General features: G+C 70.0%; 120 protein-coding genes, 1 rRNA gene and 2 pseudogenes (1 of these 123 running past the window's edge). 64 read left to right on the top strand and 59 right to left on the bottom strand.

What is annotated here, in order from left to right; all coding sequences use genetic code 11:
- Both ACLZN2_RS00615 and ACLZN2_RS00610 read right to left on the bottom strand, forming a co-directional pair.
- Window positions 1–47, bottom strand: partial view of a response regulator transcription factor gene (locus ACLZN2_RS00615; protein WP_015659563.1) — the 5' portion only. The gene continues 634 nt to the left of window position 1, outside the view; the window shows 47 of its 681 coding nt (coding positions 1–47); its start codon is at window positions 45–47; its stop codon lies off the left edge, out of view.
- A complete protein-coding gene (locus tag ACLZN2_RS00610) occupies window positions 44–1459 on the bottom strand; it encodes a sensor histidine kinase (protein WP_416976303.1) in 1416 nt (471 codons plus the stop codon). Before ACLZN2_RS00610 ends, ACLZN2_RS00615 begins: the two co-directional genes overlap by 4 nt.
- 190 nt (window positions 1460–1649) lie before the next feature.
- On the opposite strand from ACLZN2_RS00610, the gene phoU reads away from it, so the two are divergent.
- The 4 genes from phoU (at window position 1650) to ACLZN2_RS00590 (ending at window position 3800) form a co-directional block, all read left to right on the top strand.
- Window positions 1650–2351 carry a phosphate signaling complex protein PhoU gene (gene phoU, locus ACLZN2_RS00605; protein WP_416976462.1) on the top strand — a complete coding sequence of 234 codons (702 nt, stop codon included), beginning with the start codon at window positions 1650–1652 and terminating at the stop codon, window positions 2349–2351.
- Window positions 2352–2490: 139 nt separating this feature from the next.
- Entirely contained in the window at window positions 2491–2649 is a 159-nt protein-coding gene (locus tag ACLZN2_RS00600) for a hypothetical protein (RefSeq protein WP_416976302.1), read from the top strand.
- A gap of 158 nt (window positions 2650–2807) precedes the next feature.
- On the top strand, window positions 2808–3056 hold the full coding sequence (locus tag ACLZN2_RS00595) for an SCO4226 family nickel-binding protein (RefSeq protein WP_416976301.1): 249 nt from the start codon (window positions 2808–2810) through the stop codon (window positions 3054–3056).
- Between the two features lie 66 nt (window positions 3057–3122).
- Window positions 3123–3800, top strand: coding sequence for a rhomboid family intramembrane serine protease (locus ACLZN2_RS00590; protein ID WP_416976300.1), 678 nt, complete (start codon window positions 3123–3125; stop codon window positions 3798–3800).
- A gap of 232 nt (window positions 3801–4032) precedes the next feature.
- Here the strand turns inward: ACLZN2_RS00590 and ACLZN2_RS00585 are convergent, their stop codons facing one another.
- From ACLZN2_RS00585 to ACLZN2_RS00570, 4 genes are all read right to left on the bottom strand, one after another.
- Entirely contained in the window at window positions 4033–4407 is a 375-nt protein-coding gene (locus ACLZN2_RS00585; protein ID WP_416976299.1) for a type II toxin-antitoxin system VapC family toxin, read from the bottom strand.
- Window positions 4407–4649: a type II toxin-antitoxin system Phd/YefM family antitoxin gene (locus ACLZN2_RS00580; protein ID WP_416976298.1), complete on the bottom strand. Its 243-nt coding sequence runs from the start codon at window positions 4647–4649 to the stop codon at window positions 4407–4409. The genes ACLZN2_RS00585 and ACLZN2_RS00580 overlap by 1 nt, the downstream gene beginning before the upstream one ends.
- A gap of 134 nt (window positions 4650–4783) precedes the next feature.
- Window positions 4784–5077 carry a DUF6247 family protein gene (locus tag ACLZN2_RS00575; RefSeq protein WP_416976297.1) on the bottom strand — a complete coding sequence of 98 codons (294 nt, stop codon included), beginning with the start codon at window positions 5075–5077 and terminating at the stop codon, window positions 4784–4786.
- Window positions 5078–5154: 77 nt separating this feature from the next.
- The gene (locus tag ACLZN2_RS00570) at window positions 5155–5724 is read right to left on the bottom strand and encodes an ATP-binding protein (protein WP_416976296.1); all 570 of its coding nucleotides are present in this window, start codon (window positions 5722–5724) and stop codon (window positions 5155–5157) included.
- Between the two features lie 247 nt (window positions 5725–5971).
- Between ACLZN2_RS00570 and ACLZN2_RS00565 the strand changes: the two genes are divergently transcribed.
- A complete protein-coding gene (locus ACLZN2_RS00565; protein WP_416976295.1) occupies window positions 5972–6844 on the top strand; it encodes a helix-turn-helix domain-containing protein in 873 nt (290 codons plus the stop codon).
- Window positions 6841–7044: a DUF397 domain-containing protein gene (locus ACLZN2_RS00560; RefSeq protein WP_416976294.1), complete on the top strand. Its 204-nt coding sequence runs from the start codon at window positions 6841–6843 to the stop codon at window positions 7042–7044. Before ACLZN2_RS00565 ends, ACLZN2_RS00560 begins: the two co-directional genes overlap by 4 nt.
- A 54-nt stretch (window positions 7045–7098) precedes the next feature.
- Here ACLZN2_RS00560 and ACLZN2_RS00555 read toward each other — a convergent pair whose 3' ends face one another.
- Window positions 7099–7311 (bottom strand): hypothetical protein, encoded by a 213-nt coding sequence (locus tag ACLZN2_RS00555; RefSeq protein WP_416976293.1) that lies wholly within the window; start codon window positions 7309–7311, stop codon window positions 7099–7101.
- A gap of 113 nt (window positions 7312–7424) precedes the next feature.
- Here ACLZN2_RS00555 and ACLZN2_RS00550 point away from each other — a divergent pair, with 113 nt between their 5' ends.
- Both ACLZN2_RS00550 and ACLZN2_RS00545 read left to right on the top strand, forming a co-directional pair.
- Entirely contained in the window at window positions 7425–7517 is a 93-nt protein-coding gene (locus ACLZN2_RS00550; protein ID WP_416976461.1) for a hypothetical protein, read from the top strand.
- 64 nt (window positions 7518–7581) lie between these two features.
- On the top strand, window positions 7582–8076 hold the full coding sequence (locus ACLZN2_RS00545; RefSeq protein WP_416976292.1) for a DUF5959 family protein: 495 nt from the start codon (window positions 7582–7584) through the stop codon (window positions 8074–8076).
- Window positions 8077–8144: 68 nt separating this feature from the next.
- Here ACLZN2_RS00545 and ACLZN2_RS00540 read toward each other — a convergent pair whose 3' ends face one another.
- Window positions 8145–8906: a phosphoglyceromutase gene (locus ACLZN2_RS00540; RefSeq protein ID WP_416976291.1), complete on the bottom strand. Its 762-nt coding sequence runs from the start codon at window positions 8904–8906 to the stop codon at window positions 8145–8147.
- Between the two features lie 162 nt (window positions 8907–9068).
- Here ACLZN2_RS00540 and ACLZN2_RS00535 point away from each other — a divergent pair, with 162 nt between their 5' ends.
- The gene (locus ACLZN2_RS00535; RefSeq protein WP_416976290.1) at window positions 9069–10343 is read left to right on the top strand and encodes an MDR family MFS transporter; all 1275 of its coding nucleotides are present in this window, start codon (window positions 9069–9071) and stop codon (window positions 10341–10343) included.
- 23 nt (window positions 10344–10366) lie between these two features.
- The gene (locus tag ACLZN2_RS00530) at window positions 10367–10879 is read left to right on the top strand and encodes a hypothetical protein (RefSeq protein WP_416976289.1); all 513 of its coding nucleotides are present in this window, start codon (window positions 10367–10369) and stop codon (window positions 10877–10879) included.
- Here the strand turns inward: ACLZN2_RS00530 and ACLZN2_RS00525 are convergent.
- On the bottom strand, window positions 10864–11409 hold the full coding sequence (locus ACLZN2_RS00525) for a YbjN domain-containing protein (RefSeq protein ID WP_416976288.1): 546 nt from the start codon (window positions 11407–11409) through the stop codon (window positions 10864–10866). The genes ACLZN2_RS00530 and ACLZN2_RS00525 overlap by 16 nt on opposite strands.
- Window positions 11402–12739: a D-inositol-3-phosphate glycosyltransferase gene (gene mshA / locus ACLZN2_RS00520; RefSeq protein WP_416976287.1), complete on the bottom strand. Its 1338-nt coding sequence runs from the start codon at window positions 12737–12739 to the stop codon at window positions 11402–11404. The genes ACLZN2_RS00525 and mshA overlap by 8 nt, the downstream gene beginning before the upstream one ends.
- A gap of 216 nt (window positions 12740–12955) precedes the next feature.
- Between mshA and ACLZN2_RS00515 the strand changes: the two genes are divergently transcribed.
- The 3 genes from ACLZN2_RS00515 (at window position 12956) to ACLZN2_RS00505 (ending at window position 16914) form a co-directional block, all read left to right on the top strand.
- Window positions 12956–13786, top strand: a complete 831-nt coding sequence (locus ACLZN2_RS00515) for a class I SAM-dependent methyltransferase (protein WP_416976286.1) — start codon at window positions 12956–12958, stop codon at window positions 13784–13786.
- A 381-nt stretch (window positions 13787–14167) separates the two neighbouring features.
- The gene (locus ACLZN2_RS00510) at window positions 14168–15265 is read left to right on the top strand and encodes an NlpC/P60 family protein (RefSeq protein WP_416976285.1); all 1098 of its coding nucleotides are present in this window, start codon (window positions 14168–14170) and stop codon (window positions 15263–15265) included.
- A gap of 290 nt (window positions 15266–15555) precedes the next feature.
- The gene (locus ACLZN2_RS00505; protein WP_416976284.1) at window positions 15556–16914 is read left to right on the top strand and encodes a PP2C family protein-serine/threonine phosphatase; all 1359 of its coding nucleotides are present in this window, start codon (window positions 15556–15558) and stop codon (window positions 16912–16914) included.
- Between the two features lie 164 nt (window positions 16915–17078).
- Here ACLZN2_RS00505 and ACLZN2_RS00500 read toward each other — a convergent pair whose 3' ends face one another.
- From ACLZN2_RS00500 to ACLZN2_RS00485, 4 genes are all read right to left on the bottom strand, one after another.
- Complete coding sequence (locus ACLZN2_RS00500; protein WP_416976283.1) at window positions 17079–17417, bottom strand: DUF2516 family protein; 339 nt, start codon at window positions 17415–17417, stop codon at window positions 17079–17081.
- A 174-nt stretch (window positions 17418–17591) separates the two neighbouring features.
- Entirely contained in the window at window positions 17592–18278 is a 687-nt protein-coding gene (locus ACLZN2_RS00495) for a hypothetical protein (protein ID WP_416976282.1), read from the bottom strand.
- Window positions 18279–18417: 139 nt separating this feature from the next.
- A complete protein-coding gene (locus ACLZN2_RS00490) occupies window positions 18418–18831 on the bottom strand; it encodes a helix-turn-helix domain-containing protein (protein WP_416976281.1) in 414 nt (137 codons plus the stop codon).
- A gap of 89 nt (window positions 18832–18920) precedes the next feature.
- Window positions 18921–19748, bottom strand: coding sequence for an IclR family transcriptional regulator (locus tag ACLZN2_RS00485; RefSeq protein WP_416976280.1), 828 nt, complete (start codon window positions 19746–19748; stop codon window positions 18921–18923).
- 324 nt (window positions 19749–20072) lie between these two features.
- On the opposite strand from ACLZN2_RS00485, the gene ACLZN2_RS00480 reads away from it, so the two are divergent.
- The 14 genes from ACLZN2_RS00480 to ACLZN2_RS00415 all read left to right on the top strand — a co-directional run bounded on the left by ACLZN2_RS00480 (window position 20073) and on the right by ACLZN2_RS00415 (window position 33570).
- Window positions 20073–20861, top strand: a complete 789-nt coding sequence (locus tag ACLZN2_RS00480) for a transporter substrate-binding domain-containing protein (protein ID WP_416976279.1) — start codon at window positions 20073–20075, stop codon at window positions 20859–20861.
- A gap of 50 nt (window positions 20862–20911) precedes the next feature.
- Window positions 20912–21655, top strand: a complete 744-nt coding sequence (locus tag ACLZN2_RS00475; protein ID WP_416976278.1) for an amino acid ABC transporter permease — start codon at window positions 20912–20914, stop codon at window positions 21653–21655.
- The gene (locus ACLZN2_RS00470) at window positions 21655–22305 is read left to right on the top strand and encodes an amino acid ABC transporter permease (RefSeq protein WP_416976277.1); all 651 of its coding nucleotides are present in this window, start codon (window positions 21655–21657) and stop codon (window positions 22303–22305) included. Before ACLZN2_RS00475 ends, ACLZN2_RS00470 begins: the two co-directional genes overlap by 1 nt.
- Complete coding sequence (locus ACLZN2_RS00465) at window positions 22305–23075, top strand: amino acid ABC transporter ATP-binding protein (RefSeq protein WP_416976460.1); 771 nt, start codon at window positions 22305–22307, stop codon at window positions 23073–23075. Before ACLZN2_RS00470 ends, ACLZN2_RS00465 begins: the two co-directional genes overlap by 1 nt.
- A gap of 61 nt (window positions 23076–23136) precedes the next feature.
- Window positions 23137–24141 (top strand): sugar kinase, encoded by a 1005-nt coding sequence (locus ACLZN2_RS00460; RefSeq protein WP_416976276.1) that lies wholly within the window; start codon window positions 23137–23139, stop codon window positions 24139–24141.
- Between the two features lie 33 nt (window positions 24142–24174).
- Complete coding sequence (locus ACLZN2_RS00455; protein ID WP_416976275.1) at window positions 24175–24591, top strand: RidA family protein; 417 nt, start codon at window positions 24175–24177, stop codon at window positions 24589–24591.
- Window positions 24592–24611: 20 nt separating this feature from the next.
- Entirely contained in the window at window positions 24612–25919 is a 1308-nt protein-coding gene (locus ACLZN2_RS00450; protein ID WP_416976274.1) for an amino acid deaminase, read from the top strand.
- The gene (locus tag ACLZN2_RS00445; protein ID WP_416976273.1) at window positions 25919–26566 is read left to right on the top strand and encodes a bifunctional 4-hydroxy-2-oxoglutarate aldolase/2-dehydro-3-deoxy-phosphogluconate aldolase; all 648 of its coding nucleotides are present in this window, start codon (window positions 25919–25921) and stop codon (window positions 26564–26566) included. Before ACLZN2_RS00450 ends, ACLZN2_RS00445 begins: the two co-directional genes overlap by 1 nt.
- Window positions 26567–26929: 363 nt before the next feature.
- Window positions 26930–27895: a DUF3152 domain-containing protein gene (locus tag ACLZN2_RS00440; protein ID WP_416976272.1), complete on the top strand. Its 966-nt coding sequence runs from the start codon at window positions 26930–26932 to the stop codon at window positions 27893–27895.
- 221 nt (window positions 27896–28116) lie between these two features.
- Window positions 28117–29037: a hypothetical protein gene (locus ACLZN2_RS00435; RefSeq protein WP_416976271.1), complete on the top strand. Its 921-nt coding sequence runs from the start codon at window positions 28117–28119 to the stop codon at window positions 29035–29037.
- Window positions 29038–29125: 88 nt separating this feature from the next.
- Window positions 29126–30538 carry a peptidoglycan-binding protein gene (locus ACLZN2_RS00430; RefSeq protein WP_416976270.1) on the top strand — a complete coding sequence of 471 codons (1413 nt, stop codon included), beginning with the start codon at window positions 29126–29128 and terminating at the stop codon, window positions 30536–30538.
- Complete coding sequence (locus tag ACLZN2_RS00425) at window positions 30535–31257, top strand: ABC transporter ATP-binding protein (RefSeq protein WP_416976269.1); 723 nt, start codon at window positions 30535–30537, stop codon at window positions 31255–31257. Before ACLZN2_RS00430 ends, ACLZN2_RS00425 begins: the two co-directional genes overlap by 4 nt.
- 200 nt (window positions 31258–31457) lie before the next feature.
- On the top strand, window positions 31458–32660 hold the full coding sequence (locus ACLZN2_RS00420; protein ID WP_416976268.1) for an ABC transporter permease: 1203 nt from the start codon (window positions 31458–31460) through the stop codon (window positions 32658–32660).
- A 109-nt stretch (window positions 32661–32769) separates the two neighbouring features.
- On the top strand, window positions 32770–33570 hold the full coding sequence (locus tag ACLZN2_RS00415) for a patatin-like phospholipase family protein (RefSeq protein ID WP_416976267.1): 801 nt from the start codon (window positions 32770–32772) through the stop codon (window positions 33568–33570).
- A 24-nt stretch (window positions 33571–33594) separates the two neighbouring features.
- On the opposite strand, the gene ACLZN2_RS00410 is transcribed toward ACLZN2_RS00415, so the two are convergent.
- The 8 genes from ACLZN2_RS00410 to ACLZN2_RS00375 form a co-directional block, all read right to left on the bottom strand.
- The gene (locus ACLZN2_RS00410; protein WP_416976266.1) at window positions 33595–34116 is read right to left on the bottom strand and encodes a hypothetical protein; all 522 of its coding nucleotides are present in this window, start codon (window positions 34114–34116) and stop codon (window positions 33595–33597) included.
- Window positions 34117–34126: 10 nt separating this feature from the next.
- Window positions 34127–36238, bottom strand: coding sequence for a HelD family protein (locus ACLZN2_RS00405; RefSeq protein WP_416976265.1), 2112 nt, complete (start codon window positions 36236–36238; stop codon window positions 34127–34129).
- Window positions 36239–36277: 39 nt separating this feature from the next.
- A complete protein-coding gene (locus ACLZN2_RS00400; RefSeq protein WP_416976264.1) occupies window positions 36278–36919 on the bottom strand; it encodes a TetR/AcrR family transcriptional regulator in 642 nt (213 codons plus the stop codon).
- A gap of 20 nt (window positions 36920–36939) precedes the next feature.
- Window positions 36940–37842, bottom strand: a complete 903-nt coding sequence (locus ACLZN2_RS00395) for a hypothetical protein (RefSeq protein WP_416976263.1) — start codon at window positions 37840–37842, stop codon at window positions 36940–36942.
- A gap of 76 nt (window positions 37843–37918) precedes the next feature.
- Window positions 37919–40096, bottom strand: a complete 2178-nt coding sequence (locus tag ACLZN2_RS00390) for a phosphotransferase family protein (protein ID WP_416976262.1) — start codon at window positions 40094–40096, stop codon at window positions 37919–37921.
- Between the two features lie 164 nt (window positions 40097–40260).
- Window positions 40261–41127 (bottom strand): GntR family transcriptional regulator, encoded by an 867-nt coding sequence (locus ACLZN2_RS00385; protein ID WP_416976261.1) that lies wholly within the window; start codon window positions 41125–41127, stop codon window positions 40261–40263.
- 73 nt (window positions 41128–41200) lie between these two features.
- Complete coding sequence (locus tag ACLZN2_RS00380; protein WP_416976260.1) at window positions 41201–42013, bottom strand: HAD family hydrolase; 813 nt, start codon at window positions 42011–42013, stop codon at window positions 41201–41203.
- The gene (locus ACLZN2_RS00375) at window positions 41962–42852 is read right to left on the bottom strand and encodes a winged helix-turn-helix domain-containing protein (protein ID WP_416976259.1); all 891 of its coding nucleotides are present in this window, start codon (window positions 42850–42852) and stop codon (window positions 41962–41964) included. Before ACLZN2_RS00375 ends, ACLZN2_RS00380 begins: the two co-directional genes overlap by 52 nt.
- Before the next feature lie 161 nt (window positions 42853–43013).
- Here ACLZN2_RS00375 and ACLZN2_RS00370 point away from each other — a divergent pair, with 161 nt between their 5' ends.
- The gene (locus ACLZN2_RS00370; protein ID WP_416976258.1) at window positions 43014–43208 is read left to right on the top strand and encodes a hypothetical protein; all 195 of its coding nucleotides are present in this window, start codon (window positions 43014–43016) and stop codon (window positions 43206–43208) included.
- On the opposite strand, the gene ACLZN2_RS00365 is transcribed toward ACLZN2_RS00370, so the two are convergent.
- The 3 genes from ACLZN2_RS00365 to ACLZN2_RS00355 form a co-directional block, all read right to left on the bottom strand.
- On the bottom strand, window positions 43198–44106 hold the full coding sequence (locus ACLZN2_RS00365) for a winged helix-turn-helix domain-containing protein (RefSeq protein WP_416976257.1): 909 nt from the start codon (window positions 44104–44106) through the stop codon (window positions 43198–43200). The genes ACLZN2_RS00370 and ACLZN2_RS00365 overlap by 11 nt on opposite strands.
- Before the next feature lie 321 nt (window positions 44107–44427).
- Entirely contained in the window at window positions 44428–45669 is a 1242-nt protein-coding gene (locus ACLZN2_RS00360) for a GNAT family N-acetyltransferase (RefSeq protein ID WP_416976256.1), read from the bottom strand.
- A gap of 347 nt (window positions 45670–46016) precedes the next feature.
- Window positions 46017–46583: an aerial mycelium formation protein gene (locus tag ACLZN2_RS00355; protein ID WP_416976255.1), complete on the bottom strand. Its 567-nt coding sequence runs from the start codon at window positions 46581–46583 to the stop codon at window positions 46017–46019.
- Between the two features lie 160 nt (window positions 46584–46743).
- Between ACLZN2_RS00355 and dtd the strand changes: the two genes are divergently transcribed.
- Window positions 46744–47169, top strand: coding sequence for a D-aminoacyl-tRNA deacylase (dtd, locus tag ACLZN2_RS00350; protein ID WP_416976254.1), 426 nt, complete (start codon window positions 46744–46746; stop codon window positions 47167–47169).
- A 22-nt stretch (window positions 47170–47191) separates the two neighbouring features.
- Here the strand turns inward: dtd and ACLZN2_RS00345 are convergent, their stop codons facing one another.
- The 6 genes from ACLZN2_RS00345 to ACLZN2_RS00320 all read right to left on the bottom strand — a co-directional run bounded on the left by ACLZN2_RS00345 (window position 47192) and on the right by ACLZN2_RS00320 (window position 52435).
- A complete protein-coding gene (locus ACLZN2_RS00345; protein WP_416976253.1) occupies window positions 47192–48157 on the bottom strand; it encodes a YgfZ/GcvT domain-containing protein in 966 nt (321 codons plus the stop codon).
- A 9-nt stretch (window positions 48158–48166) separates the two neighbouring features.
- Complete coding sequence (locus tag ACLZN2_RS00340; RefSeq protein ID WP_416976252.1) at window positions 48167–48634, bottom strand: Fur family transcriptional regulator; 468 nt, start codon at window positions 48632–48634, stop codon at window positions 48167–48169.
- A 15-nt stretch (window positions 48635–48649) separates the two neighbouring features.
- Window positions 48650–49225 carry an FABP family protein gene (locus tag ACLZN2_RS00335; RefSeq protein WP_416976251.1) on the bottom strand — a complete coding sequence of 192 codons (576 nt, stop codon included), beginning with the start codon at window positions 49223–49225 and terminating at the stop codon, window positions 48650–48652.
- Between the two features lie 464 nt (window positions 49226–49689).
- The gene (locus tag ACLZN2_RS00330; RefSeq protein ID WP_416976250.1) at window positions 49690–50823 is read right to left on the bottom strand and encodes a hypothetical protein; all 1134 of its coding nucleotides are present in this window, start codon (window positions 50821–50823) and stop codon (window positions 49690–49692) included.
- Window positions 50820–51716, bottom strand: coding sequence for a hypothetical protein (locus ACLZN2_RS00325; protein WP_416976249.1), 897 nt, complete (start codon window positions 51714–51716; stop codon window positions 50820–50822). Before ACLZN2_RS00325 ends, ACLZN2_RS00330 begins: the two co-directional genes overlap by 4 nt.
- Window positions 51713–52435 (bottom strand): hypothetical protein, encoded by a 723-nt coding sequence (locus ACLZN2_RS00320; RefSeq protein WP_416976248.1) that lies wholly within the window; start codon window positions 52433–52435, stop codon window positions 51713–51715. The genes ACLZN2_RS00325 and ACLZN2_RS00320 overlap by 4 nt, the downstream gene beginning before the upstream one ends.
- A gap of 215 nt (window positions 52436–52650) precedes the next feature.
- On the opposite strand from ACLZN2_RS00320, the gene ACLZN2_RS00315 reads away from it, so the two are divergent.
- Window positions 52651–53013, top strand: coding sequence for a DsrE family protein (locus ACLZN2_RS00315; RefSeq protein ID WP_416976247.1), 363 nt, complete (start codon window positions 52651–52653; stop codon window positions 53011–53013).
- Window positions 53014–53026: 13 nt separating this feature from the next.
- On the opposite strand, the gene ACLZN2_RS00310 is transcribed toward ACLZN2_RS00315, so the two are convergent.
- The 8 genes from ACLZN2_RS00310 to ACLZN2_RS00275 all read right to left on the bottom strand — a co-directional run bounded on the left by ACLZN2_RS00310 (window position 53027) and on the right by ACLZN2_RS00275 (window position 58289).
- Window positions 53027–53287, bottom strand: coding sequence for a DUF3099 domain-containing protein (locus ACLZN2_RS00310; RefSeq protein WP_416976246.1), 261 nt, complete (start codon window positions 53285–53287; stop codon window positions 53027–53029).
- Window positions 53288–53406: 119 nt separating this feature from the next.
- Window positions 53407–53694, bottom strand: a complete 288-nt coding sequence (locus ACLZN2_RS00305) for a DUF1416 domain-containing protein (protein WP_358640276.1) — start codon at window positions 53692–53694, stop codon at window positions 53407–53409.
- Between the two features lie 39 nt (window positions 53695–53733).
- Entirely contained in the window at window positions 53734–54573 is an 840-nt protein-coding gene (locus ACLZN2_RS00300) for a sulfurtransferase (RefSeq protein ID WP_416976245.1), read from the bottom strand.
- 142 nt (window positions 54574–54715) lie between these two features.
- Complete coding sequence (locus ACLZN2_RS00295; protein WP_350203226.1) at window positions 54716–54796, bottom strand: putative leader peptide; 81 nt, start codon at window positions 54794–54796, stop codon at window positions 54716–54718.
- Between the two features lie 229 nt (window positions 54797–55025).
- Entirely contained in the window at window positions 55026–55763 is a 738-nt protein-coding gene (locus ACLZN2_RS00290; RefSeq protein WP_416976244.1) for a DUF2993 domain-containing protein, read from the bottom strand.
- Window positions 55764–55912: 149 nt separating this feature from the next.
- A complete protein-coding gene (locus ACLZN2_RS00285; protein WP_416976243.1) occupies window positions 55913–57064 on the bottom strand; it encodes a hypothetical protein in 1152 nt (383 codons plus the stop codon).
- Between the two features lie 2 nt (window positions 57065–57066).
- The gene (locus tag ACLZN2_RS00280) at window positions 57067–57321 is read right to left on the bottom strand and encodes a MoaD/ThiS family protein (protein WP_416976242.1); all 255 of its coding nucleotides are present in this window, start codon (window positions 57319–57321) and stop codon (window positions 57067–57069) included.
- Window positions 57322–57434: 113 nt separating this feature from the next.
- Window positions 57435–58289 carry an alpha/beta hydrolase gene (locus tag ACLZN2_RS00275; RefSeq protein WP_416976241.1) on the bottom strand — a complete coding sequence of 285 codons (855 nt, stop codon included), beginning with the start codon at window positions 58287–58289 and terminating at the stop codon, window positions 57435–57437.
- Window positions 58290–58471: 182 nt separating this feature from the next.
- Between ACLZN2_RS00275 and ACLZN2_RS00270 the strand changes: the two genes are divergently transcribed.
- From ACLZN2_RS00270 to ACLZN2_RS00245, 6 genes are all read left to right on the top strand, one after another.
- On the top strand, window positions 58472–59251 hold the full coding sequence (locus tag ACLZN2_RS00270; RefSeq protein WP_416976240.1) for a response regulator transcription factor: 780 nt from the start codon (window positions 58472–58474) through the stop codon (window positions 59249–59251).
- A gap of 126 nt (window positions 59252–59377) precedes the next feature.
- Entirely contained in the window at window positions 59378–60400 is a 1023-nt protein-coding gene (locus ACLZN2_RS00265) for a LacI family DNA-binding transcriptional regulator (RefSeq protein WP_416976239.1), read from the top strand.
- A 151-nt stretch (window positions 60401–60551) separates the two neighbouring features.
- Window positions 60552–61739 carry a S1C family serine protease gene (locus ACLZN2_RS00260; protein ID WP_416976238.1) on the top strand — a complete coding sequence of 396 codons (1188 nt, stop codon included), beginning with the start codon at window positions 60552–60554 and terminating at the stop codon, window positions 61737–61739.
- A 40-nt stretch (window positions 61740–61779) separates the two neighbouring features.
- Window positions 61780–61995: a hypothetical protein gene (locus tag ACLZN2_RS00255; RefSeq protein WP_416976237.1), complete on the top strand. Its 216-nt coding sequence runs from the start codon at window positions 61780–61782 to the stop codon at window positions 61993–61995.
- A gap of 127 nt (window positions 61996–62122) precedes the next feature.
- Complete coding sequence (locus ACLZN2_RS00250) at window positions 62123–62860, top strand: response regulator transcription factor (protein WP_055634050.1); 738 nt, start codon at window positions 62123–62125, stop codon at window positions 62858–62860.
- Entirely contained in the window at window positions 62857–64299 is a 1443-nt protein-coding gene (locus tag ACLZN2_RS00245) for a HAMP domain-containing sensor histidine kinase (RefSeq protein ID WP_416976236.1), read from the top strand. The genes ACLZN2_RS00250 and ACLZN2_RS00245 overlap by 4 nt, the downstream gene beginning before the upstream one ends.
- Here ACLZN2_RS00245 and ACLZN2_RS00240 read toward each other — a convergent pair.
- Window positions 64274–64633 carry a hypothetical protein gene (locus tag ACLZN2_RS00240; protein ID WP_416976235.1) on the bottom strand — a complete coding sequence of 120 codons (360 nt, stop codon included), beginning with the start codon at window positions 64631–64633 and terminating at the stop codon, window positions 64274–64276. The two genes, ACLZN2_RS00245 and ACLZN2_RS00240, sit on opposite strands and share 26 nt — an antisense overlap.
- The gene (locus tag ACLZN2_RS00235; protein WP_416976234.1) at window positions 64630–64977 is read right to left on the bottom strand and encodes a DUF6247 family protein; all 348 of its coding nucleotides are present in this window, start codon (window positions 64975–64977) and stop codon (window positions 64630–64632) included. Before ACLZN2_RS00235 ends, ACLZN2_RS00240 begins: the two co-directional genes overlap by 4 nt.
- Before the next feature lie 277 nt (window positions 64978–65254).
- Between ACLZN2_RS00235 and ACLZN2_RS00230 the strand changes: the two genes are divergently transcribed.
- Together ACLZN2_RS00230 and ACLZN2_RS00225 are read left to right on the top strand one after the other, a co-directional pair.
- Window positions 65255–67351: a pectinesterase family protein gene (locus tag ACLZN2_RS00230; protein ID WP_416976233.1), complete on the top strand. Its 2097-nt coding sequence runs from the start codon at window positions 65255–65257 to the stop codon at window positions 67349–67351.
- Window positions 67352–67412: 61 nt separating this feature from the next.
- Entirely contained in the window at window positions 67413–68168 is a 756-nt protein-coding gene (locus tag ACLZN2_RS00225) for a response regulator transcription factor (protein WP_416976232.1), read from the top strand.
- Between the two features lie 16 nt (window positions 68169–68184).
- Here ACLZN2_RS00225 and ACLZN2_RS00220 read toward each other — a convergent pair.
- Window positions 68185–69129 (bottom strand): annotated as a pseudogene (locus ACLZN2_RS00220) (ABC transporter ATP-binding protein); the annotation flags it as partial.
- Window positions 69130–69192: 63 nt separating this feature from the next.
- Window positions 69193–70995, bottom strand: a complete 1803-nt coding sequence (locus tag ACLZN2_RS00215; protein WP_416976231.1) for a bifunctional metallophosphatase/5'-nucleotidase — start codon at window positions 70993–70995, stop codon at window positions 69193–69195.
- A gap of 156 nt (window positions 70996–71151) precedes the next feature.
- On the opposite strand from ACLZN2_RS00215, the gene mshD reads away from it, so the two are divergent.
- Window positions 71152–72078 (top strand): mycothiol synthase, encoded by a 927-nt coding sequence (gene mshD / locus ACLZN2_RS00210; RefSeq protein ID WP_416976230.1) that lies wholly within the window; start codon window positions 71152–71154, stop codon window positions 72076–72078.
- Window positions 72079–72150: 72 nt separating this feature from the next.
- Entirely contained in the window at window positions 72151–72516 is a 366-nt protein-coding gene (locus ACLZN2_RS00205; protein WP_416976229.1) for a DUF4440 domain-containing protein, read from the top strand.
- Here ACLZN2_RS00205 and ACLZN2_RS00200 read toward each other — a convergent pair.
- The 6 genes from ACLZN2_RS00200 to ACLZN2_RS00175 all read right to left on the bottom strand — a co-directional run bounded on the left by ACLZN2_RS00200 (window position 72464) and on the right by ACLZN2_RS00175 (window position 77488).
- On the bottom strand, window positions 72464–73141 hold the full coding sequence (locus ACLZN2_RS00200; RefSeq protein WP_416976228.1) for an ABC transporter: 678 nt from the start codon (window positions 73139–73141) through the stop codon (window positions 72464–72466). The two genes, ACLZN2_RS00205 and ACLZN2_RS00200, sit on opposite strands and share 53 nt — an antisense overlap.
- Window positions 73142–73224: 83 nt before the next feature.
- Window positions 73225–74823, bottom strand: a complete 1599-nt coding sequence (locus ACLZN2_RS00195) for an ABC transporter permease (RefSeq protein ID WP_416976227.1) — start codon at window positions 74821–74823, stop codon at window positions 73225–73227.
- Window positions 74820–75701 (bottom strand): ABC transporter ATP-binding protein, encoded by an 882-nt coding sequence (locus ACLZN2_RS00190; RefSeq protein WP_416976226.1) that lies wholly within the window; start codon window positions 75699–75701, stop codon window positions 74820–74822. The genes ACLZN2_RS00195 and ACLZN2_RS00190 overlap by 4 nt, the downstream gene beginning before the upstream one ends.
- A gap of 157 nt (window positions 75702–75858) precedes the next feature.
- Window positions 75859–76704: an anti-sigma factor family protein gene (locus tag ACLZN2_RS00185; protein ID WP_416976225.1), complete on the bottom strand. Its 846-nt coding sequence runs from the start codon at window positions 76702–76704 to the stop codon at window positions 75859–75861.
- A 17-nt stretch (window positions 76705–76721) separates the two neighbouring features.
- On the bottom strand, window positions 76722–76949 hold the full coding sequence (locus tag ACLZN2_RS00180) for a hypothetical protein (protein WP_416976224.1): 228 nt from the start codon (window positions 76947–76949) through the stop codon (window positions 76722–76724).
- On the bottom strand, window positions 76946–77488 hold the full coding sequence (locus tag ACLZN2_RS00175; protein WP_416976223.1) for an RNA polymerase sigma factor: 543 nt from the start codon (window positions 77486–77488) through the stop codon (window positions 76946–76948). The genes ACLZN2_RS00180 and ACLZN2_RS00175 overlap by 4 nt, the downstream gene beginning before the upstream one ends.
- Window positions 77489–77744: 256 nt before the next feature.
- On the opposite strand from ACLZN2_RS00175, the gene ACLZN2_RS00170 reads away from it, so the two are divergent.
- The 10 genes from ACLZN2_RS00170 to pstB all read left to right on the top strand — a co-directional run bounded on the left by ACLZN2_RS00170 (window position 77745) and on the right by pstB (window position 89068).
- Window positions 77745–78134, top strand: coding sequence for a GntR family transcriptional regulator (locus tag ACLZN2_RS00170; RefSeq protein WP_416976222.1), 390 nt, complete (start codon window positions 77745–77747; stop codon window positions 78132–78134).
- Entirely contained in the window at window positions 78131–79108 is a 978-nt protein-coding gene (locus ACLZN2_RS00165; protein ID WP_416976221.1) for an ABC transporter ATP-binding protein, read from the top strand. Before ACLZN2_RS00170 ends, ACLZN2_RS00165 begins: the two co-directional genes overlap by 4 nt.
- A gap of 143 nt (window positions 79109–79251) precedes the next feature.
- Complete coding sequence (locus ACLZN2_RS00160) at window positions 79252–80256, top strand: hypothetical protein (RefSeq protein ID WP_416976220.1); 1005 nt, start codon at window positions 79252–79254, stop codon at window positions 80254–80256.
- Between the two features lie 189 nt (window positions 80257–80445).
- The gene (locus ACLZN2_RS00155; RefSeq protein ID WP_416976219.1) at window positions 80446–82806 is read left to right on the top strand and encodes an RNA degradosome polyphosphate kinase; all 2361 of its coding nucleotides are present in this window, start codon (window positions 80446–80448) and stop codon (window positions 82804–82806) included.
- Window positions 82787–83992, top strand: coding sequence for a CHAD domain-containing protein (locus ACLZN2_RS00150; RefSeq protein WP_416976218.1), 1206 nt, complete (start codon window positions 82787–82789; stop codon window positions 83990–83992). Before ACLZN2_RS00155 ends, ACLZN2_RS00150 begins: the two co-directional genes overlap by 20 nt.
- Before the next feature lie 205 nt (window positions 83993–84197).
- Complete coding sequence (locus ACLZN2_RS00145; protein WP_416976217.1) at window positions 84198–84635, top strand: NUDIX hydrolase; 438 nt, start codon at window positions 84198–84200, stop codon at window positions 84633–84635.
- Between the two features lie 224 nt (window positions 84636–84859).
- On the top strand, window positions 84860–85990 hold the full coding sequence (pstS, locus tag ACLZN2_RS00140) for a phosphate ABC transporter substrate-binding protein PstS (RefSeq protein ID WP_416976216.1): 1131 nt from the start codon (window positions 84860–84862) through the stop codon (window positions 85988–85990).
- Window positions 85991–86127: 137 nt separating this feature from the next.
- Window positions 86128–87159: a phosphate ABC transporter permease subunit PstC gene (gene pstC / locus ACLZN2_RS00135; protein ID WP_416976215.1), complete on the top strand. Its 1032-nt coding sequence runs from the start codon at window positions 86128–86130 to the stop codon at window positions 87157–87159.
- Window positions 87156–88220 (top strand): phosphate ABC transporter permease PstA, encoded by a 1065-nt coding sequence (gene pstA, locus ACLZN2_RS00130; protein WP_416976214.1) that lies wholly within the window; start codon window positions 87156–87158, stop codon window positions 88218–88220. The genes pstC and pstA overlap by 4 nt, the downstream gene beginning before the upstream one ends.
- A gap of 71 nt (window positions 88221–88291) precedes the next feature.
- A complete protein-coding gene (gene pstB, locus ACLZN2_RS00125; protein WP_416976213.1) occupies window positions 88292–89068 on the top strand; it encodes a phosphate ABC transporter ATP-binding protein PstB in 777 nt (258 codons plus the stop codon).
- A gap of 129 nt (window positions 89069–89197) precedes the next feature.
- Here the strand turns inward: pstB and ACLZN2_RS00120 are convergent, their stop codons facing one another.
- Together ACLZN2_RS00120 and ACLZN2_RS00115 are read right to left on the bottom strand one after the other, a co-directional pair.
- Window positions 89198–90196, bottom strand: a complete 999-nt coding sequence (locus ACLZN2_RS00120; protein WP_416976212.1) for an anion permease — start codon at window positions 90194–90196, stop codon at window positions 89198–89200.
- Between the two features lie 7 nt (window positions 90197–90203).
- A complete protein-coding gene (locus tag ACLZN2_RS00115; protein WP_416976211.1) occupies window positions 90204–90824 on the bottom strand; it encodes a DUF47 domain-containing protein in 621 nt (206 codons plus the stop codon).
- A 224-nt stretch (window positions 90825–91048) separates the two neighbouring features.
- Here ACLZN2_RS00115 and ACLZN2_RS00110 point away from each other — a divergent pair, with 224 nt between their 5' ends.
- Window positions 91049–91378, top strand: coding sequence for a metal-sensitive transcriptional regulator (locus ACLZN2_RS00110; RefSeq protein ID WP_416976459.1), 330 nt, complete (start codon window positions 91049–91051; stop codon window positions 91376–91378).
- Window positions 91379–91387: 9 nt separating this feature from the next.
- Here the strand turns inward: ACLZN2_RS00110 and ACLZN2_RS00105 are convergent, their stop codons facing one another.
- Both ACLZN2_RS00105 and ACLZN2_RS00100 read right to left on the bottom strand, forming a co-directional pair.
- Entirely contained in the window at window positions 91388–91579 is a 192-nt protein-coding gene (locus ACLZN2_RS00105; RefSeq protein ID WP_416976210.1) for a hypothetical protein, read from the bottom strand.
- Between the two features lie 96 nt (window positions 91580–91675).
- Window positions 91676–92569 (bottom strand): hypothetical protein, encoded by an 894-nt coding sequence (locus tag ACLZN2_RS00100; protein ID WP_416976209.1) that lies wholly within the window; start codon window positions 92567–92569, stop codon window positions 91676–91678.
- A 166-nt stretch (window positions 92570–92735) separates the two neighbouring features.
- Here ACLZN2_RS00100 and ACLZN2_RS00095 point away from each other — a divergent pair, with 166 nt between their 5' ends.
- Together ACLZN2_RS00095 and ACLZN2_RS00090 are read left to right on the top strand one after the other, a co-directional pair.
- The gene (locus ACLZN2_RS00095) at window positions 92736–92906 is read left to right on the top strand and encodes a hypothetical protein (protein WP_416976208.1); all 171 of its coding nucleotides are present in this window, start codon (window positions 92736–92738) and stop codon (window positions 92904–92906) included.
- Between the two features lie 115 nt (window positions 92907–93021).
- Window positions 93022–94581 (top strand): FAD-binding oxidoreductase, encoded by a 1560-nt coding sequence (locus ACLZN2_RS00090; RefSeq protein WP_416976207.1) that lies wholly within the window; start codon window positions 93022–93024, stop codon window positions 94579–94581.
- Between the two features lie 25 nt (window positions 94582–94606).
- On the opposite strand, the gene ACLZN2_RS00085 is transcribed toward ACLZN2_RS00090, so the two are convergent.
- Window positions 94607–95317 (bottom strand): phosphatase PAP2 family protein, encoded by a 711-nt coding sequence (locus ACLZN2_RS00085; RefSeq protein ID WP_416976206.1) that lies wholly within the window; start codon window positions 95315–95317, stop codon window positions 94607–94609.
- A gap of 167 nt (window positions 95318–95484) precedes the next feature.
- A complete protein-coding gene (locus ACLZN2_RS00080; RefSeq protein ID WP_416976205.1) occupies window positions 95485–96492 on the bottom strand; it encodes an NlpC/P60 family protein in 1008 nt (335 codons plus the stop codon).
- 207 nt (window positions 96493–96699) lie between these two features.
- Here ACLZN2_RS00080 and ACLZN2_RS00075 point away from each other — a divergent pair, with 207 nt between their 5' ends.
- Window positions 96700–97440 carry a carbonic anhydrase gene (locus tag ACLZN2_RS00075; RefSeq protein ID WP_416976204.1) on the top strand — a complete coding sequence of 247 codons (741 nt, stop codon included), beginning with the start codon at window positions 96700–96702 and terminating at the stop codon, window positions 97438–97440.
- A gap of 155 nt (window positions 97441–97595) precedes the next feature.
- On the opposite strand, the pseudogene ACLZN2_RS00070 reads toward ACLZN2_RS00075, so the two are convergent.
- Window positions 97596–97736, bottom strand: a pseudogene (locus tag ACLZN2_RS00070) (Uma2 family endonuclease); the annotation flags it as partial.
- 419 nt (window positions 97737–98155) lie between these two features.
- Window positions 98156–98593: an ATP-binding protein gene (locus ACLZN2_RS00065; protein ID WP_416976203.1), complete on the bottom strand. Its 438-nt coding sequence runs from the start codon at window positions 98591–98593 to the stop codon at window positions 98156–98158.
- A gap of 108 nt (window positions 98594–98701) precedes the next feature.
- On the opposite strand from ACLZN2_RS00065, the gene ACLZN2_RS00060 reads away from it, so the two are divergent.
- From ACLZN2_RS00060 to ACLZN2_RS00015, 10 genes are all read left to right on the top strand, one after another.
- Window positions 98702–99577: a helix-turn-helix domain-containing protein gene (locus ACLZN2_RS00060; RefSeq protein WP_416976202.1), complete on the top strand. Its 876-nt coding sequence runs from the start codon at window positions 98702–98704 to the stop codon at window positions 99575–99577.
- A gap of 11 nt (window positions 99578–99588) precedes the next feature.
- On the top strand, window positions 99589–99777 hold the full coding sequence (locus tag ACLZN2_RS00055; protein WP_416976201.1) for a DUF397 domain-containing protein: 189 nt from the start codon (window positions 99589–99591) through the stop codon (window positions 99775–99777).
- On the top strand, window positions 99770–100024 hold the full coding sequence (locus tag ACLZN2_RS00050; RefSeq protein ID WP_416976200.1) for a DUF397 domain-containing protein: 255 nt from the start codon (window positions 99770–99772) through the stop codon (window positions 100022–100024). Before ACLZN2_RS00055 ends, ACLZN2_RS00050 begins: the two co-directional genes overlap by 8 nt.
- A gap of 42 nt (window positions 100025–100066) precedes the next feature.
- Window positions 100067–101113: a hypothetical protein gene (locus ACLZN2_RS00045; RefSeq protein WP_416976199.1), complete on the top strand. Its 1047-nt coding sequence runs from the start codon at window positions 100067–100069 to the stop codon at window positions 101111–101113.
- 327 nt (window positions 101114–101440) lie between these two features.
- Complete coding sequence (locus tag ACLZN2_RS00040; protein ID WP_014673544.1) at window positions 101441–101749, top strand: hypothetical protein; 309 nt, start codon at window positions 101441–101443, stop codon at window positions 101747–101749.
- Between the two features lie 162 nt (window positions 101750–101911).
- Window positions 101912–102730: a hypothetical protein gene (locus ACLZN2_RS00035; protein ID WP_416976198.1), complete on the top strand. Its 819-nt coding sequence runs from the start codon at window positions 101912–101914 to the stop codon at window positions 102728–102730.
- The gene (locus ACLZN2_RS00030; protein WP_416976197.1) at window positions 102720–104072 is read left to right on the top strand and encodes a hypothetical protein; all 1353 of its coding nucleotides are present in this window, start codon (window positions 102720–102722) and stop codon (window positions 104070–104072) included. The genes ACLZN2_RS00035 and ACLZN2_RS00030 overlap by 11 nt, the downstream gene beginning before the upstream one ends.
- On the top strand, window positions 104069–105637 hold the full coding sequence (locus ACLZN2_RS00025; protein ID WP_416976196.1) for an SCO6880 family protein: 1569 nt from the start codon (window positions 104069–104071) through the stop codon (window positions 105635–105637). The genes ACLZN2_RS00030 and ACLZN2_RS00025 overlap by 4 nt, the downstream gene beginning before the upstream one ends.
- 9 nt (window positions 105638–105646) lie before the next feature.
- Complete coding sequence (locus tag ACLZN2_RS00020) at window positions 105647–107074, top strand: ATP-binding protein (protein WP_416976195.1); 1428 nt, start codon at window positions 105647–105649, stop codon at window positions 107072–107074.
- 16 nt (window positions 107075–107090) lie between these two features.
- Window positions 107091–108560 carry a type IV secretory system conjugative DNA transfer family protein gene (locus ACLZN2_RS00015; protein ID WP_416976194.1) on the top strand — a complete coding sequence of 490 codons (1470 nt, stop codon included), beginning with the start codon at window positions 107091–107093 and terminating at the stop codon, window positions 108558–108560.
- Between the two features lie 7 nt (window positions 108561–108567).
- Here the strand turns inward: ACLZN2_RS00015 and ACLZN2_RS00010 are convergent, their stop codons facing one another.
- Both ACLZN2_RS00010 and rrf read right to left on the bottom strand, forming a co-directional pair.
- Entirely contained in the window at window positions 108568–109128 is a 561-nt protein-coding gene (locus ACLZN2_RS00010; RefSeq protein WP_416976193.1) for a GNAT family N-acetyltransferase, read from the bottom strand.
- Between the two features lie 106 nt (window positions 109129–109234).
- A 5S ribosomal RNA gene (gene rrf / locus ACLZN2_RS00005) occupies window positions 109235–109351 on the bottom strand.
- Window positions 109352–109364 lie beyond the last annotated feature (13 nt).

Below are 109364 nucleotides of genomic sequence, written 5' to 3'. Positions count from 1 at the left end.
GCGTCGGAGAAGGACTCCTCGTCCTCGACGACGAGCACTCGGGTCACGGAAGGACCTCCGGGGCGGAAAGCGTCTGGTACGCGGTCGAATCGGGGGATGAGCGGCGGGACGGGGTGTGGGATGGAGTGGGAGAGATGCCGCCGGCCTGCCCGTCCTCGTCGTTGAGGTCGTCCAGGTCGTCGAAGGTGTCAATACCCTCGAGGCCTTCCGGGTCGTCGGGATCCGGATGCTGGTGGGCGCGATCGCGGTCGCGGGCGGCCGCGGCGGCCTCGGGCAGCCGCAGCGTGAACGTGGAGCCCTGTCCCTCGGCGCTCCACACCGTGACCTCCCCGCCGTGCGAGGCGGCCACGTGCTTGACGATCGCGAGCCCGAGACCCGTACCGCCCGTCTGGCGGGAGCGGGCCGGGTCGACTCGGTAGAAGCGCTCGAAGATGCGCTCCTTGTCCTTGTCGGAGATCCCGATGCCCTGGTCGGTCACCGAGATCTCGATCAGGTCCCCGCCGGGCGCGGTCACCCGGCGGGCGGCTATGCCGACACGGGTGCGGGCGGGTGAGTAGTTGACGGCGTTCTCGACGAGGTTGCCGAGGGCGGCGGCCAGCTGGCCGCGGTTGCCCCAGACACGCAGGTCGGCGGTGCCGCCCGCCCGTCGCCCACCACCACCCTGTTCGAGTCCTTCGGACGCCGCCACACTCGTAGCCATGGTGATCTGCTTGGTACCGGCCTGGTGCCGGCAGCGGTCGACGGCCTCGGTGACCAGGTCGTCCACGCCGACCCGTTCGGCGTCCTCCAGCGGGTCGTCGTTCTGGACCCGCGAGAGGTCGATCAGCTCCTGCACCAGGTTCGTCAGCCGGGTGGCCTCGATCTGCATCCGCCCGGCGAACCGCTCCACCGCCTCCGGGTCGTCGGCGGCGTCCATGACCGCCTCGGAGAGCAGGGAGAGCGCGCCGACCGGGGTCTTCAGCTCATGGCTGACGTTGGCGACGAAGTCCCGTCGCACCGCCTCGATCCGGCGCGCCTCGGTGAGGTCCTCGACGAGGACCATCACGAGCCGGGAGCCGAGCGGCGCCACGCGCGCGGACACGGCGAGGGCCTCGCCGCGCCCGGTCCCGCGCCGGGGCAGATCCAGCTCGACCTGGCGTATCTCCCCGTCGCGGCGGGTGTCCCGGGCCATCTTGAGCATCGGCTCGACCGCGAGTTTTCCGCCACGGACGAGTCCGAGGGCGTACGCCGCGGAACTCGCCTTGACGACGGCGTCGGCCTCGTCGAGGACGACGGCCGACGAGCGCAGCACCGACAGGACCGTGTCCACGCCGGGCGGGAGCACGGGGTCGGTGTGCAGGGAGGTGCGGGTGGGGCGTGCCTGGTCGCGTTCGCTCCAGCGGAACGCCAGCATGGCGATGACACCGGTGAGCACCCCGGCGATCGCTGCCGCTGCGGCGACCGCCGCGTTCACGTCCATGCGTCCAGGTTAGGCACGGGTTCCGGCGTGGCCACAGCCATGAACGTGCGACCTCGAACACTCGTCGCCCAGAGTTCACCTTGGAGCCAGTGGTGGTTCATTTGAGGTGACTGAATCCGACGCGTAGCGGGCGGACCGTGGCACCGTGGGGTTCACCCCGGAGAATACGTACGTACGAGAGGGAATCCTGATGCGGGACGCGTACCACGAGGAACTTGACTCGATAGGCGACAGCCTGGTGGAGATGGCCCGGCTGGTCGGGTCGGCGATCGGGCGCGCCACGACCGCCATCCTCGACTCCGACCTGAAGCTGGCCGAGAGCGTCATCGAGAACGACCAGAAGGTCGACGAGCTGCAGCACGACCTGGAGGCGAAGGCCATCGCGCTGCTCGCCCGCCAGCAGCCGGTCGCCACCGACCTGCGGATCGTCGTCACCTCGCTGCGGATGTCGGCCGACCTGGAGCGCTCGGGCGACCTCGCCCAGCACGTGGCGAAGCTCGCCCGGCTGCGTTTCCCGAACCGTGCCGTGCCGCGTGACCTGCACGCCACGATCCTGGAGATGGGCCAGCTCGCGCAGCGCCTGATGGCGAAGGCGGCGGAGTGCATCATCACCAAGGACGTCGACCTGGCGCTCCAGCTGGAGTCCGACGACGACGCGATGGACCTACTGCACCGCACGCTGTTCCAGCACCTGATCGACGACCGCTGGAAGCACGGCATCGAGACGGCCGTCGACGTGACCCTGCTCGGCCGCTACTACGAGCGGTTCGCCGACCACGCGGTGGCGGTCGCCAAGCGCGTGGTGTTCCTGGTGACGGGTGAGCACGCGGACGAACTCCAGCCCGACATCCAGCCGGACATCCAGCCGGCGACGGGGACCGAGGGGGCGTAGGTCTGCCAGGGATGCCAGGGTCACGCCCCCGGCGTCCGATGGGCTTCCGGAGGGCGTGCGGACGCCACTGTGCGCCGTTGATGCGCCCGGCACAACGGGCATGGAATGGGCACAGGCCCTACGCCTCCGGGAGGAACCCATGGCAGAGTCCCCCAGCACCCCTCAGCCCGACCCCACCCAGGAACGCCCCACCGAGCAGCCCGCCGAGATCAGGAACCTGATGCTGATCGGCGCGTGCGGCTGCGGTTCGGGGTGCGGCTGCGGGTGCCAGTCGGGCGGCGCGTGCCAGTGCGGCTGAGCAAGGTCGTCGTACGTACGAGGGGCGGGGCCCGGTGACCACACCGGGCCCCGCCCTTCTTGTCGCGGATGGGCCGGGCCGAGCGCAGCATGGAATGGAATGGAGGGGACGGACACCGACAGGGGCGGGCACGAGCACGAAGAAAGGGGGTGGACACCATGGCCAAGTTCATGGACGTCCACCACAACATGAAGGGCATCACCCGCGAGCAGCTCATCGAGGCGCATCAGAACGACCTCGCGATAGAAGCGGACGAGCGCGTGCATTTCGAGGCCGCCTGGGCGGACCCCGAGTCCGGCGTCGTCTACTGCCTCTCCGAGGCCCCGTCGGCGGAGGCGGTCCAGCGCATCCACGAGCGCACGGGCCACAGGGCCGACGAGGTCCACCCGGTCCCGCTCCGGGTGTGAGCGGCTCATTGTGCACCGGGGGGAAACCTGCATGATGGAGGTCCGTCAGGTGGAGGGGGACACACCATGGACAGGCCGACTTCCGATGCGCAGGTGATGGTCGCGGAGGCGCGCAAGGCGTTCTTCGTGATGTTCGGGTTCCTGGCGCTGGTCTGGCTGACGCAACTGGCCAACTTCGCCGACGACTACGCCCCGGCCCGCGAGTACGGCGTCGTCTCCGGCGACCTCGGCACACTCCCCCACATCCTCACCGCGCCCTTTCTGCACTGGAGTTGGGCCCACATCGAGAGCAACTCCGGCCCGCTGTTCATCTTCGGCTTCCTGGCCGCGTACCGCGGGGTGCTGCGTTTCCTCGGGCTGAGCCTGCTGGTGGCGGTGACCAGCGGGCTGGCGGTCTGGTTCTTCGAGGGCGGGAACGTGGAGACGGTCGGCGCGAGCGGCCTGATCTTCGGCTACTTCGGCTACGTCGTCGTCCGCGGCCTCTTCGACCGCCACCTGATAGACACGCTCATCGGCATCGTGATGGCGGCGTCCTTCGCCTACATGCTGACGGTGGCGGTCCCCGGCACGCCCGGCATCAGCTGGCTGGCCCACCTGGGCGGCCTCGTCGGCGGCTTGCTGGGCGCCTGGCTTTTCCGCGCCCGCCATCCCAGGAAGATGCGGGACAAGCCGTCCTCTCCCGGCACCACCGGCAACCCCAGGGCAGACCTCCACAAGGAACTCGGCGACCTGGGCCTGCTGTGAATCGGACGCCTGTATACGCCGTCGGTCATGTCGGGGTGGACACCATGACTGACGGGAGCTGTCGGACCCGCCGGTGTCACGGTGATCAGGAGCCGGGACGCCTCGGGGGGTAGTGGCGCTGTCCGCGCGCCTCGCCAGGTCGCGGAGGCGCTGCCGGGGCAGTGACCGCAGTGGCTGGGCGCCGCTGGCACGAACTCGACCGGCGGTGCACCGTGCGGAGGTGGACTGCCCCTCACACGGTCATGACCCGAACGTCATACTGCGGGATCCACTTGTCCCGCGTCACCAGGGTCATTCCTTCGATCTGGGCCTGGGCGACCAGTATCCGGTCGAAGGGATCCCGGTGATGCGCCGGAAGCCGGCCTGCCCGTACCCCATGCCCGGCTGTGATGGGCAGGCCGGTGAACTGACTGTCGCGTACCCGCTCGGCCAGGTCTTCCGGCCCTTCCAGTTTCCCGAGGGACTGCTTGATGGCGATCTCCCACGGTGATGCCGCGCTGACGTACACCGCGGGTTCGGTGTCGAGGAGATCCTTGATCTCACCAGACAGCTCAGCGGAGTCGTCCAGCCACCACAGGACCACGTGGGTGTCGAGTAGCAGTCGCATCAGCGCATCCCGAAAGCGTCGGCGATGTCGTCGGGCAGCTCATCGAAATCGTCGGGGATGCGGATCTGTCCCCGGAGCGAGCCCCGACCGGTCCGCTTCACCTTGGGACGCAGAGGCACGACCTTGGCCACCGGCTCCCCCGCCTTGCTGATCACGACCTCCTCACCGGTCGCGACCTGCTCCAAGATCCGCGAAAAGTGCGTCTTGGCCTCATGAACGTTGTACTGACGGGCTGCTTCCATGGCTGCCTCACGATGCGACCAGCGAGTGGACCAAGCGCTGGACTGGTGGACTAAGTACTGGACTAAGGGTAGCCCTCCGAGAGGCGCAGCGCACCCATCGCGCTCCCTACCCGGTGATCACGGCCATGCTCGGCTCACTCCAGGCTACCTTTCTTGATCTCGGCGATGAGGTCGAGACCCTCCTGCAACGCATCGTCGAACTCGGGGTCGTTGAAGGCGCGGATGCTGCCTGCATACGTCTTGATGACGTCGGCGACCTGGTGGAGGTCGGTGGCCGTGGCAGTGTCCAGGGCACGAGCGAGGTCGGCTTCAAAGCTCTCGGCGTCACCCGGGAAGCCCCGCCCGTCCCGCAACGCGGAACGAATGTCGGCCACAGTCCTGAGGTGCGGCGGTCCCGGGTGCGGTGTCTCGGCGTACTGCGCACTCATACATCCTCCTCGGGCCAGGTATGCGCCCGACGACCGTAGTCGCGCTCACGGGTCGATCACGAGCGGGACGGCCACGCTCATACGTCCTCGCGCTGCCGCACGGCGAGCGCCACGGTTGCCTGGACGCGCAGCGATGGACCCTCGTCCAGCCCCAGCACCACGGCGGGGTCACGCCCGTGACACTGTTCACTCCGTACGCTGGCGACGACGCGCCACGCTCCCCACGCTCTCACCCACTGGCCAGGCCGCACCAGGGCCGCAGCGACCTCACTCTCGACGGGCTCGGCCACGATGTCCGGTGCCTTCAACTCGGCGTACACCGTCTTCCCAATCCCACCCGCGCGCTTCTCGACGCCCCATCGATGCGCCAACGCCTCCACGAGGAGCAGCCCGCGCCCGCCCGTCTCCTCGTCGCCAGGCGCCCGCACTTCGGGCGTGCCGGAACCGGCGTCGCTGACCTCCAGCCGCAGCAGCCCTTCCGCCGGCGAGCGCGCGATCCGGACGCCCACCTGCCGGTCGCTCGGTACGGGCACGCGCAGCGCGTTGGTCACCAGCTCGGAGAGCACCAACTCCGCGGTTTCCAGGACGTCCTGGCCGACACCCCACCCGCCGAGTACGGCGTGTAACGCGGCCCGGGACCTCGGCACGCTTCGACGGGACCGGGACAGCCGGAAGGTGACTTCGTTCGAGCTGAAGCTCTCTGGCATGACGCCCCCTGAGGGTCGATAGCTGTTGATCAAGTTGCCGCGAGCCGAGAGAAGTTCCGACTCCCGCCGTGACGAGCGTGCCGCGAAACAGCAGGACTGCGCAACGTTGAAGGTAAGGCTGGGCTTCAATTCACCCTTTCGAGTAATCTGCGGGCAGCCCAGCGACAGCCCTGGTAGGGAGTCACGTATGGCAAATGTCAAACCATCCACCGTGCTTGGGCGCCAACTGGGCGACGAGCTAAGGCGCTTGCGTGAAGCCACAGGCTTGACCACCATGCAGGCGGCCGATGCGCTCGACTGCACCAAGGGGAAGATCAGCCGCATCGAGAACGGCCACGTGCCCGTGCGCACCCCGGACCTGATCGCTCTCATGCAGACGTACGGGGTAGAGGACCCGGAGACACGCGAGCGTCTCGGCACCCTCGCGCGCAGAGCCAACCGGCGTCGCCGCGAGGGCTGGTGGCATCAGTACGGTGCCGTCCTCGCTGACACGTACCGCGACTACATCGAGATGGAGAACATCTGCGACGGCATCAAGACATTCCAGGCTCAGCTGATCCCGGGGCTCCTCCAGACACCCGAATACGGACGGGCAGTCACAGTGGCCTCTCGCGCGTGGCAGACAGCGGAGGAGATCGATCAGTTCGTGCAAGTGCGCATCACCCGGCAGGAACGGCTCACTGGTGAGGCCCCGTTGCAGCTCTGGGCCGTACTCGCCGAAGGCGTACTCCGCCAGGCGGTCGGAGGGCCCACCGTGATGCGTGACCAGCTTGAACACCTGGCGGCAATGGCCGAACAGCCCAACATCACCGTCCAGGTACTGCCGTTCTCGCGCGGTGCGCACTCGGGTATGTTCGGCCCGTACCTGCTGCTGAGCTTCCCGCGGGTGTCCTCACTGGACCTCGTCCTGACAGAGACCCCGATCGGCAACATCTGGATGGAGCACGAGTCCGAGGTAGCCCACTACCGCGAACTCTTCGATGACGCTCGCACGTCCGCGTTGCCGCCCACAGAATCTCTCGGGCTGATCCGTCACATCGCCAAGGAGGGCACACCATGAGCCTGGACCGCCGCCCCTCGCATGTCGTCGCAGAAGCGATATGGCGCGTCAGCAGCTACAGCGGCGGACAAGGCGAGTGCGTCGAGGTCGCCGCCAACTACCTCACTCTCATCCCCGTCCGCGACAGCAAGCGCCCCACCGGCCCCGCACTCGCCTTCTCCCCCAGCGCATGGACCGCCTTCGTCGATCACCTACGCTGAACGAAGCCCGGCGCCTCACGAAGTGAGACTGTGCCCCACCCGTGGGCACGCCCGTCACGCCTCCACCTCGGGTGGGCGCCACTGCCCCGACGTGAACGCGCTCAGCAATTGCCGACCGGCGACCGTGAACGGGTGGTCGGAACCCAGACTGCGTTCCCGTCTGGCCACGACGTCCGTCATCAACTGTGTCCCCGCGTCCACATGACCGAGCACGACCTCGGAGGCGGACAGCAGGACGAGCAGGCTTGAGCGGGAACGCAGGGTCAACGGGTGCTCAGGGCCCAGCGTCAGGCGTCGGCCGGCGACCGTAGACCGGAGGAGCGAGAGCGCCTCGTCCCGTCTGCCGAGATTCCTTCCGCCTTCTCGTCGCCCTCTTCAGCATCGCGGACACCCGCAGGCGGATGCTGTACTGCGCCGGGGGATGTGGTCACGCGTGGCACAACCTGCCGGATCCGCCATGGGACGCAACCTAAGTGACTTCTTGTAGCGGGCAGTACGGCAGGATGCTCGGGCCTCATCACTTCGGGGAAGGAACCCATGGACTCGACGGATGGCGTCATCAATCTGATCCACCTGGCCGACCTGCCCGGCACCAGCGGCCACAGTGTCTCCGTGCGCGTCCTGGGTCGCTTTCAACCCGGAATTCTGACCGGCCACGACTTCCTCGATTGCGAGATCGTCGTCGTGGCGGAATCGGTGAACGCCTCCTTCTCCGTGACCCTCCTCCCTGAGGACCTGGAGGACTGGGAGAGCGCCTTGGCAACCCTGGAGTCCGGTCGATGCGCGTTGTGGCTCGAATCCGGGCGGACCCCCTCGATGAAGTTCAAGCCCGACGAGAGCCGCGGGTTCTGGGTGTCCGTTCACGACGGGCCGTCGTCAGGAGTCACTGTCACCATCCCGCTGTTCGCGCCACCGGAGGCATGGGCCGGCGAGCAGCGTGACCTGCTCGCCCGGGTACGCGAGGTCTATCCGCGAGAGGTCGTCGAGACGTCACCCGGTTCCTACGAGTGGCGGCGTGCCACAAACGCCTGACGGCCCAGCGCCAGCAGAAAGCCCCCGTCCCGCGAGGAAGTCGCAGGTCGGGGGCTTAAAGTGTCCGCTTACTTTTTCTTGCCCTGGTTCTTGACCGCCTCGATTGCTGCGGCTGCTGCCTCGGGGTCGAGGTAGGTGCCGCCCGGGGTCAGGGGGTTGAAGTCGGCGTCCAGTTCGTAGGACAGGGGGATGCCCGTGGGGATGTTCAGGCCCGCGATGTCGGCGTCGGAGATGCCGTCGAGGTGCTTGACCAGGGCGCGGAGGCTGTTGCCGTGGGCCGCGATCAGGACCGTGCGGCCGGCCAGGAGGTCGGGGACGATGCCGTCGTACCAGTAGGGGAGCATGCGGACGACGACGTCCTTCAGGCACTCCGTGCGGGGGCGCAGCTCCGGGGGGATGGAGGCGTAGCGGGGGTCGGCGGCCTGGGAGAACTCCGAGTCGTCCGACAGGGGGGGCGGGGGGGTGTCGTAGGAGCGGCGCCAGAGCATGAACTGCTCCTCGCCGAACTCGGCCAACGTCTGGGCCTTGTCCTTGCCCTGGAGGGCGCCGTAGTGGCGCTCGTTCAGGCGCCAGGAGCGGTGGACCGGGATCCAGTGGCGGTCCGCCGACTCGAGGGCGAGCTGCGCGGTGCGGATGGCGCGCTTCTGGAGGGACGTGTGGACCACGTCGGGCAGCAGGTCGGCGTCCTTCAGGAGCTCACCGCCGCGGACCGCCTCCTTCTCGCCCTTCTCGTTGAGGTTGACGTCCACCCAGCCGGTGAACAGGTTCTTCGCGTTCCACTCGCTCTCGCCGTGGCGGAGGAGGATCAGCTTGTACGGTGCGTCGGCCATGGCTATGAGCGTAATCCACCGTCCTGATGCGGTGCGCCCCTGCTCGTACCTCGGACGGTTCCTCGGACGGTTGACTGGTTCTGTTAATCGGCTCGCCTCCGGCACCTTCGGCTTCGTAAGGTCTCAGCATTACTTACGGCACTTACCAACGGGGGCTTCGCCATGTCCGTCACCGCACTCAGACGTGCCGCCCGCGAGACCCTCTCCGGGCTGCCTCGTGAGTTCTGGTGGTTGTGGACCAGCACGCTCGTCAACCGGCTGGGGGGTTTCGTCGCCACCTTCATGGCGCTGTATCTGACGCTCGACCGCGGGTACTCCGCCTCCTACGCCGGGCTCGTCGTCTCGCTGCACGGGCTGGGCGGGGTCGTCTCCTCGCTGGGCGGCGGGGTGATGGCGGACCGGATCGGGCGGCGGCCCACGCTGCTGCTCTCCCAGACGTCCACGGCCGCGTCCGTCGCCGTCCTCGGGTTCGTCACCGATCCCGTCGCCATCGCCGGTGTCGCGTTCGTCGTCGGTGCCGCGTCCAACGCCTCGCGGCCCGCCGTGCAGGCGATGATGGCCGACATCGTGCGGCCCGAGGACCGGGTGCGGGCCTTCTCCCTCAACTACTGGGCGATCAACCTCGGCTTCGCCGTCTCCTCCATGGCCGCCGGGTTCATCGCCGAGGTCAGCTACCGCGCCGGGTTCCTGCTCGAGGCCGGAATGACCTTCGTGTGCGCCGTCGTCATCTTCCTCAAGTTGCCCGAGTCCCGGCCGGAGCGGGAGAGCAAGGCGGTGCGGGAGGAGTCCGCCGGGCTCGGGAGCGTGGTGCGCGATCTGCGGTTCATGAGTGTCGTCGGGCTGTCGTTCCTGGTCGCGCTCGTCTTCCAGCAGGGGGCCGTCGGGCTGCCGGTGGCCATGGGCGCCGCCGGGTTCACGCCCGCCGACTACGGCTTGGCCATCGCCGTGAACGGTGTGCTGATCGTGGTGCTCCAGATTCCCGTCACCCGGTTCATCGAGCACCGGGATCCGCGGCGGCTGCTCGTGATCTCCTCGGTCCTCGCGGGATACGGCTTCGGGCTCACCGCCTTCGCCGGGTCGGTCGGCGTGTTCGCGCTCACCGTCTGCGTGTGGACCCTCGCCGAGATCGTCAACGCGCCGACCCAGACCGGGCTCGTCGTCGCCCTGTCCCCCACCCACGGACGCGGGCGCTACCAGGGCATGTACACCCTGTCCTGGGCCGTCGCCTCGCTGGTCGCGCCCGTGATGTCCGGGTTCGTCATCGACCGGTTCGGGGCGGAGTGGCTGTGGGGAGCGTGCGCGGTCCTCGGTACGGCGGCGGGGGTCGGGTACGCCGTCCTCATGCGCGGCATGCCCTCGGACGAGCCGTCCGCGGACGCGCCGACCGCGGACGCGCCGGCCCCGGGGCGGTATGCGCGGAAGTCCGCCGTCCGCTGATCGTCCCCGGCTAGCGTCCTGGCATGGACGAGACACAGAACACACAGAGAGCACACGACGACCAGGGCAACGACCACGGCATCGACTCCGGCACCTCCCTCACCCCCTCCAGCCGGCGCGGCCGTCGCGTCGGGCGTCTCACGGCCGCCGTCGCGGGGGCGGCGGCCCTGGTGGCGCTGAGCGTCGGCGCCGCCCTCGCGGCCGGTGAGGACGACGGCGAGACCCCCCTGCCCACGGTGAGCGAGTCCACCCAGCCCGCCGACACCGGGGGCAGCACGGGAGGCGACGACGGTGGATCCGTCGGCGTCAGCGAAGGCACCGACGGCAGTGCGGGCGGTACGGGCGGCACCGACGGCGGCACCGATCCCGACGCCACCGAGACGCCCGTCGACCCGCAGCCCAGCACCGGCTCACCGGCGGATCTGGAGGAGCTGAACCGTCGTATCGCCGAACTCGACGCCAAGGTCGACCAGTTGCCGACCAAGAAGGAGCTGGCCGACGCCCTGCGCGCGTTCGCCGATCAGCTCGACCCGTAGTCCGTGGCGCTCGGGGACTTCCGGGGTCGGTCGGCCGGGCGCTGTGTCAGGTGCGCGAAGGCGTCCAGGTTGCGGGTCGGCTCGTCCCGGGAGACCCGCCACGCGTACTCCCTGCGGATCGCGGAGGCGAAACCCAGCTCCAGCAGGGTGTTGAAGGCACCGTCCGCCGCCTCCAGGACCTGTCCGAGGAGGCGGTCCACCTCGTCCGGCGTCACGGAGGACAGAGGGAGGCGGGCCGTGACGTACACGTCGCCGAGCTGGTCGACGGCGTAACTCACGCCGTACAGCTTGAGGTTGCGCTCCAGGAGCCAGCGGTGGACACCGGGCTCGTTCTCGTCGGGGTGGCGGATGACGAAGGCGTTGAGTGAGAGGGAGTGGCGGCCGACGAGGAAGGAGACCGTCGTCTTCAGCTTGCGGGTGCCGGGGAGCTGGACGACGTAGGAGCCGGGGCGGGGGCTCTCCCACTCCAGCTCCGCGTCCTCCAGGTACGCCTCGATGACCTGTGCTGCGCTCTTGTCCGCGTCACCCATGCTGGGAGCGTACGTGACGGCGGTGGGCCAAGGTCGCGGCCGTGTAGACGTCGGCGGTGGCGGCCGCGGCCGTGTCCCAGCCGAACGACTGGGCGTGGGCGGCTGCGGTCGTGCCCATGCGGGCGGGCAGCTCCGGGGTGTCGGCGAAACGTTCCAGTACGCGCGCGTACGCCGCCGGGTCGTGGCCCTGGACCAGGAAGCCCGTCTCGCCGTCGCGTACGGCCACCGGGAGGCCGCCGACCGCCGCCGCGAGCACCGGGGTGCCCGCCGCCTGGGCCTCTATGGCGACCAGGCCGAAGGACTCGCTGTAGGAGGGGACGACGAGGAGGGAGGCGGCGCGGAACCAGTCCGCGAGCTTCTCCTGGCCGACGGGCGGGCGGAACCGTACGACGTCCGCGATGCCGAGGCGGGCGGCCAGCTTCTGCAGGCCCTCCGGCTTGGCGAGGCCGCTGCCGCTGGGGCCGCCGACGATCGGTACGACGAGCCGGGAGCGGAGGTCGGGGCGTACGTCGAGGAGTGCGGCCACGGCGCGGAGGAGGACGTCCGGGGCCTTCAGGGGCTGGATGCGGCCCGCGAAGAGGGGGACCAGGGCGTCCTGCGGGAGATCCAGGCGGGCGCGGGCGGCGGCGCGGCCGTCGGCCGGGGAGAAGCGGTCGAGGTTGACGCCCGGGTGGACGACCGCGACCTTGCCGGGGTCGGCGCTGTAGTGCCGTACGAGTTCGTCGGCCTCCTCCGCCGTGTTGGCGATGAGGCGGTCGGCGGCGTCGACGATCTGCGTCTCGCCGATGACACGGGCGGCGGGCTCGGGGGTGTCGCCGTCGGCGAGGTTGGCGTTCTTGACCTTGGCCATGGTGTGCATGGCATGCACCAGGGGGGCGCCCCAGCGCTGGGCGGCGAGCCAGCCGACGTGGCCGGAGAGCCAGTAGTGGGAGTGGACGAGGTCGTAGTGGCCGGGGCGGTGGCCGGCCCAGGCCTGCATCACGCCGTGCGTGAAGGCGCACAGCTGGGCGGGGAGGTCCTCCTTGTTGAGTCCCTCGTAGGGGCCGGCGTCGATGTGGCGGACGAGGACGCCGGGGGCCATCTCCACCTTCGGGGGGAGCGCGGCGGCGGTCGCGCGCGTGAAGATCTCCACCTCGATGTTGATCGCGGCGAGGCGCTGCGCGAGCTCCACGATGTAGACGTTCATGCCGCCGGCGTCGCCGGTGCCGGGCTGGTGGAGCGGTGAGGTGTGCACGGAGAGCATCGCGACACGGCGGGGGCGGCGGTGGAGCCTGAGCCGCGGGGGCGTTGCCGGAGAGCGACGCCCGAACCTGCTGGCGTACTGGCTCACGTGGCGTTCCTCCTTGCTGCGGGCATGCCGGACGGAGGGGGCGAAAGCCCTCCCAGGGGGCTGGAACGCCGGAGGGAGGCGTTCCCATTCCGGGCGGGACCGGAGGGGAGGGGATTTTTGCCTGAGCGTTACCAGGATCGCTCAACCGTTCGAGCCTCGCGGGCGTCCGCCGGGCGCGTCATCGCCCGCCCGGCGCACCGCCTACCCTCGTATGTCATGACCTCCCGCGCGTCCCTGCGCATTGTGGGCACCGTCACGCGCGGGACCACCAACCCCAACCGGCTGCGCCGCATGGACCGCTGGATCGCCGCGACGCACGGCGCCGAGCTGCGGCGCGCCGCCGATCCCGTGGCCGTCGACCTCGGGTACGGGGCGGCGCCCTGGACGGCCGTCGAACTGCTCGGCCGACTGCGTTCCGTCGCGCCACGCGTGCGTGTCGTGGGCGTCGAGATCGAACCCGCGCGGGTCGCGGCCGCGAAGCCGTACGAGCGTGACGGGTTGTCCTTCCGGCACGGCGGGTTCGAGCTGCCCCTCCCCCAGCGGCCGCACCTGGTGCGCGCGGCCAATGTGCTGCGGCAGTACGACGAGGAGCAGGTCGCCGGGGTCTGGGAGCGGCTGTGCGCCCGGCTCGCGCCGGCCGGCGGGGCGTCGGGGAACGACGGGGCCTCGGGAGGAGGGCTGCTCGTCGAGGGGACCTGTGACGAGATCGGGCGCCGGCACGTCTGGGTCGCGCTCGGGCCCGAGGGGCCGCGCACGGTCACCTTCGCGGCCCGGCTCGCGTCCCTGGAACGGCCCTCGGACCTCGCGGAGCGGCTGCCCAAGGCGCTGATCCACCGCAATGTGCCGGGCGAGCCGGTGCACGCCTTCCTGCGCGACTTCGACCGCGCCTGGGCCGCCGCGGCCCCCTACGCGTCGTACGGCGCCCGCCAGCGCTGGATCCGCGCGGTGCGCGACCTCACGGCGGACTGGCCGGTGACGGACGGGCCGGTGCGGTGGCGGCAGGGGGAAGTGACGGTGCGATGGGGGGCGTTGGCGCCGCTTCGGTGAGGGCCGTTGAGGGCCGTATCGCCGAGTGCGGGTCCGTTTCGCCGCGTACGGATCCGTATCGTCGCGTACGGATCTCGCCGCGTACGGGTCCGTTTCGCCGCGTACGGATCTCGTCGCGTACGGATCCGTATCGCCGGCCGTTAACTCTTTCGTGGTCCCCGGGAACGATCTCCGTGAGTCGTTCGTCACATTGGCGGGGCGATCATCATTCCGGGGAGTGCCGCGGAGTGAGGGGGGAAGGGCTCCACCTGTCGGCTGGAAGGGCTCAGCTGTTCGGTACCTGTCGGTTCCGGGGCTGACTCTGTCACTTTCGGCCGTGACGTGGCACGATCCCCCGAGCGCCGTAAGTTACTGACGGGAAATCAGTTTGGGGGACGAGGTATGGGTCCGGGCAAGCGCGGTCTGTTCGCGATCGCGGTGGCGGTCGTCTGCGCGGTGACCGTGCTGGGGGCACCCGGCGCGGCGTTCGCGAGCCCGAGCAGCCCCAGCAGCCCTACGCCGTCCCCGACGGCGACCACCGCCCCCGACCTGACCCTCCCGCCCAGCAGGGACCTGGAAGAGGTCCGCGAGAAGCTGGAGACGCTCTACCACGACGCCGCGGTCGCCACCGACGCCTACAACGCGGCGGAGGAGGCGGCGAAGAAGCAGTCCGCGGAGATCGTCGCCCTGGCCCAGAAGATCGTCGAAGGCCAGGAACGGCTCGCCGAGTTGAAGGACCGGGCCGGAGCCGCCGCCCGCTCCCAGTACCGCACGGGCGGGCTGCCCGACGAGGCCCAGCTGATGCTGAGCGACGACCCGAGCGATTTCCTCAACGGTGCCGGCCGGGTGCTTCAGGGCCAGCGTGCGACCAAGGGCCTGATCGCGGAAGTGACCCGCACCCAGGAGGACTTGGAGCAGTACTCCGCGGACGCCTCGGCGCAGTGGACCAAGCTGGAGGCCAATCGCAAGGCCAAGGCGGCGGCCCAGAAGAAGGTCGAGAAGCAGATCGCGGCGGCCGAGAAGCTGGAGTCCCAGCTGGAGAAGGCCGAGAAGGAACGCCTCGCCAAGCTCCAGGAACAGGCCGACCAGAAGGCGCAGACCGCCTGGCTGGACACCGGCATCCTCGACGAGATCGACGGCAAGGCGAGCGCGGCGGGCAAGCAGGCCATCGCGTACGCGACCGCGCAGATCGGGAAGCCGTACGTGTGGGGCGCCGAGGGCCCGGACTCCTTCGACTGCTCCGGGCTGACCTCCGAGGCGTGGAAGAGCGCCGGGCAGACGATCCCGCGCACCTCCCAGGAACAGTGGAAGCAGCTCGAGCACGTCGCCATCGAGGACATGCGCCCCGGCGACCTGATCATCTACTTCGGCGACGCGAGCCATGTCGCGCTGTACGTGGGCGACGGCGCGATCATCCACGCCCCGCGTCCGGGCCGTACGGTCACTCTCGCCGGTGCGGGCACGATGCCGATCCTCGCGGTGGTGCGACCGGACGCATGAGGCGAAATCCCCAAAAGGGTTCAATCGCCCACCTCGTGACCCCCGGCACGTGACACAGGGCACCTCCCTCGGTACCCCAAACCCCTTACGGACGTGACGTTCGTCATCCCCGCCCCCGTACCGGCCTGCCCAACTGCGGTAGGGAACGCGGCATATGACAGTGGCCTGAGATCAAACGGCGTGCCGTACACCATTCCGCTGCGGCGCCTTCTGCCGCTATGGTCCCGGTCGGTGGGTCGAGGTCCCTCGTCCCCGCCGTGCCCTCGGGGGGAGGGAAGGAACCCGACACCATGTCCGCACCCGTACCGCGGCAGAGAGCGATCCCGGCCGCGGAGTGTGGTCAGGCGCAGGCCGTGCCCGCCGCAGGCGGCCCCTCCGACGACGTGGACCCGCCCCGGCGGGAAGCCGCCCGCAAGAACGAGACCGTTCGCGACGCCGCGACGGCCGACAACGACCCCGCGCCCACCACGCTCACCCTGCTGCTGATCGAGGACGACCCCACGGCCGCGCCGATCGTCCCCGATCTGGTCGACTCGGACGGCAAGCCGATCCGCGTCCGCACCGCCCGCAACCTCACCGAGGCCGAGCGGCTGCTCACCGACGACGTGCACTGCATCCTGCTCGACCTGGCGCTGCCCGCGCCGGGCCGGGCCGCGAAGGCCGGCGAGACCGACGAGGAACTCGCCGTCCTGCGGCACGTCCTGCGGCTCGCGCCCCGGCACGCCGTGCTCGCGCTCACCGCCTCCGGCGACGCCGAGCGCGGTGCCGAGGCCGTGCGCGTCGGCGCCCAGGACTATCTCTTCCGGGACGAGCTGGACGGCCGGCTGCTGAGCCGCGCGATCCGCTACGCCGTTGAGAGGAAACGTTCCGACACGGCCGAGCGGAGGCTCGCCGAGGGCAAGCTGCGCGCCCAGGAGAACGCCCGGCTGGAGCGCGGACTGCTGCCCACACCCCTCCTGGAGGGCTCCCCGCTGCGCTTCGCCGCCCGCTACCGCCCCGGCCGCTCACGCGCGCTGCTCGGCGGTGACTTCTACGACACCGTCCGCACGCCCGACGGCACGGTCCACGCGATGATCGGCGACGTCTGCGGGCACGGCCCGGACGAGGCGGCGCTCGGCGTGGAGCTGCGCATCGCCTGGCGGGCGCTGACCCTGGCGGGGCTGTCCGGCGACGAGCTGCTCAACACGTTGCAACAGGTGCTGGAGCACGAGCGGGACGACGACGAGATCTTCGCGACGCTGTGCACCGTCGACATCGCGCCGGACGGGCGACGGGCCGGGCTGTACCTGGCCGGGCACCCGGCGCCGCTGGTCGCCGGGCCCGGCCTGCCGGCGCGGCTGCTGCCGCAGGAGAACAACGGGCCCGCGCTCGGGCTGCTGCCGGGCGCCCGCTGGCCTCGGATGCAGGTGGAGCTCGGGGCGGCGTGGAGCCTGATGCTCTACACCGACGGGCTGATCGAGGGGCGGGTCGGCGCGGGGCGCAAGGAGCGGCTCGGGCAGGACGGGATGGTGGAGATGATCCGCCGGCAGCTCGGGGAGGGGTTGAGCGGGGAGGAGCTGCTGCGGGCCGCGGTGAGTGAGGTGCGGGAGCTCAATGGGGGGGAGCTCACGGATGATGTGGCTGTGGTGCTGTTGGATCGCGTGCCGTAGCGCTCCGCTGGGGGAGCCGAAATCGGGGCGTCACCGTGGGTGTTGCGGGTCGGCTGCCGTGTGCGGGCCGTTTGTGGCTGGTCGCGCCCACGCGGCGGAGCCGCATATCAACGCAGCCCCGCGCCCCTGAGGGCTGCGCCCCTGCGGGGCGCCCCCATCCCCTTCTACCGGCCGCCGTTGTACGGGCCGTACGGGCCGTCGCTGCTGGAGCCGCCGCCTCTTTGGCTGCGCCCGCCGCCCGGGAGGGAGCGGAGGGCCGGGCGGACGTCGACCATGTAGACGATCGTCGCGACCAGGCCGATGACCGGCAGGAACGACAGGATCGGGAAGATCAGGTTCACCACGAAGGCGATCCCGAGGATGATCATCCAGAAGGGCTTGGTCTGCTTGTCGGCGGCCCGGTAGCCGTCCTCGCGGCGGATGGCCGCGTCGATCAGAGCGAAGCCGCTGAACACGATCAGGGCCAGGCTCAGCAGCGACATGAACCCTGCGAACCCCTGCATCAGCACTACATCCACCACCCGATTCGGCACGACCCGGCTCGTCCTTACGCGGTCACCGTACCCGCAACCGCGCTCTCGTTACCCGTACAACGGGCCGGGCACCGAATGAGTGCCCGGCCCGTGACCGTATGTCCGCGTTGATGTCCCTGTCGGCCTCGACGCCGGCGGCGCGTCTCACTTCGCCGGAGGCGTCGTCTTCTTCGCGGTGGTGGCCTTGCGGGCGGCCGGGGCCTTCTTGGCGGCCGTCTTCTGCGTGGGCGCCGGCACGGGCGCGGCCTTGGGCTTGGCCTCGGCGACCGGGGCGGGCTTCGGCTCGGCCTTGACCTCGGTGGTGCTCGCGGCCTTGGGCTCGTCCTTGCCCTCGACGGCGATCGCCAGTTCCTCGATCTCGTCTGCCGCCTCGCCACGCCAGGTCTTCACGGCCTGCTCGCCGTGCTCGGCGACCTTCTCGTAGGTCTCGCGGGCCTTGACCGCGTACTCGGCGGCGACACCGACACCGCGCAGCGCGAGGTCCTGGGCGGACTCGCCGAGCTTCTTGATGTCGGCGTCGAGCGTGGTGCCGAGCTTCTTGATGTCACCGTCGAGGGTGGCGATGAACTCGTTGACCTTCGTCTGGAAGGTCTCCTGCGCCTCCTTGGCCTTGGCACCGGCCTCCTTGGCACGGGCGGCGGCCTTCTCCTGCACGGCCTTGGGGTCGGTGTTGCGCACGGCCTCGATACGGGCCGGGGCCTCGGCGCGCAGCTGCTCCACCAGAGCCGGCACCTTCTTCGCCTGCTGGAGAGCCAGGTCGGCGGTGCCTGCGGCGAAGTAGAGCGGGGTGGGGTCGCTGAAGGTCTTGCGCAGGTCGTCGGTGATGGCCATGGTTGTAGATCCTCCCGGATTCACGTTCGTCGTGTTTCGCGTGTCTGCGTGTTTCGCGTGTCTGCGTATTGCGCGTGTTCGTCGTCTTCGGCTGAAAGTCGTACGGGTCCGCAGTCGGGCGGCCGGTCCCCTGGTCCGGTCAACTGGCCGTCTGCTGCGGATCGGCGTCGCCGTCGTCTCCCGGCGGGCTCTCCTGGCCGATCTCGAATCCGTTCTCCTTGCGGAAGGACTCGTAGATCTGCAGCAGTGCCTGCTTCTGCGCCTCCGTCAGGGTGGGATCGGCGAGGATGACCGCGCGGGTCTCGACCTCGTCCCGGTCCCGCTCCGCGTCGAGGATGCCGGCCCGCACGTACAGCGTCTCGGCGGAGATCCGCAGGGCCTTGGCGACCTGCTGCAGCACCTCCGCGCTCGGCTTGCGCAGCCCGCGCTCGATCTGGCTCAGATAGGGATTGGACACCCCGGCGGCGTCGGCGAGCTGCCGGAGCGAGAGCTTTGCGTTGCGCCGCTGCTCGCGCAGGTAGTCACCGAGGTTGCCGACGTTGAGCGATGCCATGCCTCCACTGTGCACCAACGCCGCTAACTATTGCAAGCACCTGCTTGCAATAGTGTGTCGCGTCACTGGGGCCGACACTTGAGAATTGTTCACCGAGGTGCCGGAGCTATTCCGCCCAGGCGGTCGGTGAGAGCTTGCGCCGTCTCGATGACTTGCCTTCCGATCTCTTCGAGGCGGTCGTGTGTCACGCGGGAAGCCGGGCCGGAGATACTGACCGCCGTGACAACGGCCCCGCTGTGGTTGAAGGCCGGTGCCGCCACGCAGCGGATGTCGAGTTCGTTCTCCACATCGTCGATGGCGTAGCCGCGCTCGCGGATGCGGGCGAGTTCGGCGTGCAGTTGCTCGGGCGAGGTGAGGGTGGCTGGTGTACGGGCGGGCATGCCGGCCGCTATCACCTTGTCGAGGACATCGTCGGCGGCGTGGGCGAGGAAGGCCTTTCCAGTGGCGGTGCAGTAGGCGGGCTGGCGCCCGCCGACCCGGGAGTGCATGCGTACGGCCTGGGGGCTCTCGACTTTGTCGATGTACACGATCTCGGGGGGATCGAAGCTGACCAGGTGCACCGCTTCGCGCACGTCCTGGGCGAGCTGGTGCAGCAGTGGGGACGCCGTGCGCCGGATGTCGAGGCGCTCCAGGTAGAGCTGCCCGAGCAGGGCGTTCTGCGGCCCGAGCCGGTAGTGGCCGCTTTCCTGATCCTGGTCCACCAGCCGCGTCTCACGCAGAGGGCCGACGAGCCGCAGCACGGTGGATTTGCTCATCTGGAGCCCGGTGGCGAGGTCGGTGAGCGAGGTCCCCTGCGGATGGCCGCCGTCTTCGGCCAGGTACATCAGGATGCTCAGCGCACGTCGCAGGGATGACGAGGAGTTGCGACGGGCCCCTGGCACGTCAGGGGTCTGGTTCGCGCTGTCGGGCGAAGGCACGCCGGTTCCTCCCGCGGAGATGCGTTGCGAGGGCGATCAGCCCCTGCGGGCCCACTGCGGGGACCCAACCGGCAGCCTACCGTACTGCATAGCAAAACGAAATGTCACATGTTGAAATCGACCGTTGACGACCATGGGGCGCCGGGCTAACTTCTCCCCAACGTTATGCGAAACGCGATTTTGCATAGCGGAACACAGCTGGCGGTCGATGGTGATCACCCCCTTCTCCGGCCGTCCCGGCTCACCCTCAAACCCTCCCGGAAGGGAATGCCTGGCATGAGATTTCGTCACGGTACTCGCAATCTGATGGCGATTTGTATCGGTGTGACCGCTGTCGCATCGTTGGCCGCCTGCACCTCCAGCAGCGCCACCTCGGCTGCGAACCAGCAGTCCTCGACGCTGCAGGACGTCGTCAAGCGCGGCACCCTCAACGTCGCCAGCTGCCTGACGTTCCCGCCGTTCGGCTCGATGGACAAGAACAACAAGCCCCAGGGCTTCGACGTCGACGTCGCCACCGCCATGGCCACCGCCCTCGGCGTCAAGGTCAAGATCGTCGACACCACGTCCGCCAACCGCATCCCCAACCTGCAGACCAAGAAGGTCGACGCGGTGGTCTGCAACTTCACCACCACCGCCGAGCGGGCCAAGCAGGTCGCCTTCAGCAGCCCTTACATCGTCGCGGGCGAGGTGATGCTCGTGAAGAAGGCCAGCGGCATCTCCACCCTCAAGGACCTCAGCGGCAAGACCGTCGCCGTCACCAAGGGCTCCACCAACGGCGACGCCGTCAAGGCCGGCAACCCCCAGGCGAAGATCCAGGAGTACGACACCTCCGCCGCCGCCGTGCTCGCCGTCAAGCAGGGCCAGGCCGACGCCATGGTCGAGGACTCCAACTTCCTCAACTTCCAGGCCAAGCAGGACTCCTCCCTCAAGGTCACCGAGGACTCCGTGGTGCCGCTGGAGTACAACGGCATCGGCGTTCCGCTGGGCGACGCCACCTGGCTGCAGTGGGTCAACACGTGGCTGCGGGAGTTCAACACCTCCGGACAGGCCGACGCCCTCTACAAGAAGTGGTTCGGCGTCGACCGTGTCTTCCCGCTCAACCCGTCCTACTGAGTCCGGTTGGGCGGCGGCCCCTCCCCTGCCGCCGCCCAGGGAGGAGTCCCATGTTCGTTGACTGGACCTACGCCCTGAGGGACTGGGCCACCTATCTCGACGCGGCCTGGCTGTCTCTGAAGCTCTCGCTCGAAGCGTTCGCCCTGGCCTTCGTCCTCGGGCTGCTCGGCGCGCCGGCCCGCAGATCCCGCTACGCGCTCCTGCGCGCGCCCGCCGCGGTCTACGTCGAGGTCATCCGCAACACCCCCGTGCTGCTGCAGATGTTCGTCGCCTACTTCGCGCTGCCTTCGGCCGGTCTGCGGCTGAGCCCGGTGCAGGCGGGTGTGCTGGCCCTCGGCGTCAACGTCGGCGCGTACCTCACCGAGATCTTCCGCGCCGGCATCCAGGCCGTGCCCCGCGGCCAGCGTGAAGCAGCTCGGGTACTGGCACTGAGCCCGACTCGCACCTTCGCGCACGTGGTGTTTCCGCAGGCCCTGCGCAACGTCTACCCGGCGGTGGTGAACCAGCTGGTCCAGATCATCCTGGGCTCGTCGCTGCTGTCCGCCATCTCCGTTCCCGAGCTGACCGGCACGGCGATGGTCATCAACTCCCGCACGCTGCTGACCGTGCAGGTGTTCGGTATCGCCGCGGTGCTCTACCTGGTCCTCACCAACGCGGTTGTCCTCGTGGCGGGACTCATCGGGCGGGTCGCCTTCAAGCCTCCCCTGCGCCCCTCGGAGCGGACCCGTCCTCTCAGCGCTGTACGCCGTCTGCTGCCGGCGCGTTCCACCCGTCCCGTCCAGAAGGAGGCGTGATGGACTGGTCGGTCATCTGGTCGAACCGTGAACTGTATGTCTCCGGCCTGTGGGCCACCGTGCTGCTCTCGCTCGCGGCGATCGCCACCGGCACCCTGCTCGGGCTGGTCGTCGCGGCCGTACGCACCAGCCGCATCCCGGTCCTGGCCCAGCTCACCCGGGGCTATCTGGAGGTCTTCCGCGGCACCCCGCTGCTGATCCAGATGCTCTTCATCTACTTCGGCGCGGCCTACCTGGGCCTCGTGGGCATCACCGTCTTCGGTGCCGCCCTGCTCGCCCTGACCCTTTATCAGGGCGCCTACATCGCGGAGATCTTCCGGGCCGGCATCGAGGCGGTGCCCCGCGGCCAGTGGGAGGCGGCACGGGTGCTGGGCCTGCCCCGCATCCAGACGTTCGTCAGCGTCATCCTTCCCCAGACCCGGGCGATCGTCCTGCCCCCGCTGGTCGGCCAGTACCTCTCCCTGATCAAGGACACCTCGATCGCCGTGGTGATCGGCTACGTCGAACTGGTCCGCCAGGGCCAGGCGGTCATCGACCGCGTGGGCGACCCGGCGACCTCCTACCTCGCCGTCTCCGTCCTGTACTTCGTTGTCTGCTACCCGCTGTCGCTGCTTGTGCGGCGCATGGAGCGAAAGGCTGTCACCGCATGATGATCACCGACCCCGCCGCCCAGCAGAAGGCGGTGACCACCTCGCGGATCTCACTGTCCGGCGTTCACAAGCGCTTCGGCGAACTGGAGGTCCTCAAGGGCGTCGACATCGACGTCGAGCCGGGCGAGGTCGTCGTCCTGATCGGCGCCAGCGGCTCCGGCAAGAGCACCCTGCTGCGGATCATGTGCGACCTGGAGCGCGCGGACAGCGGCGAGGTGTGGGTGGGCGGTGTCCCGTTGCACGACCGCAAGCGCGCGCCTGAGATCTTCGGGCACGTCGGGATGGTCTTCCAGCAGTTCAACCTCTTCCCCCACAAGACCGCTCTGGGCAACGTCACGCTCGCCCTGCTGAAGGTCAGGAAGCTCTCCCGCGCCGAGGCAGAGGAGCGCGGCCGGGCCGCTTTGAAGCGGGTCGGGCTCGCCGACAAGGCCGACTCCTACCCCGCCCAGCTCTCCGGTGGCCAGCAGCAGCGCGTCGCCATCGCACGCGCGCTGGCCATGGACCCAGCGATCATGTTCTTCGACGAACCGACCTCCGCTCTCGACCCCGAACTCGTCGGTGAGGTCACCGGTGTGATGCGTTCCCTCGCCGAGGAGGGCATGACCATGGTCGTCGTCACCCACGAGATGCGCTTCGCCAAGGACACCGCCGACCGGGTCGTGTTCATGGACGGCGGCGTCGTCCTCGAGCAGGGCTCGCCCGAGCAGGTCTTCGGCAACCCGGCCGAGCAGCGCACCCAGCAGTTCCTGCACCGCGTCCTGGACACGTGAGAGGCATTCCTTCCGTCCCGACACTTCTTTGTGAAAACCCGCAGAAGGAACCCTCGTGCTCATGCCACCCACCTCTCCCCGCGCGCCCTCCGGCTCCGAGTCCAAAGCCGACGTGGTGTGCATCGGGGAAACCATGGCCGTTCTCAGCCCCCCGGACGCCCGGCCTCTCGCGCTCCAGAGAGCACTGGCGCTGGCCGTGGGCGGAGCGGAGTCCAACGTGGCCAGCGCTCTCGTCGCCCTGGGGCACAGCGCCGCATGGCTGGGGCGCGTGGGCGACGACCCCCTCGGACGGCGCGTCCTGGAAGACCTGACCGCCCGCGGCGTCGATGTCTCCGCCGTCGAGACGGACCCGGTGCGGCCGACCGGCGTCTACTTCAAGGACACCGGCCCCGAGGGAACCGGCACGTACTACTACCGCCGGGACTCCGCGGCAGCCGCCATGGACCCCGGCCTGGCGGGCCTTCCGCTGCTGCACCGGGCCCGGGTGCTGCACCTCTCCGGCATCACCCCCGCACTCTCGGACAGTTGCGCCGAGCTGGTCACCCACATCATCTCCCGGCGGGCCGTCCCGGGTCCGGTCATCTCCTTCGACGTCAACTACCGCCCGGCTCTGTGGCGGCATCGCCCGGCCGAGGCCGCTCCGGCGCTGCTGGAGCTGGCCCGCGGCGCCGACCTCGTGTTCGTCGGACGCGACGAGGCCGAGACCCTGTGGGACACCCGCACGGCGCAAGAAGTCCGCGGTCTGCTCGGCCCCGGGCCCGTACTGGTCGTCAAGGACGCCGGGCACGGAGCCACGGCGTATGGCGCCGATGGTGAGGAAACCTTCGTCCCCACCCCCGCCGCCCAGGTCGTCGAACCCGTCGGAGCCGGCGACGCCTTCGCTGCCGGCTACCTCGCAGCATTCCTGGAAGGCCGCACCCCGGCGAACGGACTACGCCTGGGCCACCTCGTGGCCGCCGCGACGCTCAGCACCCGGGAGGACGTCCCCACTGTCCTGACCCGCGACACGCTCGACCGCCACCTCGCACTCGACAACGAGGCCTGGTCCGCCCTGCGCCTGACCTGACACCCCCCCATTTCCCCACAAGGAGCACCCACGATGAGCCAGACCGCGATCCCGACGAGCGAGATCCGCACCGACCAGGCCCCCGCACCGGCCTGGGTCTTCTCCCAGGGCGTGCGCAAGGGACCGATCCTGCAAGTCTCCGGTCAGGGACCCCAGGACCCGGCCACCGGCGCCTACCTCCACGAAGGCGACGTCGGAGCCCAGACCCGCCGCACCCTGGAGAACGTCCGCGCCATCCTCGAAGCAGGCGGCGCCCAGGTCTCCGACGTGGTGATGTTCCGTGTCTACCTGACTCGGCGCGCGGACTTCGCCGCGATGAACGAGGTCTACGCCCAGTTCATCGAAGAGCACGTCAAGGACGGGCCGAAGCCGTGCCGCACCACGGTCTTCGTCGAACTGCCGCATGAAGTCATGCTCGTCGAGATCGACGCCCAGGCCGTCGTCGCCTGACGAACGGGACACCCAAGCCCATGAACACGACGACGCCGCACACCCCCGGTATCGACACCGAACGGGTCACGGCCCTGGCCGGCGACGTCCTGGACTGGCGGTTCAAGGCCGTACCCGCCCACGCGTGGGGCAGTACCGTGGCGCAATTCCTGGCCACGAAGCCGACGCTGGACGACCTCGGCACCCCGCTGCTCACCCTCGACGCGTCCGCGCTGGAACACAACCTGCACACCATGGCCGCCTGGTGCGCCGCGGCCGACGTGGACCTCGCCCCGCACGGCAAAACCACCATGGCACCGGCACTCTGGCAGCGCCAACTGGCCACCGGGGCACGGGCCATCGCCCTCGCCAGCCTTGCCCAGGTCCGCGTCGCCCGCGCCTTCGGCGTACAGCGCATCCACCTGGCCAACTCCCTCCTCGACCCGGCTGGGCTGCACTGGATCACGGCCGAGCTGGACCGCGACCCGCTCTTCTCCTTCACCTGCTGGGCCGACTCAGTCCTCACCGTCGGCCTCGTCCGGCAGGCCCTCACCGACCGACCGGCGAGCGCGCGGCCACTCGACGTGTGCGTGGAACTCGGCGCCAACGGCGGCCGCACCGGAGCCCGCACCCTGCAGAAGGCACTGGCCACGGCTCAGGCGATCCACGCCGCCCCCGGTATGCGTCTGGTCGGCGTGAGCGGCTACGAAGGCGCACTCGCCCACGACGCCTCACCGGCCTCTCTCACGGCAGTCGAGAACTACCTGCGCAAGATGGCCGAGCTCCACGACCGGCTGCGCGACGAAGGCTTGCTGGACGCTGCCGACGCCACAGCAGACACAGTGATCACAGCGGGAGGCAGCGCGTACTTCGACACCGTCGTACGCGAACTCGCCCCCGTCCGAAGGTCGGGCACCCGGATCCTCCTGCGGTCAGGCGCCTACATCGTTCACGACGACGGCTTCTACCGCACCATCTCGCCGCTCGCCCGAGGCGCGGGTCCTGTACCGCTGCGCAGCGCCATGCACGGCTGGGCCCGGGTGATCTCCCAACCCGAACGAGCCCTCGCACTGCTGGACGGAGGAAAGCGGGACTTCCCCTTCGATGAAGGCCTGCCCGAACCTCAACTCGTGCGAGGAGCCGCCCGGTTGCGTGATCGCGGTCGCGTCACCGCCCTCAACGACCAGCACACTTTCCTGCGCGACGCCGACGTCCGGGTCGGCGACATCGTCCGCTTGGGCCTGTCGCACCCGTGCACAGCTTTCGACAAGTGGAACCTCATCCCCGTCATCGATGACGCGGACGCCGCGCAGCCTCACATCGTCGACATGGTGAGGACCTTCTTCTGATGACCGACCGAAAGCAGTCAGCCGCCGTGAGTTCCTCCTTCCTGCCCGCGCTGTCCGCGGACCGCGTCATCGCCGTGATCAGGGCCCCCGAGATCCCCGACGCCGCGGCGCTCTGCGCCGCACTCGCAGAAGGAGGAATCCGGTGGGTCGAGTTCACCTTCACCACCCCCGACCTCACCACCCACCTGCAGCGTGCCTCAGCACACGACGAATCCCGCATAGGCGCCGGCACGGTCATGACGGGCGTTCAGGCCCAGGCGGCGATCGAGGCGGGAGCCACCTACCTGGTCACTCCCGGCTGCCGCCAAGAGGTCGCCGAGGCCGCCGCCCGAGCCGGTATCCCCGTGGTCATGGGAGCGTTGACGCCGACGGAGGTCGCTCACGCTCTGGACCTCCAAGCCGCCGCAGTGAAGATCTTCCCGGCCCATTCCCTGGGACCCCGCTACTTCAAGGACCTCGCCGGCCCCTATCCCGGCGTCCCCCTCGTCGCCTCCGGCGGTGTCAACAGCGCCAACGCCGCCCAGTTCCTGGCCGCCGGAGCCCAGGCCGTATGCGCCGGCTCCGAGGTAGTCCCCGCTTCCGCCATCGCCGCCGCCGACTGGTCCACCATCACCGAACGCGCCAGGCGCTTCATGGAAACGCTGTAGCCCCGGCTGGCGGACTTGCACCTGCGCCGCCGACTGGCCGCCGCCCCGGCTCGGACGCTGTGGCTTGTACGCAAGTCACGTCGGCGTTCCGACACGAGACTGTCTCTGCCGAGGCGGTTGAAGAGGTCCGGCCAGCTGACCAAACGCGTGCTGGAGTCCGCTCTCGAAGGTGAGACCACCGACCACCTCGGCTACGAGAAGCACGACCTCGCCGGTCAGGGACGCAAACGCTGGACGCCTTGCAGATCAGTCATGTACCCAGACAAAACTGCCAAACCGCCAAACCACCGGAAGATCATTCGTTATCTTCTCGTGACCGTTTGAGCTCATGACCATCACTTGGAATGGCCAGCTTGAGTTGTCATGCATTCGGTTCGAGAGCGGGAATCCGCACCGCCCACCGGCAGCGCCGCGGCGCCCCGCCGCGAAGGCCGTCCGCACCAGCCGTCTCCCAGCGGTGGCCGCGGTGGCCGCCACCGGTCCTCCCACCGCCGGGACGGTCCGCGCCGCCGGGGCCGGACCTACCTGGTCGCCGCACTGGTGGCCGCCGGACTGCTCGGCTCCGCGGGGTTCTTCCTGACCGACGGGCGAAACGACGAGTCGAGCGCTGCTGAGCCGCGTACGCGGAGCACGGCGCACACCACGCCCACGCCCACCCCCACGCCGACCGCGACTCCGACCCCGACCCCGACCGCGACTCCGACCCCGACCCCGCCCCCCACGCCGACCCCGACTCCGACCCGCACCAAGATCGACGTCCCCGCGACGGGCCCCGGCACATTCGTCACCGCGCAGGCCGGCGGCGCGAAGGTCGGTCGGGGCAGTCGCCTGCTCCGCTACGTCGTGCAGGTCGAGAGCGGTCTCGACATCTCGCCGGACCAGGCGGCGAACGAGATCGCCGACATACTCGGCGCCCCCCGGGGCTGGACCAACAACGGCGTGTCCTCGTTCCAGCTGGTGAGCGCGGGGGAGCCCTATGACCTCAAGGTGAAGATCGCGACACCGGGGACGGCGGACGCGTTGTGCTGGGCGGGGATTCAGCAGAACACGCACGGCGAGTACAACTGCGAGGTTCCCGACGGGGTGGTGGTGAACCTCAAGCGCTGGGTGGAGGGCTCGCCCACGTTCGACGGTCCGATCCATGACTACCGGGCGCTGATCATCAACCACGAGATGGGCCACTTCCTGGACTACACGCACCAGACCTGCGCGGGTCCCGGGCAACTGGCCCCCGTGATGATGCAGCAGATCAAGGGCCTGCACGGATGCGTCGCCAACGCCTGGCCCTACGACGAGAACGGTGACCTCGTCTCCGGGCCTGCCGCGTAGCGGCCCGCAGTTACAGCTTGGTCATCTTCCGCGCCAACGGTCATCAACTGCGGACACCACGGTGGAACTCAGCGACACCACCGGTGGTCGTCTAGGCCGTCGGGCGCATCCCAGGGTGCCGTGCGCACCGCACCCGACCCACGATTCACGATTCACGATTCCTCTTCGATCGGATGGAACGAATGTCTGGATCCCGCACTGTTCGGAAACTGGCCGTCGCGGTGAGCCTGCTGCCTCTGCTGGCGGCCTGCGGCGGTGAGAAGGCATCCTCCTCGGCGGACGGCGGGACCCCTTCCGCCGGCGGAAACGCCTCCACCGGGTCCAAGGTCAATTCGTCGGGGCAGCTCGACGTTCCCGCGGACGCCAGCGAGGACCTCAAGAAGCAGTACCTCGTGGAGAACGCGATCGCGGTCTGCATGAAGAAGCAGGGCTTCCTCTACACCCCCGAAGCCCCCGAGGACTTCAGGGACAGCTACGCCACCGACGGGGCGGACTACGAGCTCACGAAGAAGTTCCGGCAGAAGTACGGCTTCGGCTACGTCGCTCCCGCTGTCTACCCCAACGATCCCCAGGTGTCGCGCAAGGACGACAGCGAGCCCTCGGCCAACGCGAAGTACATCGCCACGCTGACGCCCGCGCAGAAGACCGCCTACGAAAAGGCGCTGGGAGGTCCTCCGGAGTCGAAGACCGGCCAGACGGAATACACCGGATGCATGGGAACGGCCGACAAGGAGGTCTACGGCTCCACGTCGGTCCAAGAGCGCAGTCAGGCGTCCGCGACGCAGAACCAGAAGAACGCCCAGGCACTCAACGGTGACCAGGAACTGGTCGGCCTGGCGCAGTCGTACGCCTCGTGCCTGCAGAAGGAAGGCATCAACGTCACGACCACGCAGCCGACCAGCATCGGGGACATGGTGAAGCTGCAGCAGGCCTCCTCCCTCGCAACGTCGGTGGAGGCAGGCGCGGACGGGTCGAAGCCCGCGGAGCACTCCGCCACGGAGACCATGAGCGAGAGCGAGGCCAGGTCGAAGCTCACCAAGGAGATCGAGGTGGCGATGAAGGACCTGGCCTGCGGCAAGGACTTCCGGGCCGCCTACTTCCCGAAGTTCTTCAAGAACCCGGGGTCCACCGGTGCCGGATGAGCAACCGTTCCCGGAACCGGCCGAACCGGGTGAACCGGCCCAACCGGCCGAACCCGTCGACACCTCCGTTCGCGAGCGAAGGAAGAGCATGTCTGGATCCCGCAGTCGTCCCAGGCAGTTGGGGATCATCGTCACCGCGGTGGTGCTGGTGGGAGCGGGCGGCTGGTTCGCCGGATCGCGGCTGCAGTCGCCGGCCGACGCGGCTGCCGCGCATGAGCCACCGAAGGCAGGACCGGTCACCGTCGCCGTCGAGCGGCGGTCGCTGACCGCGAGCGTGGTGGCCCAGGGCTCGATCGAGTTCGCCTCACCGCAGAGTCTGGCCCTGGCCGGGGCGGTCGGCTCCTCGGACTCCGGCTCCGCGGCTTCCGGGTCCGAAGGCGTCGCCCAGCGCGTCACCAAGGCGCCAGTCGCCGGGAAGGAGGTGAAGGAGGGCGACGTGCTGATGCAGCTGAGCGGCCGGCCGGTGCTGGTGCTGCGGGGATCCGTTCCGATGTACCGCACGCTGAGTCCCGGCACGTCCGGAGACGACGTCAAGCAGCTCCAGAAGGCTCTGACACGGCTCGGCTTCAGTGCCGGTTCGGCCACCGGGCAGTACGGGCAGCAGCTCGCCTCGGCGGTGAGCCGCTGGTACAAGAGCAAGGGTTTTGAGGCGCAGGAGCCGAGCATCGCGGACAAGCAGCAGCTGGCAACGCTCGAAGCGGCTGTGACCACCGCTCAGCAGGGCCTCCTCACGGCCCAGGACACCGGCGGCGGATCATCCGCCTCGCCCAGCAACGGCACCGGCTCCGGCAGCGGCTCGAGCAGCAGCGGTCAAGCAGCGGCACTGCAACTGAAGTCGGCACAGCAGCAGTTGGATGCGGCCAACACCGCGCTCTCCACCTTCAAGGCCGGCTACGGAACCAAGGTCCCCGCAGGCGAGGTGGTCTTCCTGCCGGATCTGCCGGCCCGGATGGACAAGGTTTCGGTGAAGGTCGGTGACACCCCGTCCGGACCGATCGGCACGGTGACCAGCTCCGAGGTCGTGGTGCAGGCCGTGGTGCAGGCCAGTGACGCCAAGTTGCTCCACAAGGGCATGACCGCGCAGGTGGAGACCACCGACGGCAAGAAGGTGGAGGGGGAACTGGTGGCACTCGGCGACGAGGTGCCGTCGACCGATGCGAAGGACGGGCAGGCCTCGGCGGGCACGTCGGGCGGCGGGAGCACCGACGCGTCGGCTCCGGTACCGGTGCAGATCTCCCTCCCGGCGGGGAAGCTGACCAAGAACGCCAGCGGATCCGCGAAGGTGACCATCAAGGTGGGCGCCTCGGACGGTGAGGTGCTGACGGTGCCCATCGCCGCGCTCCACACCTCGGCGAGCGGTCAGGCCACGGTGCAGGTCCAGCGCGACGGCAAAGTGGTGGACGTCTCCGTCAAGGCGGGTCTGTCCGCGGAGGGACAGGTGGAGGTCACGCCGTCCGGTTCCGCCCTGAAGGCGGGCGACCAAGTGGTGATCGGGCAGTGACCGGCCTCCCCGGGGCCGTCGCGCCCGACGCCGACACGGTCATCCAACTGGTCTCCGTCGACCGCACCTTCGACTCCGAACCGCCGGTACACGCCCTGCGGGACGTGAACCTGGCCGTACGGCGCGGCGAACACCTGTCGATCGTCGGCCCGTCCGGCTCCGGCAAGTCGACGCTGCTCAACACCCTGGGACTGCTCGACCGCCCCACCTCGGGCTCCTACTGGCTCGACGGGGTCGAGACCAACACGCTCGGCGACCTGGAACGCACCTCGCTGCGCGGCGGCCGGATCGGGTTCGTCTTCCAGTCCTTCCATCTGCTGCCCTACCGGACGGTGGACGAGAACGTCATGCTGGCCGAGGCCTACCGCCGGCCACGCCCCGGGCGCGACCGGGCCGGCCGCCGCACCCGGGCCGCGGAGGCGCTGGAGCGGGTGGGCCTGGCGCACCGGTCCGGCTTCCGGCCGGACCGGCTCTCCGGTGGTGAACGCCAGCGGGTGGCGATCGCCCGGGCGCTGATGAGCGAGCCCGCTCTGCTGCTCTGCGACGAGCCCACCGGCAACCTCGACAGCGAGAACACCGAGTCGGTCCTCGACCTCTTCGACCAACTGTCGGAGCAGGGCATGACCCTGGTCGTGATCACCCACGAGGAGGCAGTCAGCAAGCGGGCCGACCGGCGGGTAAGGATCAGCGACGGTCGGCTCACCGAGGAGAACCGATGACGGCCCGAGCACGCGCCCTGGATCCGGCGGCCCCGGTGGATCCGGCGGAACCGCTGGATCCACCGGAACCGGCGGAACCGGCGTACCCTGCGGACCCTGCGGACCCTGTGGATCCACTGGTCGCCGACCAGCACAGCGGTGGTGGACGGCACTCCGCCCGCCGGGGGCGTGTACGTCGCGGCCGCGGCAGGACCCAGGGCATGGAACGTCCCTGGATGGACTTCCGGGACCTGTGGACCGAGGCGCTGGCGGGGGTGCTCGCCCGCCCGATGCGCTCTGCCCTGACCACGCTGGGAACGGTCCTGGGCATCACCACCCTGGTCATCACCATCGGCGTCTCGGCCACGGCGGGCAATCAGATCGTCGGCCGGTTCGACGCCCTCAGCGCCACCTCGGTCACGGTGGAGGTACCCCAGGCGGTCGACTCCGAGCCGCTCGTCGGCTGGTCGGGTGTCGACGCGGTCCGGCGGCTGGCCGGGGTCGAGTCGGTGGCGGCCCTCGGCGACTCCACCGACACCGCGAGCGTCCAGGTCCGTGCGAACGACGTGGTGTCTCCCGGGGACGTTTCCGGACAGACCGTGGCGGTGTTCGCCGCGTCCCCCACGCTGCCCGCCGCGGTGCGCGGCAGGATGACCGCCGGGCGTTTCTTCGACGACGGCAACATCGCCCGGCACGACCGGGTGGCGGTGCTCGGCGACCAGGCCGCACGGCTGCTCGGCATCACCTCGGTCAAGGACTCCCCCGCGGTCTTCCTGAAGGACCAGTCCTACACCGTGATCGGGATCCTCGGCGAAGCCGAGCGGGAACAGCAGCTCGCCACCTCGGTGATCCTGCCACCCACGACCGCCGAGGACCGACTGGGCCTGGGTGAGGTGACCCGGGTAGTGATCAACACCTCGCTCGGCGCGGCGAAACAGGTCGCCCACCAGGCCCCGATCGCGCTGGCTCCCGGATCCGAGGCCGCCCTCGTCGTCACGGCACCGTCCGACCCGACCAAGGCCCGCAAGGGAGTGCAGGGCGACGTCAACGGCCTGTTCCTGGTCCTCGGACTGGTCTCGCTGGTGGTCGGAGCCATCGGTATCGCCAACGTGACGCTGGTGACGGTCATGGAACGGATCGGGGAGATCGGACTGCGCCGCGCCCTCGGCGCCTCCCGCCGTCAGATCGCCGGCCAGTTCCTGGTGGAGTCGACGACCATCGGACTCCTCGGCGGCGTCATCGGCGCCGCCCTGGGCATGGTCGTCGTGGTGGCCGTCTCGGCCGTCAGGGACTGGACTCCGGTCCTGGACGTCCGTCTCGCTTTCGGAGCCCCGGTCGCCGGAGCCCTCGTCGGACTCCTGGCGGGTCTCTACCCGTCCCTGCGGGCCTCGCGCATGGAGCCCGTCGACGCGCTGCGCTCCTAGGGCCTGTCGTTTGGATCACGTCGCAGACGCGGGGGCTGGCCTGTCATGCTCAGCCTCAGTCGTTCCGCCCCGGCCGTGAGGGCGGAACGCCCGGAAGGAGCACGCCCAGGTGACGCCGTCGAAGTCCCCTCCCCCCTCCCCCTCTTCTCCCCCTTCCGTGGGCCTGGTCCTGTCCAGCGGGGCGGCTCTCGGGGCCGCGCACGCGGGGGTGCTGCGGGCCGTGGAGGAGGCGGGGATCGAGGTGGCGGCGGTGGCCGGGGCGAGCGCGGGGGCGCTGATCGGCGGGGCCTGGGCGGCCGGGGTGGACAGCGCACGCCTCACCGAACGTCTGCTGCGCGCCCAGTGGGCGGACTTCGGCACCGCCGCGATCAGCCCGCGTCTCGGTCTGCTGGACACCTCGCCGCTGGCCCGGAACATCGAGGACATGGTCGGTGACGTGCTGATCGAGAACCTGCCGACCCGTTTCGGCGCGGTGGTCACCGAACTCGGCTCCACCACACCCCGGCTGGTGACCTCCGGCTCCTTCACGGCCGCCCTGCGCGCGAGCAGCGCCGTGCCCGGTCTGTTCCCTCCGGTCCGGCTGGAGGACGGCGGGGCGCTGTGCGTCGACGGGGCCGTGGTGTCACCGCTGCCGGTGTGGGCCGCGCACCGGCTCGGCGCCGACCGCGTCATCGCCGTCGGCTTCGGCCGCGGCACCACCCGCTGGCGCCGCTGGTTCGAGTCGCGCCCGGCCCACCCCGCCCAGGGCCGCCTCCCCGACCTCTCCATCACCATCGACACCACGGGCCACTCCTCCTGGTCACCGTCGGGGGTCCCGGCCCTCATCGAGCGGGGATACGAGGCCACGCGCGCGGCACTGGAGGGGTGGCCCTGCCCCGAGGAGCCCGTCCCACCGAAGCCGACGGGCTGACACGGGCTGCCCCCTACGCCCGCCCTACGCCCGCGCCACCGCCGCGATCCACGCCTCCACGGCCGCGAAGTCCCCTTCCCCCAGCCCGAACCGGTGATCGACCCGGTGAAGCAGGGCCGGCCCCGGATGACTTGCGGCCACCCAGGCCCGATCGGCGCCGGTGATCTCGTCGTCGAGCCAGACGAACGGCCGGCCCGCGGCCCACTCGACCAACGGCCGCGTCTTCCAGTGCAGACCATGCGGACCACCGTCGGGCAGACCACCGTCGAGGGGCGCCTCCCCGTCCTCCGGCCACTCGACCACCGGCAGCGAAGGCAGCCCCAGCCAGGGCGAGAGAAGGTCGTTCGCGTCGTCCAGCCAGGTCGTCGCCCACACCGGCGTGCAACCGAGCCCGAGCAGCCGCGGCCCCAGTGCGGGGTCCAGGCGCGGCAGCAGAGGATGAGCCGAAGCCCCGTACTCCCGACCCACCCGATACTCCCGATAGGGATCCGGTCCCCCGAACGGGATCAGCGTTCCGTCGACGTCGAGGAAGAGCAGCGGCACCATCCCCCCAGGATCAGCCCTCGGCGCTCCCTTGCCCACCCCAGGGCAGCTCCCGCCCGTGCACCACGTCCAGCCGGGACACCGCGCGGGTCAGGACGACATACAGGCGGTTGAGGCCGCGGGGCTCGGCCTCGGCGATCGCTGCCGGTTCGACGGCGACGACATGGTCGTACTCGAGGCCCTTGACGAGGGTGGCGCCGATGACCGTGACGCGGCCGGAGGCGGGGGCCAGGCCGGCGGCGGCGAGGGCCTCCTCGACACGGCCGGTCGCGGTGTCCGGGGTGATCACGCCGATGGACCCCACGTGGGTGAGCGCGTCGCGTACGGCGGCGACGACCACGGAGGCCAGGTCGCCGTCCGGGGCGCGGTGGACGCGCAGTTCGCCGTCGCGGCGCAGGGAACGGGCCGGAGGTACGTCGGTGTCGAGGCGGGCGAGGAGACGGCCCGCGAGGGTGAGGACCGCGGCCGGAACGCGGAAGCCGGTTGTCAGCGGGACGATCGTCGCGTCGGGCTTGCCCAGGTGGGTCAGCTGGACCCGCCAGGAACGCGCCGCCCACGGGGTGGTGCCCTGGGCGAGGTCGCCGAGGACGGTGAGGGAGCCGAAGGGGACCCGGCGGGCGATGGCCCGGCACTCCATCGGGGAGAGGTCCTGGGCCTCGTCGACCACGACATGGCCGTAGCCCTGGGGGTGTGCGAGGAGCCCGGCGAGCTCGTCGAGGAGGACGAGGTCGGCGGCCGACCAGCGCGCCGACTTCGGTGAACGCGGCGGCTTGGCCCACAGCAGGGACTCCTGCTCGGCCGGTTCCAGCAGCCCGTCGGCCGCCCCGGCCAGCACCTCCGGGTCGCTCAGCAGCCCGGCCAGCACCTCCTCGGGACGCACCTTGGGCCACAGCGCCTCCACGCACGCGCTCACCGCCCGCGCCCGCTCGATCCGGCGCAGCCAGGCGGCCGGGGGCGGGCCGCCGCGCCGCTCCGCCTGCGTCAGGATCCGGCGCACGATCCGGCTGCGGACCCGTTCCCGTCCGACCTCGTACGGCGGCTCCTCGGCGAGCACCGCGCCCACGGTCTCGATGAGCCGATGCCCCGCGATCCGCCACCGGTACGACCCGTCGGGTACGGCCAGGTCCTCGGCGTGACCGGCCGTCATCACCCGCCCGTACACGGCGCGGCGCAGCACCTCGGCCATGCGGGCGTCGTGCTTGAGGGTGGCGGCCCGGTCGGTGTCGGTCCCGGTCACCGGGTGCCGGGCGATCTCGTTCTGGAGCGTCGACTGCCGTACGCCGGTCTCGCCGAGGGAGGGCAGGACCTCGGCGATGTAGGAGAGGAAGGTGCGGTTGGGGCCGAGGATCAGCAGACCGCCGCGTTTGACGCGCTGCGGGTGCGTGTAGAGGAGGTAGGCCGCCCGGTGCAGGCCGACGGCGGTCTTGCCGGTGCCGGGAGCGCCCTGCACACAGACGGACTCGGCGAGTCCGCCCCGTACGAGGTCGTCCTGCTCGGGCTGGATGGTGGCGGCGATGTCGCGCATGGGACCGACACGGGGGCGTTCGAGCTCACGCAGGAGAAGCCCTCCGGAGCCCTCGGAGCCGACGGACTCGGCAGACTCGGCAGACTCGGCGGACTCGCCGCGGTCGAGGTGCTCGTCCTCCAGACCGGTCAGGTCGGCGGAGTCGCCGCGGCTGCCCGGCGCCCAGCCGAACCGCCGCCGTACGGCCACGCCCTGCGGATCCCGGGCGCTGGCCTGGTAGAAGGCGCGGGAGACGGGGGCGCGCCAGTCGACGACGAGGGGAGGGGCGGCGGGGTGCTCGCTGATCCGCAGCCGGCCGATGTGGTGCCCGCCTCCTTGTACGAGGTCCAGGCGGCCGAAGAAGAGCGGGCCCTCGGGGAGTTCGTGCAGGGCCTTGGCACGGCTGCGCAACCCGTAGCCGAGGACTTCGGCGTCGGCGCCGGACGCGGAGACGTCCTCGCCGGTGACGACGTGGAGGTCGGCGCCCTCGACCATGGCGGCGAGTGCGGCACGGCAGGTGTCGTGGTGGGCGCGTTCGTGGCGGAGGGCGGTGTCGAGGTCTTGGGCGAGGTCTCGGGCGGGCCCCTTGACGGCAGGCACGGCGGGCTCGGCAGACGTCATGCGCCGAGGATAGCGAATAACGTGACCGAGTTAAAGATTTTACCGAGTAACGCCTGCCTCGTCTCCCGTGAGACCCGGAAACCCCGCCTCCAGCGCCGCGAACGCCCGCTCGGCCGCCCCGACCGCCTCCTCCCGTACGTCCGCCACCCGCTCCCCCGCCGAGATCCGCCGCCAGTTCTCCCCGGCGAGGATCCGTCGTACGGCGATGATCTGGCCGGCGGCCAGCCGGGCGTCGAGGTCACCGCCGAGGACCTCGGCGAGGGCGGCCTCGGCACGCTCCAGGTGGGCGTGGAGACGGGCGACCAGGGACGGGGTGCCGTAGAGGAGGTCGTAGAAGGAGCGGACGGCGGGATGGTCGTTGAGACCGGTGATGGGGTCGTGGGCGGCGATCCCGTCCAGGAAGTGGCGGCGCAGGGCGGGCAGGGGCGCGACCCCCTCGGCCCGCCCGGCCTCCACCACCCGCGCGGCCTCCCGCTCATGGTCGGCGATGCGGTGCAGGACCAGGTCCTCCTTGGCCGGGAAGTACCGGAAGAGGGTCGGCTTGGAGATCTCGGCCGCCGCGGCGACCTCCGCGACGGACACCGCGTCGAAGCCCCGCTCCTCGAACATCCGCACGGCGATGTCCGACACGGCCTGGTACATCCGCTGCCTCTTCCGCTCACGCAGCCCGGGGTCGCTCATGGGGTGAGCGTACGGCGGGTTCAGGGGGTGGGGGCCGTGGTGGGGCCGCGCCAAGGCGGGGGCGCGGCAAGTCTCCAGAGGTTGTCGAGGTGCCGGTTCCAGGTGGCGATGAGGGCCTTGGAGTCCTCGGCCGCCTCCAGGGACCACACGTTGAGGTCCGTGCCGTAGCCCTTGGGGTCGTAGTACTCGGGGGCGGCGCCGCGCGGCACCGTGCGGGCCATGACGTCGTAGAGGCCGTGGAGGACCAACTCCCGGTTGAAGATGCAGATCTTGTCCATAGGGATTCCGGGGTAGACACGGTATTCGCAGTGGGCGACGATCCGGCCATGGGCGGTCAGCCGTTCGGCGAGCACCGAGAGGGTCTCGTCGTACTCCTGGCACTTTCTTTCCAGGCGCTTACGGAAGTCCGGGTCGTCCTGCGGGGCTCCCTCGTCGCCGACCCGGGAGGGAACCGTCATCGGCTGCCCGAAGTCGGGGATCAGTACCCGGATGGTGACCCGCCGGGTGGGGCCGGGGTCTTCCTCGAGACCTTCGAGGCGGTGGTACAGCTCGTTGTAGAGGGTCTCCCCGGTGTAGCCGAGGAACCGTATGTCCACGGTGCGCTCCCGGAACGCCTCGCTCACGAAGCTGCCGAGCTCCCGCGACTTCACCTGTCTCCGCGCGGGCAGACGCAGCGACGTGGACAGTTCCTTCACCGCGTCGTAGAGGACATAGCCGACCAGGCTGAGCAGGGCGCCGCCGAGGTAGGCCTTGCCTTGAAGGGCGTCACCGACCGGTTTGACGAACTGCGCGGTCAGGCCGGTGACGAAGATCCCGAGGAGCAGGACCCGAATGGCCACGGGCTCGAAACGTTCCTGGTAGCGCCGCAGCGCGTTGCCGACTCCACCGCTGTCGGTCGTGGTTCGGCCCCCCCGCGCGGACATGCCCGACCCCGCCACACGCCCGCTCGGGCGCCAACTGTCCCTGCAACGACCGCCGTTCGATCAGACCATGGTCGCTCTAGGCCAGGGCGCGGGCAAGATAGGGGTTCGCTGTCACCGGCAGCGGGAGACCGAGGGAGGCGGTGGCGGTGGCGAGCGTCACGGCGTAGGAGCCGACGGCCCTTCGGACGTTGGGCGCGTCCAGGCCCACCCCGGTCACCAGACGGTCGAGGTCGATGTACGCGGAGCGGACGATCTCGATCCACCGGTAGACCCGCCAGTCCCGGCGCCAGTCGTGGGTGTACCGCTCCGGCAGTGTCCGCTCCCAGCGTCGGAACATGCGCTCCCGGATCTCCGGTCGGGTGGGCGTGAGATGCATGTGCCGGACCAGGTCGTAGAGCGGATCACCGGTCAGGGCCATCTCCCAGTCGATGAGGGTGAGCGCCAGATCGTCCGGGCGGCGCACCAGGTTCCACGGGTTGAGATCGCCGTGCAGCAGGGCAGGTGTTCGACGGCTGATCCGGTGCCGGGACAGGATCTCCCGCAACCGCCGGTCGTCGGGCAGCCCGAGGGTGCGGGCCCGCTGCAGCGACTCCTTCGGGAGGCTCCCGGCCAGACCGACCAACTGTTCCTTCAACCACTCGAAGAAGTCGGTCTCGCCCGTCTCCGGGGACACAAGGGTGCAGTCCACCCGTGTGAGCTCGCACAACTGGTCGACGAGTGCGTCCGCCTCGTGCGGGAGCAGACCGTTCACGGGGTGGTCCGGCGGCTCGTCCATCCGGGTTCCCACGTACGTGTGTACCGCGAAGGGGTCGTTCGGATGGCTCTCGCCCAGTGCGAGAACCCGCGGCGCCGCCACCCGGGCGCCCGAGTCCTGGATCGCCCTGAGGACGACGTGCTCGCTCAGGTAGCTCGGTTCCCTGCGGGAGACGTTGGGCAGTTTGCGGCGTACGACCACGGGATGGAGGATGCCCGGCACCCAGACCACCGAGTTGAGGTGGGCGGTGCCCTTGAACACCCGGTGCGCCGGGGCGGCTCCCTCGGCGAGCAGGGCATCCCGCACGGCGGAGGCCGGGAAACCGGTCAGCTCCCGGAAGCGCGGGTCCGGCTTCCAGGCACCGGCCTTCGCGGTCCAGCGCGGATCGTGGAGGTCGTCGCGGGAGGCCAGCCAGCGGAAGAGGGCGCGCTCGATCTCATCCTCGCTGGGCACGTTCCTGAGCCGCAGTGGTTCCTCCGCCGTCTTCAGCGCCCTGCGCACCCGCGCCGTCGCCTCGTGCAGCTTCTTCTGGGTGAACGACTTCCCCAGAGACCGAGCGGCCCGCATGACGTCGGGGTAGACCGACTGGGCCCGCGCGAAGCTGACGTAGTGGTTCAGATCCCTGGCCAGGCCATGGGACGCGGCGGGCCGGCACACCTCCATCGCCTCGGCCCACGCGTCGACCACCTCGGTCCACTGGTGCGTCGGGTACTGCGTGCGCACCAGGTGGGTGGCCAGGTCGTGCAGGGGGTCGCCGTAGGTCGCGAGTTCCCAGTCGACGCAGACGACGGGCTGGTCCTCGGAAGGCGTCACGATCAGGTTGCCCCGGTGCAGGTCCCCGTGGAGCAGACTGTACGGCCGCCGGGTCATCGCGGGAACCCGCTCGGCCAGCCCGAGGAGCGCGTCGTCCGGCATGCCGAGCGCCTTGAACAGGCCCCCGAACTCGGACCAGTTCGGCTTGCGGATCTGCTTGTCGGCATGGTGGACCAGCGCCTTCAGGAAGGCCTGGCTGTCGCTGTGGTGGGCGGGCAGGGAGGCCGGCAGGGGCGGCAGCGCCGCCCGGCGCACCAGGGTCGTCTGGGCCAGCTGGCGGACCAGCGCCCTGATGTGCAGGGTGTCGACAGGCTTACCGTTTCCGCAGATCTCGGAGAGGGGTACGCCGTCCACATAACTGTGGATGGCGTACCCCGACCGCTTCACCAGGCATTCGGGCGCGTTGGACAGGACGCTGCGTACGGCGCCCAGGATCACCGCCTCGTTCCGCCACGTCCTGATCACCGCGGGCAGCGCGTCGGAGCGAGGAATCCGTACGGTGACCGGGGTGCCGGCGTCACGGTCCAGCAGCCGGGCCACGTTCTCCGTCAAGGGCAGCACATAGTTGCGATGGTGGTGGCCGCTGGACGCCCGCGTCGCTTTCGCGTCCCTGACGAAGGCTCGGAGGACCCCGTCTGCGGCGGTTCGTTCCCCGAGGTGCCGAGGGGGAACAAAGTGGTCGACCACTGGCCGCTCCGGTGGGTGCGCGGGGATGGGTATGGCAATCGTGGAGTGCCATGTGGTGCGCCGCACGACCGGGGTGGCCGGTGGGGTGAGCACAGGAGTGAATACGTACGACAGCAGAGGATTACTCGCGCGCGATGCCGGGGATACTAGCGCACACGCCTGAGCTATTCGGCGAGATGACTCCAGACCGAGTCGAACCAGGCCTGCCAGGTGTCGACGAAGACGGTGCCCGGTGAGTTCGGGTCGGTGTCCTTCACATGGTGGGTGAGCGGTGCGCCGAACCCCAGGACGTCGAGAAGGTCGACCTTCTCACCGGGGACGAACGTGGCTTCACGCTCGATCACCTGATAGGGCGCCACCAGCGCGTCGGTGCCGTTGAGAAGGTAGATCTTGCAGGTCGGGGTCAGTGGGGCCCGGCGGATCTCGAGCTCCGGCGTCGGCACGAGGGCTTCCAGCCCTCTGAACAACTCATGTACCGAGGACGTCGACCGCCGGGTGATGCCGTGCAGCCGCTCGTTCGGACGGGGGTCGTCCGGGTCGTCCTTGACCCGCGGGTAGGGCACGCCGATGTCCTCGGAGGGCAGGATCAGCCGCAGGGAGATGCGCTCGGGCCGAATGGCGCCGCTGTGGATCCGCTCCGCCTGCACCCGCAGGTGCGCGTCCAGCGATTCCGAGGTCAACGAGTAGACGTCCAGGGTGACTTCGTCTCGTTCGAAGGCCTCGGCGAGCAGTGGACCCAGCGTCACTCCGCCCCGCAGCCGGCCTCCGCTGACCGCCAAGGGCTGGATCCGCGGCACTCTGACCACCCGGGACCCGCTGCCCTGCCGGGACTCGATCCAGCCCTGCTCGGCCAGCTCCCGCAGCACCCGCTGGACCGTGTCCCGGGAGACATCGAACTCCTCCGCGAGATCCCGCTGGGACGGCAGGAACGCACGCAGCGGATACATCCCGTCGGCTATACGGGCCCGTACTTCGTCGGAGACACGCTGGAACGCCCTGCCACCGGCGTAACTGCTCCGCTGTTCACCCACACGGCGACCGTACCGCCGTCAGTCAACCAGTCCAATGGGAACGGGAGTTGGAGGCTTCGGGGCGGCTGACGGCTCAGGACCGTTCCCTGACCACTCTCAGCACCGTCTCCAGCGAGTTCACCACCATCGTCGCCCCCGCCCCCCGCAGCAGCTTCTCCTTGTGTTCGTTACGCGCGTAGCCGAGGAACGGGACGCCGGCGGCTCGGGCGGACAGGAAGTCGGAAGGGGCGTCGCCTATCATCAGGGCGGTCCCGGGGGCGGAGCCTGTCGCGGAGAGGGCGCGGTGGAGGCAGTGGGGATGGGGCTTGAGGAGGTGGAGGTCCTGGGTGCGGCCGTAGATGTGGGGGGCGAAACAGGAGGTCAGGTCGCGGCCTGTGAGGTACTTGGCCACCACTCGGGGGGAGTTGTTGGTCGTGATGGCCAGGCGTAGGCCCAGGGCGGTCAGGGTGCGTATCACGGGGTCCGCCCACGCCGTGGGCATCGCCGAGGAGGCGGCCCGCAGTTCCTCCTGGGTGAGACGTTCCTCCAGCTCCGCGACCAGGTCGCTGCCGGGGCGCAGGCGGTCCACAGCGCGCAGGACGACCTGCGGGTCCAGCGACTCCCGCTCGGACTCCGTCAGCAGGTGGTGCAGGCCCCGCCCTTCGAGCCACTCCACCAGCCCATCGGCCACGTCCTCCGCCGAGTGGCCGGCGAAGAGCCGGCAGATGGGGCCGTCGAAGTCCCACAGGACGACCCTCGTACGCGCGATCAGCTCCCGCAGATCCGCGGTTCCGTTTCCCTGGGTGTTGTCGGTGTCGGCTGCCACCTGTTCAGTCTGCGTCGTATCAGAAGTCACTAGGAGAGTGTCAGGTCCGTCGTGATGGTTTCCCAGAGGGCGTCGAACCACTTCTGGGATTCCTCCACGAAGGCGGCATCGCGCTGGCCTGCGGCCTTGTCGAAGGAGAAGAGGAGAGACTCGGTGCCCATCACGTCGTACATGTCGAGCAGCACTCCGCTGTCCGTCGACTCCTCGCGCCGCTCGACCATGTAGTACGCCATCAGGGCTTCCCTGCCGTTGAGCAGGTACAGCTTCACGGGCGGGGTGAACGGCAGGGCCCGGAAGGTGATGTCCACGTCGATGCCGTGGGAGCGCAGGGTCTGGAGGTTGTGGCGCAGGACGTGGCCCTGGGCGTTGCGCATGGCCAGCCAGCGCTGGTGGACCGGGTCGTCGTCGCCGCGGCCCTCGACCGGGACGGGGAAGGCGAGGTTGATGCGGCGGGAGGGCAGGAGGATCCGGACTTCGATCTTCCGAGGGTGGATCTCGCCCGCGTGGATGAGGCGCATGGGCTCGCCCAGGGCGGGGATCAGGCTCTCGGCCGTGAGGCAGGCGGCGTCGATGCGGACGTGCGGGGCGGAGAAGGCCTCGGCGAGGCGAGGGGCCAGGGCGACCATCGTGGGCTGGGGCTCGTCGTGACCGGGCGCGGGCGGTTCGGCGATGCGCGGCGGGCTGCCCTTGCTGACGTTGGTGAGGAGTCCGTCGAGCTGGAGTTCCCGCAGGGCCTGGCGTACGGCGCCGCGCTCCACCCCGAACTCGTCGGCGAGTTCGGCCTGCGTGGGCAGGCGGTCGCCCGCCTTGAGGTCACCGACACGAATGCGCTCGCGCAGGGCGTCGGCGATCTCCTGGGGCGACCTTCTGCTGCCGTTCACTGCCACGTTCTCCGCCACGTTCTCCTGGGTCACGACCAAACGCTACAACTTAGATCCATCTATGGGGAGTTGCTTGAAAGTTGTTTAGTAGTTGGGACCAAATGGGGACAACTTAATTAGAGTTGGTTGCCAACTCGATCGAGTTGGCGAATGGTTCGCCTCCCGCTCCACCCCGACGATCCTCCGAAGGGGGGAACGCCATGCCTGTCCTCGCCCTCGTCTCCGCCGCCATCGTCGTCGGCGTCGAGCAGACCATCCAGTGGAAGTACGGCACCACCGGCGCCGTGGGACTGCTGCTGCTCACCATCGGCATCAAGGTCAGGAGCCCGGCCATCAGCTCGGTCGGTGCCGTGGTCCTCGCCCTCGTGGCCACCGGACCCGCCGTCAGCTCGTGAGCAGCAGCTCCGAGCTGATCGTCTCCCAGAGTGCGTCGAACCACAGCTGGGACTGTTCCACGAACGCCGAGTCGCGCGGCCCGGCCCCCTGTTCGAAGGCGAACAGCACCGACCGCGTGCCCTCGGCGTCGTACATCTCCAGGTGCTCCTGGTCGATCATCTGTTCGCGGCGCCGCACGGTGTAGTACGCGAACAGCGCCTCCGTGCCGTTGAGGAGATACAGCTTCACGGGCGGGGTGAACGGCAGCGCGCGGAAGGTGACATCGACATCGATGCCGTGCGTGGAGCTCAGCGTCTGCAGGTTGTGCTTCAGCACCTGGCCCTGCGCGTTGCGGTGGGCGAGCCAGTGACGCTGGAGCCGCTCGGTGGCCGAGGTGTCCACCGCCGCCGGGAAGGCCAGGTCGATGTTCCGGGAGGGCAGCAGGACCCGGACGTCGATCTTGGCCGGTTTCAGCCGTCCGGCGTGGATCTGGCGCAGCGGTTCGCCGATCGCGGCCGTGAGGGAGACCGCGGTGAGGCACAGGGCGTCGACCTGTACGTGGTCGGCCGCGAAGGCCTCGGTCATCCGCGGCGGGAGGCCCACCATGGACGGCTGCGGGGTCGCCTCCGGACCGATCAGCGGGCCGGCCGCGCCCGACGGCGGGGCGACCGTGGCGGGGCTTCCCTTGGAGACGTTGGTGAGCAGGTGCTCCGATTGCAGGATGCGCAGCGCCTGGCGTACGGCACCCCGCTCCACCCCGAACTCGTCCGCCAACTTCGCCTGCGTGGGCATGCGTTCGCCCGGCCGCAGCACTCCGGTTCTGATCCGGGTACGCAGTTCGTCGGCCACCTCGCGGTGCGAGGGCTGGGGCCGCCCCGCTCTCCCCCGTCCGTTGACGGGGGCATGTTCCGGCTCCACGGGGGAACAGTACAACTTCCCGCCATCTTGTGGCAGTTCAAAGAGAGATGGTTATAAGACGCTTCCAAGCGGACATAAGTACAGTGAAGTTGGCTGCCAACTTCAACAACATGGTCAAACTTCCAGACGGTTGGCCGGTCGGACTCCCTTCCGGAGGGGAGCCGGGAGCCCGAGAGGTCGGCACCGAAGCACAGTCACAACTTCAGATCGCCGCACAGCCACAACCGAACATCGCGCGCACAGTCACAACTGAACAGCTACGGATACACAGCACAGAGACACCAACACGGATACGCAGACACGGATACACGGACAGGAGGCTCAGAACAGGTCCGGGCACCACGGTCGCCCGGGCGTACGCAGCAGGGCGTCGGCCCCCCGGGCGGCGCCCGCTCGTTCTTCCCGGAGCCGGCCCAGCGCCGCGAGCCGCACCGCCGACTCGTCGCCGAGCCACAGGGACGCCAGCTCGGCCACGTCCAGCGTGAGGTCGGCCTCGCGGCCCGTCGGCGTACAGGAGGCACCGTCGGGGGACGCGTCCAGCAGGAAGCGGCCCCCGGCCAGGCCGGCCCCGTCGACCACCTCCAGGACCAGGGTGCCCGCCGTGTCGTACGTACGCGCCTCCAGAGCCCGTACGACGTCCAGGAGCCGTACCCACAGCCAGTCCGCCTGCGTGGTGATGCTCGCCGCGCGAGGGTCCGGCAGGAGGAGGGGGAGCAGGTCGTCCGGGGAGCGCCAGCCCGACCTCACCCGGGTGATCCAGTCGATCGAGCACAGGTAGTGCCACAGGGCGCGGGACGCGGCCGGGGTCACCGAGAGCAGCCAGTTCACCGAGGCCGTGTTCCGCGGCTGCTTGGCGTCGGTCCAGTTGTCGTCCGCCCGGTACGCGACCAGTCCCTCGACCTCGCCGTCCGCCGCGCGGTACACGGCGTAGAACGGCTCGGTCCAGCTCGCCTCGCCCTCCAGGTGGATCACGCCGGTGTTCATGTCCCACCAGTGCTCGTGACGGCTGACGGCGCCCGGCTGGATGCGGCGCAGACGCTCGTGCAGCGCGGGGCCGAGCTTGCGGACCTCCTCGCCGTCGATCAGGTCGACACGGCCGCCTGCCAGGGGGACCGGGTGGCGGGGGTCGAGGCCGGCCCTCGCGACGTCGATCGTCCACTCGGTCATGGTGGTGGCGGGGCCGAAGCCGTGGCGGCCGTAGATGCGGTACTCGGCGGCGATCAGGGTCGCGGCGACGTCCCCTCGCTCCTTCGCCGCCGTGAGGTCGTCGGACATCAGGCGGGTGAGGAGGCCTCGGCGGCGGTGGGTGGGGAGGACGGTGACGTTGGAGATGCCGTCGGCGGGGACGGGGGTGCCGCCCGGGGTGGTGAGTTCCTGGGGGAAGGAGCGGAAGGTGGCGACGCAGGTGTCCCTGTCGAAGGCACCGGTCAGGCGGGAGTGGCCGAGGGTGGCTCTGCGGGTGGCGACGGACTCTTCGGTGACGGCTGGGGGGCGGAGGAAGCCTGTGTTCATGGCGCGCAGCCAGGCGGGGAGTTCTTGGTCGGTTACGGTGCGGACGTCCATGGGGTCACGGTAGGCAGCGTGGGGGCGGGCGTCGCCACCTTTTTCGCCCCCGCCGCCCTTACCCTTCCCATCCCCCAGGGGCTCGCCCCTTCGACCCCCCTGGGGGCTGCGCCCCCAGACCCCGCTTCGGCCCTGAACGGGCCTCGTCCTCAAACGCCGGACGGGCTGGGTGGGGCGCCCTGTCGGGTGCCCTTGTTCCCGACCGAGTCGGGTGGTCGGTGGGCGGAGGGCGGGGGTCTGGGGGCGGCAGCCCCCAGGAGGCCGGTGCCCTTGTTCCCGACCGAGTCGGGTGGTGGGTGGGCACAGGCCGGGGGTCTGGGGGCGGAGCCCCCAGGGGGGCGGCCGGGTCAGACCAGGAGGTCGTCGATCTGGGCCTCGCCCTCCCGGTAGCGGCGGGTGATTTCGGCCCCGCAGTCGTCCGCCGTGCGCTGAAGGTGCTGACGGTGGCGGGAGATCTGAGATTCGTAGCCGACAAGGCGGGCCATCGCCGTATGGAGCTCGGGGTCGGTGCGGGCGCCGAGGTCGGAGAGTTCGACGTCGGCGAGCATGTCGGCGGCGAGACGGCCGTACTCCTCGCTGTGCGGTGTGCCCAGGGTGACATGGCGGGCCGAGGAGCGATGGCGGGCCGGGGCGTCGGTGAGGATCTCCGGGAGCCGCTCGACGACCGAGGCCGCGCCCGTCGGGGAGCGGCGGGCCAGCTCCGCGCGGAGGATGTCGATACGGCCCTGCAGCAGCCGGCGTACGTAGCTGAGGTCCGCCTCGTCGCGCTGGGCGCCCTGGCGCAGGGTGCGCAGTTCGGGCAGGCTCAGCCGGACCAGGTCGGGCTCCGGCGGATCCACGGGCGGCCCGGGGCTGTCGCCGCGCTGGAAGGGCGGCCGGTGTGCCGTCGGCCGCTCGGTACTCGGTGTGCTCATGTCCCTCTACCGTCCCCTCGACCGGCGTGTGGTGGAAAGCATCGTGCCACCCCAAGTCGACGCGATGTTACCGAGTCCCCCCGAACGGCCCAGACAGGGCCTAAAGGATCAAAGTGGGCCCTTTGCGGGGCGGTGCGGGGCACCCGGCATGATGGTCCGCATGCGAGCTGTGGTGCAGAGGGTGGACGGCGCGAGTGTGGTCGTCGACGGGGAGACGGTCGGGGAGATCACCGGCGAGGGGCTGTGCGTGCTGGTCGGGGTGACGCATGACGACACCAAGGAGAAGGCCGCCCAGCTCGCCCGCAAGCTGTGGTCCGTGCGGATGCTGCACGACGAGAAGTCGTGCAGTGACGTCGACGCCCCGTTGTTGGTCATCAGCCAGTTCACCCTGTACGGGGACGCGCGGAAAGGGCGGCGGCCCACGTGGAACGCCGCCGCCCCCGGGCCCGTCGCCGAGCCCCTCGTCGAGGAGGTCGTGGCGCAGTTGCGGGGGCTCGGGGCCACCGTGGCGACGGGGCGGTTCGGGGCGCGGATGCGTGTCTCGCTGACGAACGACGGCCCCTTCACCGTCCTCGTCGAGGTCTAGGGCATGAACCGCCGGACAGGCCCTAGGGTTCGACCACTGTCTCCTGGGCCGCCGCCGTCGTGCCCGCCATCAGGGGGGCGTCCACCGGGACGTTCCGCTTGACCAGGGCCAGGGCCACCGGGCCCAGTTCGTGGTGGCGTACGGAGGTGGTGATGAAGCCGATCCTGCGGCCGTCGGGGGCCTCGTCGGCGACGCGGAGTTCGGTGCCGTGGGCCGGGAGGTGGACCTCGCTGCCGTCGAGGTGGAGGAAGACCAGGCGGCGCGGCGGCTTGCCCAGGTTCTGGACGCGGGCGACCGTCTCCTGGCCGCGGTAGCAGCCCTTCTGCAGGTGTACCGCCGTACCGATCCAGCCCAGCTCGTGCGGGATGGTGCGGTGGTCGGTCTCGAAGCCGACGCGGGGGCGGTGCTGCTCGACGCGCAGCGCCTCGTGGGCGAGGATCCCGGCCGGGGGGCCCGCCTTCTCCGTGTACGACTCCAGGTCCGCCCGCGGGAGGAAGAGGTCACGGCCGTACGGGGTCTCGCGTACGACGACACCGTCCGGCACCTCCGTGATGGAGCCGGCGGGGAGGTGGACGACGGCGGTGTCGGCGGTGCGGTCGGCGACCTCGACCCGGTAGAAGAACTTCATCGACTCCAGGTAGGCGAGCAGCTCGTCCTGGGTGCCGGGTTCGATGTGGGCCCAGGTGGTCGTGCCGTCGTCGACCAGGTAGAGCGCGTGTTCGATGTGGCCGTGGGCCGAGAGGATCAGGGCCTCGGTGGCCTGGCCGACCGGGAGTTCGCTGACGTGCTGGGTGAGCAGGAGGTGCAGCCAGCTCAGGCGGTCCTCACCGGTGACGGTGACGACTCCGCGGTGCGAGAGGTCGACGAATCCGGTGCCGTCGGCGAGGGCGCGCTGCTCGCGGAACAGGTCGCCGTAGTGGGCGGCGACACCTTCGTCCACCCCCTCGGCGGGGACGGCGCCGGGCAGGGACAGCAGAGGGCTCTTCATACGCCAAGCCTACGACTCGGTAATTGAACTCTTGGCAGTCGAACGTGCGTCCGTCGCGGCCTTCAGCGTGCAGTCCTTGCAGCGGCCGAAGATCGCGAAGTGCTTCATGTCCGTCTCGAAGCCGAACGTCTCCCGCAGCTTGGCCGTGAACTCGGCCGCCACCTTCACGTCCGCCTCGATGACGTTCTCGCAGTCCCGGCAGACCAGGTGGATGTGGTGGTGCCGGTCGGCGAGATGGTACGTCGGCGCGCCGTGCCCGAGATGGGCGTGGCTGACCAGGCCCAGCTCCTCCAGGAGCTCCAGGGTCCGGTAGACCGTGGAAATGTTGACCCCCGACGCCGTCTTCTTCACTTCCGTGAGGATGTCGTCGGGGGTCGCGTGCTCAAGGGTGTCCACGGCTTCCAGCACGAGTTGCCGCTGCGGCGTCAGCCGGTAGCCGCGCTGCCTGAGGTCGCTCTTCCAGTCGGTGCTCACCACACTGGAAGTCTAGAACTACTTGAAGAAGGCGATCCCGTCGTCCGGCATGTCGTCGGGGAGGGCCTTGGCCCAGCGCTCGACGTCCTCCGGGGTGACGACCTTCTTCAGGTGGGCCGACATGTAGGGGCGCAGTTCCACCTCGGGGGTCTGCTTCTCGCCCACCCACATCAGGTCGCTCTTGACGTAGCCGTAGAGCCGCTTGCCGCCGCTGTAGGGACGGGAGGCTGCCGTACGGGCGACGGCGTCCGTGACCAGGTCGATCTGCGGCTTCTTCTCGGCCATCGCGCCGTACCAGATCTCGATGACGCCGTCGTCGCGGGTCATCGTCACCTCGACCTTGCGGGAGCCGTCGATCCGCCAGAAGCCGTGCTCCGACTCCAGCGGGCGGATCTTGTTGCCGTCCTTGTCGAGCACCCAGGTGTGGGAGTGGTACTCCAGGAAGTCCCGCCCGTCGTGCGTGAAGGTGACCTCCTGGCCGAAGTTGCACTTCTCGTCGCCGGGGAAGTCGTGCACGCCCGCGCCGGCCCAGTTGCCGAGCAGGAAGGCGAGCGGGACCAGGTCCTTGTGGAGGTCGGACGGGATCTCGATCATCTCTGGGATTCCTAGCTAGGGCCTGTCCGGCGGATCAGGTCGTGGGAAAAGGACGGCGCCTTGTCAGCGCAGGTGAGCGGGGGCGATGGGGGTGCCCCCGCGCGAGGTCGTTCGAGCGTGGGGGAGCGTCCAGCTGCAAGGCGGAGGAGGGCGTCGATGCGGAGCATCGGCAACCGACGACAACGCCGCTGTACCCCCTCTGGGGGAGGGCGTGCCAGACCCCGCGTCCGCGGCCTGATCCGCCGGACAGGCCCTAGGGGTCAGCGCTGGCCCTGGTACAGCTTCTTCACGGCCAGGAAGGCGAAGGCGAGGACGCCGACGCAGACCAGGGCCAGCAGGGTTTCGAAGAAGATCTCCACGGGTGCTCCTCGGATGAGCGTGGTTGGTTCCGTACGTACACAAGGCCGGTCCCCAGCTTACGCGGCCGGGGACCGGCCCTCCGTGGGAGGTGGGCCCCTACAGGGTCACTCGAGCAGCTGGCTCTGCAGGACCACCGTCTGCTGGAAGGGGACCGCGGGCATGGTGCCCTTCCCGGCCTGCACGATCATCGCCATCACGTCACCCGCGCTCAGGTAGGCGAGACGGACCTGCTCGGCGCCGTACGGCTTCGTCTCGGCGTACGGCGTCAGCGTGACGTTCTTCGACTGCGCGGCCAGCGGGAAGTCCTCGTCCCGCTCGTAGGCGTCCGCGCCGCGCACCGGGTAGACCGGGGCGTCATAGCTGGTGAAGTCGTCGCCGAAGATCTGCTCGGTGACGGCCACCGAGCCGAATCTGAGCAGGTAGACGCGGGTGCTGGTGCCGTCGGGGGTGGTCCAGCCGCGGGCCGCGACATGACGCAGGCCGACGTCGACGAGCTTGTCCTCGATGTCACCCCGGCGGGTGTCCTCGAACTCCTTCAGGAAGTCCTCGGTCTTCAGCCAGCCGTCGGAGCCGGCCAGCGCCTTGTCCTCCTTCGCACCCTCCGGGGCGGGCAGGACGAGGGCACGCAGGTCGGCGTAGTGGGCGCCCGAGTGGTTCGCCCTGGCGAAGGGAGCGGGGCTGCCGGAGGGGAGGGGCGGCTTGGTGAGCGCGGGGTACGCCCAGCGGCCGTCCGACTCCGTCTCCAGACCTGGTACGTCCGTGCGGTCCATCCTCGTGATGCCGTACGCCGTCGACGCGCCGACCGCCGCGAAGACGGTCACCGCGGCTGCCCAGCGCAGGGCGGTACGCAGCCGGGGGCGCCGCGTCTTGGGGGTGCCCCCGGCTGCCGCCTCGGCTGCGCCATCGGCGAATGTGTTCCCACCCGCACCACCCGTGCGGGTCTCGTCGTCGGGTGCGGGTGGCCCCAGTGGTGCGTCCCCGCCGTCGGCGACCGCGGCCACATACGGCTCCGCCGCCGGCTTCTCCGGCACGGTCGGCTCTGGCCCTGTCGACTCCGGGACGGTCGACTCCGGGACGGTCGGCTCCGGCGCGGTCGGCTCCGGCGCGATCGGCTCGGGCGCGATCGGCTCGGGCGCGGTCGGCTCCGGCGCGGTCGGCTCGGGCGCGATCGGCTCCGTCGGCGGTTCCTCCGTGGCGGGGGGCTTCAGCGGGGCCGTGGGGGTCTGCTCGTCGGTCATACCGCCTCCCCCGGTTCCGCGATGCGGTCGAGTTGTTCGCGGAGGAACAAGGCGACTCCCTTGGTGTCGAGTGGTTTGACGGCCTCGGCGGTCAGGCTGACCAGGACCTCGCCCACGTACGCGGAACAGAACATGCCTTCGAGGTCGGAGTCGTCGTCCTTGGGCGGCAGGAAACACTTCGCGTTCTTGTGGCCCTTGATCGCCGGGCCCTTGCGGAAGACGTCGAGCGCGTCGAGGAACTCGCCCTGGAAGGTCGCGATGTCGCGCACCGCCGCCTTGTTGTCCATCTGGGACAACGTGACGTTGACGCTGTAGACCCCGTCGTTCACATCGAGGGCGCTGGTCTCCTCGCTGAGGTAGCTGCGCATCGCCATGCCCTTGATGCGCTGCTTGTCGATCCGCTGCTCCAGCCGCTTGCGCTGCGAGCGCGGCAGATCCTTCAGCGCCTCCTTGCGCAGGGCGGCGGCCCGCTCCCCGCTGAGCTGGGCGTCGGCGCCGAACTCACCGATGTCCGGTCCCCGGGTGAATCCGTCGGTGCCGTACGGGACCAGCATCGCGGCGAGTCCGCTGCGGCTCGTCTCCGGTTCCTCCGGCTGATCCGCGACCGGGGTCTCCTTCGGGAACTTCCAGACCGGCGCCCCGGCGTCCCGGTCGGCGTCCCGCACGGTGACGAACGTGAAGCCGACCCCCGCGACCAGGGCCCCTGCGAGCACCAGGGAACCCGCGACGGCCGCGGTACGGCGACGGCGCCTGCGCCGCGCGGCGGGGTCGAGGGGCGGCACGACCGGTGCCGGCTCGGGGCCGGCCGCCTCCACCGGTCCCACCGAGCCGGCCGACCCGGCCGACCCTGCTCCCCCGGCCTCGTACCCCTGCTCCTGCTCCTGCTCGCTCACAGCCGCTCCATCTGCCGCTCGGCCAGGTCCATGATCTTCTTCTTGGAGACCTCCTTGGACCCGTAGACCCAGATCTCCATGGCGACGTCACCGCGCCAGGCGTGCGCCTCCGCGCTGTAGAGCGGCAGGTATCCGGCCTCGGTCTCCGGCTTGTGGTGGACGTACGCCATGCCCGTGCCGGTACCGGCGATCGGCCAGCTGTCGGTGGAGCCCTCCTTCTCCGCCCAGTACTGACCGTTGTCGCAGTAGTCGGCGGCCGCGACCGTCTCCTCCTGCCGGAACTGCACCAGCCGCAGCTCCACGGTGTACGAGCTGCCCTCCTCCCAGCCGGTCACGGCGACCCGGCGGAACTCGTTGCCGACGAGCTCGCCGAAGACCTCCTCCGGCTTCTCGTAGGAGTCGGCGTAGGCGGACAGGTCCATCCAGCCGTCCATGCCCTCCAGCCAGGTGGCGTCCTTGGTGCCCTTCGGCTTCGTCAGCAGCAGTTTGCGCAGGTCACCGTCGGTCTTCACCTGACGGTCCCGCGCCGCCGACAGCGGCTCGGGCGCGGGGCCCTTCGCCTGCGGCATCGTCGGCTGCGAGAGCGAGGGCAGCTTCGTCGGCCGCCGGTCGGCCTGGACCAGATACCCGGCGCAGGTCCCGGCCACCAGGCCGAGCACCACGGCACCGGCGATCAGCAGGGTCGTACGCCCTCGCCGCCGAACCGGAACCTCGGGCACCGCATGACTTTCGGGCACCGCATGACTTTCGGGCACCGCATGACTTTCGGGCACCGCATCGTTTTCGGGCACAGCGTCGGGCTGCCCTGCGGCGCCCTCCACGTGTTCTCCCACAACGTCCCCCTCAGAACGTGAAGCGCGCCATCCGTATCGCGCTTCACAGGAGACCCATGGTCAACACAAGTAGTTGTAGGCGAGTTGATTACGATTCAGCTATGGCGAAGAAGCTCGTGATCAAGGTGACCGCGGGGGCCGATGCCCCCGAGCGGTGCTCGCAGGCGTTCACCGTCGCGGCGGTGGCCGTGGCCAGTGGGGTCGAGGTGTCGCTGTGGCTGACCGGGGAGTCGGCCTGGTTCGCGCTGCCGGGGCGCGCCGCCGAGTTCGAACTGCCGCACGCCGCCCCGCTGCCCGACCTGATCGAGTCCGTCCTGGCCGGCGGGCGGCTCACGCTCTGCACACAGTGCGCGGCCCGGCGGGACATCACGGAGAAGGACGTCATCGAGGGCGTACGGATCGCGGGTGCGCAGGTGTTCGTACAGGAGGCGCTCGCCGACGACACCCAGGCACTCGTCTACTGACCGCGCTGCCCGTTCACTGGCGGCGCTTCTTGCCGTCCAGTTCGTCCCACCACTCGTCGGACTTCGGGTCCCCGGACGGATCGTCCCACCAGCGGTCCTCCGGGCCGCGCCGGTTGGCGACCATGGCGGCGAGCGGTGGGATGACCATGGCGACCAGGCACATGCCGACCGCCACCGGCACCGACCAGATGCGCACGACTCCCCAGGCCAGGACGAAGAGCGTGATGCACGTGCCCATCATGGCGAAGTAGATGTGACGCCGGCGTGCGTACATGCTTCCAGCGTAGGTCCGTAGGTCCGGAAACGGCTGAGGGCCGTACCCCGGGGGTCACCCCAGGGGTACGGCCCTCAGTCATGAGGCGTCCGTCACAGACCGCCCGAGCCAGGCGGTCCTCAGACCGCGATCGCGACCTCCGCGAGTCCGCCCTTCTGGGCGACGACCGTGCGGTCGGCGGTGGCGCCGGGGACGAGCGCGCGGACCGTCCAGGTGCCCTCCGCCGCGTAGAAGCGGAACTGTCCCGTGGCGGAGGTGGGGACCTCCGCGGTGAACTCGCCGGTCGAGTCGAGCAGACGGACGTATCCGACCACCGGCTCGCCGTCGCGGGTCACCTGGCCCTGGATCGTGGTCTCACCGGGCTTGATCGTCGAGGCGTCCGGGCCGCCGGCCTTCGCTCCACACATGCTGCTACTCCAGAGGTCTTGAAAGGTCGGTCGGGGTGATTACTTGTTGGCGCCGAGCTCGATCGGAACGCCGACCAGCGAGCCGTACTCGGTCCACGAGCCGTCGTAGTTCTTGACGTTCTCGACACCGAGCAGCTCGTGCAGGACGAACCACGTCAGGGCCGAGCGCTCGCCGATACGGCAGTAGGCGATGGTGTCCTTGGCGAGGTCGACCTGCTCGTCGGCGTAGAGCTCCTTGAGCGCGTCGTCCGACTTGAAGGTGCCGTCGTCGTTGGCGTTCTTCGACCACGGGATGTTTCGGGCGGTCGGGACGTGGCCCGGGCGCTGGGACTGCTCCTGCGGCAGGTGGGCCGGGGCGAGCAGCTTGCCGGAGAACTCGTCGGGCGAGCGGACGTCGACCAGGTTCTGCGAGCCGATCGCGGCGACGACCTCGTCACGGAAGGCGCGGATGGCGGTGTTCTGCGGCTTGGCGGTGTAGGTGGTCTCGGCGCGCGCGGGGACCTCCTCGACCAGCTCGCGGGCGTCCAGCTCCCACTTCTTGCGGCCACCGTCGAGAAGCTTGACGTTCTCGTGGCCGTACAGCTTGAAGTACCAGTACGCGTACGACGCGAACCAGTTGTTGTTGCCGCCGTACAGGATCACCAGGGTGTCGTTGCCGATGCCCTTGGCCGAGAGGAGCTTCTCGAAGGCCTCCTGGTCGATGAAGTCACGGCGGACCGGGTCCTGGAGGTCCTTGGTCCAGTCGATCCGGATGGCGTTGCGGATGTGGTTCTTCTCGTAGGCCGACGTGTCCTCGTCGACCTCGACAATGGCGATGTCGGCGTTGTCGAGGTTGGCCTCGACCCAGTCGGCGTCGACCAGGACGTCGCTGCGGCTCATGCTCGTTCTCCTCCGGGGCAGTTGCGGCGGGGGTGTGCAAGAAAGAGAGGGGTGCGCGGCCGGGTCTCGCCGGCGGCCGGCGCACGGATGCCCTCGGTTCGAGGGCGCCGGGAGGCGCGGAAGGCCGGCGGCGCTTCCGCTGTCAGACAGTGCGACAGAGCATGGCGGCGACGCGGCACAGGTCGACTGCCCGCCGCTTCGTGAGATCCGCCTGTCGCTTCATCATGTGGTCGATCGTAGGGACGGACAGGCGGGCGTGTCACCAGCTGGCCGGATGATGAGACGCGATCGTCCGGATGTCGAGATGATGAGCGGGCCAGGCCGTTCCCGCGGGGCTTCCGGATGCGTGTATCCGTCGTCACATCTACGGTACGGACGGTGGCGTCTCGCCTGTCGGACACCGGTGTTCCGGCGCCAGGGCGAATCCGGAGGTTCGGGAGGCTCGGGGGGTATTACCCGGCGAGCCGGACGTTCGAACCCTTCACGGTGATCTCCACACCGCTCTTCCCCGCCTGCACCTTGTCGAGCCGGATGCCGCCGGGCAGCCCCTCGATCTTCTGCTCGAAGTCGGTGATGGAGCGCACCTCGTTCTCGGCGGCCGTGACGCCGCGGAAGTCCGGAAGAGAATCGGCGTGCACCCGGACGGTGTCGCCCTCGACGGTGACCGTGCTCAGCACGGAGACGGGCTCCGCCAGCTTCACGCCCAGGACGGTCGCCTCGACGGTGACCTTGATCTTGCCGTTGCCGCCGTCGGAGAGTCCGACCACCTTGGCGGTGAGTCCGGGCGCGACCTGGGTCTCCTCGGACTTGGCGGTCTTCAGCAGCTCGTCGTAGGCGACGGTCGCCGTACCGGAGGCCGTGGCTGCGGTGGCGGAGCTGTAGTCGCCGGAGAACTCGACGCCCTTCATGTCGGCCTTGAGGTCGTCGATGCGGAGGGACTGGCCGTTGACGCCGGTGTCCGCCTCGTAGTCCTTGATGCCGACCTCGACGTCTTCCAGCGAGCCGCCGACCACCTGGGTAAGGAAGGGGAAGCCCTTGATGGACACGTCCGGGGTGGTGGCGAGGCCCTCACTGGTCCTGAGCTTGTCCGCGGCCTCGCCCTCGGCGAAGTGGAGCGCGAGGCGGTCGGCCAGGACGAAGAGACCGCCCAGGACCACCACGGTGATCAGCAGAATTCGAAGCGCGCGCATTGCAGTGTTCCCCCGGATGCCTGACGGTCGGTCTGCTCTGTCGGTCTGCTCTGTCGGTTCGCTCGCCGACCACCGTAACCCCGGGGGCAGGAGCCCCCGGAGGATTGTCGATCAGCTGTGACAGAGCCCCGAAAGTCCGGGGTGGACGGCTATCCCAGCGCGCGCCCCAGCACGTACACCGCCGGTGCGGAGGCCGCGAGCGGCAGGGCGACGCCCGCCGTGAAGTGCACGAAGCGGGAGGGGTAGTCGTAGGCGGCGACCCGGTGGCCGATCAGCGCGCACACCGCGGCACCCGCGCCGAGCAGGGCACCCTTGGCGCCCATCCCGGTCATCCCGCCGACGGCGATGCCCGCGCCCGCGGCGGCGAGCAGCGACACGACGACGGAGGCCGGGGTCGGCAGCGGCAGCGCACGGGCCAGTACGGCGACCGCGACGGCCGCGGTGCCCACGGACACCGCGTCGGGGTCGGCGCCGAGGTGCCCGGTCGCGACGATCGCCAGCGCGGCAGAGGCGACGGTCGCCATCAGGCCGTACATCCGCTCGTCGGGGTCGGCGTGCGAGCGCAGCTGCAGGACCAGGCAGAGCAGGACCCACACGCCCAGCGTGCCGAGGATCGCGGCGGGCGCGTTCTCCCGGCCGACGACGAGCAGCGCCACGTCCGAGACCAGCGCGCCGAGGAAGGCAAGCGCGATGCCCTGCCGGGCCGGCCACATGCCGTTCAGCCGGAACCAGCCCGCGGCCGTCACGGCCTGAAGGACGACGAGCGGCACGACCAGGGCGAACTCCCCGACGGCCGCCGCACCGGACAACAACAGCCCGAGCACCGCGGTGAGCACAGCGGGCTGCATCCCGGGCTCGATGATCGGCGACCGCCCTTCAAGCCGCGCCCGCTGAGCATCGGTGACACGCGAGTTCCCACCGACGGTGGCGGGCCCGTAACCAGGGTCGCCCTCGAAGGAGGCCCCGCCGCCTTGGGCAGTCGTCCCTCCCCCAGCGCCTTGAGGGCCTGGGGGGACCCCCAGGCGGGACGGGTGGGCAAGGCCTGCAGCACCGGGCGCCATGTAGGCGGGGTCCACAGCAGCCGCATCGGCCCCAGCACCGGGGGCCTCATACCCCTGCTCCGCCCCAACCGGCGGCTGCACACTGGTCTCCCAGGTCTGCCCCTGCCACTGCTGCGTGTACTGAAGGTGCGCCTGCGGATCGTCGTACCCCTGCTGCTGCGCAGGCCACCCCTGCTGGTCGTACCCCTCGTACCCCGGGTACTGCTGATGCGGCTGCTGATACGGCTGCTGGTCGGTCATCCTCACCCTCCTGCGAACGGCGGGAGCACCTCGACCGTGCCGCCGTCGGCCAGCCGTACCGTCTCATGTTCGCGGGTGCCCACGGGGTCACCGTCGATCAGGAACGAGCATCGCCGCAGCACACGCACGAGTTCGCCGGGGTGTCGCGCACGCGCCGCGTCGAGGGCCTCGGCGAGGGTGTCCGCGTCGTACGGCTCCTCGGCGACCCCGGCCGCGGCCTTGGCGGCCGCCCAGTACCGCACGGTGACCTTGGGCATCGCGTTCCTTCTCGGATCGGTTCGTGTCGGATCGGTTCGTGTCGGATCGGTTCGTCGATCGGCTTCTTGTCGGTTCTTCGACTCGGTTGTTCGACTCGGTTCTTCGACAGGGTTCAGGCTAGCCCGCCCGCGCCACCCGCCCGCGCCACCGCCCAGTCCCCGATCCGGGTCAGCAGGGCGTCGTCGGCCGCGTCCTCGGCGTGGCCCATGCCGGGTTCCAGCCAGAGTTCGCCGCACTCGCCCGCCGCCGCGGCGAGCATCCGGGGATGGTCGAGGGGGAAGTAGCCGTCACGGTCGCCGTGCACGATCAGCAGCGGGACGGGCGCGATCCGCGGGACCGCCTCGGTCGGGGAGAGGGGTATGGGGTCCCAGTCGCGGTGGTGGATCCGTGTGCGGAAGCCGACGCGGCCGAGCAGCCGGCCCTCCGGACGGGTGATCAGCCAGTGCACGCGGCGCATCGCGACGGTGCCCCGGTAGTACCAGCGGGCGGGCGCGCTGACCGAGACCACGGCGTCGACCCCCTTGTGCAGGGCCGCGTGCCGCAGCACCACCGAGCCGCCCATCGAGAAGCCGACGGTCACCACGCGCGTGTGCCCGAGCGAACGGGCCCACTCCACGGCGGCCTCCAGGTCCAGCACCTCCTTGTCGCCGACCGTCGAGCGCCCGCCGGAGCGTCCGTGGCCCCGGAAGGAGAAGGTGACGACGGCCCCGTACCGCGCGAAGGCGTCCGCCACCCGGCGTACCGGCGGGCGGTCGGCGTCGCCGGTGAACCCGTGGGCGATCACGAACACGGGGTGAACGGTGGATGACGGCGAGCCGTTGTATACGGCCGCGCCCGGGTTGTATACGGAATCGATCGAAATCCCGTCGGCGGTGGGCAGAAACGTCCGCAATGGTGTGCACGTGCCCGTCTCGGAGTACGGACGAACGGTGGAACGCGCCACATGACCTGCCCGACTGTTGCTCATGTGGGCTATTCTGCTGGGCAGAGGACTCGGGCAGCGTAGCCCCCGGGTCCTTTTGTGCTTTCGGAAGCGTTGTATACGAAGCGGGAAACTCCAGGTGACCGCGGGTGTACGGGGCCTTCGGGATCGCAGAGCAGTGCCGTACCGCACACACGTCCTCGCAGGGACCGAGGAGGAACCGACGTATGAGTTCTCTGCTGCTCCTGACCAATGCCCTCCAGCCGTCGACAGAGGTGCTTCCGGCCCTCGGCCTGCTCCTGCACAACGTGCGGGTGGCGCCGGCCGAAGGACCCGCGCTCGTCGACACCCCGGGCGCCGACGTCATCCTGATCGACGGCCGCCGCGACCTCCCGCAGGTGCGCAGTCTGTGCCAGCTGCTGCGCTCGACCGGCCCCGGCTGTCCGCTGATCCTCGTCGTCACCGAGGGCGGCCTCGCCGCCGTCACCGCCGACTGGGGCATCGACGACGTCCTCCTCGACACCGCCGGTCCGGCGGAGGTGGAGGCCCGGCTGCGGCTGGCCATGGGCCGGCAGCAGATCGTCAACGACGACTCCCCGATGGAGATCCGCAACGGCGACCTGTCGGTCGACGAGGCGACGTACAGCGCGAAGCTGAAGGGGCGGGTCCTCGACCTCACCTTCAAGGAGTTCGAGCTGCTGAAGTACCTGGCCCAGCACCCCGGCCGGGTGTTCACGCGCGCACAGCTCCTTCAGGAGGTGTGGGGCTACGACTACTTCGGCGGCACCCGCACGGTCGACGTGCACGTACGACGGCTGCGCGCCAAGCTCGGCCCGGAGCACGAGTCGCTGATCGGCACCGTCCGGAACGTGGGTTATCGATTCGTTACGCCTGAGAAGGCTGAGCGCGGTGGTGAGGACGCGAAGGTCAAGGCCGAGCAGACAAACGCGGATGATTCGGACAACACGGTCTCCGTGAGCGCCGAAGAACTCGCGGCGGACGTGTAGTACTCGCCGGTACCTCTCGGTTACCGACCGGTACCGGCCGCGATCCGCTCGGCGGAGGCATTGCTTCCGCACAGGGACGTGACGTACGCCCTGCCCAGAGCGGGTCCATCCGCGTAGACTCCGCGCGTGGCCAAGGTGACTCGGGACGATGTAGCACGCCTGGCGGGGACCTCCACCGCCGTCGTGAGCTACGTCATCAACAACGGACCCCGGCCGGTCGCCCCGGCCACGCGCGAGCGCGTCCTCGCCGCGATCAAGGAACTGGGGTACCGGCCCGACCGGGTCGCCCAGGCCATGGCGTCCCGGCGCACGGATCTCATAGGCCTGATCATCCCGGACGCCCGCCAGCCCTTCTTCGGCGAGATGGCACACGCGGTCGAGCAGGCCGCCTCCGAGCGCGGAAAGATGGTCCTCGTCGGCAACACCGACTACGTCGCCGAGCGCGAGGTCCACTATCTGCGGGCGTTCCTCGGGATGCGGGTCTCCGGACTGATCCTGGTCTCGCACGCGCTGAACGACCTGGCCGCCGCCGAGATCGAGGCCTGGGACGCCCGGGTGGTGCTGCTGCACGAGCGGCCCGAGGCCATCGACGACGTCGCCGTCGTCACCGACGACCTGGGCGGCGCCCGCCTCGCCGTCCGCCACCTCCTGGAGCACGGCCACGACTACGTCGCCTGTATGGGCGGCACCGCCGAGACCCCCTCCGTCGGCGACCCGGTCTCCGACCACGTCGAGGGCTGGCGGCAGGCCATGGCCGACGCCGGCGTCAGCACCGAGGGCCGACTGTTCGAGGCGCCGTACAACCGCTACGACGCCTACCACGTGGCCCTGGAGCTGCTCTCCGGCCCCGACCGGCCGCCCGCGATCTTCTGTTCCACCGACGACCAGGCGATCGGCGTGCTGCGCGCGGCCCGCGAGCTGCGGATCGACGTACCGGGCGAGCTGGCCGTCATCGGCTTCGACGACATCAAGGAAGCCGCCCTGGCTGACCCACCCATGACAACGATCGCATCGGACCGCTCGGCGATGGCCCGCGCGGCGGTGGACCTCGTCCTGGACGACGGCGTACGGGTGGCGGGCTCCCGCCGGGAACGCCTGAAGCTGTTCCCGTCACGTCTGGTGGTACGCCGCTCCTGCGGCTGTGCCTGAGCACCTGAGCGTGTGACGTGAGCGTATGAGAGGTCTCTGAGAGGCCCGCGCCGGGCGCCTGTTCCCGCTTTATTTCGGGCATACGAGGTTCTGGCGGCGTTCTCAGGGAGCACTCAGGGAGCTCTCATGGTCGCGGGACAAGCTTCTTTCCATGACCGAGAGCATCCGCCGCAGCGGCGAGTACGAGAACTTCGACACCCCGTACCAGGGCGCCCAGCAGCACGCTTCCTCCCCCGTCAACCCGGAGTGGCCGCCCCCGCCGGCGTTCGAGCCGGTGCGGCAGCAGCCTCTGTACCAGCAGTCGGCTCAGCAGCCCCCGGCTCAGCAGCAGCCGGTGGTCGAGCCCACCGCGGTGTGGCAGACGCAGGCCGCGGCGGCCGGCGGGGACGGCAACGGCGGCGGCGGAACCGCTCTCCTCACCCCCCTGGCCACCGAGCCGGGCGCCCCCTCCCCGAAGAAGAAGCGCACCCGAGGCCCCCTGGCGCTCCTCGCGGCCGTCGCGATCGTCGCCGCGGCCATCGGAGGCGGCACGGCGTACGGCATCCAGGAGCTGACCGGCAAGAACGAGGTGGTCTCCTCCTCCACCACGACCAGCGTGGTGCCGTCCAGCAAGACCGGTGACGTCGCCTCGATCGCCGCCGCGGTCAGCCCGAGCGTGGTCGAGATCAGCGCCACCCTCAGCAACGGCTCCTCCACCGGCTCCGGTGTGATCATCACCAGCGACGGCGAGATCATCACCAACAACCACGTCATCTCCGGCGCCTCCTCGATCAAGGTGACGACCAGCGACGGCAAGTCGTACACCGCGAAGGTCGTCGGCACCGACAGCGCGAAGGACCTCGCGCTGATCAAGCTGGAGGACGCCTCCGGTCTGAAGGCGGCGACCCTCGGCGACTCCGACGGTGTCCAGGTCGGTGACGAGGTCGTGGCGATCGGCTCCCCCGAGGGCCTGACCGGCACGGTGACCAGCGGCATCGTCTCCGCGCTCGACCGTGACGTGACCGTCTCCACGGACGAGAGCCAGGGCCAGCAGCAGCAACAGCAGCAGGGCGACGGCAGCTGGCCCTTCGAGTTCGGCGGCCAGCAGTTCAACGGCGACACCGGCACCTCGACCACCACCTACAAGGCGCTCCAGACGGACGCCTCCCTCAACCCCGGCAACTCCGGCGGCGCGCTCATCGACGCGAGCGGCAACATCATCGGCATCAACTCCGCGATGTACTCCGCGGCCTCGGCCTCCTCCTCGGACGCCGGCAGCGTCGGTCTCGGCTTCGCCATCCCGATCAACACCGTCAAGTCCGACCTGGCCAGCCTGCGGGCCGGCGGTTCCGACAGCTGACCACCCATCGACCGTCCATCGAACGTGTAGGGAGTACGTCATGATCAAGCAGGTTTCACACACGGTGACCGGTGTCGGCGCGGCCGACCTCGCTCTCGCCCTCGACGTGGCGTACGAGCTGCACGAGCCGGTGAAGCAGCTGGTCGTGCGGGCCCCGGAGGTCGCGGCCCCGCAGATGATGGGCCTGCGCACCTCCGCCGCCCGCCCGCACCGCCGCAAGGTGCCGCTGAACCGCCTCACGGCGATGCGCGGCTGAACTCACGCCGCCCCTCTCTTTACGCACGGACCGGGAAGCATGCGAGGCTGAAGGCGTTCAGAGCGTTCCGCACCTCTTGTCTCCCGTCTTGTCCCCGTCCGTCCCACGCACCCGAGGATCCACGCCCATGAGCCCCGCCGAAGGCGACCGTGACACCCAGCGCATCCTGATCGTCGACGACGAGCCCGCGGTACGCGAAGCACTCCAGCGCAGTCTCGCCTTCGAGGGCTACGACACGGAGGTCGCCGTGGACGGCGCAGACGCCCTGGAGAAGGCCACGGCCTACCGGCCCGACCTCGTGGTCCTCGACATCCAGATGCCCCGCATGGACGGCCTGACCGCCGCGCGCCGCATCCGGGGCGCGGGCGACACGACCCCCATCCTCATGCTCACGGCCCGCGACACGGTCGGCGACCGGGTCACCGGCCTCGACGCGGGCGCCGACGACTACCTGGTCAAGCCGTTCGAACTGGACGAACTGTTCGCCCGCGTCCGCGCCCTGCTGCGCCGCAGCTCCTACGCGGCGGCGGCCGGCGCGGCCGCCGTGGAGGAGGACGAGGCGCTCACCTTCGCCGACCTGCGCATGGACCTCGCGACCCGTGAGGTCACCCGGGCCGGACGCCCCGTCGAACTCACCCGCACGGAGTTCACCCTGCTGGAGATGTTCATGGCCCACCCGCGCCAGGTCCTCACGCGTGAGCAGATCCTGAAGGCGGTCTGGGGCTTCGACTTCGAGCCGTCCTCCAACTCCCTGGACGTGTACGTGATGTACCTCCGCCGCAAGACCGAGGCGGCCGGCGAGCCGCGCCTCGTGCACACCGTGCGCGGTGTGGGGTACGTGCTGCGACAGGGCGGCGCGGAGTGAAGAAGCTGGCCCGCCGCTTCCGGACGCTCCCGATCCGGGCCCGGCTCTCGATGCTGGTCGCTGCCGCTGTGGCGTTCGCGGTGGCGGCGGTTTCGGTGACTTGTTGGTTCATCGTGCAGGGCAAGTTGTACGAGCAGGTGAACAACGATCTGCAGCGGGGCATGCGGGCGCCCAGCCAAATGATCAACAACGCCCTCAACAACTGCTCCGAGACCCCGCAGAACTCTGGCGACAGCCCGTATCGCAACAACTATCTGCAGTTGGTGAAGGAAGACGGAGCCATCTGCGTCCTCGACTCCTCCGTCGGCAAGGTCAAGATCACCCAGTCCGACAAGGACCACATCCAGAACGGCAACACCGAGACGCTCTACTTCCGGGACGGCACCGACGAGGACGGCAACGCGGTGCGCGTGATGCTCCAGCCGATGTCGACCACGACGCTCACCGGGGATCCCGGCCCCAAGGTCGGCCTTGTCGTCGCGGTCTCCCTCAAGGGAACCGAGAAGACCCTCAACGACCTCGCCCTGATCCTCCTCCTCGTCTCCGGCGTAGGAGTCATCGGAGCCGGCGCCGCTGGCCTCGCCGTGGCCCGGGCCGGTCTGCGCCCCGTCGACAAGCTCACCGAGGCCGTCGAACACGTGGCCCGCACGGACGACCTGAGCACCCGCATTCCCGTCGAGGACGACGCCGAGGACGAGATCGCCCGGCTCTCCCGCTCCTTCAACTCGATGACGGCCTCCCTGGCCAACTCCCGCGAGCTGCAGCAACAACTCATCGCGGACGCCGGCCACGAACTCCGCACCCCTCTCACCTCGCTCCGCACCAACATCGAACTCCTCACCCGCAGCGAGGAGACAGGCCGCCCCATCCCCGCCGCCGACCGCAAGGCGCTCCTCGCCTCGGTGAAGGCGCAGATGACGGAACTGGCCTCCCTCATAGGCGACCTCCAGGAGCTGTCCCGCTCGGAGGGTCAGCGCGGCGAACGCATCCAGGTGGTCGCCCTGGAGGACACGGTCGAGTCGGCCCTGCGCCGCGCCCGGCTGCGCGGCCCCGAGCTGACGATCAACGCGCACCTGGAGCCCTGGTTCACGAGGGCGGAGCCGGCCGCGCTGGAGCGCGCGGTCGTCAACATCCTGGACAACGCGGTGAAGTTCAGCCCCGAGGGCGGCACGATCGACGTCCAGCTGACGGGCGGCACCCTGACCGTCCGCGACCACGGCCCCGGCATCGCCGAGAACGAACTCCCCCACGTCTTCGACCGCTTCTGGCGCTCCCCCAGCGCCCGCGCCCTCCCCGGCTCCGGCCTGGGCCTGTCCATCGTGGCCCGCACGGTCGAACAGGCGGGCGGCAACGTCACCCTGGCCCGCGCCCACGGCGGCGGCACGGTGGCGACGGTACGCCTGCCGGGGGCGCCTACGGCTCCGCCGGAGGTTCCGTAGGAGGTACGGCTCCCAGCCAGAAAAGCTCTTCCACGATGATCTGGGGGTCTGCAATGCGGGGTACAAAGGTGAACTTCAGCCAGCCGTGCTCGTCGTCGAAGAGGAGCAGATGAGCACCCTTCGGATCACTGGATCGGACCGGCATGACCTGCGTTCCGTCAGGAAGGCAGGCATCCGTCTCGATACCTCGGAAATAAGGGTCCTTCGCTGTGACCAGTTCGCCACGTGCTTCGAGGACGATCTCACGAACGTGGTCAGGCAATGCGTCGAAGGCGGTGAAGGCATCGAGCCGCCAGTCCATCTGCCAAGGCGGCCCCATGAACTCGTCGGTCACTCGCCGGGCTCCAGTTTCTGCACTCGGTGACGAATCTTCGAAGCCTCTTCGAGAAGGGCCCTGGCTTCGGCGCCGTCGGTGGCCTCCGAGGCCCGGATTTCGAGATCGTGCACGTGCGCGTCCAACTTGGGATCGCGGGCAAGGGCGTACTCGCCCCACCAGAGGGCCATGAACGCCGGCACAGGGCCGAGATTGAAGGTATCGGCGATCGCCCTTTTCCAGTGCCTGTCGAAGTCGGGGAGCAGCACGGGGGCGTGCTCTGCGATGGCCGCGCGCAGCGCCTGTGGCGTCCGCTCGGGCATGGGCGGGATGACCGGATCGGATTCCGCAGCGTGAGCAGCCATGACCGATGCCCTCCTTCGAAGTGCCGTGTCTACGACCATAACCGCCTCGTGCCTTCCCCATCCGTCGTTCATATCCCGACCATCCGTGCGATCGGAAGATCAACCATGAGGGAGACAACCCCGCAGGTCAGGCCTTCCGGCCCGCTTCACTCGAACGCGCAAGGACCCCCTCGCCCTTGACCCCGGCCGTCGGAATCTTGAAAAGATCACGGCAACCTTTCCGTTCCGTGCGGCGACATACCCGCGGTCCCACTCCCCGCATGGAACGGAATGCCGTATGAGCGCGCACAGAAGCACGGGCACAGGCACGGGCGCGGGCAAGCCCCGGCACCGCAGGCGCCGGACCGCGCTTGCCGCAGGAATCCCCCTCGCCCTCACGGCCGCCGGCACCCTCGCCTACGGCACGGACCTGGGCCTCTTCGGCGAGGACGCGCAGAGCAGCGCGTCGGCGGCCGCGCCCGCCTGGGCCACCGCGTCCGCCGACGGCTTCGCCTCCGTCAACGCGCTGGGCCAGAACGGGACGTACGGCGGCCGGGACGGCAAGACGGTCACCGTGAAGACCCTCGCGGATCTCGAGAAGTACGCGACCGCGAGCGAGCCGTACGTCATCGTCGTCGCCGCGACCATCAACATGGACCCGGTCGGCAAGGAGATCAAGGTCCAGTCGAACAAGACGATCATCGGATCCGGGACGTCCGGGCAGATCGTCGGCGGCGGCTTCTTCCTCGGCCAGGGCGTCCATAACGTGATCATCCGGAACCTGACGATCCGGGACGCGTACCAGGGCGTCTGGAACGACAAGGAGCACGACTACGACGGCATCCAGATGGACGGCGCCCACCACGTCTGGATCGACCACAACGACATCCGGCACATGGCCGACGGGCTCATCGACAGCCGCAAGGACACCACCTACCTGACCGTCTCCTGGAACAAGCTCAGCCAGGAGAACAAGGCGTTCGGCATCGGCTGGACCGACAACGTCACCGCGGACATCACCATCCACCACAACTGGATCCGCGAGACCGAGCAGCGCAACCCGTCCACGGACAACGTCGCCCACGCGCACCTCTACAACAACTTCATGGAGGACGTGGCGGGCACGGAGATCAAGTCGTCGTACGGCAACTACTCGCGTGGCAAGACCAACATGGTCCTGGAGAACTCCTACTTCCAGGGCCTGACCAACCCCGTCGTCCGCGACACCACCGCCACCCTCGTCCAGCGCGGCAACGTGTTCTCCGGGACGACGGGCAAGAACGAGAGCGGCGGCTCGGGCGCGGCCTGGGACCCGAAGAAGTACTACTCCTACACCCTGGACAAGACGGCTGACGTCCCGTCACTGCTCAAGTCCGGTACGGGGCCCCGTAGTTCCCTCGGCACCACCTCCTCCACGGGCACGACCACGTCCGCCGCGGCCACGACCCTCACCGTCGCCGCCGACGGCACCGGCCAGTACAGGACGGTCCAGGCCGCCGTGAACGCAGTACCCGCGAACAACACCTCCCGGGTCGTCATCTCCGTCAAGCCGGGGACGTACCGCGAGGTCGTGAAGGTCCCCGCGAACAAGCCGCACGTCACCATCCAGGGCACCGGCGGCAGCCGCAAGGACACGACGATCGTCTACGGCAACGCGGCGGGCATGACCAAGCCCGACGGTTCGGGGACGTACGGCACCCCCGGCAGCGCCACCGTCTCGGTCCTCTCGGACGACTCCCAGGTCCGCAACCTGACCGTCACCAACGACTTCGACGAGTCCAAGCACCAGGACATCGCCAACCAGGCGGTGGCCCTGCTGACCCAGGCCGACCGGATCTGGCTCGACGGGGTCATCGTCAACGGCGACCAGGACACCCTGGAGATGGAGACCGCCGCCAAGGACAAGCTCGGCCGGGTCTACATCAGCAACTCCTACATCACCGGCAACGTCGACTTCATCTTCGGCCGGGCCACCGCCGTCATCGACAGGTCCGTCATCACGCTGAAGAAGCGCTGGAACGGCACGAGCGCCGGCTATGTCACCGCCCCCAGCACCCCGGCGGACCGCAAGGGCATCCTGATCAACCGCTCGACGGTCAACGGCGACGTCAGCTCCGCCTCCTTCTTCCTCGGCCGCAACTGGCACCCGGGCGGCGACACGGCCGTCGACCCGCAGACCACGGTCCGCGACAGCTCCCTCAGCGCGGCGATCAAGTCCACCCCCTGGTCGGACATGGGCGGCTTCTCCTGGAAGGACGACCGTTTCGCCGAGTACAAGAACACCGGCGCCGGCTCGGGAGCCGCGAGCAGCAACCGCCCGCAGCTGACCGACGCCCAGGCCACCGGCCAGGAGGTTGCGGACTGGCTCGGCGACTGGACGCCCTCGGCCTCCTGATCCCAGCCCAGCCACACCCCTCTGCCAGCTCACCCACAGCCCTCCGCCCCACCGTGAGGGAATGGTGAATCAATTGGTGAGGGGAACGGAAGCGGGCACCACGACGAACGCGGCGGGCAGGATCCTGCTCGCCGACGACGACGCGGACATCAGGGAAAGCATCGGCAGACTGCTCAGGTTCGAGGGCTACGAGACCGTCCTCGCCGGCGACGGACGGCTCGCCCTCGACCTGATCGCGGCCCCCGGCGGCGCACCCGACCTGGTCCTGATGGACGTCACCATGCCGGGCCTCGACGGCCTGGCCGCCACCCGCCGTATCCGCGCCTCCGGCTCCACGGTCCCGATCCTCATGATCACCGGCCGGGACGCGGTCGGCGACCGTATCGTCGCCCTGGACAACGGCGCCGACGACTACCTGATGAAACCCTTCGCCGTCGAGGAACTCCTGGCCCGCGTCCGCGCCCTCCTGCGCCGCGCCACCCGCCGCACTCCTCCGCCCCCACGCCCCTCGGCCCCCGACACCCTCACCTTCCTCGACGTGGTCATGACCCACGCCACCCGCACGGTCACCCGCGCCGGCCACCCCGTCGACCTCACCCGCACGGAGTACACCCTCCTGGAGTACCTCCTGCGCCACCCCGCCAAGGTCCTCAGCCGCGCCCAGATCCTCCACGACGTCTGGGGCTTCGACTTCGAACCCACGTCCAACACCCTCGACGTCTACGTCATGTACCTCCGCCGGAAACTGGAAACCGACGGCCGCCCCCGCCTGATCCAGACGGTGCGGGGGCTGGGGTACATGCTGCGGGAGGGGTGAACGACCTACGTACCGGCTACAGGCGCAGGATCAGGGTGTCGTCCGCCGCCGTGTGGTGGGTGAAGGCGGTCGGCCAGGGTTCGGTGAGGCGGGCGTAGGCCGGGCAGTGGGTGATCAGGTCGTCGTGGGTGCCGGTGGCCAGAAGGCGGCCCTCGTCGATCATGAGGACGCGGTCGGCCTCGGGGGCGAGGCTGAGGTCGTGGGTGATCATGATCGTCGTACGGCCGGACATCAGGCGGCGCAGGGGCTGGACGATCTGGCGGGCGGCCACCGAGTCGAGGCCGGCGGTGGGTTCGTCGAGGACGAGGACCGGGGCCGCGCGGAGCATGGCGCGGGCGATGGCGATGCGCTGGAGCTGGCCGCCGGAGAGGGCGGAGGTGCCGGGGGCCAGCGGGGTGGCGTAGCCGTCGGGGAGGGCGGTGATGAAGTCGTGGGCCGCCGCGGCCCGGGCCGCCTGCTCGATCTCGTGGTCCGTGGCGCCCGGGCGGCCGCACTCGATGTTCTCGCGGATGGTGCCGTTGAGGACGAGGGTCTGCTGGGGGAGCAGGGCCACATTCTCGCGGAGGAACTCCAGGGGTACGTCGGTGAGGGGGACGCCGTCCAGGGTGATCACGCCCGCGTCGGGGTCGTAGAAGCGGGTGAGGAGCTTGGCGAGGGTGGACTTGCCGGCTCCGCTCGCGCCCGTGACCAGGATCAGTTCGCCCGGGGATGCGGTGAAGGTCACGTCCGTGAGGGAGGGGCGGGGGGTGTCGGGGTAGGTGAAGCCGACGCCGTGGAAGCCGATGTGGCCGTGGACCGGCCAGGTGGGGACGGGGGCGGTCGGGTCCTCGACGGCCGGGCGCGCGTCCAGGATCTCGGCGATGCGGTCCGCGCCCGCCGTGGCCGCGGTGACCGTCAGGCCGAGCCGGCCGAGGCTGCGGACCGGGGGGTAGAGGTAGCCGATGAAGGCGGCGAAGACGAGTTCAAACACGACGAGGCCGCCGCGTCGATGACGCGGCGGCCTCGTCGGACGAGAAGGCTCGGGCTACTGCACGATCGTGATCCGGTTCGCCACCGGCGGGGTGATCGGGCTGGTGGCCGAGGAGTTGGCGGTCAGGTACTGCTCGAGGGCCGCGAGGTCGTCCGTGCCGACGAGGTCGCCCGTGCCCTGGCCGAGGGTGGTGAAGCCGTCGCCGCCGCCCGCGAGGAAGCTGTTGGTCGCGATGCGGTAGGTGGCCGACGGGTCGACGGCCGCGCCGTTCACCTTGATGGAGTCGGTGACGACCCGGTCGGCGCCGGTCTTCGTCAGATCCAGGGTGTACGTCAGGTTCGCGGACGGCTGGAGGATCTTCGGCGCGCTCGCGTTCGTGCCGCTGACCTGCTCCTTGAGGACCTGGATCAGCTGGGCGCCGGTGAAGTCCTGCAGGTTCACGGTGTTGGAGAACGGCTGGACCGTGAAGCCCTCGGCGTACGTCACCACACCGTCGCCCTCGCTGCCCTTGGCCGCGTAGGTGAGTCCGGCCCGGACACCGCCCGGGTTCATCAGCGCGAGGTCGGTCTCGGCGTCGAGCGACTTGCCGTACGCCAGCTGCGCGTCCGCGATCAGGTCACCCATCGGGGACTCGGTGCCCGTGTTGGGCACGTCGGCCGAGATGTAGCCGATGGCGCGGTTGCCGATCGGGGCGGCGAGCGTGTTCCACTGGCTGATCAGCTCGGTCATGTCCGGCGCCTTGGCGACGGTCCGGGTGACCACGTGGTTCGCCGACTTCACGGACGTCCGCGCGATGTCGCCGGTGAAGCGGTCGTACGTCAGCGTGGTGTCCGTGTAGAGGCGGCCGAAGGACGCGGCCGAGGTGACCATGCGCGGGTTGCCCGCCGGGTCCGGGATCGTGCAGACGTACGCGGCGTGGGTGTGGCCCGTGACCAGCGCGTCGACCGACGGGGAGATGTTCTTCGCGATGTCCACGATCGGGCCGGAGATGCCGTCACCGGCGCCCGGGGAGTCGCAGTTGTAGTTGTACGCGCCCGACGCCGGCTGTCCTCCCTCGTGGATCAGCGCGACGATCGACTTCACGCCCTGGCGCTGCAGCACCTTGGCGTACTTGTTGATCGTCTCGACCTCGTCCTTGAACTTCAGGCCCTTGACGCCCTCGGCGGAGACGACACCCGGCGTGTCCTCCAGGGTCACCCCGATGAAGCCGATCTTGACGCCCTTCTTCTGCCAGACGTAGTACGGCTTGAGGATCGGCCTGCCGCTCTTCTCGTTCAGGACGTTGGCCGCCAGGTACGGGAAGTCGGCGCCCTCGAACTCCTCGTCCGTGTAGCAGCCGGCCGTCGGGTGGCAGCCGCCGTACTGAAGACGGGCCAATTCCTTCGCGCCCTCGTCGAACTCGTGGTTGCCGACGGAGGTGACGTCCAGGTCGAGCTTGTTGAGCGCCTCGATGGTGGGCTCGTCGTGGAACAGGCCCGAGATCAGCGGGGAGGCGCCGACCATGTCACCGCCGGCCGCGGTGATGGAGTACGCGTTGCCCTTGCGGGCCTCCCGCAGATGTGTGGCGAGGTACTCGACACCGCCCGCGTCGATCGTCTTCGTCGTACCGTCCGCCTGCAGTTCCGTCACACGGCCGGACGAGCCCGACGGCGGCTCCAGGTTGCCGTGCAGGTCGTTGAAGGACAGCAGCTGAACGTCCTGGTAGCGGCTCGGCAGCGGCTTGCCGTGGTTCGCGTCGTGGGCGTCCGCCGGGAGCGCGGCGGCCATCGCGCCCGCCGTGGCGAGCGTTGCGGCGGCCGCGAGCAGACGGTACGTACGACGTCTGCGGCTCGGGTCCGGATGGGAAGTGGCTGGCATGCGCCCCCCTGTGAATCGGCTGAATTTAGTGGCCCCGTCCGGCGCAGCCTAGGGTCAACGCGCGTAGCGCGACAGGGGGTTCCGGGTTACATCCTGGTTTCCCTTTGCCCTCTCCTTGCCGCCACTTTGCGGTGCCCTCCCCTTACCCTCGTACGCATGACCAGCGACGACATCGCACGGCCCCACGGCTCCCGATCCATCGAGACCCTCTCCGAGCTCTCCCCCGAACAGACCGATGCCGTCCTCGACCTGCTCGCGGAGGCCGCCCGCACGGACGGCCAGCAGGCGGTGTCCGAGCAGGGCCGGCTGCAGCTGCGCGGGGGTCCCCGCGAAGGCGTCTCCCATCTGGTCCTCACCGTCGGCGGCGAACTCGTCGGCTACGCCCAGCTGGAGGACACCGACCCGATCGAGGCGCCGGCCGCCGAACTGGTCGTCCACCCCTCCCACCGCGGCCACGGGCACGGCCGCGCCCTCGGCGCCGCCCTGCTCGCCGCCTCCGGCAAGCGGCTGCGGGTGTGGGCCCACGGCGGGCACTCCGCCGCCCGCCATCTCGCCCAGGTCCTCGGGCTGACCCTGTTCCGCGAACTGCGCCAGATGCGGCGGTCGTTGACCGACCTCACCCTGCCGGACCCGGTGCTGCCCGAGGGTGTCACCGTCCGCACGTTCGAGCCCGGCCGGGACGACGCCGCCTGGCTCGCCGTCAACTCCGCGTCCTTCGCCCACCACCCCGAGCAGGGATCCCTGGTCCAGCGCGACCTCGACGACCGCAAGGCCCAGCCCTGGTTCGACCCCGCCGGCTTCTTCCTCGCCTTCCGCGGCGACGAACTCATCGGCTTCCACTGGACCAAGGTCCACGCCGAGGAACAGCTCGGCGAGGTGTACGTCCTCGGCGTCGCCCCCGGCGCCCAGGGCGGCGGCCTCGGCAAGTCCCTCACCACGATCGGCCTGCGCCATCTCGCGGGGCAGGGCCTGCCCACGGCGATGCTGTACGTCGACGCCGACAACAAGGCGGCGGTGGCGGTGTACGAGGGCCTGGGCTTCATCACGCACGAAACGGACCTGATGTACCGGACGGAGACGTGAGCAACCCTGGGCGGTGAGCCGGTGTCGGGGTGAGCGCTGAGATGCCGGCCCCGGTGTCCTTAGGATTCCCGCATGACCGGTGATCAGGAACAGGGCGTGCAGGCAGCCATCGACGGTGAGCTGCGGATGCTCGATCCCGAGGTGCGGGCTTCCGACGAGCGGGTGCTGGAGCTGCTGGACCCGGAGTTCAAGGAGATCGGGGCCTCCGGGCGATGGTGGGACGTGGAGACGATCCTCGCCGTGACCGGTGGCGGCGGCATCTCCCCGGAGGCTCCGGTCGAGGTCAGTGACATGACCGGCACCGTCCTTGCTCCAGGCCTCGTCCACCTCACCTACTTCTCCGACCACCAGGGCCGCCGGGTGTGGCGGAGCTCCCTGTGGCGTCTCACGGCGTCGGGCTGGCGGATGTACTTCCACCAGGGGACACCGGCCGTCTGAACCCCCGCCCCTGGCCGAGCGGCTCCGGGGTCCACAGCGCGCACACCGCCAGGGTCACCCCGAGGACCGCCGCCCATCTCAGCTGCGTCGGCTCCCACCAGGGGTCGGCCGGTGTGGCCAGCAGGCCCCAGCGGTTGGGGGTCAGGATGGCCACCGCGGTCGCCGTGAGCATGCGTGTCGCCGTGCGCCTGCCCACTTCCGGGGAGTCCGTGAAGCGGACGGCGACCGTGGCGAGGGCGAGCGCCGCCGCGATGATCGCCGCAGCCTGCAGCGTGACCGGGAGGAGCGGGGGGCGGGTCGGGGACGGTATCAGGAGGAGGGCCGTCGCCCACCACACGGCCGTCAGGGGGATCGTCATCGCCAGACGGAGGGCCGTGCGGACCGGACGGGCTATCGGGGTGGCCGCGCTGGTGTTGCGGGCCGGGTCGTCCAGGAGGAAGGCCAGGCCCAGAGCGCCGGTGAGTGCCGTGAGGCGCAGGACGAACATGCCCAGTTCGGCGTCCGGGGCATGGTCCGGGAGCCGGGTGCTCGCCGTGAGCAGCAGGCCCATCACGCCGGCGGCGGTCAGCGCCCGCCGGGGCAGGGTGCGCCACACCGGCACCACCAGCGAGCGGAGCAGGGCCATCGTGACTTTCCCCGGCTCAGCCGCTGCTCTGGCTTCCACTGCACTGGCTTCCACTGCACTGGCTTCCACTGCCTTCGCCTCCTCTACTCGTCGCACTCCTCCGCCTCCTTCGGTACCGGGACTCCCAGCAGCTTCGCGGCCTGCGCGGTCGTCGTCGACGTGGATGTCAGTTCCGTCCAGTGGGCCTTGACCCGTTCGGTGACCTCGGCCCGCGGGCGCTCCAGAAGCTCGCGGACGACCTTCGTCTGATTGGCCGTCAGGCTGAAAGGGTTGGTCGGGGCGAGGATCACCGCGGAGCCCTCAATGCTGTCGTCCAGCCGGACGTCCCGGAATTTGGACAGCGGGCTGGAGTCGGCGCCCAGGGCCAGCCACATGATCGTCACCGGGCGGGCGTCGTCGCACAGTTCCTCGGTCGTGGCGTCCTCCGTGCCCGTCACGAGGACCGTGGCGACTCCGACCGCGAACTCGGGGACGCGGTTGCCGCCCCAGTGCGTACCGACCGTGACCTCGCCGGGCGTGGTCAACGCGGTGAGGGAGGTGTCCTTCTCCACACCGCTGGTGGCGTCGATGCGCTGCCGGATCGTCAGAGGCCTCGTCGCGGCCGTGCCGCCGGCCAGGGACCGCACCCGGTCGACCACGCCGGCCCAGTCGTCCCGTGTGCCGTTCCACTCGGGGAAGGAGCAGTACGTCGAGCCGCCGTCCTTCGCACAGGACTGCACCTTCAGCGGTGTCTCGGACGCCACCTTGCGGGCCTTCTCCAGGGCCGCTGTGTCGTACGGCACCTGGCCGACCACGCCGGCGACGGTGGTCGCGAGGGCCAGGGCCGTGGCCGCCTTGACGGCGCGGGTGCGACCGCCGGAGAGGAGAAGCGCCGCGCACACCAGGACGGCGCACAGACCGACCAGGTACAGGGCGTGCCAGGCGGCGGGGCGGCCGAGCAGGTCGGAGGGGACCGGGTCGCCGCTGGGAGCGGAGCTCAGGGAGATCGGGCTGAGCCACTCCCAGCCCCAGCCCTTGCCCTGGTTCGCGGCCTCGGAGACGACGACCATGGCCAGGTAGAAGACGATGACGAACAGTATGGGAGCGAAGGAGGTGGGCACCGCGCGGGCCAGCAGCACTCCCACGATCCCGGCCAGCAGGACCGTCAGCGGGCCCACGGCCAGTTCGCCGACCGAGCCATGGCCGATCGCGCCGGGCTTGAGCGCCTCGCGGGTGTACTGCGCGACGACCAGGACCGCCGTGAGCGCCGCGAACGGCACCACGGACAGGATGTGGGCGGCGGTGCGCCGCCACGGCTCCATGGCGAGGACCCCGAACTGGTGGACCGTGCCGTGCTTCCGCGAACGCAGCGCGGCCGCGTTGACGCACACGAGGACGGCGAGCGCGAACAGCAGGGGTGCCCCCTGGGTGTCCCGGTCCGCCATGTTGAGGATCGGGTAGTCGTCCATGCCCTCCTGGCGGATTATCTGCAGGACGACGAGGGCGACGTAGAGGGTGAAGAAGAACAGGATCTGGATCTGCGTCAGCAGATCGCGGGTCTCGAAGCGGGCCAGGGCGAGGACCGCGCGCAGGCGGTCGCTCTCGCTCGGCTGCGCCGGGTTCGGCTTCACTGAGTCGGTGGCGGGAGGCTCGTCGAGCGGGGTCGTCGGGGTGCCGGACGTCGTGGCCGGGGTGGGGCTCATGCCGCCGCCTCCGCGCTCTCGCCGTCCAGGGTGAGGAGGTAGCCGTCCTCCAGGGTGGGTTCGAGCAGGTCGGCGCCGGCGGGTGGGTCGCCGATGTTGCGGAAGGTGCCCATGCCCGTGCGCCAGCCGGCCAGTGCGCCCGGGTGGCGTTCCGTGCTGCTCCAGACCCGGCCCTCCGCGCGGGCGGTCAGCTCCGCGGGGGTGCCCTCGAAGCGGACGCGACCGTGGGCCAGGACGACGACACGGTGGCAGAGCATCGCCACGTCCTCCGTCTGGTGCGTGGACAGCAGGACCGTGCGCCCTTCGCCCGCCTGGGCGATCAGCTCACGGAAGCGCATGCGCTGCTCGGGGTCCAGACCGACGGTCGGCTCGTCCAGGACGAGGAAGCCGGGGTCGCCGACCAGTGCGGCGGCCAGGGCGACACGCTGTCGCATACCGCCGGAGAGCCGCTTGAGACGCTTGCCGCGCACCTCGGAGAGGTCGACGGCGTCCAGGACGCGGCGCACCTCGCGGTGGCGGGCTCCCCGGTCGGTCAGTTCCTTCAGGATCGCCACGTAGTCGACGAACTCGAAGGCCGTGAAGTCCGGGTGGAAGCCGGGGGTCTGCGGCAGATAGCCGAGCTCGCGGCGCAGGGCGAGACGGCCTGCGGCGGTGCGGGGGTCGTGTCCGAGGGCGGTGAACCGGCCCTCGTCGGCCGGTACGGCCGTGGCCAGCACCCGCAGCAGGGTCGTCTTTCCGGCGCCGTTGGGACCGAGCAGCCCGGTGACGCCACGCGTCAGCCGCAGGGAGACGCCGTCGAGGGCACGGGTGCCGCCGAAGCGCAGGGCCAGCCCGTCGGCCCGCAGAGTGCTGGGCTCGGTGAGGGGGTGGGTCGTCACGCGGGGCTCCTGACAGTGCAGTGGGAAGGTGGGGCAGGGGGCGAGGGACGGGAAGGTGCCGTGCCGCGCCTGCCGCCGGGAAGAAGTGAAAGGAAAGGAGGAGCGGGAGGAGCAGGAGCAGGAGGAAGGGGGGCCGGGGCGGGTCCCTCCCGCCGGGTCATGCCGTGCCTCCGTCCGCGAAGCCGCCCATCGGACGGGCGTCGAAGCGGTCCCGGGCCTGGTAGAGCAGCAGGGCGGCGAGGACCGTCACCCCGGCCGCGGCGGACTGGCCGACGGCTGTGAACGGGGCGAGGGTGCTGGTGGAGCTCTGCGCCTGGGCGTGCGCCACGGCCAGCAGGGTCAGCCAGGCGCCGCCGACGAGGGCGGGCGCGAGGACCGGGCCCAGCCGGGCGGAGAGCGCGAGGCCCGTGGTGGTGAGGGCCAGGGCGGGCAGCAGCCAGGCCAGGGCCATCAGGCCGTACCCCGGCAGGGCCAGGGTCGCCAGACCGTTGAGGACGAGGCCCGCGGTGAGGACCGCGACCGTGCGGATCATCAGCAGGCGGAAGCCGTGCAGCGGGGCGACGACCGCCATCTCGTACGTCGGGTCGAGAGCGGGGCCGTAGGACAGGGCGACGCCGGCCAGCGGGAGCAGCGGGGCGAGGGCGAGGAACAGCGCGGGCACGTCCGCGACACGCACCGCCAGTACCGTCATGACCAGCAGGAACAACACCGACAGCAGCCAGGAGCGGCGCAGGACCGGCGTCGCCGTCAGCAGCCGCGCGGTGTGGCCGGCCACGCCGATCCGCACCAGCAGCCGCTCGGTCAGGCTCGGCCGGGGCGCGTCCAGCTCGGCGTCCAGCCGCTCCCAGCCGGAGTCCAGCGCGACGGGGTCGGTGCCGGCCGCGAGCCGGGCCCGGCACTCCGCGCACCGGGTGAGATGTGTGTCGGCGGACCACAGCAGGGGCGCCGCCAACTCGCCGAGGGCGTAGGCGCGCAGATCCTCCTCCGCCACATGCCACGTCATGTCTGTGCCTCCCTCGGTCATGCCTGCGTCTCCCTCGGCTGGTACTCGTCGATGCCCGCGCCCGGTCGGGCGTCGGCCCCTGCGGCGTACGCGTCCCTGGGCTCGGCCCGGTGCCACCTCGCGCGTTCTCCCGCGCGGGCGGCGGCCTCCGCCTGCGCGTACCAGCGCAGGCCGGCGGCGCCCGTGCGTGCGGTGTGCCGCAGAGGTGCGCGGGTGCCGCGTGCCCCGTCCACGATCCGGCTCATGCCAGCGCCTCCCGCAGTTGCTTGCGGGCGCGCAGGGCCCGCGTCTTGACCGTGCCGGGCGGGATGCCGAGCAGGACTGCGGCCTCCCTGGTGGTGAGCCCGTCGATGACGGTCGCCTGCAGGACGGCCCGCAGTTCCGGCGAGAGGCTGGTGAGGGCCCCGGCGAGGTCCCCGTGCTCCACCCCCGCGAGCACGCGTTCCTCCGCCGAGACCTCGTCGCGGTGGCGCAGGCGCGCGAGGGTCTGGCGCAACCGGCCGCGCGCGCCGTCGCCGCGCAGGGCGTCGACCAGCCGGCGTGCGGCGATGCGCCACAGCCAGCCCGCCACGTCGCCCTCCTCGCGGTAACGGGCGGTGCCCCGCCACACCGCGAGGAACGTCTCCTGTACGACGTCGTCGACTATCCCGGCGTCGGCGCAGCGGCCGCGCATCCGCGCGGTCAGCCACGGCGCGAACCGCCGGTACAGCTCCTCGAAGGCGTGACGGTCCGCGTCCGCCGCGATGGCCCGCAGCAGATCCCCGTCGCTTCTCGTTTCGCTCACAACCCCTCATCGGTTCGGCCCCGCCGATCGGTTCACGATCCGGCCCACAAATTTTCCGGGAGCCGTTCCGTCCCGAGAACCACCCCCGCCCCACCCCCTCGACCTGGCCTTCCTCCCGATCTCCGGCCTGCCGCACGGCAGTTGCCCCCCTCGACTGACCACCACCCGGGCGCCGACGGCACGTTCGCGATCTTGACTTCCCCCACCCCCCACCGCACCCTTTCACTACTCAATTAGTGAAAGGGGGTTGATCCGTGTGGTCGAGTACCGCATCGACCGGCACAGCGGCGTGGCCACCTACGTCCAGATCGTCCAGCAGACCAAGCAGGCCCTGCGGCTGGGCGTACTGCGGCCCGGCGACCAACTGCCCACCGCCCGTGAGGTCGTCGAGGCGACCGCCATCAACCCGAACACCGTGCTGAAGGCGTACCGCGAGCTGGAGCGCGAGGGGCTGGTGGAGGCACGGCGCGGGCTCGGCACGTTCGTGCGGCGCGCTCTGAGCACCGCCCCCGCCGACTCGCCCCTGCGCACCGAGCTGGACGCCTGGGCCGTACGGGCCCGGGAGACCGGCCTGGACCGCGAGGACGTGGCCGCGCTCTTCACCGCCGTACTCGAAGAACACTTCGCTCAGGGAGATCTCTCATGACCGACCTCGCCATGGCGGCAACCGCGCTCGGCAAGCGATTCGGCCGGCGCGGTGGCTGGGCGCTGCGGGACTGCGCGTTCCGGCTGCCCGCCGGCCGGGTCTGCGCCGTCGTCGGGCCCAACGGGGCGGGGAAGTCCACGCTTCTCTCCCTGGCCGCCGGACTGCTGGCCCCCACCGAGGGCACCGTCACCGTCCTCGGCACGGACCCCGGATCCGCACGCGCGCGTGTCGGCTACGTCGCCCAGGACAAGCCGCTGCACCCGCAGCTCACGATCGCCGACACGCTGCGCATGGGCGCCCACCTCAACCCGGGCCGCTGGGAGGCCACGACAGCCGAGCGGATCGTTTCCGCGGGTGAGCTCGACCCCATGCGGAAGATCCGCGCGCTCTCCGGCGGCCAGCGCACCCGGGTCGCCCTCGCGCTCGCCCTCGCCAAGCGGCCCGAACTGCTGCTCCTGGACGAGCCGATGGCCGACCTCGACCCGCTCGCCCGGCACGAACTGATGGGCACCCTCATGTCCCAGGCGGCGCAGCACGGGACGACGATCGTGATGTCGTCGCACGTGGTCGCCGAGCTGGAGGACTCCTGCGACCATCTCCTGCTCGTCGGCGGCGGCCGGGTCCGGCTCGCCGGGGAGATCGACGACCTGCTGGCCGCGCACACGCGCGTGAGCGCGATGTCGGAGTCGGCGTCGCCATCGGAGTCGACGTCGGCGTCGACGCACACACTTCCCGGCCTCCCCGACCTCTCCGCGCACACGGTCGTCGAGTCCCGGGTCACCGGCCGCCAGCTCACCGCGCTGATCCGCCCCGCCGGCCCCCTCGCCGACAGCTGGCACACCTCGGCGCCCTCACTGGAGGAACTCCTCCTCGCCTACCTGCGCAACCCCGAGGCCGCCTCGCTGACCCCGGCCGCACCCGAGACCCCCAGCGCACCCGAGCCCCCGGCCACACCCGAGGAGGCCCTGGCGTGACCCCGACCCCAGGCACAACCGGCCTGCTCAGGCGCCCCGCTTCCGGCCCCTTCGGGCGCCCCACCGCCCCGTTCCGACGCCCTCTCCCCTTCCGCCCTCTCCCTTTCCGCCCTCTTCCCGTCCGCCGCCCAGGAGGCCGCCGTATGACCGCCGTCGCCGACCCGAGGCTGCCCAGCGCCCCGCAGGCACCCGCCGAGGCCCTGCCCCCCGGCGTCTCCTGGGGGACCGCCCGTACGGTCCTGCGGCTGCACCGCACCGCGCTCGCCTTCTGGATGCTCGTGCTCGTGGGCCTGAGCGGCTGCGTGGTGTGGCTCGGCACGGTCACCGCCGACGACGAGCGCGCGGCGCTGGAGGCCTGCGACCGCGCGGGCCAGGACATGTGCGACATGATGGCGACCCGCTTCTCGAATGGCATGGACCTGATCGGCCTGTTCCTCACCTACTCCTGCCTCGCCGTGGCCGCCTTCGCCGGCGGCGCGCTGATCGGCCGCGAGATGGAGAGCGGCACCGCACACCTCTCGTGGACCCAGGGCATCACCCCCGTCCGCTGGCTCACCGCCAAGCTCGCCGTCCCCGCGCTCGTCCTGACCGCGAGCACCGGCGCCCTGGTCCTCGCGTACCGCTGGGCCTGGAACGGCAACCGGGACCTCCTGTACTACGGGTGGATGGGCGACGCGTTCACCGCCCGCGGCCCCGCGGCCGTCGCGTACGTCCTGTGCGCGCTCGCGCTCGGCGCGCTCAGCGGGTTCCTGCTGCGCCGCACGCTGCCCGCCCTCGCCGCCGCCGTCACCGTGACCGGGGTGCTCTCCTTCGTCATGGCGCAGTACCGCGACCACCTGTGGCCCACGGTGACCAGCACCTCGACGACGAACGGCTACCCCCACATCCCCGACGCCGCGTGGCAGGTGGAGAACGGCGCGCTGGTCCACGGGCGGCGCGTCGCGAACTTCGAGTCCTGGCTGTGCGACGGCAGTGCCACCGAGATGCGGCGCTGCCTCGACGACCTCGGCGTCACCGGCTACTACGCCTCCTACCACCCCGAATCTCACTACTGGCCACTCCAGCTCGTGGAGACCGGGATCCTCCTCGCCGTCACCGTCCTCGCCACCGCCGCCGTCTTCCGGCTGGTGCGCCGCCGCACGGCCTGAGCCGGGAAATCGGGGAAAAGCCAGGGGTGCGTACGTCCCTCCGCGGGGGAGACGGCCGTACGCACCCCCCTCCCGCCGCCCTCTCCCCCGCACCGGTCCCGGGCACCGACCCCCGCGAGCCTCCCCCCGATATCCCGCACGCCATGTCTCCGTAACCACGGGTTCAGACGACCTTGCGACGCTCGGCGAATGAAGCCCGCCGTGCCCGAGGCCTCGCCGCCCTCCGAGGGGAACGACCCCGACGGGCAGCCCGCCACGCTCCCGCCTGCGCATTCTGACGCGCCCGTATCGCTGCTGGCGCGGAAGAATGGGTACATGAGCCAGCCACATGCCGCCCAGGCCGATGTCCAGCACGCGCAGCCCTCCGTGGGCTCCATAGCCGCGCACCGCCCGCACACCGTCGCGGCCGCGGTCTCCGATCTGGAACCCGACATCGACGCCGACCTCGACACGTTCGAGGAGTCGCGGGCCGACGGGGTCCACCTCCCGCAGGGCCGCTTCCTCGACCGGGAGCGCAGCTGGCTCGCGTTCAACGAGCGGGTGCTCGAACTGGCCGAGGACCCGAACACCCCCCTGCTCGAACGGGCGAACTTCCTCGCCATCTTCGCGAGCAACCTGGACGAGTTCTTCATGGTCCGGGTGGCCGGACTGAAGCGCCGTATCGCGACGGGTGTGGCGACCCGTTCCGCCTCCGGGCTGCAGCCGCGCGAGGTGCTGGAGATGATCTGGGCCCGCTCGCGCGAGCTCATGGCCCGGCACGCCGCGGCCTACCACGAGGACGTCGCCCCCGCGCTCGCGGAGGAGGGCATCCACCTGGTCCGCTGGAACGAGCTGACCGAGAAGGAGCAGGCCCGCCTGTTCACGCTCTTCCGGCACCAGATCTTCCCGGTCCTCACCCCGCTGGCCGTCGACCCCGCGCACCCGTTCCCGTACATCTCGGGTCTCTCCCTGAACCTCGCGGTCGTCGTACGCAACCCGGTGAGCGGTCACGACCACTTCGCGCGCGTCAAGGTGCCGCCGCTGCTGTCCCGCTTCCTGGAGGCCTCCCCGGGCCGGTTCGTCCCCATCGAGGACGTCATCGGCGCCCATCTGGAGGAGCTGTTCCCGGGCATGGAGGTGCTGGAGCACCACGCCTTCCGGCTCACCCGCAACGAGGACCTGGAGGTCGAGGAGGACGACGCCGAGAACCTTCTGCAGGCCCTGGAGAAGGAGCTCATGCGGCGCCGGTTCGGCCCGCCGGTGCGCCTGGAGGTCGAGGAGTCCATCGACCGCAAGGTGCTCGACCTGCTGGTGCGCGAGCTGAAGATCTCCGAGGCGGAGGTCTACCCGCTGCCCGGCCCGCTCGACCTCACCGGTCTCTTCCGCATCCACGGCCTCGACCGGCCCGAGCTGAAGTACAAGAAGTTCATCGCCGGCACGCACCGTGACCTCGCCGAGGTGGAGTCCGCCTCCGCACCCGACATCTTCGGCGCGTTGCGCAGCCGTGACGTGCTCCTGCACCACCCGTACGACAGCTTCTCCACCTCCGTCCAGGCCTTCCTGGAGCAGGCGGCCGCCGACCCGGACGTCCTCGCGATCAAGCAGACCCTGTACCGGACCTCCGGCGACTCGCCGATAGTGGACGCGCTGATCGACGCGGCCGAGTCCGGCAAGCAGGTCCTCGTGCTGGTCGAGATCAAGGCCCGCTTCGACGAGCACGCCAACATCAAGTGGGCACGCAAGCTGGAGGAGGCCGGCTGCCATGTCGTCTACGGCCTCGTCGGCCTGAAGACCCACTGCAAGCTGTCCCTGGTGGTCCGCCAGGAGGGCGAGACGCTACGGCGTTACAGCCACGTGGGCACGGGCAACTACCACCCGAAGACGGCCCGGCTCTACGAGGACCTCGGGCTGCTCACCGCGGACCCGCAGGTCGGCGCGGATCTCTCCGACCTGTTCAACCGGCTCTCCGGCTACTCGCGCCGCGAGACCTACCGCCGTCTCCTCGTCGCCCCCAAGTCGCTGCGGGACGGCCTGATCTCCCGGGTGGAGAAGGAGATCCAGCACCACCGCGCGGGTCGTCCGGCGTACGTCCGCATCAAGGTCAACTCGATCGTCGACGAGGCGCTGATCGACTCCCTCTACCGGGCCTCCCAGGCGGGCGTGCCCGTCGAGGTGTGGGTGCGCGGCATCTGCGCGATCCGCCCGGGCGTCCCCGGACTGTCGGAGAACGTCCAGGTCCGCTCGATCCTCGGCCGCTTCCTCGAACACTCCCGGGTATTCGGCTTCGGCAACGGTGGCGAGCCCGAGGTGTGGATCGGCAGCGCCGACATGATGCACCGCAACCTCGACCGCCGTATCGAGGCCATGGTCAGGGTCGTCGACCCGGCCCACCGGGCGGCCCTGAACCGGCTGCTGGAGACCGGCATGTCCGACTCCACCTCCTCCTGGCACCTCGGCCCGGACGGCGAGTGGACCCGGCACGCGACCGACCCGGACGGCCAACCCCTGCGCAACGTCCAGGAGATGCTCATAGACGCCCGGAGGCGCCGGCGTGGCACAGCAACACCATGACCTGACGGACCCCGCGGCCCGTCCCCTCCCCGGTCCCGTCCCCGGTCCTGTGACCGGGGACGCCCTGGCGGGCTACCTGCGGGCCCAGGCCACGGACTTCCTCCGCGCACTGCGGCTGCACCGGGAGACGGGAGGGGGTACGGCGTCCAACGGGTCGTCGGCCGGCGGTCCCGCGTCCCCCGGTGCGGTGGGCGGCGGGGAGGACGCCGTGGACGCGGCGCGCGCCCTGCGCCGTACGGCCCGCCGCATCAGCGGCAGCCTGCACACCTTCCGCCCGCTCCTCGACCCGGAGTGGTCGGAGCAGATCCGCCCGGAACTGGCTTGGCTCTCGGGCACGCTCGCCCTTGAACACGCGTACGAGGCCCGCCTGGAACGCCTCCTCCTCGCCCTCCACCGCCTCTCAGGATCAACCCCGGTCCCGCCCCAGACCCAAGGCACGGACGCAGCCGCGGGCACCCCCGCAACCGGCGTAGCTGCGGGCAGTCGTGCCGCTGGGGCGGCACGGGTGGGCGCAGCGGCACCCCCACCGGCCGGCACCCGCCCCACAGCAACCCCCGACCGCGGCAACCTCACAGTCGGCGCGGCAAAAGCCGGCGCCCTCCTCGACCGCCAGCTCACCCTCGCCCGCACCCGAGCCCACAGCACCGCCCTCCAGGCCCTCGGCTCCTCCCGCTTCCACGCGGTCGCCGACCAGGTCGCCGTCCTCGCCAGCGAGGTCCCCCTCACCCCCGCCGCCCCCACCACCGACCTGCACCCCCTCGCCGCGGCCGCCGAGGAACGCCTCGTGGACGCCGTAGCCGCCCTCCCCCTCCTCACCGCGGGCAGCCCCTACAACGCGGAGGCCCTGATCCACGGCCTCTCCCCGGACCCGGCCCCGCACCCCCAGGACGCCCCCTGGCACCAGGTCCGTCTGCTGCTGCGGCTGCACCGCTACGCCTGCGAGGTCCTGCACGGCCCCGACGCCCCGATGGACGTACGGCTGCTCACCGCGGGCCAGGCCCTCGACCGGCACCGGGACGCCTCGGAGGCGGCGGCCGCCGCGGCCCAGGCGGCCCGTACGCCCCGCATCGCACCGGCCACCGCGTACGCGCTCGGCGTGCTGCACGCCGATCAGCGGCATGAGGTGGAGGCGGCGCGGTACGCGTTCCAGCGCTGCTGGCAGAAGCAGACCGTCGGCAGACCTTAGGCAGGCCGTATACACCGCGCGGTGCGGCACACTCCGCGGACACCGTGCCGTAAGCCGCAGGACAACACCGCGTAAACAGCAGGACAGGCGGCGGGGGAAGACATCAGGACAGGACGTCGGAAGCCGGCAACCGGCAACCAGAAGTCTGAAGCCGGACGCCAGAAGTCGGACGCCAGAAGTCGGAAAACCAGGCGGTGAGGACGAAGTGAGTTCCCCGAACCGGACCCCCTTGCAGACCACCCCCGTACAGGCCGCGGGCTGCGTCCTGTGGCGGCGCTCGCCAAGTGGCGGTCAGGTGGAGGTGTGCCTCGTCCACCGACCGAAGTACGACGACTGGTCACACCCGAAGGGCAAGCTCAAGCGGGGGGAGGACCCGCTGGTGGGTGCCCTGCGGGAGGTCGAGGAGGAGACGGGTTACCGGGCCGCGCCCGGCGCGGTGCTGCCGACCGTGCACTACTACGCCAACGGCCGGCCCAAGGTGGTCCGCTACTGGGCGGCGCAGGCCGTCTCCGGCGGTTTCAGCCCGAACGACGAGGTCGACCGTCTCCTCTGGCTGCCCCCGACCGCGGCCCGTACCCGCCTCACCCAGCCCCGGGACCGCGATCTCGTGGACGCACTCCTGAACACCATGCGTCTCGCCTGACCCGGGACCCCGCTGTGTCCTCGGCGTAAGCGTTCCGTGACCTAACCGGGCCTTCCCCATGGGTTCACCCGCCGTTCACTCGCGCCCGTAGGCGCCTTCACCTGTTCTGCCTAATTTCGGCCTTACCCGGTGCGGTGCGCGGTTGGACGACCACGCCCGTACCACCCATGACTTTCGCACGCCGCCGAATTCAGGACGGCGGCTACTGGAAGGATCTCCCTCAAGTGAAGCTTCAGCGCATGAACCGGCGGGCCCTCACCCTCGGTGCTCTCGCGGTCTCCGGCGCCCTGGCCCTCACGGCGTGCGGCTCCGACGACACGGGCTCCAGCAGCGACAGCAGCAGCTCGTCCGCGACCGCCGCCGCCGGCTCGATCAAGTGTGACGACGCCAAGGGCCAGCTGCTGGCCGACGGCTCCTCCGCGCAGAAGAACGCGATCGACGCCTGGGTGAAGAACTTCACGCAGGCCTGCTCGGGTGTCCAGGTCAACTACAAGGGCTCCGGCTCGGGCGCGGGCGTCACCGCGTTCACCCAGGGCCAGGTCGCCTTCGCCGGCTCGGACTCCGCGCTGAAGCCCGAAGAGGTCACCGCCTCCAAGTCGGTCTGCACCGGCGGCCAGGGCATCGACCTCCCGATGGTCGCGGGCCCGATCGCCGTCGCGTACAACGTCTCCGGCGTGGACGACCTGGTGCTCGACGCCGCCACGATCGCCAAGATCTTCGACGGCAAGATCACCAAGTGGAACGACGCCGCGATCGCGAAGCTGAACCCCGACGCGAAGCTCCCCGACCTGAAGATCCAGCCGTACCACCGCTCCGACGAGTCGGGTACGACGGACAACTTCACCAAGTACCTGATCGCCGCCACCCCGGACAACTGGAAGTACGAGGGCGGCAAGGCCTGGCAGGCCAAGGGCGGTCAGTCCGCCTCCGGTTCCTCCGGTGTCGCCCAGGGCGTGAAGCAGACCAACGGCGCGATCGGCTACATGGAGCTGTCGTACGCCAAGGACGGTCTGGGTGTCGTCTCCATCGACACCGGCGCCTCCGCCCCGGTCAAGGCCTCCTCCGACGGCGCCACCAAGGCCGTGGCCGCCGCCAAGGTCGTCGGCACCGGCAGCGACCTGTCGCTCCAGCTCGACTACACCACCAAGGCCGAGGGCGCCTACCCGATCACCCTGGTGACGTACGAGATCGTCTGCGACAAGGGCAACAAGGCCGCCACCCTGCCCGCCACGAAGGCGTTCCTGACCTACATCGCCTCCACCGACGGCCAGGGCATCCTCTCGGGCATCGACTACGCGCCGATCCCCGACGCGATCATCTCCAAGGTCCGTACCACGATCGACAGCCTGAGCTGATCTGAAGGTGCGGTCCGGCACCGGGGAGACCCGGACCGGACCGCACCCGTCCGGTGCACCGCCGCCAGGGGCCGCCCGAGGGCCGGCCCCGCCCGAGCCGCCGACACCCGCAGCGGCTCCGCAGACCGGAGACCCCCATGGACATATCGACACAGAAGACAGGCGCCGGCGAAGCGCCCCCGCCCCACGACTCCACTCCCCCCACCACCTCCGCCAACGGCCCCCAGAAGCGCGCGGCCCGCGGCGCCACCCGACCCGGTGACCGGATCTTCCTCGGTCTTTCCCGCGGGTCGGGCATCCTGCTGCTGGCCATCATGGCGGCGATCGCGGTCTTCCTGACCTACCGCGCCTACCTCGCCATCAGCAAGGACGAAGCGAACTTCCTCACCGCCTTCGAGTGGAACACCAACCTCGTTCCGCCGAAGTTCGGCATCGCGGTCCTCGCGTTCGGCACGATCGTGTCGTCGATCATCGCGATGGCGCTGGCGGTCCCGATCGCCGTGGCGATCGCCCTGTTCATCACGCACTACGCCCCGCGCCGCCTGAGCGGCCCCATCGCGTACGTGGTCGACCTGCTGGCCGCCGTCCCCTCCATCGTGTACGGCCTGTGGGGCGCCCTCGTCCTGGTCCCGAACCTGGACGGCCTGTTCGGCTGGCTCAACGACTACTTCGGCTGGACCGGGATCTTCTCCTGGGACGAGGGCGCGCCGCGCTCCATGCTGACGGTCGGCATCCTCCTGGCGATCATGATCCTGCCGATCATCACCAACGTCAGCCGCGAGGTCTTCCGCCAGGTCCCGCAGATGCACGAGGAGGCGGCCCTGGCGCTCGGCGCCACCCGCTGGGAGGTCATCCGCATGGCGGTGATCCCCTTCGGCCGCTCCGGTGTCATCTCGGCCTCCATGCTCGGCCTCGGCCGCGCGCTCGGCGAGACGATGGCCGTCGCCACGGTCCTCTCCCCGGACTTCGACATCCACGCCAGCCTGCTGAACCCCGGCGGCGGCACCTTCGCCCAGAACATCGCCAGCAAGTTCAACGAGGCGACGGAGTTCGGCCGTGACGCGCTCATCGCCTCCGGTCTCGTCCTCTTCGTCATCACCCTGCTGGTCAACGGCGCGGCCCGCATGATCATCGCCCGCCGCAAGGAGTACTCGGGGGCCAACGCATGAGCCACGCAACCGCAGTCGCCGACAAGCGCCCCAGCACGCTGCGCGGCGCGAGCCTCCCGAAGTGGTCCCCGTGGGCCATCGCCGCCGGTGCGATCGTCGTCGCCGTCGGGATCGGCCTCGGAGCCGGCCTGAACAGCAAGATCCAGTGGGGTCTGATCGCCGGCGTCCTGTTCGTCGCCGGCACCTACGGCATCGCCGCCAAGGTCGAGGGCAGCCGCCAGGCGAAGGACCGCATCGCGACCTCCCTGGTCTGGGTGGCGTTCATCCTGGCCGTCGTCCCGCTGGTCTCCCTCCTCTGGACGACCATCGCGCGCGGCGTGAAGGTCCTGGACGTCTACTTCCTCACCCACTCCATGGGCATCGTCGCCGACTCCGAGCCGGGCGGCGGCATCTACCACGCCATCATCGGCACCCTGGAGCAGGTCGGCCTCGCCACCCTGATCGGCGCCCCGATCGGCATCCTCACGGCGATCTACCTGGTCGAGTACGGCCGCGGCAGCCTCGCCAAGGCCGTCACGTTCTTCGTCGACGTCATGACGGGCATCCCCTCCATCGTCGCGGGTCTGTTCATCCTCAGCCTCATGCTGATGTTCGACATGCAGCCCTTCGGCTTCGCGGGCTCCCTCGCGCTGGCGATCCTGATGATGCCGGTGGTCGTGCGCTCGACCGAGGAGATGCTGAAGCTCGTCCCGAACGAACTGCGTGAGGCAAGCCTGGCGCTCGGTGTCCCGAAGTGGCGCACAATTCTGAAGGTGGTCGTCCCGACCTCGATCGGCGGCATCATCACCGGCGTCATGCTGGCGATCGCCCGTATCGCGGGTGAGACGGCCCCCGTCCTGCTCCTCGTCTTCGGTAACCCCTTCATCAACAACAACCCCTTCGAGGGCGCGCAGGCGTCTCTGCCGCTGTACATCTACCAGCAGTACTCGCAGAGCGCCGGTTCCACGGCGGCGTACGACCGTGCCTGGGCGGCCTCGCTCACGCTGATCGCCTTCGTGATGATCCTCAACATGGTGGCCCGCGGCATCGCCCGCTGGAAGGCCCCCAAGACCGGTCGCTAAGGCGACATTTTCCCGCTCCGCGGGGCGTGGCCCCTCAGCTCAGCGACCGAGACGGAAGTGAAGTAGTAACCATGGCCAAGCGAATCGATGTAAGCGGGCTCACCGCCTACTACGGCACCCACAAGGCGATCGAGGACATCTCGATGACGGTCGAGCCGCGCACGGTGACGGCCTTCATCGGCCCCTCCGGCTGCGGCAAGTCGACGTTCCTGCGCACGCTGAACCGTATGCACGAGGTGACGTCGGGCGGCCGGGTCGAGGGCAAGGTCCTGCTGGACGACGAGGACCTGTACGGCGCGGGCGTCGACCCCGTGGCCGTGCGCCGCGAGATCGGCATGGTCTTCCAGCGCCCCAACCCGTTCCCCACGATGTCCATCTTCGACAACGTGGCGGCGGGCCTGCGCCTCAACGGCAGCTACAAGAAGTCCCAGCTCTCGGACATCGTCGAGAAGTCCCTCAAGGGCGCGAACCTCTGGAACGAGGTCAAGGACCGCCTGAACAAGCCGGGTTCCGGCCTCTCCGGCGGCCAGCAGCAGCGTCTCTGCATCGCGCGCGCCATCGCGGTGGAGCCGAAGGTCCTCCTCATGGACGAGCCCTGCTCGGCCCTCGACCCCATCTCGACCCTCGCCATCGAGGACCTGATCGGCGAACTGAAGGAACGCTTCACGATCGTCATCGTGACGCACAACATGCAGCAGGCCGCCCGCGTCTCCGACCGCACGGCCTTCTTCAACCTCGCGGCCGTCGGCCAGCCCGGCAAGCTGATCGAGATCGACGACACGGAGCGCATCTTCTCCAACCCGTCCGTCCAGGCCACCGAGGACTACATCTCGGGCCGCTTCGGCTGAGCCCCTGAAAACCCCTCGCGGTGCTGCATGGCGGTGCCACCGCGAGGACGCAAAGGGCCCGCCCCCCGACTGCCTCGGGGGGCGGGCCCTCGCACTTCGTGGGCAAAGACGTGTACGAACAACCGGCGCCTACAGAAACGCCAGGTTCACCACCCAAAACGCCCCCGCAGCAACGACTGCGGCCGCCGGCATCGTGATGAACCACCCCAGCACGATGTTCTTGGCAACCCCCCACCGCACGGCGTTGATCCGCTTCGTCGCCCCGACCCCCATGATCGCCGAAGTGATCACATGGGTCGTGGAGATCGGCGCCTTGAACAGATACGCCGTGGTGAACATGATCGACGCCCCGGTCGTCTCCGCGGCGAACCCCTGCGGCGGATCCAACTCGATGATCTTCCGCCCGAGCGTCCGCATGATGCGCCACCCACCCGCATACGTCCCCAGCGACAACATCACCGCACAAGCAATCTTCACCCACACCGGAATCGGATCATCGGCCCCCTGCACATCCCCGATGACCAGCGCCATCACCACGATTCCCATCGTCTTCTGCGCGTCCTGCAGACCGTGCCCCAGCGCCATCCCCGCCGCGGAGACCGTCTGCGCTATCCGGAACCCCCGCTTGGTCTTGTGCGGATTGGCCCGCCGGAAGATCCACAGGATCAGGCACATCACGAGATACCCGCCCACAAGACCCACGACCGGCGACAGGAACATCGGAATGACGACCTTGTCGAGCACCCCGGACCAGATGACCTCGGTGCCCCCGGCCAGCGCCGCCCCCACCATGCCACCGAACAGCGCATGCGAGGACGACGAGGGCAGCCCGAAGTACCAGGTCACCAGATTCCAGACGATCGCCCCGACCAGCGCGGCGAAGAGGATCCCCATCCCCTTCGCCCCCTCGGGCGTCTCGATCAGCCCGCTGCTGACGGTGTGGGCGACCCCGCTCCCCAAAAAGGCACCGGCGAGATTCATCACCGCGGCCATCGCCAGCGCGGCCCGCGGAGTCAGCGCCCGCGTCGACAAAGATGTGGCGATCGCGTTCGCCGAGTCGTGGAAACCGTTCGTATAGGTAAAACCAAGCGCGACACAAATGGTCACGACCAGAGCAAAGGTGTCCATGAAAAGCTCAGGACTCCTTGACGGCGATGGTCTCCACCGTGTTCGCCACATGCTCGAACGCGTCGGCAGCTTCCTCCAGCACGTCCACGATCTGCTTGAGCTTCAGCACCTCGATCGCGTCGTACTTGCCGTTGAAGAGATGAGCCAGCAGCTTCCGGTGGATCTGGTCCGCCTGGTTCTCCAGCCGGTTGACCTCGATCCAGTACTCGGTGAGGTTCTCCATGGTCCGCAGGTTCGGCATGGCCTCAGCCGTCAGCTCGGCCGCCCGCGCCAGCACCTCGATCTGCTGCTCGACCCCCTTGGGCAGATCCTCGATGTTGTAGAGGACGACCAGGTCGACGGCCTCCTCCATGAAGTCCATGATGTCGTCGAGGGAGGATGCGAGAGAGTAGATGTCCTCACGGTCGAACGGCGTGATGAACGAGGAGTTCAGCTGGTGGAAGATCGCGTGCGTCGCATCGTCACCGGCGTGTTCCGCGGCCCGCATACGCTCTGCGATCTCGGCCCGGCCGGCGGTGTCCGCCCCGAGCAGTTCCATCAGGAGTTTCGAGCCCGTGACGATGTTGTCCGCGGACGCGGCGAACATGTCGTAGAAGCTCGTCTCCCTGGGGGTCAGACGAAAGCGCACTTGGGGTCCTCAGGATGCATCGGTTTCGGTCAAGCCAGTGGCCAGGGTGATGCTAAGCGCACCATCCGGACATGGCTATCGGGCCGTCCCCCAGTGTCACCCATCGGACAGGTTGATCAGCACGGGGGCACTCCAAGGGTCCTGTACCCTGCAAAGTTCGTTACGATATACCCGGCAGGGGTATATGTCCGGAACGGGAGGACGCGATGGACGCGATGGACGCCATGACGACGACGGAGACCACCGAGACCACCGAGACCGTGGCGCACGTCACGCACGGCTACCACAAACAGAAGGAAGAACACCTCAAGCGCCTGCGCCGTATCGAGGGCCAGATCCGCGGCCTGCAGCGCATGGTCGACGAGGACGTCTACTGCATCGACATACTCACCCAGGTGTCCGCCTCCACGAAGGCCCTGCAGTCGTTCGCCCTGCAGCTGCTGGAGGAACACCTGCGCCACTGCGTCGCCGACGCGGCCCTCAGGGGCGGCGACGAGATCGACGCGAAGGTCGAGGAAGCGACCAAGGCCATCGGCCGCCTCCTGCGCACCTGACGCGAACGCCTACCGCGCACCCGGGGAAGCCCCGCCCCCGTCCAGCTCCTCCCCCACCCGCAGCACCTGGTCGATGCTCTCCAGGCTGAGCCGTTCCTCCCCCGCCGCCGAAGCCGCGATGATCAGCTCCCCGCACAGCTCGATCTCGGCGAGGGCCACGTGGTCCTGAACTGCCGTACCGCCGACCGGAGCCACGCGCATCACCTCGTCTCTGCCGTCACCGGCTTCCTAGAGTAGGGAGCGGTGCACACGCCGCGCATGGCACGGACGGGCTAGTCCTTGCGCGGGCCGTTGACGTCAGTCCTCCGCGATCCGCCCCGCGTAGATGTCCCGGTCCGCCGGCAGCCGTACGTCGGCGGGGGCCCCGAAGTCGTACAGCAGCGTCGTCGAGGCCACCGCCACGGCCTCCTTCTGCAGCCCGTTGACAAAGCTGAACCGGTGCCTGACCTTCCGGATCCGGCCCGCGTCGTCCAGATACACGTCGAACGGCACCCGCGCCGTGGCGAACCCTTTCGCCGCCGCCGCCAGCGCCCCCCTGCTCCCCGCCGACGCCCCCTCGGCCGCCACGACGAGATCCGCGGTCCCCCGGTAGTGCCGCACCGCCGTCCCGGCGACCTCGGTCCTCCCCACGTACGTCGCCGTACGCGCCCCCCGCAGCACCTCAGCCGCGGCGTACGGATCCGTGGCCCCGCCCGTCACCAGGTTCCCGTCGGACAGCGTCGCCGTCTCCACCCGGACCCACTTGTCGTCCGGGACCCCGGCCCCCCGGTGCTTCATGAACAGCGCGCCCGGCGCGAGCAGTTCGGTGATCGGCCGGTGCTCGCTCGTCCCCGCCGGATCCTGCGGCAGCATCACCTTCAACCGCCCCTGCTGGGTGCGGTAGTCGTAGACCCCCTCGCCCCGGATGGTCACCCGGGTCCCGCCGGTGGCCATCTCCATGGACGTACGCGCCTTCGAACTGCCCGTCTCCCGCAGCACGTCGGCGGCCCCGTGCAGCAGCCTCACCGCGTCGCCGCCCCGCGCGTCCCCGTCAACGGCCACCCCGTCAACGGCCACCCCGCCCACGGCCCCCGCCCCCGAACACCCGACCGCACCCACACACCCTCCGGCCACCAGCCCGGCGGCGACGACCACACCGCTCCACCCACAACACCCGCTCCACCCGCGCCGCCTGTGCCACCGCTCCGCCATCGCCTGCCTACCCCCAGCCGGTACGTCCGTCACGGGCCCCCTGTCGTCCCGCCTAACGACGGCCGCGTGCCCCCGTCACGCGCCCCACCCCCCGCGCGCGACCGCCGAACGGGTGCCGCGCCCGCGCCATACGTGTCCCTTACCGTTCCTGGGTAACGTTGTCTGCGTGACGCAGCAGGACGGCCCGGCCGCTCCCCGCACCGACGGGGAACACACCACCACGACCGTCGAACAGGGCCGGTTCACCCTGGCCCGCTGCACCTGCGGCTGGCGCGGTCCGGCCCGCAGAGCGAGAAGCCTGGCCAGATCGGACGCCGAGGGCCACGCCCGCGCCTGACGTCACCGTTCCGTCACCGCCGCCGCCCACGGGAACCCGTACCCTCGAGGCCCCGTCTCGCACGATGAAGCCGACAGGTCGAGCGATGCCGACAGGCCGACGGAAGGCGCAGAACATGGAACGGCGTACGTTCATCGCGGGCGGCACGGCCGCGGTCGCGGCGGTCGCGACGGCGGCGTGCAGCACATCGAAGGGCAGCGGCGCGAGCGCCTCCGGCGGCGACACCGCCACCGGTCTCACCTCCCTCACCACCACCGCCGGCTCCGCCCCCGCCAACTGGGCGGCGCTCGCCCGCGACCTGGACGGCACCCTGGTCCGCCCCGGCGACGCCTCCTGGACGACGGCCCGCCAGCTCTACAACACCCGCTTCGACCACCTGAAGCCCGCGGCGGTGGCGTACGTCGCCCACGCCGACGACATCCGCACCGTCCTCTCCTACGCCCGCGCACACCGCACCAAGGTCTCGATCCGCAACGGCGGCCACTCCTACGGCGGCTGGTCCTCAGGCGACGGCCGGCTGATCGTCGACGTGTCGCGGCTGAGGACGGTCCGCGCGAGCGGGAGCTCGGCCGTCGTCGGCGCGGGCGCCAAGCTGATCGACGTCTACCGCGCCCTCGCCGCGAAGGGCGTCACGATCCCGGCCGGCTCCTGCCCGACCGTCGGCGTCTCGGGCCTGGTCCTCGGCGGCGGCCACGGGGTCGTCTCCCGCGCCTACGGCCTGACCTGTGACAGCCTCACCCAGGCCACGATCATCACGGCCGACGGCAAGCAGCTCGTCACCAACGCCACCCAGAACAAGGACCTGTTCTGGGCGCTGCGCGGCGCGGGCAACGGTAACTTCGGCATCGTCACCGAGCTCCGGTTCAAGACCCACACCGCCCCGCAGGCCGTGACCGGCTATCTCACCTGGCCCTGGGCGAAGGCCGCCGCGGTGATCAAGGCCTGGCAGGAGTGGGGCCCGTCCCAGCCGGACGAGATCTGGTCGTCCCTGCACCTGGAGAACACGGCGGGCGGCACGCCCCGGGTCGCCGTCGCCGCCTTCTGTATCGGCACCTACGGCCAGCTGCAGAACGCGGTCGACCGCCTCGCCGACCAGGTGGGCGCCCCCGCGTCCTCGGTCTCCCTGCGCCGCAAGGGCTACGAGGAGGCCATGGAGGCCTACGCGGGCTGCTCCTCCTTCAGCGCCGACGCCCAGTGCCATCTGCCCGGCTCCACCCCGGGCCGCTCCCCGCAGGGCAAGCTGGGCCGGGAGACGTACACGGCGCGCAGCGACTTCTTCGACCGCTCCCTGACCTCGGCGGGCATCCAGACCCTGCTGAAGCAGATCACGTCGGTCCAGGGCGGCGCCGGCAGCATCGCCCTCACCGCCCTCGGCGGCGCGATCAACCGCGTCTCCCCCACGGCCACGGCCTTCGTCCACCGCCGTTCCCGCATGCTGGCGCAGTACATCGTGTCCTGGCGGGCGGGTACGACGGGTTCGACGGCCCAGTCCTGGCTGAACACGGCGCACAAGTCGATGCGGCCGTACGCCTCGGGCTCCGCCTACCAGAACTACGCCGACCCGACCCTCACGAACTGGCGCAAGGCCTACTACGGCGACGCGCTCCCGCGCCTGACCCAGCTGAAGAAGCAGTACGACCCGACAGGCTTCTTCACGTACCCGCAGGCTCTGTGAGCGATCAAAGGAGGATCAAGCAATCTCAGGCGGCGAGATCCCGCTCCTCGGCGGCGGCCCCGGAGCGCGCCCCCGGAACGAAGGCGTCCCGGGCCCGCTCCCGCGCACTCCTGCTCCGCACGACCCACCCCATCCGGGGCGACCGCTCGACGGCCTTCATCAGCGGCGTGAGCGCCAGCGAGGCGAGCGGCGACAACAGCAGCGCGACAGCGGTCCCGAGCGCGAACCCACCGACCACATCGGTCGGGTAGTGCACCCCCATGTAGACCCGGCAGAACCCTTCGAGCAGCGCGATCCCGATCCCGACGAGCCCGAACCTCCGGTTGGCGACGAACAGTCCGACGGCCATGGCCATGGTCAGCGTCGCGTGATCACTCACGAACGAGTAGTCGGTCTTGCCGGAGACAAGAACCTCGAGCCCCTGATGATCGAGAAACGGCCGGGGTCGCTCCACGAACCCCCGTATGGGCACATTGACGAGTACCGCGATGGCGGCGGCGAGCGGCGCCCACACCAGAGCGGCAACGGAGGAGGCGGCCTCCTCGGCCCCACCGGCCCTGCGCCGCACACTGCTCCAGCACCAGACGATCAACAGGACCATGGCGAGGAGCAGCCCGTACTCCCCCACGAACTCGACGATCCTGTCGAACCAGTGCGGAGCGTCCTTGGCGAGCCCGTTGATGTCGTAGAGCAGGTCGACGTCGGGGTTCGCCCCGGAATCGGCGAGTCCAGCCATGGTGCTGCGGCCCCTTCGTCATGTACTGCCCAGCGCATCTCTCACGCGCACGCCTCAACAGGAACGCACGGCCCCGCTTGATACGTTCCACTCTCCACTGAATGATCACGCAGACGTTATCGAAGAGAGATACAAAGCCGCAGCTCAAGGGGATGTTCCCGATCGCCTCAGACGTTCGTCGGGAGCGCTTTCGCGCCATCTTCGGTCACGCGGGTGGCACCAAAGTACTCAGCCGTGTCGATGGGATCAAACCGGATGACGGCACCTGTGTAAGGCGCGTCGATCATGTAACCGCCGCCCACGTAGATACCCACGTGGTGGATGGCCCGCGAGTTGTTGAGATCGGTCGAGAAGAACACCAGATCCCCGGGCAGCAACTCACTCCGCTTCGGGTGCGGCCCGGCGTTGTACTGGTCGTTGGCGACCCGGGGCAGGGTGATCCCGACGCTGTCGTAGGCGGCCTTGGTCAGCCCGGAGCAGTCGAAGCGTCCGCCCTGGTCAGCCGTGCCGTTGCCGCCCCAGAGATAGGGCGTGCCGAGCTTCTTCTGGGCGAAGTAGATGGCCCCGGCGGCCTGCTTGGAGGGGTCGACGCGGGAGACGGGGGCGGCGAACGACTCCTCCAGAGTCGTGATCGTCTTCACGTAGTTCTGGGTCTCCCTGTACGGCGGCACACCGCCGTACTTGATGACCGCGTACGCCCCGGCGTTGTAGGCGGCGAGCATGTTCTTCGTGGCGTCCCCGGGGACGTCCTTCACGTACGAGGCGAGCTGGCAGTCGTACGAAGCCGCCGATGGAATCGCGTCATTCGGATCCCATACGTCGCGGTCGCCGTCACCGTCGCCGTCAATGCCGTGCGTGGCCCAGGTTCCCGGAATGAACTGCGCTATCCCCTGCGCGGCGGCGGCGCTCTGCGCGCGCGGATTGAATCCGCTCTCCTGGTACAGCTGTGCGGCGAGCAGGGCGGGATTGATGGCGGAGCAGAGATTGCCCCATTTCTGCACGAGCGCGCTGTAGGCGGCCGGCACGGCCCCCTTGGCCAGCGACTTGCTGCTGCCGCCCACCCCGTTGACCATGTTCCCGGCGACGACGTACACGCCGATGACGAGCACCATCATGAAGGCGGCTCCGGCACCGACAGCAGCGGTCGCCACGATCCATGCCTTACGCACCGTCAACCGCCCCTCGCCGCCCGGGAGTCCGCCCCGCCCAGTGTAGAGGCGGGCCCGCCTCTCGTGGTGATCATGTGCAGTACGGGATCCGGTAAACCCGACGTCAAGCGCAACCCAACAGACACTCCCGTCCTCCCCATGCACGGCCATACACACGGCCATGATTCGGCAACATCGTCACTCCGTCCCGGACTCGGACATACGTTCCAGGCCGTGAACGTTGACGACACCCCCCACAGAACCGCGACCGCCCGCCGCTCTCTGCTGCGTGGCCTCGCCGGAGCCGCCGCACTGGGCGGCGGCCTCGCCCTGGGAGCAACGCCCGCATCCGCCGCGGGCAACGGCAGGAAGGCCCCCACCGCCCCGCACCCCACGACCGCCGAAGAGGCCCTGCGGGAGCTGGCCGCGGGCAACCGCCGCTGGCGCAACTACTGCGAGCGGCACCCGGACGAAACCCCGGCCGTCCGGCAGAGCCTGACGGCCGGCCAGCATCCCTTCGCCGTGATCCTCGGCTGCATCGACTCCCGCGTCCCTCCCGAGCTGGTCTTCGACCAGGGCCTCGGCGACCTGATGACCGTCCGGACCGCCGGCGAGGTGCTCGACGAGGCGGTTCTCGGCAGCATCGCCTACGGGGTGCTCGAACTGGGCATACCGCTGGTCATGGTGCTCGGCCACCAGTCCTGCGGCGCGGTGAAGGCGGCCGTCCAGGCGGATCTGTCCGGTGAGGAGCTCCCCGCCCACATCCAGTACCTGGCCGACCAGATCGCCCCGAACATCGACCGCACGAAGGAGGGCGACGCCCGTGTCGACTCGACCATCGACGCCAACATACGGGCCGTGCACTCCCGTCTCGCCGCCGAGCCCGACCTCGCCGCGAAGATCTCCACCGGCGAGCTGACCGTCGTAGGCGCCCGCTACGAGCTGACCACGCAGCTGGTCCACCACATCGCCTAGACGTGGCCCCGCCCTGCTCGTGCCCGCCGAGGACGCCCTGTGCGTCAGACGCGCGGCGGCACCGTGGCGTACACCGGGAAACCGTCGGTCGCGATCTCGACGTCCAGCGGCTCAGGCAGTCTCACGGACTCGCCGAACTTGCCGGGCAGCACATCCTGGTAAGCACCGTTGTCCGGGCGGGTGTGCAGAGCCCAGGTGCCCTTGCGGGGGTCGACGACGAGAAGGACGGGGACATGGGCGACGGCGTACCAGTCGGCCTTGTCCCTGATCTCCCGGGACTTCTCGGACTGGGAGATGACCTCGACGGCGAGCGCGGCGTCCTCCGGGGCAGCCAGCCAGTCGTCGTCCTCCTCCCATTCAACAGGCCCTCTGGCAGAGTCAGACTCTCAAGCTGCCGCCGCAGCCGGCTCACCACGCCCGCGTGCTTCCCACGCGGAGTCGGGGACATCACGAGCTTTCCTCCCACGATCTGCACCCGCAGACCCGTCGCACTCTCGATCTTCTCGGCGATGTCGCGCAGGTTCCCCGGACGAGGTCGCAGGTGGGGCCAGGCGCCCGGCGGCACGGACATGACTCGCTGCCTCCGTCCCTCGATCCCTTGTGCGGCCTGCTCCGCGGCCTCCGTGTCACGCTCGCCGCATGTACGCACGGTCTTCCTGAGCCGCTGCTCGATCTTCGTCACGACACCCCTCCATCACGCTTCGGGCACACACAGTCACGATAGGTCACCCCCCTGACACTCGGCCCACAGCACCTTTCCCCCGCTCCCGCCCAGTTCGGCGGCGCCCCAGCTGTCCGCGCAGGCCCGCAGCAGCTGCAGCCCGCGTCCGTCCTCGGCCCCGAGGTCCGGCGGTACGACCCTGGAGACCCCGTCGGCGGCCACGAATCCGGGTGGCACGCGCGGGTCGGTGTCCCACACCCCGACCCGCACCCGCCCCGGCGCCACCGAGCGCAGCCGCAGGGCGTAGGGGCCGGTGGTGTGACGGTGGGCGTTGGCGAGGAGTTCGGCGGCGACGAGTTCGGCCGTTGGAGTGAGTTCGGCGAGCGCGCGGGCGTCGAGAACGGTACGGAGGGTGGCCCGCGCGATCCCCGGTGAGCGTGGATCGTGCGGGAGCTGGAGGGTGTAGGCCCAGGACGGGGTTACGGTGGGCATGAAGTCTCCGATCACTGAGGGGAGTTGGGTGACTGCGCCTGGTTGTAAGGTAGCGGGCATCGGGTTTATGCATTAACTGTTCCTGGCTATCGGCGTTAACTACCACCCATGTGGGTGACACAAGGAGGCGGCAGACCCGTGCGGAACCCAACGGGACGCCAACTGCGATTCGGCGCTGAGCTGCGCAAACTCCGGGAGCGGGCAGGCCTCACGGCCACCGAGGCCGGTCAACTCATGGGCATCAAGCAGGCGCAGGTCAGCAACATGGAGGCTGGTCGGGTAGGCGTGAGCCCCGAGCGGGTACGCACCCTCGCCCACCACTACGAGTGCTCGGACTCCGTTCTCATCGAGTCCCTCAGCGATATGACCTCGGAACGGACCCGCGGATGGTGGGAGTTGTACCGCGGCTCACTCCCCGGCCTCCTCCTGGACCTGGCCGAGTTGGAGCACCATGCGCACGCCATCCGCGACGCGACCACGGCCCGTGTCCCGGGCCTCCTCCAGACTCGCGCCTACGCCCTGGAGATCTTCCGCCAGGCTGTCACCGAGCTTTCACCGCCCGATATCGAGCACCGCCTGTCCTTCCGCATCAAGCGGCAGGCGATCCTGTACCGCGAGGACGACCCGACCCCCTACGAGGCGATCGTCCACGAGGCGGCCCTGCGCATGAAGGTCGGCGGCCCCGCGGTGTCGCGCGAGCAGTTGCAGCACCTGCTGGATCTGAGCGAGCACGAGCACATCACCCTGCGCGCCATCACCTTCGACGCGGGCGCCTATCCGGGGTCGGGCCAGTCGATCTACTACGCGCACGGCCCGGTACCCCAACTGGACACCGTCCACCTCGACCAGTCCCACGGCATCGCGTTCCTCGACGCCGAGGCACAACTGCACAAGTACCGAACCCTGTTCGCCCGGATGGAAGCCGTCGCCCTCCCACCAGAGAAGAGCCGCGACCTGATCCACCATGTGATGCGCGAGCTGTGAAAGGAACACCCATGAACCTGAACTGGCAGAAGTCCTCCTACTGCTCCGAGGGCAACTCCTGCATCCACATAGCCACTTCCGCTCCCACCGCCATCCACCTCATGGAATCCGGCGATCCCACCCCATCCATACTCCAGGCCACCCCGGCCGCCTTCTCCGCCCTCCTCGCCACCCTCAAGACGGAAGCCCCCCATGTCTGACATCCCCACCGAACTCACCTGGATCCGTGCCGCCCCGCCGGAGGCGACCGGGCCCGGCCCCTGGATCGAGATCGCCTTCGGCGAGGGGGAGGGGGCGGACGACGGCGAGGCGCCCGTCTACCTCCGTGAGACCAGCGACCCGGACAACGTCGTCACCACCAACCGCCGCAAGTGGGACGCCTTCGTCCTCGGCGTCCAGGCAGGGGAGTTCGACCACTTCGTGGAGGGCGTCGAGCTCGGCGAGTGAGCGGGCGGGGCGTTGTCAGTGGGGTGCCGTACGGTTCGAGACATGACCCGAACCGCCCGCCTGGTCGCCACCGTCACCGCCCCGCTCCCGGCCCCCGACGCCGCCTCCGTGGAGCTGGTCCGGCTGCGCGGAGGGCGTACGGCCCTGATACAGCGGAACGACGACGAGGTGGTCGTACAGCCGCTGGACGAGGCCTTCCGACCGGTGGAGTTCATACGGTTCCCGGCCCCGTGGACGCAGCGCTTCGGGACGTGCGCCGTCTCCCCGGACGCCGACGTCGTCGTCTTCGCGGGCACGCACGCCCTGCGCGCGGTGGACACGAGCGGCGCGACGCGGTGGGAGATACGGCACGGCTGCTGGGTGGGCCACGACGGTGGTTCGGCAGGCTTCTCGGTGGACGGCTCGCTGCTGTGGGCCCACATACGCGGCCCGCTCGCCGAGGGCGGCGAGCTGGATTCACAGCCTGTGGACGAATGGCTGCTGCTCGACCCCCAGGACGGCCGCGTCCTGGCCCGCGTCGACGCGCGGTCGGCCGCCGCCGGCAGCGATCACGTCCCGCACCCGGACCCCCGCCGGATGGGCCTCAGCATCGGCGAGGGCCAGGACGGCGCGCCGATGCGCTGGGGCCGCTGGGACGGCGAGCGGCTGACGGTGGAGTACTTCGAGGGGCTGGACCTGGCCCTGCTGGACGTGAGCCCGTCCGGCGCGCACTTCGTGACCGTCTCGCACGACCAGGACAAGCTCGCCCTGTACGAGACGGCGACCGGGACCCAGGTCGCGGAGTGGGACGTGGAGGAGTCGGTGCCCCGGCACCCGGACGCCGAGCCGGAGAACGACGAGGTGTGGCCCGCCTGGGACTGGGCCGGCGGTTTCCTCGACGACTCGACGGTGGTCGCCGGAACCGTATGGCAGGACGAGGAGTGGGGCGAGGGCCGGCACTGGCTGGTCGCCCGGCACGCGCCCCGCCCCGAGCCGCTCGTCTACCCGGGCCCCGTCACCAGCTCCCCGGCCACCCTCGGCGCCGGCCACTGGTACACCTACAGCGCGGACCACACCACCCTCTCGGTGTGGACGCTCGGCCCACGCTGAACGACGTCACCAGCCGCGACCCGTTCGCCCTGCGTCCAAGCCGGACATGAGAACATCGAAACGTACACTCACCCGACCAGCCGTCAGAAACGGCACGGTGCCGTGAAGTGAGTCAACGACGGAACCACACCGAGGTTCCGTTCCGGCCTCATTGCCCGGCGTAACCTGCCGTGATACACAGAGTGACCGTACCAACCATTCATACGAATCCCACCCGGCAATGACGTCAAGTCGACATACGACGGCGGCATCGTCGGCGACAATGAGTCCTGACCTCTGCACTCCGCAGGGGACACGCGGAACTACCCACCAGGGGCGGTGACTTACATGCTGTTCGCGGCCGACAAGGGCGACATCAACACCATCATCGGGGGGATCGCTCCGGACTGGGGGCCCTTCGGCAGCCTGGGCAACGAGGCGAAGGTGATGATCGAGGTCGTGATGGCGGTCGCCATCCTCCTCTGCCTCGGCATCGCCGTCTGGGGTGCGGCCAAACAGCGCATCGGCGCCACGGCCCTCAGGGACACCTTCAGTGCGGAACAGGGCAAGGGCCTCATCATCGCCGGACTCACAGGCGTCTTCATCATCGGCTCCCTCGGCACACTGTTCACAATCGTGTACGGCATGGCCGTATAGCCGCCCGCCGGCGCCCCTCGTCCCCCACCCACCCGTCGTGCCCACCGGCTGAGGTTGCGTTTCCCTGATGTCGAGTCACCACACCGCGCCCGCGCGGGAACCAGCACGGCTACCGTCGTACTTCTACGCTTTTAAGTACGGCAACGAGGGGGCGAACGCGGCATGACTCCCGGCGACGAACACGACTACGGCGAGCCCGCGGGCACCCGCGTCCGCCTGCCCGAGGCCGACCCGTACGGCGGCGCCCGCCGCCCCGCCCGCTCCTCCTCCCGCAGCATGGTCACGGTGGTCGGCGTCGTCGTCCTCCTCATCGCGGCCATCGCCTTCGCGAACCGCGGAGACGACGACTCCCCGTCGTCGACCTCCACGACCGACGCCAACAAGCCGAAGACGTCAACGACTGCGGCAAGCGGGACGAAGCCGGTGGAGACGAAGACGGGCGGAATCCCCTCGGGCTTCGCACACAGCGAGCAGGGCGCTCAGTCGGCCGCCGCCAACTACGCGGTGGCGCTGGGTTCGACCGGCATGTTCCAGAAGGACACCAGACACACCCTCGTCGACACCGTCTACACCAAGGACGCCGCGGCCAAGCTGCAGAGCGCCATGGACCAGGCCTACTCGGCGGACTTCCTCGCCAAGATGGGCCTCGACGCGGACGGCAACGCCCCCAAGGGCAACACCTTCGTCTCCCGCGTGGTCCCCGTCGGCACGACCGTCCAGAACTACTCGGACACCACCACCCAGGTCGCCGTCTGGTACCTGGGCCTCATCGGCATGTCCGGCACGGACTCGACCGACCCCGTCACCTCGTCATGGAAGACCTGGACCTTCGACCTGAGCTGGGCCGACGGCGACTGGAAAATCAGCACCGACAGCCAGAAGAACGGCCCCGCGCCGGTCCCCGGCGACGACCAGGCCGCCACCTCCGACGACATCAGCAAGGCCATCGAGGAGTACGGAGGGTTCACGTATGCCCGGTAACCCGCACCGCCTGCTCAGGCTCGCCGGAGTCGTGACGGCCGTTCAGACGACCGCCGTCCTGCTGGCTACCCGTGCCTTCGCAGCCCCGTCACCGAGCCCTTCACCGTCCCCCTCGGGCTCGGCGTCCCCCTCGCCCAGCGGCTCCCTCGACTGCAGCCTCATCTCCGGCGAAGCCAAGAAGTACTGCGAACGAGGCAACGACTCCTCCGGCAGCACCGCCACCAACCCCGGCGTCTCCGACACCCTCGACCCCCTCTCCTCCCTCGCCAAGGGCTGTGCCGACGCCGCCTCCTGGACCGTCGACAAGCTCAGCGAGGCCGTGAAGGAGACCGCGAACGTCGACTTCACGAACACCAAGTTCCTCCAGCAGTACGCCGTCGTCTTCGCCGCCTCCACCGTCCTCACCCTCGTCCTGTGGCTCCTGGCCGTGGCCAAGCGGGCCGTCCGCGGCGTCCCCCTCACCACCGCCATCGGCGAAGCCGTCGGCTTCCTCTGGCTCACCGTCCTCGCCTCCGCCTTCACCCCCCTGATCCTCTACACGGTCGTATCCGCCACGGACGGCATCACCGAAGTCCTCGCGAAGACCACCGGCGACCAGACCGACACGTTCTTCGGCACCTTCTCCGAAGCCCTCGCCAAGGGCGAGAACATCGGCGGCGGCCCGATCATGCTGATCGTCGTCTCCCTCGTCTCCATCCTCGCCGCCGGCGTCCTCTACCTGGAACTGGTCATCAGGGCCGCCCTGCTCTACGTCGGCGCCCTCCTCGGCACCGTCGTCTACGCCGGCATGGTCGACAAGAACCTGTGGGGCCACGTCCGCCGCTGGGCCGGCATCATGATCGCCGTCATCCTGGTCAAACCGATCATCGTGATCGTCCTCGGCCTCGCCGGCGCCCTCTCCGCCGACGACGGACCGGACTCCTTCTCCGCCGTCGTCTCCGGCCTCGCCATCATCCTGCTCGCCATCTTCGCCAGCGCGATGATCTACCGCTTCGTCCCCGGCTTCGGCGACGAGATCGCGAACGGCCGCAACAACCGCCTGATGCAGGGCGCCGAGGGCAAGGCCGCCGCCGTCATCAGCTCCCCCGCGACCCTCGTCGCCCAGGGCATCAAGACGCACAGCACCCGCGCCGACAACAACGGCGGAGGAGGCCAGTCGTCCTCGGCCCCCCGCCCCTCGAACCCCGCCTCCGGCGGCGTCGCCGCGCACAGCTCGCGCACCTCGAACGGAGGCGGCGGATCTGTCCCCTCCGCCGCGCCCGCACCCCGCTCGAGCAGCGCGGTGAACACCCCGCACGCCAGCAACACCCGCAACAACCGCACGGGAGGTGAAGGGCGTTGACGACGGATTCCCATCTGGCCCACGTGTCCCACGTGGTCTCGCCCCGCCGCACATATCTGATCGGCCGCGCCCGGCCGAACGCCATCGTCGGCCGCAACCGTGAGACCGGTGAGATCGCGCTCATCGTCGTCGGCGCGTTCCTCGGCATGATGTGCGGACTCCTCGTCCCCCTCCTCCCCCTGCGCATCGTGCTGCTCGCCGGATTCCCGATGATCGCGCTCGCCGCGGTCTACGTGCCGTACAAGCACCGCACGTTCTACAAGTGGTTCGAGATCAACCGCAGCTACAAGCGCACCCTCCGCCAGGGCACGACGTACCGCTCCGGCGCCATGGAGGCCGGCACCCGCATCGACGGCCAGGAGGTCGAGATCGGCCCGCCCCCGGGCATCGGCCGCATCAGCTGGCTGGCCGCCCCCTTCGGCCCCGACGAGATCGCCGTACTCCTGCACGCGGACCGCCGTACCGTCACCGCCGCCATCGAGATCGAGGGCCCCGGCGTCGGCCTGCGCGACAGCGAGGACCAGGAGGCCCTCGTCGACCGCTTCGGCACCCTCCTCAAGCACGTGGCCAACGGCGACGGCTTCGTCACCCGCCTGCAGATGCTCGCCCGCACCCTCCCCGCCGACCCCGACGCCCACGCCAAGGACGTCGCCCAGCGCGGCGACGAGAAGGCACCGGGCTGGCTGGCCCAGTCCTACGACCAGCTGCAGTCCATGGTGTCCACCAGCAGCGAGCAGCACCGCGCCTACCTCGTCGCCTGTATGCACTACACCCGCGAGCTGGCCGCCGAGGCGCACGCCATGGCCCGCGCCGCCCGCCCCCAGTCCGGCCGCAAGCTGGACCGCGACGCCGGCCTCGCCGTCGTCATGGCCCGCGAGCTGACCGACATCTGCTCCCGCCTCCAGGAGGCGGACATCCGCGTCCGCCAGCCCCTCGGCCAGGGCCGGCTCTCCTCCCTGATCCACTCCATGTACGACCCGGACCACCCCATCGACCACATCCAGGCGATGACCCGGCGCAACGCCTGGCCGGCCGAGCTGGACGCCATGGAGCCCACGTTCCTCCAGGCCAAGACCCGCGAGTCGACCACCCGCGCCCCCTGGTGCCACGCCACCGCCTGGGTGAAGGAATGGCCGATGACGCCCGTGGGCGTCAACTTCCTGGCCCCGCTCCTCGTCCACACCCCGGACGTCATCCGCACGGTCGCCGTCACGATGGACCTCGAACCCACCGAGATCGCCATCGAACGCATGCTCACCGAGAAGACGAACGACGAGGCGGAGGCGAGCCGCGCCGCCAAGATGAACCGCACCGTCGACCCCCGTGACGTCGCCGCCCACTCCCGCCTCGACCAGCGAGGCGAGGACCTGGCGTCCGGTGCCGCCGGCGTCAACCTCGTCGGCTACATCACCGTCTCCTCCCGGACCCCCGAGGCCCTCGCCCGCGACAAGCGCACGATAAGGGCGTCGGCAGGCAAGTCGTACCTGAAGCTGGAGTGGTGCGACCGCGAGCACCACCGCGCGTTCGTGAACACACTCCCGTTCGCCACCGGCATCCGAAGGTAGGGGCTTCACATGCGGGACCCGCTGTCCGTCCTCACCGACGCCTTCACGTCCTTCCTCTTCGGCAAGGTCGAGACCACCCGCCTGCCCGTCCGCACCTCCACCGGCCAGGCCCAGGCGGTCTACCTCCCCACGGCCGCCCCCGGCCTCGGCGACTCCGGCGTCATCATCGGCCGCGAGGTCTACTCCGGGAAGGGCTACATCTACGACCCCTTCCAGCTGTACGGCCAGCAGCTCCCCGCCCCGCACTGGCTCGTCCTCGGCGAGTCCGGCAACGGCAAGTCGGCGCTGGAGAAGACCTACGTCCTGCGCCAGCTCCGCTTCCGCGACCGCCAGGTCGTCGTCCTGGACGCCCAGGGCGAGGACGGCGTCGGCGAATGGAACCTCATCGCCCAGGCCCTCGGCATAACCCCCATCCGCCTGGACCCGATGGCCGCCCTGAACGACGGCATCCGCCTCAACCCCCTCGACCCGTCGATCACGACGACAGGCCAGCTCGCCCTGCTCCGCACGATCATCGAGGTGGCGATGGGCCACGGCCTCGACGAACGCTCCGGCTTCGCCCTCAAGGTCGCCCACGCCTACGTCAACGAGACGATCATCGAACGCCAACCGGTCCTGTCCGACATCGTCGAGCAGCTCCGCCACCCCGAACCCGAGTCGGCGGAGGCGATGAACGTCGCCATAGACGACGTCCGCGCCTGGGGCCTGGACGTGGCCCTGGTCCTGGACCGCCTGGTCGACGGCGACCTGCGTGGCATGTTCGACGGCCCGACCACAGTGGGCATCGACCTCGACGCCCCCCTGATCGTCTTCGACCTCTCCCACATCGACCGCAACTCCATCGCCATGCCCATCCTCATGGCCATCGTCGGTGTGTGGCTGGAGCACACCTGGATCCGCCCCGACCGGAAGAAGCGCATCTTCCTGGTCGAGGAGGCCTGGCACATCATCAACAGCCCCTTCGTGGCCCAGCTCTTCCAGCGCCTGCTGAAGTTCGGCCGACGCCTCGGCCTGTCCTTCGTGGCGGTGGTCCACCACCTGTCCGACGTCGTGGACGGAGCAGCGGCGAAGGAAGCCGCAGCCATCCTGAAGATGGCATCGACAAGGACGATCTACGCCCAGAAAGCGGACGAGGCCAGGGCAACCGGCCGCGTCCTGGGCCTCCCCCGCTGGGCAGTGGAGATCATCCCCACCCTGACCCCCGGCATCGCGGTCTGGGACGTCAACGGCAATGTCCAGGTCGTCAAACACCTGGTCACCGAGACGGAACGCCCCCTGGTCTTCACCGACCGGGCGATGACGGAATCCTCGACCGACCACCTCACGTCCGAGGACGCCCTCCACGCCGCCGAACTCGAACAGGAACGGCGGGCGGCGGCCTTCATGGAACATCACCTGGCCGACTTGGACGACTCGTCCGAGTCGACGGTGGCCTAGCGGCAAGGGGGTTGCCATGAGACCTGGTGACGAGCGCGCCCCCGGCCGCGAAGGCGGCCAGGCGGGCGGCATCCCCGACGGCCTCCTGGTGGGCCTGCTCGCCTTCCTCCTCGGCATGACCCTCCTGGTCTGGACGGCCACCGGCCTGGCCGCCCTCTTCAGCCACGGCGCCTGGCCCACCGGCGTCACCTTCACCCGCACGCCCCTGGCCATGCGCCACCTCATCGCCCAGCCCCACGACATCCCCGGTGCCTGGCCCGACGCCACCCCCACCTCCCTCTCCGGCTACGGCCTCTTCTGGGGCCTCTTCATCGGCCAACTGATGATCCTCTTCGTCCTCACGGTGTTCGCCATAGGGACGGTGGCGAGGTGGCGGGCGGTACGAGCCCGGAAGCGGTTCACCGCGGCGGACGAACAGCAGCCTCCGTCATCGCCGCCCCACCACGAGGTACCGGTCCCTCGCACGGAACCGCTCTCTGCCACTGCGGTCCCGCAAACGCCTTCGACGTCCGCTTCTCTGTTGCCGGGTGAACGGGCGGGCGGGTGGGAAAGCACCCGCGCCGAAGGCGCGGTGCAATACGCCCCACCGGACACCCGAAGAGCCACCGCAACTCAGGCCATCCGCGACGCAGAGGGCGCAGCCCTCATCCTCACGTCCAACCCCGCCCTCTGGCAGGACACCAAAGACGCCAGAGCCAAGCTGGGCCCCGTCCACCTCTACGACCCCACCCACCTCTGCGACACCCCCGCCCGTCTCCACTGGTCCCCCACCACAGGCTGCGAGGACAAGGCAACGGCAGCCCACCGAGCCACCGCCCTCCTCACCCCCGTACGCCCCACGGCCCGCCTGGACCAAGCACTCACCGACACCGCCGAAACCCTCCTTCGCAGCTACCTCCACGCCGCCGCCATCGACGGCCGCACCATCCGCCATGTCCACCGCTGGTCCCAGGGCACCGGCATCCAGGAAGCGGTCCGCACCCTCCGTACGAACCCGAAGGCCGCCCCCGGCTCCGCCGGCGAGTTGGAAGCCGCCCTCACCGCGCACCCCGAACGCCGTGACATCGCCCAGGAACTCACCTCCCGAGCCCTCACCGCCCTCTCCACGATCAACATCCGCGAGGCATGCACTCCCAACCGAAATGATGCCCTCGCCTTGGATTCCTTCGTGGATGAAGGGGGAACGCTTTATGTGGTCGGCGAATCTCTCGAGGACCCCAGGACAAACCCAGGCGCCATGCCCCTCCTCACGGCCCTCGTCTCCAGCGTGGTCGAGCGCGGCCGGCGCATGGCCGAACGGTCATCCTCCGGTCGCCTCGACCCACCACTGACCCTGATCCTGGACGACATCGCCGCTGTAGCACCTCTCCCCCAACTCCCGGACCTCCTGTCCACCGGAGCGGACCGCGGCCTGCCGACGCTGGCCCTGCTCCGCTCCCGTGAACAGGCCAGATCCCGCTGGCCCCACCACGAACTTCCGGTCTGATCCAGTTCTACCCGCGCTCGCGCACGAACTCGATCTCGACCTCCCCCGAGAAGTCCCCGAATCCTTCCCCTACGGGCACCGACACCCCGCTCGGCACGAACCCCACCTTCCGATAGGCCCCCTGCGCCCGCAGATTCTCTGGGTGCACCAGCAGCCGCACCCGCTCCAGCCCGACCTCCCAGGCCCACTCCACCCCGGCCTCGAACAACCCCGGGGTCACCTCACCCCCACGCCATTCGGGCCGCACATACACGCCCACCACATGCCCCTGCCGCCGCTCGACGGGCAGCCCTGCCCAGTCGACGCTCCCGGCCTCCTCCACCAGCACGGTGACGGACCCGACCCACTCCCCGCCGGCCGCCTCGGCGACGAACTGCCGCACCCCGCCAGCCGCTTCACCGGCGCCCAGGGCCCGCTCCTGCCAGAAGGAGTCCGGCCGCGCCACGGCATCCTCGTATGTCTCGAGAAAGGCGATATCCGCGGCGGAATCCTTGAGCGCCTCCAGCCGCAACGCCTTCGCCAGACGCCACTCATCGGCCCGTATACCCCGCACCACAAAACCATTCATGCGAGTCACCGTAGCGCCGAGGCACTGCGAGCTCACCTCATATAAGCCCGGGCCTGAACGCAGAAAACCCCCGCACCATACGGTGCGGGGGTTTCCCACAATGATTGTTCGGCGGTGTCCTACTCTCCCACAGGGTCCCCCCTGCAGTACCATCGGCGCTGTAAGGCTTAGCTTCCGGGTTCGGAATGTAACCGGGCGTTTCCCTCACGCTATGACCACCGAAACACTATGAAGTT

It is taken from the genome of Streptomyces sp. T028 (assembly GCF_048159505.1).
Lineage (GTDB): Bacteria > Actinomycetota > Actinomycetes > Streptomycetales > Streptomycetaceae > Streptomyces.
This window is presented reverse-complemented; position numbering and strand designations above follow the sequence as displayed.

Bases quoted from the DNA above. Each gene is read 5' to 3' on its own strand.
- ACLZN2_RS00610 (WP_416976303.1), bottom strand. From the start codon at position 1,459: ATGGACGTGAACGCGGCGGTCGCCGCAGCGGCAGCGATCGCCGGGGTG.
- phoU (WP_416976462.1), top strand. From the start codon at position 1,650: ATGCGGGACGCGTACCACGAGGAACTTGACTCGATAGGCGACAGCCTG.
- ACLZN2_RS00600 (WP_416976302.1), top strand. From the start codon at position 2,491: ATGGCAGAGTCCCCCAGCACCCCTCAGCCCGACCCCACCCAGGAACGC.
- ACLZN2_RS00595 (WP_416976301.1), top strand. From the start codon at position 2,808: ATGGCCAAGTTCATGGACGTCCACCACAACATGAAGGGCATCACCCGC.
- ACLZN2_RS00590 (WP_416976300.1), top strand. From the start codon at position 3,123: ATGGACAGGCCGACTTCCGATGCGCAGGTGATGGTCGCGGAGGCGCGC.
- ACLZN2_RS00585 (WP_416976299.1), bottom strand. From the start codon at position 4,407: ATGCGACTGCTACTCGACACCCACGTGGTCCTGTGGTGGCTGGACGAC.
- ACLZN2_RS00580 (WP_416976298.1), bottom strand. From the start codon at position 4,649: ATGGAAGCAGCCCGTCAGTACAACGTTCATGAGGCCAAGACGCACTTT.
- ACLZN2_RS00575 (WP_416976297.1), bottom strand. From the start codon at position 5,077: ATGAGTGCGCAGTACGCCGAGACACCGCACCCGGGACCGCCGCACCTC.
- ACLZN2_RS00565 (WP_416976295.1), top strand. From the start codon at position 5,972: ATGGCAAATGTCAAACCATCCACCGTGCTTGGGCGCCAACTGGGCGAC.
- ACLZN2_RS00560 (WP_416976294.1), top strand. From the start codon at position 6,841: ATGAGCCTGGACCGCCGCCCCTCGCATGTCGTCGCAGAAGCGATATGG.
- ACLZN2_RS00545 (WP_416976292.1), top strand. From the start codon at position 7,582: ATGGACTCGACGGATGGCGTCATCAATCTGATCCACCTGGCCGACCTG.
- ACLZN2_RS00540 (WP_416976291.1), bottom strand. From the start codon at position 8,906: ATGGCCGACGCACCGTACAAGCTGATCCTCCTCCGCCACGGCGAGAGC.
- ACLZN2_RS00535 (WP_416976290.1), top strand. From the start codon at position 9,069: ATGTCCGTCACCGCACTCAGACGTGCCGCCCGCGAGACCCTCTCCGGG.
- ACLZN2_RS00530 (WP_416976289.1), top strand. From the start codon at position 10,367: ATGGACGAGACACAGAACACACAGAGAGCACACGACGACCAGGGCAAC.
- ACLZN2_RS00525 (WP_416976288.1), bottom strand. From the start codon at position 11,409: ATGGGTGACGCGGACAAGAGCGCAGCACAGGTCATCGAGGCGTACCTG.
- ACLZN2_RS00515 (WP_416976286.1), top strand. From the start codon at position 12,956: ATGACCTCCCGCGCGTCCCTGCGCATTGTGGGCACCGTCACGCGCGGG.
- ACLZN2_RS00510 (WP_416976285.1), top strand. From the start codon at position 14,168: ATGGGTCCGGGCAAGCGCGGTCTGTTCGCGATCGCGGTGGCGGTCGTC.
- ACLZN2_RS00505 (WP_416976284.1), top strand. From the start codon at position 15,556: ATGTCCGCACCCGTACCGCGGCAGAGAGCGATCCCGGCCGCGGAGTGT.
- ACLZN2_RS00500 (WP_416976283.1), bottom strand. From the start codon at position 17,417: ATGCAGGGGTTCGCAGGGTTCATGTCGCTGCTGAGCCTGGCCCTGATC.
- ACLZN2_RS00495 (WP_416976282.1), bottom strand. From the start codon at position 18,278: ATGGCCATCACCGACGACCTGCGCAAGACCTTCAGCGACCCCACCCCG.
- ACLZN2_RS00490 (WP_416976281.1), bottom strand. From the start codon at position 18,831: ATGGCATCGCTCAACGTCGGCAACCTCGGTGACTACCTGCGCGAGCAG.
- ACLZN2_RS00475 (WP_416976278.1), top strand. From the start codon at position 20,912: ATGTTCGTTGACTGGACCTACGCCCTGAGGGACTGGGCCACCTATCTC.
- ACLZN2_RS00470 (WP_416976277.1), top strand. From the start codon at position 21,655: ATGGACTGGTCGGTCATCTGGTCGAACCGTGAACTGTATGTCTCCGGC.
- ACLZN2_RS00465 (WP_416976460.1), top strand. From the start codon at position 22,305: ATGATCACCGACCCCGCCGCCCAGCAGAAGGCGGTGACCACCTCGCGG.
- ACLZN2_RS00460 (WP_416976276.1), top strand. From the start codon at position 23,137: ATGCCACCCACCTCTCCCCGCGCGCCCTCCGGCTCCGAGTCCAAAGCC.
- ACLZN2_RS00455 (WP_416976275.1), top strand. From the start codon at position 24,175: ATGAGCCAGACCGCGATCCCGACGAGCGAGATCCGCACCGACCAGGCC.
- ACLZN2_RS00450 (WP_416976274.1), top strand. From the start codon at position 24,612: ATGAACACGACGACGCCGCACACCCCCGGTATCGACACCGAACGGGTC.
- ACLZN2_RS00445 (WP_416976273.1), top strand. From the start codon at position 25,919: ATGACCGACCGAAAGCAGTCAGCCGCCGTGAGTTCCTCCTTCCTGCCC.
- ACLZN2_RS00440 (WP_416976272.1), top strand. From the start codon at position 26,930: ATGCATTCGGTTCGAGAGCGGGAATCCGCACCGCCCACCGGCAGCGCC.
- ACLZN2_RS00430 (WP_416976270.1), top strand. From the start codon at position 29,126: ATGTCTGGATCCCGCAGTCGTCCCAGGCAGTTGGGGATCATCGTCACC.
- ACLZN2_RS00420 (WP_416976268.1), top strand. From the start codon at position 31,458: ATGGAACGTCCCTGGATGGACTTCCGGGACCTGTGGACCGAGGCGCTG.
- ACLZN2_RS00410 (WP_416976266.1), bottom strand. From the start codon at position 34,116: ATGGTGCCGCTGCTCTTCCTCGACGTCGACGGAACGCTGATCCCGTTC.
- ACLZN2_RS00405 (WP_416976265.1), bottom strand. From the start codon at position 36,238: ATGACGTCTGCCGAGCCCGCCGTGCCTGCCGTCAAGGGGCCCGCCCGA.
- ACLZN2_RS00400 (WP_416976264.1), bottom strand. From the start codon at position 36,919: ATGAGCGACCCCGGGCTGCGTGAGCGGAAGAGGCAGCGGATGTACCAG.
- ACLZN2_RS00395 (WP_416976263.1), bottom strand. From the start codon at position 37,842: ATGTCCGCGCGGGGGGGCCGAACCACGACCGACAGCGGTGGAGTCGGC.
- ACLZN2_RS00370 (WP_416976258.1), top strand. From the start codon at position 43,014: ATGCCTGTCCTCGCCCTCGTCTCCGCCGCCATCGTCGTCGGCGTCGAG.
- ACLZN2_RS00360 (WP_416976256.1), bottom strand. From the start codon at position 45,669: ATGGACGTCCGCACCGTAACCGACCAAGAACTCCCCGCCTGGCTGCGC.
- ACLZN2_RS00355 (WP_416976255.1), bottom strand. From the start codon at position 46,583: ATGAGCACACCGAGTACCGAGCGGCCGACGGCACACCGGCCGCCCTTC.
- dtd (WP_416976254.1), top strand. From the start codon at position 46,744: ATGCGAGCTGTGGTGCAGAGGGTGGACGGCGCGAGTGTGGTCGTCGAC.
- ACLZN2_RS00345 (WP_416976253.1), bottom strand. From the start codon at position 48,157: ATGAAGAGCCCTCTGCTGTCCCTGCCCGGCGCCGTCCCCGCCGAGGGG.
- ACLZN2_RS00335 (WP_416976251.1), bottom strand. From the start codon at position 49,225: ATGATCGAGATCCCGTCCGACCTCCACAAGGACCTGGTCCCGCTCGCC.
- ACLZN2_RS00330 (WP_416976250.1), bottom strand. From the start codon at position 50,823: ATGACCGACGAGCAGACCCCCACGGCCCCGCTGAAGCCCCCCGCCACG.
- ACLZN2_RS00315 (WP_416976247.1), top strand. From the start codon at position 52,651: ATGGCGAAGAAGCTCGTGATCAAGGTGACCGCGGGGGCCGATGCCCCC.
- ACLZN2_RS00310 (WP_416976246.1), bottom strand. From the start codon at position 53,287: ATGTACGCACGCCGGCGTCACATCTACTTCGCCATGATGGGCACGTGC.
- ACLZN2_RS00305 (WP_358640276.1), bottom strand. From the start codon at position 53,694: ATGTGTGGAGCGAAGGCCGGCGGCCCGGACGCCTCGACGATCAAGCCC.
- ACLZN2_RS00300 (WP_416976245.1), bottom strand. From the start codon at position 54,573: ATGAGCCGCAGCGACGTCCTGGTCGACGCCGACTGGGTCGAGGCCAAC.
- ACLZN2_RS00295 (WP_350203226.1), bottom strand. From the start codon at position 54,796: ATGAAGCGACAGGCGGATCTCACGAAGCGGCGGGCAGTCGACCTGTGC.
- ACLZN2_RS00290 (WP_416976244.1), bottom strand. From the start codon at position 55,763: ATGCGCGCGCTTCGAATTCTGCTGATCACCGTGGTGGTCCTGGGCGGT.
- ACLZN2_RS00285 (WP_416976243.1), bottom strand. From the start codon at position 57,064: ATGACCGACCAGCAGCCGTATCAGCAGCCGCATCAGCAGTACCCGGGG.
- ACLZN2_RS00280 (WP_416976242.1), bottom strand. From the start codon at position 57,321: ATGCCCAAGGTCACCGTGCGGTACTGGGCGGCCGCCAAGGCCGCGGCC.
- ACLZN2_RS00275 (WP_416976241.1), bottom strand. From the start codon at position 58,289: ATGAGCAACAGTCGGGCAGGTCATGTGGCGCGTTCCACCGTTCGTCCG.
- ACLZN2_RS00270 (WP_416976240.1), top strand. From the start codon at position 58,472: ATGAGTTCTCTGCTGCTCCTGACCAATGCCCTCCAGCCGTCGACAGAG.
- ACLZN2_RS00260 (WP_416976238.1), top strand. From the start codon at position 60,552: ATGACCGAGAGCATCCGCCGCAGCGGCGAGTACGAGAACTTCGACACC.
- ACLZN2_RS00255 (WP_416976237.1), top strand. From the start codon at position 61,780: ATGATCAAGCAGGTTTCACACACGGTGACCGGTGTCGGCGCGGCCGAC.
- ACLZN2_RS00250 (WP_055634050.1), top strand. From the start codon at position 62,123: ATGAGCCCCGCCGAAGGCGACCGTGACACCCAGCGCATCCTGATCGTC.
- ACLZN2_RS00235 (WP_416976234.1), bottom strand. From the start codon at position 64,977: ATGGCTGCTCACGCTGCGGAATCCGATCCGGTCATCCCGCCCATGCCC.
- ACLZN2_RS00230 (WP_416976233.1), top strand. From the start codon at position 65,255: ATGAGCGCGCACAGAAGCACGGGCACAGGCACGGGCGCGGGCAAGCCC.
- ACLZN2_RS00225 (WP_416976232.1), top strand. From the start codon at position 67,413: ATGGTGAATCAATTGGTGAGGGGAACGGAAGCGGGCACCACGACGAAC.
- ACLZN2_RS00215 (WP_416976231.1), bottom strand. From the start codon at position 70,995: ATGCCAGCCACTTCCCATCCGGACCCGAGCCGCAGACGTCGTACGTAC.
- mshD (WP_416976230.1), top strand. From the start codon at position 71,152: ATGACCAGCGACGACATCGCACGGCCCCACGGCTCCCGATCCATCGAG.
- ACLZN2_RS00205 (WP_416976229.1), top strand. From the start codon at position 72,151: ATGACCGGTGATCAGGAACAGGGCGTGCAGGCAGCCATCGACGGTGAG.
- ACLZN2_RS00200 (WP_416976228.1), bottom strand. From the start codon at position 73,141: ATGGCCCTGCTCCGCTCGCTGGTGGTGCCGGTGTGGCGCACCCTGCCC.
- ACLZN2_RS00195 (WP_416976227.1), bottom strand. From the start codon at position 74,823: ATGAGCCCCACCCCGGCCACGACGTCCGGCACCCCGACGACCCCGCTC.
- ACLZN2_RS00185 (WP_416976225.1), bottom strand. From the start codon at position 76,704: ATGACGTGGCATGTGGCGGAGGAGGATCTGCGCGCCTACGCCCTCGGC.
- ACLZN2_RS00180 (WP_416976224.1), bottom strand. From the start codon at position 76,949: ATGAGCCGGATCGTGGACGGGGCACGCGGCACCCGCGCACCTCTGCGG.
- ACLZN2_RS00165 (WP_416976221.1), top strand. From the start codon at position 78,131: ATGACCGACCTCGCCATGGCGGCAACCGCGCTCGGCAAGCGATTCGGC.
- ACLZN2_RS00160 (WP_416976220.1), top strand. From the start codon at position 79,252: ATGACCGCCGTCGCCGACCCGAGGCTGCCCAGCGCCCCGCAGGCACCC.
- ACLZN2_RS00155 (WP_416976219.1), top strand. From the start codon at position 80,446: ATGAAGCCCGCCGTGCCCGAGGCCTCGCCGCCCTCCGAGGGGAACGAC.
- pstC (WP_416976215.1), top strand. From the start codon at position 86,128: ATGGACATATCGACACAGAAGACAGGCGCCGGCGAAGCGCCCCCGCCC.
- pstA (WP_416976214.1), top strand. From the start codon at position 87,156: ATGAGCCACGCAACCGCAGTCGCCGACAAGCGCCCCAGCACGCTGCGC.
- pstB (WP_416976213.1), top strand. From the start codon at position 88,292: ATGGCCAAGCGAATCGATGTAAGCGGGCTCACCGCCTACTACGGCACC.
- ACLZN2_RS00120 (WP_416976212.1), bottom strand. From the start codon at position 90,196: ATGGACACCTTTGCTCTGGTCGTGACCATTTGTGTCGCGCTTGGTTTT.
- ACLZN2_RS00110 (WP_416976459.1), top strand. From the start codon at position 91,049: ATGACGACGACGGAGACCACCGAGACCACCGAGACCGTGGCGCACGTC.
- ACLZN2_RS00105 (WP_416976210.1), bottom strand. From the start codon at position 91,579: ATGCGCGTGGCTCCGGTCGGCGGTACGGCAGTTCAGGACCACGTGGCC.
- ACLZN2_RS00100 (WP_416976209.1), bottom strand. From the start codon at position 92,569: ATGGCGGAGCGGTGGCACAGGCGGCGCGGGTGGAGCGGGTGTTGTGGG.
- ACLZN2_RS00090 (WP_416976207.1), top strand. From the start codon at position 93,022: ATGGAACGGCGTACGTTCATCGCGGGCGGCACGGCCGCGGTCGCGGCG.
- ACLZN2_RS00085 (WP_416976206.1), bottom strand. From the start codon at position 95,317: ATGGCTGGACTCGCCGATTCCGGGGCGAACCCCGACGTCGACCTGCTC.
- ACLZN2_RS00065 (WP_416976203.1), bottom strand. From the start codon at position 98,593: ATGCCCACCGTAACCCCGTCCTGGGCCTACACCCTCCAGCTCCCGCAC.
- ACLZN2_RS00060 (WP_416976202.1), top strand. From the start codon at position 98,702: ATGTGGGTGACACAAGGAGGCGGCAGACCCGTGCGGAACCCAACGGGA.
- ACLZN2_RS00055 (WP_416976201.1), top strand. From the start codon at position 99,589: ATGAACCTGAACTGGCAGAAGTCCTCCTACTGCTCCGAGGGCAACTCC.
- ACLZN2_RS00050 (WP_416976200.1), top strand. From the start codon at position 99,770: ATGTCTGACATCCCCACCGAACTCACCTGGATCCGTGCCGCCCCGCCG.
- ACLZN2_RS00045 (WP_416976199.1), top strand. From the start codon at position 100,067: ATGACCCGAACCGCCCGCCTGGTCGCCACCGTCACCGCCCCGCTCCCG.
- ACLZN2_RS00040 (WP_014673544.1), top strand. From the start codon at position 101,441: ATGCTGTTCGCGGCCGACAAGGGCGACATCAACACCATCATCGGGGGG.
- ACLZN2_RS00035 (WP_416976198.1), top strand. From the start codon at position 101,912: ATGACTCCCGGCGACGAACACGACTACGGCGAGCCCGCGGGCACCCGC.
- ACLZN2_RS00030 (WP_416976197.1), top strand. From the start codon at position 102,720: ATGCCCGGTAACCCGCACCGCCTGCTCAGGCTCGCCGGAGTCGTGACG.
- ACLZN2_RS00020 (WP_416976195.1), top strand. From the start codon at position 105,647: ATGCGGGACCCGCTGTCCGTCCTCACCGACGCCTTCACGTCCTTCCTC.
- ACLZN2_RS00015 (WP_416976194.1), top strand. From the start codon at position 107,091: ATGAGACCTGGTGACGAGCGCGCCCCCGGCCGCGAAGGCGGCCAGGCG.
- ACLZN2_RS00010 (WP_416976193.1), bottom strand. From the start codon at position 109,128: ATGAATGGTTTTGTGGTGCGGGGTATACGGGCCGATGAGTGGCGTCTG.